General features: G+C 69.1%; 86 protein-coding genes, 1 tRNA gene and 6 pseudogenes. 46 read left to right on the top strand and 47 right to left on the bottom strand.

Annotated features, from left to right (window positions below):
• The first annotated feature begins 354 nt into the window (after positions 1 to 354).
• Positions 355 to 2913: a Helicase associated domain protein gene (locus tag ACFY1U_RS48940; RefSeq protein ID WP_390700579.1), complete on the top strand. Its 2559-nt coding sequence runs from the start codon at positions 355 to 357 to the stop codon at positions 2911 to 2913.
• A gap of 193 nt (positions 2914 to 3106) precedes the next feature.
• Here ACFY1U_RS48940 and ACFY1U_RS48935 read toward each other — a convergent pair whose 3' ends face one another.
• Both ACFY1U_RS48935 and ACFY1U_RS48930 read right to left on the bottom strand, forming a co-directional pair.
• The gene (locus ACFY1U_RS48935) at positions 3107 to 3292 is read right to left on the bottom strand and encodes a hypothetical protein (RefSeq protein WP_390700578.1); all 186 of its coding nucleotides are present in this window, start codon (positions 3290 to 3292) and stop codon (positions 3107 to 3109) included.
• 244 nt (positions 3293 to 3536) lie between these two features.
• Positions 3537 to 4346, bottom strand: a complete 810-nt coding sequence (locus ACFY1U_RS48930; RefSeq protein ID WP_390700577.1) for an SUKH-3 domain-containing protein — start codon at positions 4344 to 4346, stop codon at positions 3537 to 3539.
• A gap of 261 nt (positions 4347 to 4607) precedes the next feature.
• Between ACFY1U_RS48930 and ACFY1U_RS48925 the strand changes: the two genes are divergently transcribed.
• Positions 4608 to 4685 (top strand) — tRNA-Met (locus ACFY1U_RS48925).
• A gap of 158 nt (positions 4686 to 4843) precedes the next feature.
• Here the strand turns inward: ACFY1U_RS48925 and ACFY1U_RS48920 are convergent.
• The 15 genes from ACFY1U_RS48920 to ACFY1U_RS48850 all read right to left on the bottom strand — a co-directional run bounded on the left by ACFY1U_RS48920 (position 4844) and on the right by ACFY1U_RS48850 (position 21547).
• Positions 4844 to 5218, bottom strand: a complete 375-nt coding sequence (locus tag ACFY1U_RS48920) for a hypothetical protein (RefSeq protein WP_390700576.1) — start codon at positions 5216 to 5218, stop codon at positions 4844 to 4846.
• 173 nt (positions 5219 to 5391) lie between these two features.
• Complete coding sequence (locus ACFY1U_RS48915; protein WP_390700575.1) at positions 5392 to 5721, bottom strand: hypothetical protein; 330 nt, start codon at positions 5719 to 5721, stop codon at positions 5392 to 5394.
• A gap of 444 nt (positions 5722 to 6165) precedes the next feature.
• Positions 6166 to 6417: a hypothetical protein gene (locus ACFY1U_RS48910; RefSeq protein WP_390700574.1), complete on the bottom strand. Its 252-nt coding sequence runs from the start codon at positions 6415 to 6417 to the stop codon at positions 6166 to 6168.
• A 13-nt stretch (positions 6418 to 6430) separates the two neighbouring features.
• Positions 6431 to 7513: a branched-chain amino acid aminotransferase gene (locus tag ACFY1U_RS48905; RefSeq protein WP_390700573.1), complete on the bottom strand. Its 1083-nt coding sequence runs from the start codon at positions 7511 to 7513 to the stop codon at positions 6431 to 6433.
• A gap of 73 nt (positions 7514 to 7586) precedes the next feature.
• Entirely contained in the window at positions 7587 to 8888 is a 1302-nt protein-coding gene (locus tag ACFY1U_RS48900) for a dihydrolipoamide acetyltransferase family protein (protein WP_390700572.1), read from the bottom strand.
• Entirely contained in the window at positions 8885 to 9901 is a 1017-nt protein-coding gene (locus ACFY1U_RS48895) for an alpha-ketoacid dehydrogenase subunit beta (RefSeq protein WP_390700571.1), read from the bottom strand. Before ACFY1U_RS48895 ends, ACFY1U_RS48900 begins: the two co-directional genes overlap by 4 nt.
• 1 nt (position 9902) lies before the next feature.
• The gene (gene pdhA / locus ACFY1U_RS48890) at positions 9903 to 11027 is read right to left on the bottom strand and encodes a pyruvate dehydrogenase (acetyl-transferring) E1 component subunit alpha (RefSeq protein ID WP_390700570.1); all 1125 of its coding nucleotides are present in this window, start codon (positions 11025 to 11027) and stop codon (positions 9903 to 9905) included.
• A 45-nt stretch (positions 11028 to 11072) separates the two neighbouring features.
• On the bottom strand, positions 11073 to 12518 hold the full coding sequence (locus ACFY1U_RS48885; RefSeq protein WP_390700569.1) for an enoyl-CoA hydratase/isomerase family protein: 1446 nt from the start codon (positions 12516 to 12518) through the stop codon (positions 11073 to 11075).
• 62 nt (positions 12519 to 12580) lie between these two features.
• Positions 12581 to 13330 (bottom strand): thioesterase II family protein, encoded by a 750-nt coding sequence (locus ACFY1U_RS48880; protein ID WP_390700568.1) that lies wholly within the window; start codon positions 13328 to 13330, stop codon positions 12581 to 12583.
• Positions 13327 to 16398: an amino acid adenylation domain-containing protein gene (locus ACFY1U_RS48875; protein WP_390700567.1), complete on the bottom strand. Its 3072-nt coding sequence runs from the start codon at positions 16396 to 16398 to the stop codon at positions 13327 to 13329. Before ACFY1U_RS48875 ends, ACFY1U_RS48880 begins: the two co-directional genes overlap by 4 nt.
• On the bottom strand, positions 16395 to 17693 hold the full coding sequence (locus ACFY1U_RS48870; RefSeq protein WP_390700566.1) for a cytochrome P450: 1299 nt from the start codon (positions 17691 to 17693) through the stop codon (positions 16395 to 16397). Before ACFY1U_RS48870 ends, ACFY1U_RS48875 begins: the two co-directional genes overlap by 4 nt.
• Before the next feature lie 55 nt (positions 17694 to 17748).
• Complete coding sequence (locus ACFY1U_RS48865) at positions 17749 to 18891, bottom strand: glycine amidinotransferase (RefSeq protein WP_390700565.1); 1143 nt, start codon at positions 18889 to 18891, stop codon at positions 17749 to 17751.
• 30 nt (positions 18892 to 18921) lie between these two features.
• A complete protein-coding gene (locus tag ACFY1U_RS48860) occupies positions 18922 to 19113 on the bottom strand; it encodes a ferredoxin (RefSeq protein WP_390700564.1) in 192 nt (63 codons plus the stop codon).
• 32 nt (positions 19114 to 19145) lie between these two features.
• The gene (locus ACFY1U_RS48855; protein WP_390700584.1) at positions 19146 to 20279 is read right to left on the bottom strand and encodes a cytochrome P450; all 1134 of its coding nucleotides are present in this window, start codon (positions 20277 to 20279) and stop codon (positions 19146 to 19148) included.
• Between the two features lie 107 nt (positions 20280 to 20386).
• Entirely contained in the window at positions 20387 to 21547 is a 1161-nt protein-coding gene (locus ACFY1U_RS48850) for a glycine amidinotransferase (protein ID WP_390700563.1), read from the bottom strand.
• Between the two features lie 282 nt (positions 21548 to 21829).
• On the opposite strand from ACFY1U_RS48850, the gene ACFY1U_RS48845 reads away from it, so the two are divergent.
• The 5 genes from ACFY1U_RS48845 to ACFY1U_RS48825 all read left to right on the top strand — a co-directional run bounded on the left by ACFY1U_RS48845 (position 21830) and on the right by ACFY1U_RS48825 (position 29588).
• Positions 21830 to 22873, top strand: coding sequence for a methyltransferase (locus ACFY1U_RS48845; RefSeq protein WP_390700562.1), 1044 nt, complete (start codon positions 21830 to 21832; stop codon positions 22871 to 22873).
• 96 nt (positions 22874 to 22969) lie between these two features.
• Positions 22970 to 24328 carry a DUF6002 family protein gene (locus ACFY1U_RS48840; protein WP_390700561.1) on the top strand — a complete coding sequence of 453 codons (1359 nt, stop codon included), beginning with the start codon at positions 22970 to 22972 and terminating at the stop codon, positions 24326 to 24328.
• 63 nt (positions 24329 to 24391) lie between these two features.
• The gene (locus ACFY1U_RS48835; RefSeq protein ID WP_390700560.1) at positions 24392 to 25549 is read left to right on the top strand and encodes a hypothetical protein; all 1158 of its coding nucleotides are present in this window, start codon (positions 24392 to 24394) and stop codon (positions 25547 to 25549) included.
• 292 nt (positions 25550 to 25841) lie between these two features.
• A complete protein-coding gene (locus ACFY1U_RS48830; RefSeq protein WP_390700559.1) occupies positions 25842 to 28265 on the top strand; it encodes a HelD family protein in 2424 nt (807 codons plus the stop codon).
• A 78-nt stretch (positions 28266 to 28343) separates the two neighbouring features.
• Positions 28344 to 29588 carry an MFS transporter gene (locus ACFY1U_RS48825; protein ID WP_390700558.1) on the top strand — a complete coding sequence of 415 codons (1245 nt, stop codon included), beginning with the start codon at positions 28344 to 28346 and terminating at the stop codon, positions 29586 to 29588.
• A gap of 65 nt (positions 29589 to 29653) precedes the next feature.
• Here the strand turns inward: ACFY1U_RS48825 and ACFY1U_RS48820 are convergent, their stop codons facing one another.
• Positions 29654 to 30709 (bottom strand): TauD/TfdA family dioxygenase, encoded by a 1056-nt coding sequence (locus ACFY1U_RS48820; RefSeq protein WP_390700557.1) that lies wholly within the window; start codon positions 30707 to 30709, stop codon positions 29654 to 29656.
• Positions 30710 to 30739: 30 nt separating this feature from the next.
• Entirely contained in the window at positions 30740 to 32554 is a 1815-nt protein-coding gene (locus ACFY1U_RS48815) for a non-ribosomal peptide synthetase (RefSeq protein WP_390700556.1), read from the bottom strand.
• A gap of 523 nt (positions 32555 to 33077) precedes the next feature.
• On the opposite strand from ACFY1U_RS48815, the gene ACFY1U_RS48810 reads away from it, so the two are divergent.
• Genes ACFY1U_RS48810 through ACFY1U_RS48790 form a run of 5 tightly spaced genes read left to right on the top strand, consistent with a single transcriptional unit; the run spans position 33078 to position 37296 of the window.
• Positions 33078 to 34022 carry a RimK family alpha-L-glutamate ligase gene (locus ACFY1U_RS48810; protein ID WP_390700555.1) on the top strand — a complete coding sequence of 315 codons (945 nt, stop codon included), beginning with the start codon at positions 33078 to 33080 and terminating at the stop codon, positions 34020 to 34022.
• Positions 34023 to 34026: 4 nt separating this feature from the next.
• Positions 34027 to 35370 (top strand): hypothetical protein, encoded by a 1344-nt coding sequence (locus ACFY1U_RS48805; RefSeq protein WP_390700554.1) that lies wholly within the window; start codon positions 34027 to 34029, stop codon positions 35368 to 35370.
• A gap of 32 nt (positions 35371 to 35402) precedes the next feature.
• Positions 35403 to 36206 carry a thioesterase II family protein gene (locus ACFY1U_RS48800; protein WP_390700553.1) on the top strand — a complete coding sequence of 268 codons (804 nt, stop codon included), beginning with the start codon at positions 35403 to 35405 and terminating at the stop codon, positions 36204 to 36206.
• Positions 36203 to 36706, top strand: coding sequence for a thiamine pyrophosphate-binding protein (locus tag ACFY1U_RS48795; RefSeq protein WP_390700552.1), 504 nt, complete (start codon positions 36203 to 36205; stop codon positions 36704 to 36706). Before ACFY1U_RS48800 ends, ACFY1U_RS48795 begins: the two co-directional genes overlap by 4 nt.
• Positions 36703 to 37296, top strand: coding sequence for a thiamine pyrophosphate-dependent enzyme (locus ACFY1U_RS48790; protein ID WP_390700551.1), 594 nt, complete (start codon positions 36703 to 36705; stop codon positions 37294 to 37296). Before ACFY1U_RS48795 ends, ACFY1U_RS48790 begins: the two co-directional genes overlap by 4 nt.
• A gap of 103 nt (positions 37297 to 37399) precedes the next feature.
• Here ACFY1U_RS48790 and nrdR read toward each other — a convergent pair.
• Positions 37400 to 37835: pseudogene (gene nrdR, locus ACFY1U_RS48785) on the bottom strand (transcriptional regulator NrdR); the annotation flags it as partial.
• A 262-nt stretch (positions 37836 to 38097) separates the two neighbouring features.
• Between nrdR and ACFY1U_RS48780 the strand changes: the two are divergent.
• Positions 38098 to 38766, top strand: a complete 669-nt coding sequence (locus ACFY1U_RS48780) for a winged helix-turn-helix domain-containing protein (protein ID WP_390700550.1) — start codon at positions 38098 to 38100, stop codon at positions 38764 to 38766.
• A 429-nt stretch (positions 38767 to 39195) separates the two neighbouring features.
• Here the strand turns inward: ACFY1U_RS48780 and ACFY1U_RS48775 are convergent, their stop codons facing one another.
• Both ACFY1U_RS48775 and ACFY1U_RS48770 read right to left on the bottom strand, forming a co-directional pair.
• On the bottom strand, positions 39196 to 39348 hold the full coding sequence (locus tag ACFY1U_RS48775; RefSeq protein WP_390700549.1) for a hypothetical protein: 153 nt from the start codon (positions 39346 to 39348) through the stop codon (positions 39196 to 39198).
• Between the two features lie 451 nt (positions 39349 to 39799).
• Positions 39800 to 40456 carry a transposase gene (locus ACFY1U_RS48770; protein WP_390700548.1) on the bottom strand — a complete coding sequence of 219 codons (657 nt, stop codon included), beginning with the start codon at positions 40454 to 40456 and terminating at the stop codon, positions 39800 to 39802.
• Between the two features lie 317 nt (positions 40457 to 40773).
• On the opposite strand from ACFY1U_RS48770, the pseudogene ACFY1U_RS48765 reads away from it, so the two are divergent.
• Both ACFY1U_RS48765 and ACFY1U_RS48760 read left to right on the top strand, forming a co-directional pair.
• Positions 40774 to 41536 (top strand): annotated as a pseudogene (locus tag ACFY1U_RS48765) (transposase family protein).
• A 60-nt stretch (positions 41537 to 41596) separates the two neighbouring features.
• On the top strand, positions 41597 to 41842 hold the full coding sequence (locus ACFY1U_RS48760) for a DUF2283 domain-containing protein (RefSeq protein WP_390700547.1): 246 nt from the start codon (positions 41597 to 41599) through the stop codon (positions 41840 to 41842).
• A 146-nt stretch (positions 41843 to 41988) separates the two neighbouring features.
• Here the strand turns inward: ACFY1U_RS48760 and ACFY1U_RS48755 are convergent, their stop codons facing one another.
• From ACFY1U_RS48755 to ACFY1U_RS48745, 3 genes are read right to left on the bottom strand one after another with little or no spacing between them, the layout of a single operon-like run.
• Entirely contained in the window at positions 41989 to 42573 is a 585-nt protein-coding gene (locus ACFY1U_RS48755; RefSeq protein ID WP_390700546.1) for a DUF742 domain-containing protein, read from the bottom strand.
• Positions 42574 to 42589: 16 nt separating this feature from the next.
• Complete coding sequence (locus tag ACFY1U_RS48750) at positions 42590 to 43024, bottom strand: roadblock/LC7 domain-containing protein (protein ID WP_390700545.1); 435 nt, start codon at positions 43022 to 43024, stop codon at positions 42590 to 42592.
• Positions 43021 to 45543 carry a nitrate- and nitrite sensing domain-containing protein gene (locus tag ACFY1U_RS48745; RefSeq protein WP_390700544.1) on the bottom strand — a complete coding sequence of 841 codons (2523 nt, stop codon included), beginning with the start codon at positions 45541 to 45543 and terminating at the stop codon, positions 43021 to 43023. Before ACFY1U_RS48745 ends, ACFY1U_RS48750 begins: the two co-directional genes overlap by 4 nt.
• Positions 45544 to 46149: 606 nt before the next feature.
• On the opposite strand from ACFY1U_RS48745, the gene ACFY1U_RS48740 reads away from it, so the two are divergent.
• Positions 46150 to 46542 (top strand): DUF485 domain-containing protein, encoded by a 393-nt coding sequence (locus tag ACFY1U_RS48740; protein ID WP_390700543.1) that lies wholly within the window; start codon positions 46150 to 46152, stop codon positions 46540 to 46542.
• Entirely contained in the window at positions 46539 to 48140 is a 1602-nt protein-coding gene (locus ACFY1U_RS48735) for a cation acetate symporter (protein ID WP_390700542.1), read from the top strand. Before ACFY1U_RS48740 ends, ACFY1U_RS48735 begins: the two co-directional genes overlap by 4 nt.
• A gap of 194 nt (positions 48141 to 48334) precedes the next feature.
• Here the strand turns inward: ACFY1U_RS48735 and ACFY1U_RS48730 are convergent, their stop codons facing one another.
• The 4 genes and pseudogenes from ACFY1U_RS48730 to ACFY1U_RS48715 form a co-directional block, all read right to left on the bottom strand.
• Positions 48335 to 48820, bottom strand: coding sequence for a hypothetical protein (locus ACFY1U_RS48730; protein WP_390700541.1), 486 nt, complete (start codon positions 48818 to 48820; stop codon positions 48335 to 48337).
• A gap of 356 nt (positions 48821 to 49176) precedes the next feature.
• Positions 49177 to 51382 (bottom strand): annotated as a pseudogene (locus ACFY1U_RS48725) (xanthine dehydrogenase family protein molybdopterin-binding subunit).
• Between the two features lie 148 nt (positions 51383 to 51530).
• Positions 51531 to 52526 (bottom strand): FAD binding domain-containing protein, encoded by a 996-nt coding sequence (locus ACFY1U_RS48720; protein ID WP_390700540.1) that lies wholly within the window; start codon positions 52524 to 52526, stop codon positions 51531 to 51533.
• Positions 52523 to 53061: pseudogene (locus tag ACFY1U_RS48715) on the bottom strand ((2Fe-2S)-binding protein). The gene ACFY1U_RS48720 and the pseudogene ACFY1U_RS48715 overlap by 4 nt, the downstream one beginning before the upstream one ends.
• 364 nt (positions 53062 to 53425) lie before the next feature.
• Between ACFY1U_RS48715 and ACFY1U_RS48710 the strand changes: the two are divergent.
• Complete coding sequence (locus ACFY1U_RS48710; protein WP_390700583.1) at positions 53426 to 53872, top strand: HAD family hydrolase; 447 nt, start codon at positions 53426 to 53428, stop codon at positions 53870 to 53872.
• 24 nt (positions 53873 to 53896) lie between these two features.
• Positions 53897 to 55600 (top strand): APC family permease, encoded by a 1704-nt coding sequence (locus tag ACFY1U_RS48705; protein ID WP_390700539.1) that lies wholly within the window; start codon positions 53897 to 53899, stop codon positions 55598 to 55600.
• Here ACFY1U_RS48705 and ACFY1U_RS48700 read toward each other — a convergent pair.
• Genes ACFY1U_RS48700 through ACFY1U_RS48690 form a run of 3 tightly spaced genes read right to left on the bottom strand, consistent with a single transcriptional unit; the run spans position 55581 to position 58625 of the window.
• The gene (locus ACFY1U_RS48700; RefSeq protein WP_390700538.1) at positions 55581 to 57284 is read right to left on the bottom strand and encodes a hypothetical protein; all 1704 of its coding nucleotides are present in this window, start codon (positions 57282 to 57284) and stop codon (positions 55581 to 55583) included. The genes ACFY1U_RS48705 and ACFY1U_RS48700 overlap by 20 nt on opposite strands.
• Positions 57281 to 58306, bottom strand: coding sequence for a hypothetical protein (locus ACFY1U_RS48695; protein ID WP_390700537.1), 1026 nt, complete (start codon positions 58304 to 58306; stop codon positions 57281 to 57283). Before ACFY1U_RS48695 ends, ACFY1U_RS48700 begins: the two co-directional genes overlap by 4 nt.
• 1 nt (position 58307) lies before the next feature.
• On the bottom strand, positions 58308 to 58625 hold the full coding sequence (locus ACFY1U_RS48690) for a hypothetical protein (protein WP_390700536.1): 318 nt from the start codon (positions 58623 to 58625) through the stop codon (positions 58308 to 58310).
• Positions 58626 to 59777: 1152 nt separating this feature from the next.
• Here ACFY1U_RS48690 and ACFY1U_RS48685 point away from each other — a divergent pair.
• Positions 59778 to 60107 carry a hypothetical protein gene (locus ACFY1U_RS48685; protein WP_390700535.1) on the top strand — a complete coding sequence of 110 codons (330 nt, stop codon included), beginning with the start codon at positions 59778 to 59780 and terminating at the stop codon, positions 60105 to 60107.
• On the top strand, positions 60062 to 60592 hold the full coding sequence (locus ACFY1U_RS48680; RefSeq protein ID WP_390700534.1) for a hypothetical protein: 531 nt from the start codon (positions 60062 to 60064) through the stop codon (positions 60590 to 60592). Before ACFY1U_RS48685 ends, ACFY1U_RS48680 begins: the two co-directional genes overlap by 46 nt.
• A gap of 9 nt (positions 60593 to 60601) precedes the next feature.
• Here the strand turns inward: ACFY1U_RS48680 and ACFY1U_RS48675 are convergent, their stop codons facing one another.
• On the bottom strand, positions 60602 to 60745 hold the full coding sequence (locus tag ACFY1U_RS48675; protein WP_390700533.1) for a hypothetical protein: 144 nt from the start codon (positions 60743 to 60745) through the stop codon (positions 60602 to 60604).
• Between the two features lie 106 nt (positions 60746 to 60851).
• Here ACFY1U_RS48675 and ACFY1U_RS48670 point away from each other — a divergent pair.
• The 3 genes and pseudogenes from ACFY1U_RS48670 to ACFY1U_RS48660 all read left to right on the top strand — a co-directional run.
• Positions 60852 to 61037: pseudogene (locus ACFY1U_RS48670) on the top strand (helix-turn-helix transcriptional regulator); the annotation flags it as partial.
• A 74-nt stretch (positions 61038 to 61111) separates the two neighbouring features.
• Positions 61112 to 61585, top strand: coding sequence for a hypothetical protein (locus tag ACFY1U_RS48665; RefSeq protein ID WP_390700532.1), 474 nt, complete (start codon positions 61112 to 61114; stop codon positions 61583 to 61585).
• Positions 61582 to 61881 (top strand): transcriptional regulator, encoded by a 300-nt coding sequence (locus ACFY1U_RS48660; protein WP_390700531.1) that lies wholly within the window; start codon positions 61582 to 61584, stop codon positions 61879 to 61881. The genes ACFY1U_RS48665 and ACFY1U_RS48660 overlap by 4 nt, the downstream gene beginning before the upstream one ends.
• Before the next feature lie 136 nt (positions 61882 to 62017).
• Here the strand turns inward: ACFY1U_RS48660 and ACFY1U_RS48655 are convergent, their stop codons facing one another.
• On the bottom strand, positions 62018 to 62698 hold the full coding sequence (locus ACFY1U_RS48655; protein ID WP_390700530.1) for an insulinase family protein: 681 nt from the start codon (positions 62696 to 62698) through the stop codon (positions 62018 to 62020).
• Between the two features lie 517 nt (positions 62699 to 63215).
• Here ACFY1U_RS48655 and ACFY1U_RS48650 point away from each other — a divergent pair.
• From ACFY1U_RS48650 to ACFY1U_RS48640, 3 genes are read left to right on the top strand one after another with little or no spacing between them, the layout of a single operon-like run.
• The gene (locus ACFY1U_RS48650) at positions 63216 to 64133 is read left to right on the top strand and encodes an NADP-dependent oxidoreductase (protein ID WP_390700529.1); all 918 of its coding nucleotides are present in this window, start codon (positions 63216 to 63218) and stop codon (positions 64131 to 64133) included.
• A 24-nt stretch (positions 64134 to 64157) separates the two neighbouring features.
• Positions 64158 to 64646: a cation transporting ATPase C-terminal domain-containing protein gene (locus ACFY1U_RS48645; RefSeq protein ID WP_390700528.1), complete on the top strand. Its 489-nt coding sequence runs from the start codon at positions 64158 to 64160 to the stop codon at positions 64644 to 64646.
• Between the two features lie 14 nt (positions 64647 to 64660).
• The gene (locus ACFY1U_RS48640; RefSeq protein ID WP_390700527.1) at positions 64661 to 65683 is read left to right on the top strand and encodes an LLM class flavin-dependent oxidoreductase; all 1023 of its coding nucleotides are present in this window, start codon (positions 64661 to 64663) and stop codon (positions 65681 to 65683) included.
• Between the two features lie 653 nt (positions 65684 to 66336).
• Here ACFY1U_RS48640 and speB read toward each other — a convergent pair.
• Positions 66337 to 67278 carry an agmatinase gene (gene speB, locus ACFY1U_RS48635; protein ID WP_390700526.1) on the bottom strand — a complete coding sequence of 314 codons (942 nt, stop codon included), beginning with the start codon at positions 67276 to 67278 and terminating at the stop codon, positions 66337 to 66339.
• Between the two features lie 135 nt (positions 67279 to 67413).
• On the opposite strand from speB, the gene ACFY1U_RS48630 reads away from it, so the two are divergent.
• From ACFY1U_RS48630 to ACFY1U_RS48590, 9 genes are all read left to right on the top strand, one after another.
• Complete coding sequence (locus ACFY1U_RS48630) at positions 67414 to 68091, top strand: GntR family transcriptional regulator (RefSeq protein WP_390700525.1); 678 nt, start codon at positions 67414 to 67416, stop codon at positions 68089 to 68091.
• A complete protein-coding gene (locus ACFY1U_RS48625; RefSeq protein WP_390700524.1) occupies positions 68088 to 68951 on the top strand; it encodes a DUF1989 domain-containing protein in 864 nt (287 codons plus the stop codon). Before ACFY1U_RS48630 ends, ACFY1U_RS48625 begins: the two co-directional genes overlap by 4 nt.
• A gap of 468 nt (positions 68952 to 69419) precedes the next feature.
• Positions 69420 to 70691 (top strand): branched-chain amino acid ABC transporter substrate-binding protein, encoded by a 1272-nt coding sequence (locus ACFY1U_RS48620; RefSeq protein ID WP_390700523.1) that lies wholly within the window; start codon positions 69420 to 69422, stop codon positions 70689 to 70691.
• Positions 70692 to 70786: 95 nt separating this feature from the next.
• Positions 70787 to 71833, top strand: a complete 1047-nt coding sequence (locus ACFY1U_RS48615; RefSeq protein ID WP_390700522.1) for a branched-chain amino acid ABC transporter permease — start codon at positions 70787 to 70789, stop codon at positions 71831 to 71833.
• A gap of 2 nt (positions 71834 to 71835) precedes the next feature.
• Entirely contained in the window at positions 71836 to 73146 is a 1311-nt protein-coding gene (locus ACFY1U_RS48610; RefSeq protein ID WP_390700521.1) for a branched-chain amino acid ABC transporter permease, read from the top strand.
• Positions 73143 to 73964, top strand: coding sequence for an ABC transporter ATP-binding protein (locus ACFY1U_RS48605; RefSeq protein WP_351483015.1), 822 nt, complete (start codon positions 73143 to 73145; stop codon positions 73962 to 73964). Before ACFY1U_RS48610 ends, ACFY1U_RS48605 begins: the two co-directional genes overlap by 4 nt.
• A complete protein-coding gene (locus tag ACFY1U_RS48600) occupies positions 73961 to 74704 on the top strand; it encodes an ABC transporter ATP-binding protein (RefSeq protein ID WP_390700520.1) in 744 nt (247 codons plus the stop codon). The genes ACFY1U_RS48605 and ACFY1U_RS48600 overlap by 4 nt, the downstream gene beginning before the upstream one ends.
• Before the next feature lie 31 nt (positions 74705 to 74735).
• On the top strand, positions 74736 to 75695 hold the full coding sequence (locus ACFY1U_RS48595) for a DMT family transporter (RefSeq protein ID WP_390700519.1): 960 nt from the start codon (positions 74736 to 74738) through the stop codon (positions 75693 to 75695).
• A gap of 17 nt (positions 75696 to 75712) precedes the next feature.
• Complete coding sequence (locus ACFY1U_RS48590) at positions 75713 to 76042, top strand: hypothetical protein (protein WP_390700518.1); 330 nt, start codon at positions 75713 to 75715, stop codon at positions 76040 to 76042.
• On the opposite strand, the gene ACFY1U_RS48585 is transcribed toward ACFY1U_RS48590, so the two are convergent.
• Both ACFY1U_RS48585 and ACFY1U_RS48580 read right to left on the bottom strand, forming a co-directional pair.
• The gene (locus tag ACFY1U_RS48585; RefSeq protein WP_390700517.1) at positions 76002 to 76472 is read right to left on the bottom strand and encodes a hypothetical protein; all 471 of its coding nucleotides are present in this window, start codon (positions 76470 to 76472) and stop codon (positions 76002 to 76004) included. The two genes, ACFY1U_RS48590 and ACFY1U_RS48585, sit on opposite strands and share 41 nt — an antisense overlap.
• Before the next feature lie 217 nt (positions 76473 to 76689).
• Positions 76690 to 77610, bottom strand: coding sequence for a LysR family transcriptional regulator (locus ACFY1U_RS48580; protein ID WP_390700516.1), 921 nt, complete (start codon positions 77608 to 77610; stop codon positions 76690 to 76692).
• A gap of 141 nt (positions 77611 to 77751) precedes the next feature.
• Between ACFY1U_RS48580 and ACFY1U_RS48575 the strand changes: the two genes are divergently transcribed.
• Genes ACFY1U_RS48575 through ACFY1U_RS48565 form a run of 3 tightly spaced genes read left to right on the top strand, consistent with a single transcriptional unit; the run spans position 77752 to position 81328 of the window.
• Entirely contained in the window at positions 77752 to 79518 is a 1767-nt protein-coding gene (locus ACFY1U_RS48575; RefSeq protein WP_390700515.1) for an NAD(P)-binding domain-containing protein, read from the top strand.
• Positions 79515 to 80192 carry a DUF1028 domain-containing protein gene (locus ACFY1U_RS48570; RefSeq protein ID WP_390700514.1) on the top strand — a complete coding sequence of 226 codons (678 nt, stop codon included), beginning with the start codon at positions 79515 to 79517 and terminating at the stop codon, positions 80190 to 80192. The genes ACFY1U_RS48575 and ACFY1U_RS48570 overlap by 4 nt, the downstream gene beginning before the upstream one ends.
• Positions 80189 to 81328, top strand: a complete 1140-nt coding sequence (locus ACFY1U_RS48565; RefSeq protein ID WP_390700513.1) for a M20 family metallopeptidase — start codon at positions 80189 to 80191, stop codon at positions 81326 to 81328. The genes ACFY1U_RS48570 and ACFY1U_RS48565 overlap by 4 nt, the downstream gene beginning before the upstream one ends.
• 109 nt (positions 81329 to 81437) lie before the next feature.
• On the opposite strand, the gene ACFY1U_RS48560 is transcribed toward ACFY1U_RS48565, so the two are convergent.
• Entirely contained in the window at positions 81438 to 81617 is a 180-nt protein-coding gene (locus ACFY1U_RS48560; RefSeq protein ID WP_390700512.1) for a hypothetical protein, read from the bottom strand.
• Positions 81618 to 82116: 499 nt separating this feature from the next.
• Here ACFY1U_RS48560 and ACFY1U_RS48555 point away from each other — a divergent pair, with 499 nt between their 5' ends.
• On the top strand, positions 82117 to 83652 hold the full coding sequence (locus ACFY1U_RS48555) for an NCS1 family nucleobase:cation symporter-1 (protein WP_390700511.1): 1536 nt from the start codon (positions 82117 to 82119) through the stop codon (positions 83650 to 83652).
• Between the two features lie 331 nt (positions 83653 to 83983).
• Positions 83984 to 84910: a S41 family peptidase gene (locus ACFY1U_RS48550; protein WP_390700510.1), complete on the top strand. Its 927-nt coding sequence runs from the start codon at positions 83984 to 83986 to the stop codon at positions 84908 to 84910.
• Here ACFY1U_RS48550 and ACFY1U_RS48545 read toward each other — a convergent pair.
• The 4 genes from ACFY1U_RS48545 to ACFY1U_RS48530 all read right to left on the bottom strand — a co-directional run bounded on the left by ACFY1U_RS48545 (position 84855) and on the right by ACFY1U_RS48530 (position 88938).
• Positions 84855 to 85751 (bottom strand): IS5 family transposase, encoded by an 897-nt coding sequence (locus ACFY1U_RS48545; RefSeq protein WP_390700509.1) that lies wholly within the window; start codon positions 85749 to 85751, stop codon positions 84855 to 84857. The two genes, ACFY1U_RS48550 and ACFY1U_RS48545, sit on opposite strands and share 56 nt — an antisense overlap.
• Before the next feature lie 57 nt (positions 85752 to 85808).
• Complete coding sequence (locus tag ACFY1U_RS48540) at positions 85809 to 86228, bottom strand: RacP protein (RefSeq protein ID WP_390700508.1); 420 nt, start codon at positions 86226 to 86228, stop codon at positions 85809 to 85811.
• Between the two features lie 2 nt (positions 86229 to 86230).
• Positions 86231 to 87238: a DUF6192 family protein gene (locus tag ACFY1U_RS48535; protein ID WP_390700507.1), complete on the bottom strand. Its 1008-nt coding sequence runs from the start codon at positions 87236 to 87238 to the stop codon at positions 86231 to 86233.
• Between the two features lie 605 nt (positions 87239 to 87843).
• Positions 87844 to 88938: a PP2C family protein-serine/threonine phosphatase gene (locus ACFY1U_RS48530; RefSeq protein ID WP_390700582.1), complete on the bottom strand. Its 1095-nt coding sequence runs from the start codon at positions 88936 to 88938 to the stop codon at positions 87844 to 87846.
• 201 nt (positions 88939 to 89139) lie between these two features.
• Between ACFY1U_RS48530 and ACFY1U_RS48525 the strand changes: the two genes are divergently transcribed.
• Positions 89140 to 91893, top strand: coding sequence for a SpoIIE family protein phosphatase (locus ACFY1U_RS48525; RefSeq protein WP_390700506.1), 2754 nt, complete (start codon positions 89140 to 89142; stop codon positions 91891 to 91893).
• A 212-nt stretch (positions 91894 to 92105) separates the two neighbouring features.
• Positions 92106 to 94328, top strand: a complete 2223-nt coding sequence (gene katG / locus ACFY1U_RS48520) for a catalase/peroxidase HPI (RefSeq protein WP_390700505.1) — start codon at positions 92106 to 92108, stop codon at positions 94326 to 94328.
• Between the two features lie 656 nt (positions 94329 to 94984).
• On the opposite strand, the gene ACFY1U_RS48515 is transcribed toward katG, so the two are convergent.
• Positions 94985 to 96400, bottom strand: a complete 1416-nt coding sequence (locus ACFY1U_RS48515; RefSeq protein ID WP_390700504.1) for an amino acid permease — start codon at positions 96398 to 96400, stop codon at positions 94985 to 94987.
• Between the two features lie 154 nt (positions 96401 to 96554).
• Between ACFY1U_RS48515 and ACFY1U_RS48510 the strand changes: the two genes are divergently transcribed.
• Positions 96555 to 97694 (top strand): C45 family autoproteolytic acyltransferase/hydolase, encoded by a 1140-nt coding sequence (locus tag ACFY1U_RS48510; protein WP_390700503.1) that lies wholly within the window; start codon positions 96555 to 96557, stop codon positions 97692 to 97694.
• 42 nt (positions 97695 to 97736) lie between these two features.
• Positions 97737 to 98636 (top strand): MurR/RpiR family transcriptional regulator, encoded by a 900-nt coding sequence (locus tag ACFY1U_RS48505; protein ID WP_390700502.1) that lies wholly within the window; start codon positions 97737 to 97739, stop codon positions 98634 to 98636.
• A gap of 25 nt (positions 98637 to 98661) precedes the next feature.
• Here the strand turns inward: ACFY1U_RS48505 and ACFY1U_RS48500 are convergent, their stop codons facing one another.
• Complete coding sequence (locus ACFY1U_RS48500) at positions 98662 to 99906, bottom strand: pyridoxal phosphate-dependent aminotransferase (protein WP_390700581.1); 1245 nt, start codon at positions 99904 to 99906, stop codon at positions 98662 to 98664.
• A 964-nt stretch (positions 99907 to 100870) separates the two neighbouring features.
• Between ACFY1U_RS48500 and ACFY1U_RS48495 the strand changes: the two genes are divergently transcribed.
• Positions 100871 to 101206, top strand: a complete 336-nt coding sequence (locus ACFY1U_RS48495; RefSeq protein ID WP_390700501.1) for an ankyrin repeat domain-containing protein — start codon at positions 100871 to 100873, stop codon at positions 101204 to 101206.
• Here ACFY1U_RS48495 and ACFY1U_RS48490 read toward each other — a convergent pair.
• From ACFY1U_RS48490 to ACFY1U_RS48480, 3 genes and pseudogenes are all read right to left on the bottom strand, one after another.
• Positions 101178 to 101977, bottom strand: a protein-coding gene (locus tag ACFY1U_RS48490) for an IS5 family transposase (RefSeq protein ID WP_390700580.1) whose coding sequence is annotated in 2 segments (ribosomal slippage) — positions 101178 to 101638 and positions 101638 to 101977 — 801 coding nt in all. Because the reading frame shifts where the segments join, the coding sequence is not laid out codon by codon here. The genes ACFY1U_RS48495 and ACFY1U_RS48490 overlap by 29 nt on opposite strands.
• Positions 101978 to 102128: 151 nt before the next feature.
• Positions 102129 to 102319, bottom strand: a pseudogene (locus ACFY1U_RS48485) (hypothetical protein); the annotation flags it as partial.
• A 303-nt stretch (positions 102320 to 102622) separates the two neighbouring features.
• Entirely contained in the window at positions 102623 to 103126 is a 504-nt protein-coding gene (locus ACFY1U_RS48480; protein WP_390700500.1) for a nuclear transport factor 2 family protein, read from the bottom strand.
• Positions 103127 to 103396 lie beyond the last annotated feature (270 nt).

Below are 103396 nucleotides of genomic sequence, written 5' to 3'. Positions count from 1 at the left end.
CGCGATCCTCTGCGGGGATCCGGCTCCGCCGGTCCCCGGGCGGAACCGGTGCGCTCCGCGCCCCGGTTCCGCTAAAAGCGCCAGCTATAGGGGTAGTGGCGGGGCGTCAAGTAGTGCAGGGACCCTGGGAGCGGTCCTGGGAGCCCTGGTGTGCCTACCCGCTTGACGCTCCGTCAAATGTGACTACACGAACCTCAGGATCGAACACTTTCCACCATCTTGGCAGCTCGCGTGCGTCACTCTAGTTGGGCAGATAGATTCTGGGATAATTGCTGAGTGACTCCCCTGCTCGTGGCCGGGGACTGAATCGTCTCAAGGCGTGCCAGTGAATTGGTGCGGGAAATTTGGTGTGGAATGGCGCGTGTGAGTCTTCGTCCGCATCAGGTTGAGGCGGTGGATTCGGTGCTTCGGAGTCTTTCGGAGCAGTCGGGTAAGGGAGTTCCTCTTGAGGGGTTGAGGGCTCAGGTCATTGCCGCCACCGGGTCCGGGAAGACTCTGATTGGTGTGGAGGTGGCGAACCGTCTGTCGGCGCGCAGGGTGCTGGTGTTGGTGCCGACGTTGGATCTGCTGCTGCAGATGGCGGCCGCGTGGCGTCGGGGCGGCCGGCATGGGGCGATGGTCGGGGTGTGTTCGCTGCGGGGTGCGGACAGTCAGGGTGTGCCGTGTACGACGGATCCGGATGAGTTGGTGGCGTGGACGGCCGGGCCGGAGACGGTGACGGTGTTCGCGACGTACGCCTCGGTCGGTATGGGCACGGTGCAGCGGGCGCATGCGGCGGGGTTGCCGGTGTGGGACCTGATGGTGGTGGACGAGGCGCACCGCACCAGTGGGGATGCGGGCAGGCCGTGGGCGGCCGTGCACGACCAGGCGCAGGTGCCGGCGGTGCGGCGGTTGTATATGACGGCGACGGCGCGGGTGTGGGAGGCCGAGGGGGATCGTCCGCGGCTGGTGGCCTCGATGGATGAGGACTCCCCCGTGTTCGGGCCGGTGGCGTACAAGTTGAAGTTGTCGGAGGCGATCCGGTTGGGGTTGGTGGCGCCGTATCAGGTGCTGTGCCTCGACATCCGCGACCCTGAGCTCCACGCGGCGCTGGCCACCACGGAGACGATCGCGGCTGGCTCCGACGTGGTGCGGGGGGCCCGGTTGGTGGCGGTGCAGGCCGGGTTGATGCGTGCTGCGGTCGAGGAGCGGGTAGGGCGCGTGTTGTCCTTCCACAGTCGGGTCAGTGAGGCGGAGGCGATGGCCGCCGCCCTGCCGGCCGTCGCCGGCCGACTTGCCGCCGACGCTCCCGATACCTTCCCGCCGGCCGAGCAGGTGTGGGCGGGCTGGCTCTATGGCGAGCACCCGCCGGCCCGGCGGCGTCAGGTGTTGGAGGAGTTCGCTTCCGACTTCCTTGGCGGGAGGGAGTTCGCGGGGCGGGATGTGCCTGCGAAATTGCGGGTGTTGTCCTCCGTGCGGGTTTTGGGAGAAGGGGTGGATACGGCTGAGTGTGATGCGGTGCTTTTCGCGGACGCACGCGGGTCCATGGTCGATATCGTGCAAATGGTCGGGCGGGCGCTGCGTATGGAGCCGGGGGCGGGAAAAATCGCCACGCTGATCGTTCCCGTGTTCCTCGGGTCGGATGAGAGTCCGAACGAATTGCTGACCTCGGACGCCTACGGCACCCTCGCGAAGATCCTCGGAGCCCTGCGGGCGCACGACACCGAGACGATCGAGAGGCTCGCTGATCCCCGCGTGCGCAGCGGCCGGCCCGAGAGCGCCTGGGCGGGTGAACAGGCCGAGGTGTCTGGCGAGTTGGACGGCGGTGAGGAGGGTGTCGAGGACGACGGCCGTGGCTGGGACCTCGCGCGGGTGGGTGCGGCGGCGGCCGGTGTACTGCGGTTCAGCGAAGAGCGCGACGCGGCCGTGCTCGCCCAGTTCGTGCGGCTGCGGGTCATCGACCCCGAGGGCACCTACTGGCGGCGTGGCATTGAAGCCGCTTCGCGGTGGCTGCGCGAGACTGGCAACACCGAGCTGCGGGTGCCGTACGTGTACGTCACCCCGAAGGACTGGGGCGCGGTCGGCTCCCATCCGCTGGGGGTGTTCATCGCTGATCAGCGCCGCTACTACGCGGCCGGCACTCTCGAGGCCGGCCGGGTGGCCGAGCTGGAGGCGCTGGGCATGGTGTGGTCGGTGCAGGCTTCCGCGTGGGAGGCCGGGCTGGCCGTGGCACGGTCGTACGCGGACGCGCACGGGCACTTCCTGCCGCCGGCCACTGCCGTGTGGGGCGGGGACGGGTTCCCGATCGGGGTATGGGCCAAAAATCAGCGCGCAGCGGCCCGTAAGACCCGTGAGAACGCCGCACGACGCGAGGCCGGGGAAACGGGCCTCTCGTACGCCGGGGAGCTGTCGCAGGAGCGTATGGAAGCACTGGACGAGATTGATCCCGGGTGGGCCCCGCAAGGGTGGGACGTGGCCTGGCAACGCTGTTACCGGCTCGCTCTCGCCCACGTCCGCGCCGGCGGTACCCTGCCCGCGGCGGCAGGTGAGCTCATCGTCCAGGGCGAAGACCTCGGAGCCTGGATCAGCGCGCAGCGGGCCGGATGGGAGCAGCTGGTGCCGGCGCAGCGGTTCCTGCTGGAGAGCATCGGTGTCGCCCCCGCGGGTGGGGGTGAAGCGGCGGGGTCTGGTCGGCGTAGCCGGGACGAGCGGTGGGTCACTCACCTCACCGCGGCCCGAAAGTTCCATACGCGTGAAGGCCATCTTCGGGTGCCCCGCAAGCACGTCGAAACGATCCGGGTGGGCGGAGACGGCGAGGACGGCCAGGAGACGATCGTGAAGCTCGGAGCCTGGATCGACAACACCCGCAGGCGCGCCGCCAAGCTCAGCCCACAACGCCGCGCCGACCTGGACGCGTTGGGCATGCGCTGGTGAGCGTGACCTCGCAGAGCCTGCTGGCGTTGCACAGGAGGCGCAGTTGATGCCCGTCCCCCGCGCTCTTCTGCGACTTTCAGAGGGCCCGTTGCGCACCGACAGCGGGCCCTGTCTCGTGGGGGGCCCTGGGCCATTGCCTGGTGTGTTGCAGCGGGTCATGGTCATGCCGGACAGCTGTCAGCTGTGCGCGTGGTCAGAGGGCGGGTTGGGGAAGCTCCCCGACGTGTACCTTCACGACCTTTACGTGTGTGCATCCGGCGGCTTTGAGGGCGCGTTGGCGCCGGTTGGCGGCCTGCTTGTCGAAGACGCCGGCGGACGCCTGGACGGCGCCGTCGGGGTCGGTCCACGTCAAGCCGTAGCGTCGCACTGCTGTCGTCATGAACCCGATCCTCTCCACTCACAGCAGGTCTCGAACACCATACGGACGGGGCGCCGGTCCTTACGCGTCAGCGGCTTTCCATGCAACCGCGCCGAGTGTAGGTTCGGCCGCTTCGTTAGCAGGAGGTCCTGCTGAGACTGCGGATTCCGCGTCGCATGAGCAGTGTGTCGATCGGCTGATCTTTAGCAATTCGCCTGGCCCGCCGGGAGCATCGTGGAGTGGGGCCCGGTCCGACTGGCGCTGTTCAGTCGGCAGTCTCGATCCGCTCCGGGGCGATGCCCAGGATGAGCTTCTCCAGCGCCTCCTGGGCGCCGCCGAACGTAGCCAGCCAGGTCTCGACCAGGTAGATCTCGCTGTTCTCGTCGATGCCGAGGAAGAATCTGCCCTCATCAAGTTCGCCGAGGGGGAAGACGGCGCGCCCGATGGTGCGACTCCAGTCGGCGAAGCGGTCTTCCTCGCCGATCAGGTTGTCCGGGTCGAAGTTGAAAGGGGTCTTGGCGCAGGTGATCCCGGGGCCGCTGGCCTGGACGTCCAGGCCACCGAACTCCGCCAAGAAGGCTTCAGCGGCAACGTGCATGCGGACCAGGCCGGTCTTCTCGAGCGCCTTGCGCCAGTGGTCCGTCGAGACGTGCCGTCCCGGCCGCCAGCCTGCTGAGCACAGTGTCTCCTCGATCACGCCAGTTCCCCGTAGATACGTCGCCGCCGCATCGACCCATGCCTTGTCCACCGACACGTCTTCTGGCCAGCCAGGCCGCCAGCCCGCCTGCCAACGGGCGAAGTCGTCACGCAGGAACCGCGGGTCCACCGGCTTGAGTCGCACCTGCGGTCGCTCGTCGGCCCACCAGACCTCGAACTCGGCCTCTGTTCCCTGGCAGGGCCAGCGCTCAGCATCCGTCGGCAGAAGCAGGACGTCGACGAAGCCGCTGACAGGAAGACCGATGTCAACAAAGATCCCGATCGCACCCGGTCTCGGGACTGCCGTCACCGTCCCCCGGAACTTCTGCCCGAATCGCAGACTGGCACGGGCCCGAATCCACTCTTCAGCGCTGACCACCCGGACATCCTGGCATCCCGCTCTCCGAAGCAGGGCTCGTTGGGCAAGGAAATCGGTGGGTCAGGGTGCACTGGGGCGGCAGGGTGGGACGTTCCCAGGACTGACCACCACCGACCGCAGGTGCTGCTAACGCGATCCGGAAGATTGCTAGTCCACTGCTAGAGATCGACCGACACTGCTAACGCCGACCGGGGAACCTACACCGGGGTGCGGGTAAATCCCTGCAGCCGCTTCCCGGATGGCATACGGTGAATGCACCGACGCGGGGTGGAGCAGCTCGGTAGCTCGCTGGGCTCATAACCCAGAGGTCGCGTGGTTCAAATCCCGCCCCCGCTACCACATCCGGCCCCCTCCCCCGGCATTCCGCCGCCAGGGAGGGGGCCGGAGCCGTATCCGGTCCGGCGCACCCGCTGCCGGTGTGGCATGGCCGCGGATGCCTGACCGCCTCAACGGGCGGCCTCTCATCGAGGATGCGGCGTGCACAAGCCCGCTGGCGCCTAGCCGACCATGCGCAGTTGTCGCTGGCCGTGATGCAGCTGTCGCAGCAGGCCGGGCGCTCGGTGGTCCCTGGAGTCGGCCTGGGCAGCTCGCTGCGTGCCGGGCTCGGCCCCCGTCAGCGCGGCCAGGTGAGCCAGCACCTGTCGGCTCCCGCGCCCGGCCGTGGAACTGTCTGCGGCGTACTTGACCTGCATGTAAGTGTGCGGCGCCGTCTTGCGGTACAGGACGACGTCATCCACGTTTCCCACGCCGTCGACCTCGACCCCAACCGCCACCACCGCATTCGGCGCCCGCAACTCCGCATCCCGCACCGCCGTGACACACCTCTGCCACGCCACCAGCCGCTGATACCGGTCACCAGCGATAACGAACACCCGTCGAACTCGGGGCAGGCAGGTCAGGCACCGAACGCGCTCTCCCACTCAAACAGCCACATCAAGAGGGCCGCACCGGAGTCCATCGGGCCCCTGAAGTACATCCTGCGCCATCGCACAAGCACGGAGCGGCGTCGGTGCAGGACCATGTGGCCACTGCCCTGCCGGAACTGCTACCAGCGGCGCAGGTCCTTGATCAGCTGCTCGTACCATTGCCGATGGTGCCCGTCGGCGTCGGAGGGTTTGCTGCCGAGGGCGGCGACCTGGTCGGTGACGTCGTAGGTGAGGCGGTGCAGCAGAACCTGGGTGGCGGTATCGAGCCACTGCTCGGTGCCGCTCGCAGGCGGGGCTGATCCGAGCACGATGACGAACCAGGTGGGCAGCAGGGCGCGGCCGCGGACGGCGTCGGACAGCCGGCTGCGCAGGACTCCGGTGAGCTGTTTCTCGGGCCTTGTACCCGCCGTCATCACGGCCTGGTTGTCCGTGCGGGTACTTGTCGCCATGACCGGCCAGGGACTTGGGTCGGTTGGCAGTCACCTCAAGGTTCTCCATGACGCTTGTCTGGTCCAGCGCCGACGAGATGGGCGGAGAGTCCTATATCGCCGAACCCACGTAGGCGATGTGGTGGTCAAGGCTTCAGAACGGTGAGTTGTGGAACGGTGATCAACCATGCGGCGGTGAACCACTCCGGGCCTGCTGGAAGTTCTGAAGTGGCCTGGTCCTGGTGGAGCCATCTTGCTGGACAGATGATGTTTCAATTCCTCAAGGAGGCCTCTGTGTCTCGCAGTTGCCCGCGGATGATCTACGTCTGGCCCCGTCGGTATCTCATCGGCATTGGACGGTTGCCCGGACCAGCCAGCGAGGTCCAGCCGAACTCGTAGCCGCACGGCGACGGGCTCGCCGGACCGGAGGCAGAACTGAGCTGCCCCGGTCCGTGGAGTTGGAGGCTACGGCATGAGGGCCCGCACCCTGGTGACTGCGAAGACCAATCCGACGACGGTGAGCAGCGCTCCTGTGGCGCGTTGAGCGGCAGGCTGCGCCGGGGACGGTGTTATCCGGCGCAGCCGCTGCGGCAGCTGATCGCGCTCCGCCGACAGGAGGTGGTGAAGGCGGGTCGCCATCCCCCGGTAGTCCATGGCCCGCAAGACTCCGAAGTTCAGGGCAAGAAGCCCGAACGCGGTGAGCACCAACGCTGCCATCGGATCCCGACCGTCAGACGACATTTCGCAGCCAGCCGTGCGTGTCGGCGACCCGCCCGTACTGGATGTTCAGTATCAGCTCACGAAGCGCCGACGTCACCTTGCCGGGCTCCCCTCCGCCGATCGTGAATGCGTAGCCTTCGGCCTTGATGTCCGTGACTGGCGTGATGACCGCGGCGGTACCCGCCGCGAACACCTCCGTCACGGTCCCGTCGGCGAGCCCGGCGCGCAGTTCCGCGAGGGGAACGGCCCGCTCGACCGGCGTCAGGCCCAACTCGGGGGCCAGCGTCAGGACGGTGTCGCGGGTGACCCCTGCAAGGATGGTGCCGAGCGCCGGCGTCACCAGCTCGCCTCTGGCGGTGACGAGGAAGAGGTTCATGGCGCCGGACTCCTCGATACAGGCCTCCTCGCCCACGCCGTCCAGGTAGAGGACCTGATCGCAGCCGTGTCGCTCCGCCTCGGCCTGGGCCGCCAGGCTCGCGCCGTAGTTGCCCCCGCACTTTGCGGCGCCAGTGCCGCCGGCGGCCGCGCGGGTGTAGGAGGTGCTCACCCACAGGCTCACACCACCGGGGGCGAAGTACGGCTGCGAGGGACAGGCGATGACCGAGTACACGACCCGCCTGGACGGTCGCACGCCGAGGAATGCCTCTGCGGCGAACATGAACGGCCTGAGGTAAAGACTCTTCTCTCCCGTGGCCACCGGTACCCACGGCTCGTCGGCCCGGACAAGTGCTTCGATGCTCGCGAGGAAGTCCTGCTCCGGCAGCTGCGGCAGCCTCATCCGCTCTGCGGACCGCCTGAAGCGACGTGCGTTGCTTTCGGGCCGGAACAGCCAGACGCTTCCGTCAGCGTGCCGGTACGCCTTCAGCCCCTCGAAGATTTCCTGGGCATAGTGCAGCACCGCCGCGCTGGGGTGGACGGAGAACGGCTGGAGCGCCTGGACCCTGCGATCGTGCCAGCCGGCCTCCGCCGTCCAGCTGGCGAAGGCCATGTGATCGGTGAAGTGCAGGCCGAATCCGGGTGCGTCAAGGATGGCGGCACGCTGGTCATCGGGCAGCGGGCTGGCTGTGCGCATCAGTGGGAACGATGAAACCATGATCGAATCCTCTTGTCGGCAGGCTGCCGAGACCTGTCCCGGGGACGGTCGGAAGCGGCGGTGGTGGGGAGGGTCAGACGTCGGCCAAGAGCACCGCAGGATGTTCCACACAGTCCGCGACGTAGCGCAGGAAGCCGCCGGCGACGCCTCCGTCGCAGACCCGGTGATCGAAAGTGAGGGAGAGCTGGGCGACCTTGCGCACGGCGAGCGCGCCGTCGACCACCCAAGGCTTGTCGACGATGCGGCCGACGCCGAGGATCGCGGCCTCGGGGTGGTTGATGAGCGGCGTCGAGCCGTCGACGCCGAACACGCCGTAGTTGTTGAGCGTGAACGTGCTGCCGGTAAGGGCCTTCGGCGGCAGCCCGCCGGAGCGTGCGAGTCTGGTCAGCGTGGCGAGTTCGTCGGCCAGTTCGGCCGTCGTCTTCCGGTGGGCTTCACGCACGACGGGCACCATCAGGCCGCGTTCGGTCTGCGCGGCCAAGCCCAGGTGAATGTCGGAGAGGCGGACGATCTCGCCGCGTTCCACGTCCACCGTCGAGTTGAGCTCCGGGTATTTGCGGAGCCCCGCGATGCAGAAACGGGCCAGCAACGCCAGCAAGCCGATCTGCCGCGTCGGATCGGCGGCCCGAAGGACCTCTCTGGCCTCCACCAGAACGGTGGCGTCCACGTCGACCCAGGTGGTGGCGTGCGGGATCGCGCTGCTGCGGGCCAGCTTCTCCGCCACGGCCCTGCGCAGGCCCCGCAGCGGTACGCGCTCGTCGGCAGCGGCCCCTCCCGCCTCCGTCGCGCGCCGTTTGGCGGGCCGTGCGTTCGCCGCTATGGCCTGCTCGACGTCACAGCGCAGGATCACTCCGTGCACCCCGCTCGGTACGACCGTGCTCAGGTCCACGCCGTGTCGCCGTGCCAGTACACGGACCAGCGGGGAGATCACCAACGGCGCGGCCGCCGGGTCGGTGCCGCGGTCCTCGGCCCGGGAGGACGTTGTTACCGTCGGTGCGGCCGACACCCCGGCCCGACGGCCGCGCCGGGTACCAGCCGGACTCGTCCCGTAGCCGACAAGGACGTTGCCGCTCCCGGCCGGGGCGTCTTCGCCGTGCTGTTCCGCAGTCGGCGCGGTGGCCTCGGCGCCGCTCACGGAGATCAGCGGGGCTCCCACGGGGAGCACGGCACCGACGTCGGCGTGCAATTCCAGCACGGTTCCGGCGTACGGCACGGGCACCTCGACGACGGCCTTGGCCGTCTCGACCTCGATGACCACCTGGTCGACTCCGACGCGTTCGCCCGGAGCCACCCGCCAGGCGACGATCTCCGCCTCGGTCAACCCTTCACCGAGATCGGGCAGCCGGAACACCCTGGCCTCGCGCACGGCTGTCATGAGGCCTCCGGTGCGAGGTGCCGGGTGTCGGGCCGGTCGTCGAACTGCAGCCGGTGGATCGCGTCCAGCACCCGGTCCACTCCCGGCAGGTACGCGTGCTCCAGCTTCGGCGGCGGGTACGGGACGTCAAAGCCGGCGACCCGTACCACCGGGGCCGCCAGCGAGTGGAAGCAACGCTCCTGCACCCGCGCCACGATCTCGGCACCCACGCCCGCGAAGCCCGGCGCCTCCTGGACGACCACACAGCGCCCCGTTCGCCGCACCGACGCCGTCACCGTCTCGTCGTCGAAGGGAACCAGCGTGCGCAGGTCCAACACCTCGACGTCGATGCCGTCCCGTGCCGCCTCCGCCGCGGCGTCGAGCGCGACCGGAACGGAGGGGCCGTACGCGAGCAGGGTGGCGTTCCGGCCTGGGCGCCGGATCACCGCCCGCCCGGTCGGCGCAGCGCCCCGCCAAGCCAGGTCGGCGTCCCCCTTGGACCAGTACAACTTCTTCGGTTCCAGGAACACCACCGGGTCCGGGTCGCGCACCGCGTCCCGCAAGAGCCAGTAGGCATCCTCGACCGTGGCCGGCGTGACCACCTTCAGGCCGGGGGTGTGGACGTAGTACGCCTCGCTAGAGTCGCTGTGGTGCTCGACGCCGCCGATCCCTCCGCCGTAGGGAACGCGGATCACCATCGGCAGCGGCACACGCCCCCGGGTGCGGTTGCGCATCTTTGCCACATGCGAGGCGATCTGCTCGAACGCCGGATACGCGAAGGCGTCAAACTGGAGTTCTACGACCGGTCGGAACCCGCCCATGGCCAGGCCGACCGCGAATCCCACGAGCCCTGACTCGGCCAGCGGCGTGTCGAAGCAGCGCTGCTCACCGAATTCGTCCCGCAGTCCGTCGGTGATGCGGAAGACACCGCCGAGGCGGCCCACGTCTTCCCCGAAGGTCAGCACGCGGTCGTTTTCGCTCAGCGCGTCCCGCAGCGCCGCGTTGAGGGCCTGCGCCATCGTCACCGTACCCACGTCAGGCCTCCGTGCCCTTTGCTTCGGTCTCAAGCAAGCGCCGCTGCTCCTTCAGCTGGGGTGTCGGGTGGGCATAGACGTGGTCGAACATCTCAAGCACGTCCGACGGGCCGTCCAGCTCGATCCTGGCCCGCAGGTCCGCCGCCAGCGCCTCGGCTTCCGCCTGCGCTACGTCGATGTCCTGATCGGTCAGCGTCCCGCGCGCCCGCAGCCACGTCTGGAGCCGGGGCAGTGGGTCCGCGCCGGCCCACCGGCGTACCTCCTCCTCGTCCCGGTAGCGGCCCGGGTCGTCGGCGTTGGTGTGGCCGTCCAGACGATAGGTGTGGGCCTCGACGAGGAAGGGACCGTGCCCGGAGCGCGCATGTTCCACTGCCTCGTCCAGCACTGCCAGCACGGCCACCAGGTCGTTGCCGTCGACCTGCTCGGAGCGCACCCCGTATCCGACTCCCTTGTACGCGAGGGCCGGTGCCGCGGTCTGCTCCGTGAGCGGTACGGAGATCGCGTACTGGTTGTTCTGGATGAGGAAGACCACGGGGGCGCCGAAGACCGCGGCGAAGTTCAGCGCCTCGTGGAAGTCGCCCTCGCTCGTTCCCCCGTCCCCCACGAAGGCCATCACCACGCCGTCCTCGCCCTTGCGCCGCAGGGCGTCCGCCATCCCGACCGCGTGCAGCAACTGCGTGGCCAGCGGTGTGCACAGGGGCGCCACCCGGGTCGCCACGGGGTCGTATCCGCAGTGCCAGTCACCGCGCAGCAGGGTCAGGACGTCCACCGGGTCCACGCCGCGCGACACCACGGCCGCCGTGTCGCGGTAGGTGGGGAAGAGCCAGTCCTGCTGCCGCAGCGCCAGGACCCCGGCGACCTGACAGGCTTCCTGCCCCCGGCTCGACGGGTAGACGGCGAGCCGCCCCTGCCGGGTCAGAGCGCTCGCCTGCTGGTCGAACCGCCGTGCCACGACCATCCGGCGGTAGGCCTCGCCCAGCCTTTCGTCGGAGGGGGCGGCATACCCCGAGGGCGCGTCGGCCGCGGTTCCCGCCTCGGTGACGAACCGCACCGGCACGGCCGAGGGCAGCAGTTCGTCCGGCGCCGGTCGCGGACCGTTGAGGTACGCGTCGGCTGTGATCGACATGGGGATGCTCGCTTTCTCTACGGTTCAGGGGCGGCCGGGCATGTCCTACGGGCGGACCGCGCCGGGCTCAGGTGCTTCCCCGGCCCGTTCGGGCCGCGCGCTCTCCAACGCGCCGCCCGGCCTCCTGTTGATCCAGGTGCGCTCCAACTTGGCCACCACGTCGGGGCTGTGCATCCGGGCCGACTGCTCCAGGGCATACCGGCTCATGTACGTGCGGAAGAGGTCGTCGGACTCCTCGGCCAGGTGCAGCATGCGGCGGTTGGCGGGAACCGCGGGGTCGGCGAGGCGCTCGGTCGACGCTGCCACGGCCCCGTCGACCGCTTCCGGCGCGACGACCTCGTCGCACAGCTCCCGGGCCTCGGGGTTGGTGGCCGCGACCTTCTCACCGAAGAAGATCAGCCGCTCCGCCATGCGCCGCCCGACCACGCGTCCGAGGCGCAGGTTGGCCGCGCCGGGGATGATGCCCTCCGCGAGCGCGGGAAGCGAGAAGTAGGCGTCGGTCCCGGCGACCACCCGGTCGAGGACCAGTGCCACCTGGGTGGCGCCTCCGATGGCGAAGGTGTCGATGGCGCCCACCCACGGCTTGCCGCCCGGTAGGTGGAGCAGGTCGTCCGCCGGGCCGTGGTGCAGGCCGTGGATCAGCTTGCGGATGTACCCCAGCTCACGGCGGAGCATGAAGTCGATGAACGATATCTGCCCGGTGTAGAGGTGGGTGAGGTTGATGCCGGCGCCGAAGGCGCGTCGGCCGCTGTACCGGGGATGGGACAGGACGCTGCCGCGCAGCACGCCCACCGACACCGCGTCGTCGAGGAGGGCGAGGTCGACGGCCGTCTCCAGGGCCTCGACCACCGCGTCGTCCTCCGCGTTGAGGACGTCCTGATTGCAGATGGTCACCTCGGCCACGAAGCCGTCGCGGCGGATCACCGCCTGGCCAAGGTCCACATGGCCGGTCCTGTGGAACTCGGGGAGCAGGTCGAGCGCGCGCGGGGTCGGCGCCAGCATGGACCGCAGGAGGTGTTCGCCCGTCTCCCGTCGGTCGAGAAGGTGCGCAAAGAGGATTCCCTGGTCGACTTCCCCGCCCGACTTCTCGGCTTGCGGCAGTCGGCGGTCGGCGGACACCTGCGCGCGGGTGGGGACCAGGCCCGGGTAGTTCTCCGCCGCGGTGAACGCCAGTTCGGCCAGGCGGACCTGGCGGTTGCGGCCTTCGGTGAGCTCGTCGTAGAGGTGTCCGGTGTGCACCTTGAGGAAGGCGCGCCGGGCGCGCCGTGCGGCCTGCTCGACCCGGTCGACGTCGCCGCGTTCGGCGGGAGAGCGATCGGCCCGCGGCGGCATGGCCGCAATCAACTCGGCGCAGGCTTCGGTGTAGGTGCTCAGCAGGCGCGCGTCCGCTGCGGCGCCACCGCGGAACAGCGGGAACGCGGGCAGTCGGCTGTCCATCGCGCCGGACAGCTGCGGCGCCTCAGGTGATCGGGTTGACACGGCTGTGTCCATACCGGGTTTTCTCCTCATCGTTGTCGTCGCGGCGGAATGTTCCTCGCGCCCGTCACGCACGCTCAGCGGTCGGCCAGTCCGTGGCGGGCGATCTCGGCGAAAAGGCTGCCTGACACGTCGTAGACCGCGTAGTGGTCGCCAGGGCCCCGCCGGATGTCGAACTCCCCGCCCGCGTACGCGCGCCAGCCGTCCATGAGCGACGGCGCCACCACCGGGTCGTCGTCCGCCGCGAAGACCCGGATCGGGCAGCGCAGCGGCTCGCTGGCAGCGGGACGGTACTCGGCAGCGATGCGAAGGTCGTTGCGCAGCACGTCGAGGAGTCGGCGGACGAACTCCTCGTGCTTCAAAAGGGGTTCGGCGATGCCGTTGGTCGCGCGCACATGGCTGAGGAGTTCGTCGTGCGGAAGCGTGTGGTACGACTCCTCGGCCGCGACGTGCGGCGGGCGGGCGCCCGAGATCAGCAGCGCCCGCGGCAGCGGGTGTCCTCGCTCGTGCAGGTGCCGGGCCACCGCGTATGCCAGCAGACCGCCGAAGCTGTGCCCGAACAGGACGTACGGCGGGCGCAGCATCGGCAGCAACGCCTCGACCGTCCGCTCCGCCAGTTCGTCCATCGTGTCCGGCATGGGGTCCGTGACCCGGTTCTCCCGGCCCGGGAGCTGCACCGGGCAGCACCGGACCGAGGTGGGCAACCGCGACGGCCAGAAGCGGAAGGCGCTCGCGCCGCTTCCCGCGTGCGGGAAGCAGAACAGGCGCTCGCCTTCGGTGCCGGGCTGGACGCGCCCGAGGAGCCAGGGTGTCGTGCCGTGGGTCACGCGCGTTCTCGCGATCGCTCGATGAGTGCGGCGATCCCGGCACCCGTGCGGTTCTCCAGGAGGTCCAGCAGGCTCAGCCCGCTGTCCGGAACCAGCTTTTCCAGGTGGGTGAACAGGTCGACCAGCAGCAGAGAGTTGCCGCCCAGATCGAAGAAGTCCTCCTCGGCGCCCACGGTGCGCAGCCCGAGGGTCTCGGCGATCGTGCCGAGGATCTGCTTCTCCAACGAGGTGCGCGGTCCGTCCTCCGGGCCGCCTCCGCCGCCGAACTCCGGTGTGGGCAGGGCCTTGCGGTCCACCTTGCCGTTCGAGGTCAGGGGGATCGCGTCGAGCCAGACGAAGGCTGCCGGGACCATGAAGGCAGGGACGCGGGACCCGAGGTGTTCCCTCAGCTCGGCGTCGTCGGGGCGCCGGTCGCCCACCAGGTAGGCGGCCAGCGCCTGTCCGCCGGGGGCGTCGTCGCGGACGACGGTGGCCACGGACCGGATGTCCGGGTGCGCGGCGAGGGCGACGTCGATCTCGCCCAGTTCGATGCGGTAGCCGCGGATCTTGACCTGGTCGTCGCTGCGTCCGAGGAACTCCAGGTCGCCGTCCGGGAGCCAGCGCGCCAGGTCACCTGTGCGGTAGATACGGCTTCCCGGCGGGCCGAACGGGTCGGGCAGGAAGCGCTCCCGGGTCAGCTCGGGTCGGCCCAGGTACTCGCGGGCCAGGCCATCTCCGCTGAGCCACAGATGCCCGGGGACTCCGGCGGGCAGCGGGTTCAGGTCCTCGTCCAGGACATATGCCTGGGTGTTGGCGATCGGCCGGCCGATGGGAATGGTGGGACGGCTGGTGTCGACTGCCTCGATGGGCTTCCAGGTCGCGAAGAGCGTGCACTCCGTCGGCCCGTAGACATGGAGGAAGCGGGTGTCGTCCAGATAGGGCAGGAGGTGCGCCGCGCTGGCGGGCGAGAGCACGTCGCCGCCCACGAGCAGCTGCCGGACGCGCGCCAGCTCCTCGGGGAACTGTTCGGCCGCCACGTGCAGTTGGGGTGATACGAGGAGGAGGGTCGTGATGCGGTGGCGCTGCAGTGCGGCCTTGAGCTGGTCGGGAAACGGAAGCCCGGAGGGCGGCAGCACCAGCGTGCCACCGTTGAGCAGCGATCCCCACAGCTCGATCAGCGACGCGTCGAAGGAGAGTGGCGAGAACTGCAGATGGGCCTCTCCCGGGCCGAGCTCGACGTAGTCCGCGCCCTTGACGAGCCGGGCGAGAGCCCGGTGCGTGACGGCGACGCCCTTGGGGGCGCCCGTGGAGCCCGAGGTGTAGATGACGTAGGCGAGGTGTTCCGCCGTGGCCGGAACCTCCGGGTCGGTCCCGGGCGGTTCGATCGTCCTGCCCGTGGACTTCGGCTCGTTGCGGAGGAGCACCCGGGCTGCGGTCCCGGCGAACGCGGCTGCGTGCTCTTTGTCCGTGAGCACGACGCGGGCCCCGGCGTCATCGACCACGTAGGCGAGCCGCTCGGCAGGGTAGCTGGGATCGAGCGGGAGATAGGCGCCCCCTGCCTTGAGGATGCCGAGCAGGCAGACGATCATGTCGACCGACCGGGGCAGGCACAGGCCGACGGGCTGGTCGGGAATCACGCCCAGGCCGATCAGCTGATGGGCCAGACGGTTCGCCCGTGTGTTGAGCTCCCCGTAGGTGAGCGTCACGTCCTCGTGCTCGACGGCGATCGCCGAGGGGTCCCGTCGTACCTGCTCCTCGAAGAAGGAGGCGGTGGTGCGGTCGCGCGGGAAGTCGCGCGCGGTCCGGTTCCACACCGAGACCACCAGCTCGCGCTCCTCGGGCGGAAGCACGGGCAGGTCGGCGACGCGGGTGTCGGGCTGCCGGTCGGCCGCGGTGAGAAGGTGCTCCAAGCGGCGCACCAGCCGCTTTGCCGTGACCGGGGCGAACAGATCGGTGTCGTACTCCAGCGTCCCGTGGAGTTCGTCGTTGCGCAGGTCGAGGGCGAAGGACAGGTCGCGGGCGGCCGTGCCGAGGTGCAGGTCGACCGGGTTGCACGAGGCTTCCGCGTAGTCCGGCAGCCCGGCGGACCGTCTCCGGACGGCGAACTTGGCGGGCGCCGCTTGGCGGTCTGGGTCCCCGCACCCGCCAGCCAGCTCGGCGAGCGCGCCGGGCGGGAGGGCGGAGGAGTGGGCTCGTGCCCGGGCCAGCTCGGCACCGGTCTGAGCGACCAGCTCCCGGAACGTCGGGGCGCCGTCCAGCCGCAGGGTCAGCACGACATCGGTCTCGGGCCGGCCGACGCGCGTGTCCGGGCCGGCCGGGGACGGGCTCACGGGCACCAGGAGCGGGACCGCCAGCTGTGCGGTGTGGCGGGCGAGGAGCACAGCGGCGGCCGCGTATACGGCGGCGGCGGCGTCCGGGGTCCCGGACAGCTCGCTCAGGCTCCCCGTCAGGTTGGCCGGCAGGACGAAACGCTCCACCGCGCCGCCGCGGACGGACCGGACTTGGCGTGGCCGGTCTGTCGGCAGGTCCAGCACGGGGAGCGCCGGCTGCGCCTGCCAGTACGCGAGATCGGCGGCGACCTGCCCGGCGGAGGGCCGTGTCGGCTGCGGCGGCTCGGCGTGGGCGAGGGGCTCGCCCCGTCGGGCTGCGCTGTAGGCGTGCGCGTGCTCGACGAGGAAGGCGTCCAGCCCAACAGCGTCCAGCAGCGAGCGGTGGGCGACAGCGACCAGGAGGCACTCACGGTCGGCGACGCGCAGAACGCGGATCCTCAGGAGGGGGCCGTGCGGGAGCGCGAACGGCGCGCCGGCTTCCCTTACGGCCACTTCGATTGCCTCGTCGGCCGACACCCGCAACTCGGCGAAGTCGACGGGCGCCGCGTCCGGCGGCGACGCGGGACTGTCGTCCGCCGTGACGTGGGCGTGGTGTGATGCCGCAGGACGGACTGTGACCGGGCGAAGGGCGTCGCGTGCGGCTTCGCCGTCGAACTGACCCTCGATGCGCAGGCACCGGATCACGTGGTGGGTCGGGTGCGAACCGAGGTCGGGATCGGGCGCGTTCGGCGCGGTCATCGGGTGTGCCGGGGTTGTCACAGTGCTTCCTCAGTGGTCTTGCCGAGCGGTTGTAGGTCTCGCAGGCCGACCCCGTCGGGCCCCAGGACGGTGCGAACGGGCAGGCTCTTGATGCCCGCGATGAACGTGGAGTGGAGGTGGCGGGGCTCGTCGGCGAGCTCGATCAGCTCGAAGTTCGCGGCGATCTCCTCGAAGAGCACGGTCAGGGCGAGCCTCGCCACGTGCGCGCCGATGCAGCGGTGCGCCCCGACACCGAACGCGATGTGCCGGTTCGGCTTGCGGTCCACCGCGAAGCGGAACGGCTCGGGGAACACGCTCTCGTCACGGTTGGCCGAGCCCAGCCACGCGGTGACGGGCTGTCCGGCACCGATGCATGCGTCGCCCAGACGCACCTCGTCGGTGGTGTGGCGCAGCGCGTGGTTGGCGGGCGAGGTCCAGCGCAGGATCTCCTCGACCAGGGAAACCGTGTCCCCGGAGGCCCGCCACCTGGCGTATTCGCCGGGGTTCTCCAGCAGCGCCAGGAGGCCGCCGCTGGCCGCGTGCGACGTGGTGACGGTCGCACCGATCAGGAGGCTGTAGGCGTTGAGGATGACCTCCTCGCGGCTCAGCGGCTCACCGTCCGGCGCGGCTCGCAGGAGCGCCCCGATCAGGTCGTCCGCCTCGGCCCGCCCCGGTCGGGACACCTCCGTGGCGAAGTAGAGGAAGATCTCGGAGTGCGCCCGGCTCAGCACCTGGGAACGCGAGGAACCCTCTGGGGCGTAATCCGGGTCGGACTCCGCCACCGCCGCGTACGTGAAGTGCTTCAGCCGGTCCCAGGAGGACTCCGGGATCCCGAGCAGCAGACCCGCGATGGCGATCGGATAGTACGCGGCCTGGGCCGCGAAGTCCCAGGTCTCCTCGCGGGCACCGACGGAGAGCAGCCGCCGGGAGAACTGCCGCAGCGCGGGCTCGTGGTCGCGGACCGCCTGCCGGGACATGTGCGGGGCCACCGGGTCTTTGAGCCGTTTGTGCCTCGGCGGGTCGGTGACCGCGAGCATCTTCCCGCTGGCGATGTCGGTCTGCCCGAGCGTCGTCAGGATGTTGCCCCGCGACGTCGTGAACTCGGTGTGCCTGGCCAGCACCCGTGACACGTCCGCGTGTCGCGTGACGGCCCAGAACGCCGGCTTCGCGCCGACGGGGCACTGCCGGTGTACGGGATCCTCGGCACGCAGCCACGTCCATACCGGGTGCGGGTCACCGGTGCCGTAGAACTGCGGGTCGGACAGATCCGGTTCGGGACCGTTCTCCTCGGTCGGACCGCCAGAGGTTATGCGCATGCGTCAGCCTCCCTTTGCCACGAGTGGTCGCACCTTGACGATGGGCTGGAGCGGCTCAGATGTAGTCTTCGGCGCCGCCGGTGCGGACCGTGTCGAGCGTGAAGCAGTGGAAGCCGCCGCCGAAGAGCCGACGGTGGCGGTGCTGCACCGGGACCACCGTGAAGCGATGCTCCTCGAGCGTGCGGATGAGGGTCTTGCAGGCGTCATTGACCATGACGGTGTTCTCGTCGACGGAGAGGACGTTGAGGTCGATGTACGGGCTCGGCGGGATGGGGTCGCCGTTCGGGTACTGCGGGTAGTCGCTGATCTGCGGGGCCGGCGGCACGATCAGATCCCACTTGCGCAGCGGCTCGGGCAGGAAGTCCGCCACGTCCGCCGAGCGCACCAGCAGGGTGCCTGGCCGCAGGGGGACCACGACGCTGTCGATGTGGCTCTGGGTCAGCTTGTGCATCCGGTGTACCCGGAAGCGGCCCTGGAGGTGACGCTCCAGCCAGTCGCAGGCCAGGGCGTGGTTGGCGTTGGAGATGTTGACGATCAGATCCCGGCCGAGCCGCAGGCAGTTCGCGGCGTCGATCATCAGCTCCACGCCCGCGTCGTACGGAGACGGCTGCGGGTTCTCCGGCACCTCGATGTTGGGCGCGGCGTTCTCGTTGTTCGGGTCGAACGAGGCGTCCGTCATCACCGGCCGGGGCATGGACGTCCAGCGCGCGCCCTGGTTGAAATACTCCATGAACACCGGCTTCAGGAACTGGTTCTCGAAGTACCGGTCGCGCAGCGTGGGCGGCGTCTCGATGATCTCGTCGCCCATGATGAGTGTGTTGTCGCGGACGTTGAGCGGCGGAACCACGGTGGCGTCCCAGGCCGGCGTGGTGACCTTGGTGAGGTCGGGGGCCGGCTCGACCGGGCGGTGGACCTTCACCGAGAGGGCCTCCAGCTGCTGGGCCACCCCCTCCACGTCCTCGACGAGTTCGTCGAGGAGGCGCTTCTTGAGGGCCAGGCGGTCGGGGTCGTTGCGCCGGGACCGGGCCTCGCTCTCGCGCCACGTCGACAGGCTCGGGAAGTACCCACGGGTGCCCGAGAGGTTGTCGCTGATGAACATGTCGAACGAGAGGTCCAGGATCCGGTCGACGTATCCGTCTGCGGATCCGACGATGATCTCCTTGAGCGGAGTGAAGTCGTCAAAGCTGTTCAGTCGCATGTCAGAAGGCTTCTTTCTGGACGGTGGACGTCAGGGGGCGGTTGTCGAGATCGCCTGCACCGGGCAGCGGTTGACAGCTTCGTCCACGTCGTCGTGCAACTCGCGGGGCGGTTTCGCGTCGAGTAGGACGACCAGGCCGTCGATCTCGTCCTGGTCGAAGACTTCGGGCAGGGTCATGGCGCACTGGCCCGACCCGATACAGAGGGTCGTGTCCACGGACACATGCACTTCGGTCCTCCGTTGTGGGTAATGGGTCACCAGACGACGGGCAGGCGGTGCACCCCGTACACACTCATGTCGGTGGAGAGCGGGACGTCCGCGGCCGGGACGGCCAGGGCGAGCGTGGGGAACCGCTGGAAGAGCGCGGGCAGGGCTGTACGCATCTCCATCCGGACCAGGTTCTGGCCGAGACACTGGTGGATGCCGTAGCCGAAGGCCACGTGTCCGGTGGTGCGCCGCGTGAGGTCCAGCCGGTCCGCCTCGTCCTGGAACCAGTGCGGGTCCCGGTTGGCCGCGGACAGTGAGACGGTGATCGAGTCACCGGCCTTGAGCTGCCGGCCCGCGAACTCGAGGTCTTCCAACGGGGTGCGCGGGACCCCGAAGTGAAAGACTGTCAGATATCGGAGCAGCTCCTCCACGGCGTTGTCGACGATGGACGGATCGGCTGTCAGCCGGGCGAGCTCGTCGGGGTGGGACAGCAGCGCGAACACGCTCAGCGCCAGCGATCCCGTGGTCGAGTCATGTCCCGCGGTCAGCAGCAGGACGCCGACCCCGGCGATCTCCTCCGTGTCCAAGGTCCCGTCCTTGGCCAGTGCCTGGAGGAGCCCGGGCGTCTCGCCGGGTTCCTCGCCGCCCGCGGCGATGTCGCGAATGGTGGCGTACAGCCGGTCCAGGGCCGCGGAGGTGTCCGCCGCGGTCGAGCCGAGGTTGAACAGGGTCCGGCTGTTGCGCTGGAACTCCGCGCGGTCACCGGACGGGACGCCGAGCAGCTCGCAGATCACCTGGGAGGCGAGGGGCAGCGCGAAGGCCTCCACGAGGTCGGCGCCCGGCCCGCCGCGCTCCATGGCGGACAGCAACTCGTCCACGATCCCCGCCAGTCGCGGCCGCAGCTCGCGCATCCGGCGCGCGGTGAACTGGCCCGCCAGCTGCTGCCGCAGCCGGGTGTGCTCCGGGGGGTCCATGTCGACGAGCCATCCGGGGGCGGCCGGGACGCCGAAGAACGGCTCGGTGCCCGGTCGGTGCACGGGCGCCCGCTTGAACTCGGAACGCGCGCTGAACCGGGGGTCGGTGAGCATCGTGCGGGCCAGCTCGTGGCTGGTGACCACCCAGCCGACATGTCCGTCGGGGTAGCGCATGCTCCGCAACGGCTCGCCGGCCTGCCACTCCATCAGCTCCTGGGGCGGATCGAACGGTCGGCCACGCTCGGTGGGGTGCGCGGGCACCAGTTCCGCGGACAAGGGAGACCTCCTTCAGTGGGAAGCGGGCTGCGGAAGGGTCAGACGAGGTAGTCCTCGATCCCGCCGTCGCGCACGGTGTCCAGGGTGAAGCAGTGGAAGCCGCCGCCGAACAGCCGGCGGTGACGGTGGCGGACCGGGACGACGGTGAAGCCGTGCCGCTCCAGCTCGCGCATCAGCTCGGGACAGGCCTCGTTGACCAGTACGGTGTCCGGGCCCACCGAGAGCACGTTGAGGTCGATGTACCGGCTGGTGAGGATCAGGTCGTCGTCCTCGTACTGCGGAAAGTTGTAGCCCTCCGGCGCCGGCGGGACGATGACGTCCCACTTCCGCAGCGGCTCCGGCAGGTAGTCCAGCACCGCCTCGGAGCGGCACAGCAGCGTTCCGGGGCGCAGCGCCAGCACCATGCTGTCGATGTGGCTGTCGCTGAGCTTGTGGACGCGGTGGATGCGGAAGCGGCCCTCCAGGTGCCGCTCCAGCCAGTCGGCGCCCAACTCGTGGTTGCGCGTAGAGACGTTGGCCACGATGTCACGGCCGAGGCGCAGGCACTGCGCGGCGTCGAAGAGCATTTCGTGGCCGACGTCGTAGCGTGACGGGTGCGGGTCCTCGATCGGCTCCATCGGACCGCCGGCCGTGCTGGAGCGCGCGTACGACAGATCGAAGGAGGCGTCGGTCATCAGCGGCCTGGGCATGACGGACCAGCGGGCGCCGCGCCTGAAGTACTCCTGGAACACCGGCTTGAGCAACTGGGTCTCGAAGTACCGGGACCGGATCATCGGCGACGTCTCGATGATCTCGTCACCGACGATCAGGGTGTTGTCGCGGATGTTGAGCGGCGGCACGACCGAGGCGGACCAGGCCGGAGTGCGCACCGAGCCTGTCTCCGGGGCGACGTCCGTGGGGCGGTGCACCGTCACCCCGAGCGAGGAGAGGGTGTCGGCCAATCCCTGCAGGTCCTCGTTCAGCTCGTCGACGTAACGCCTCTTGACCGGGACCCGGGTACCGCTGGCGGCCTCGCCCTCGCCACGCGAGCGGAGCCGCGGGTAATACCACTCCAGCCGGGCAGCGTCGTTGTCCCCGGCGATGTTGTCGTGGAAAAAAAGCTCGAAAGAGAGTTCACGCTCATGCGAAACATAGTTTTTCGCCGAGCCGACAATTACTTCCCTGAGGGGCGACCATTCATCAAAGCTATTCAGCGACATCGCCGATCCCCGTACATATATCTCGACATGAATGGGTAAACTGGACAAACTGGTTGCAGTCGGCATTCGGTTGCCATGCTTACACGGCCCTCCGAACTGGCGCAATCGAATTTTTTAGTTACCCAAATGTTACCTGCGTCACATCGTGATCTTGTTGACTGGCTCCTCAGGGGCTGGCGATACTTTCGTGGCGCACCAACTGCTTTCCTGCACGAGACAGCCCGATACGTACCGAATCGACCGGAACCCACAGGTTTCAGGGACGCGGAGGCTCAGGAAGTAATGCCAAGTCAGCAGAAGAATAGCCCGGAGTACCAGCAGTTCGACTTCCTCATGAATGCGCCGGCTCTGTTCAATGCCGCCGCAACCGCAGCGGAACTGCGCATTTTCATTTTCCTTTCGGAAAACCCGGGCTCTGATTTCGAAGCCATACGCGAGTTCACGGGCGTACCGTCGCACCAGCTCCGGGTCCTGCTCCAGGGCGTCTGCGCGGCCGGTCTGATGGAGCGGTCCGAGGGCAAGTACCGCAACTCCGCGGTGGCCCAGGACCTGCTGGCTTCCGACGAGCCCGACAGTTGGGCGCACACCCTCATCGGGTGGAAGGAGATCTACTACCCCGCTTTCGGCCAGATGACCAAGGCCCTGAAGGCGGGCACGAACACCGCGCTCGAGAGCTACCCGGGCGACGAGCCCACGCTGTACAAGCGGCTCACCCGGAACCCCGAGCTCGAGGGCGTGTTCCACAAGGCCATGGCCGCCTTCACGCTGGCCTCGATCAACGACCTGGTGGAGCGCGAGGAGTTCGGCACGGTCAAGCACCTGCTGGACATCGGCGGCGGCGACAGCACCACCACCGCGCGGCTGCTCGACCGATACCCCCAGATGCGATCGACCGTCTTCGACCAGCCGAGCGTGTCCGGGCTCGCCCACGGCAAGGAGGCGCAGAAGTTCCTCGACCGGATCGATCTCGTCACCGGTGACTTCTTCGACACCCCCTTCCCCAAGGGCGCCGACGCGGTGCTTTTCAGCCACGTCCTCGGCATCTTCTCCGCCGAGCAGATCGGCACCCTGCTGACGAAGGCGTACGACGTGCTGCCCTCCGGCGGGCGCATCTTCATCTACGACTACAACGTCACGGAAGACGAGACCAAGGGCATTTACGGCGCCCGCCTCGGCCTCTACTTCAACATTCTTGCCAGCGGTACCGGTATGGCGTACCCGGCCGAGGACTTCGAAGGCTGGCTCGCCGAGGCCGGTTTCGAGAACATCAGCACCGTTGCGGAACTCGACTACGAGCACGGGTTCCATATCGGCGTCAAGCCCTGACGGATAAGAATTACGTGTGCGGTGCGGCTCCCGTGAATCAATCCCCCGGCGAGCCGTGCCGCCGCTTGGCTAATGAGGCATTCGAGGGGGCTAAGCATGTTGGTAAGCAATAGTCTGTCCCGGTACTACGAGCAGGTCCAGGCGGCGCTCCGCGACCTGCTCGGCGGGAGACAGAGCAGTAATCCCACCGAATTCACACCCGGCGTCGAGCTGCCTCGCCTCACGCCGGCCGTCCAGGAATTTCTGTCGGTCTCCGATGTGTCCGTTGCGTCACTGCCCTCCTATGACGGCCGGAGCATTACGCTGCTCGACCTGATGAGCAACCCGGCCACCATGACGACGAAGACCTTCGCCTCGCTGGTCATTGTCGCCCGGGCCGTGCGCTTCATCCAGGACACCGGTGAGCGAATCACCATAGTCACGCCCTCGTCGGCGAACAAGGCCATCGCGCTGCGGGACGCGGTGCTGCGGGCCGTCAACTGCGGCCTGGTGGGCGCCGACCAGCTCAACATCGTGGTCCTCGTCCCGGAAGGCTCCGTCGCCAAGCTGCGCCGCACCGGGCTGTACAGCGATCCGTACCTGCGCACGCGCAACCCCATCGCGGTGCTGGGCCGCGACCGCACCCCCGGCGCCGTGAAGGACATCACCCGGGGTTTCGTCGACGCCCACAGCGAAGAGCTGGCCAGGGACCACAAGACCCACCTGTGGTACACCCTCCAGCTGGAGAACTACCTCGCCGCCGACATCGTACGAGCCCTGTCGGAAGCCGAGTTCTTCCCGGCAGCGGCCGACCGACCGCGACTGCACGCGCATGCCGTCTCCAGCGCCTACGGCCTTCTCGGACACGCCTACGGCCGCACCCGGCTGCCCGAGGCCGACCGCGTCGGCACGCCCGACCCCCGCTACTTCCTCGTCCAGCACCTCGGCGCACCGGACATGGTGTTGAGCCTGTACAACGACGGCTCGACCGACCCGGGGAACATGCCCGCGTACTCCCTCCAGCCCGAGACCGGGCTCTACACCCAGGAGCGGGACCCGCACTTCCCGGCCTTCACGTACGACCCGCACGAAGCGCTCGACTCCACCTTCTACACCCGCAACCCCCCGACCTCGCCCCGCATGAACGAGCTGATCCAGGGACAGGGCGGGGGCGGGCTCGTGGTCTCGCTCGCCGAGTGCCTCCAGCGCTATGCCCAGGTCCGGAACATCCTGAGCGAGGCGAAGGTGCACCTGCCCGCCGACCCGCGGGCGCTGCGCGAATGGTCGCTGGTGATGGCTGTGACGGGTGTCCTCAACGGCATCGACCGAGGCCTGATCGGCGAACAGGACATCCTGGTGCACGGTTCGGGCAGCTACTCGGCCGCCGACTTCGACAGCGTGGGCATCCACGACACGCACCGCGTCGAGGACGTCCCGGCACTGCACCAGCTGGCCCTCACCGCCGTCAAGCAGTGACCGAGACCGGCCTTCTCCGCAGGTTCCCAGTCCACCCACCGTCAGCGCCGAGGTGACCTCTCCTTGTCCGCAGTGAAACCCGCTTCGCGTGACCCGTTCCCGCAACGGGCGCGCATGCACGCCGGCTACCACTGGCGCAACAGCGGCAGTCCGTTCGTCACCCGCCTCCGGGACCACTGGGACACCCGCAGGACCGCGGTCTTCCCGTCCGTCCGCTCGGACCTCGCGGGCCTGTCGGTGGGCTACTCCGGCCTGCGGGAAGGTCTCGCCTACACCCTGGAGTTCACCGAGCTGCGCCGGGAAGAGGGCGCGGAATCGCCCGCTGTGCGGGCCTCGAGCCTGGTGTCAGGGGCGCGGCTGCGCGATCCCGCGGCGCTGCCGGAGGCGGACATCCGCATCGTCGGCACCAGTGCCTCACTGGCCCGCCGCATGCCGAAGGAGGCGTCGTTGGTCATTCCCATGCGCGTGCACTTCGTCATCGACTTCGACGGCGACCCGGCATCGGCGCGGCGGGCCATCTCCAAGCGCGAGCGTTCACAGTTCAACAGCGACATGCGCCGACATCAGTGGGGCTGGGAGGTGACCAGCGAGCCCGAGTGGTTCAACGCCTTCTACGACGACCACTACCGCCCCACCATGTTCCGGCGGCACGGCGCACGCGAGCGGACCGAGGGCAGGAACGCCGCCTACGAGTGCCTCTTCCGCACCGGCAGGCTGTTCCGGCTGACGCAGGACGGCAAGCCGATCGGCGGGGCCCTGTGCCACTGGGACCCCCGCCAGAAGGTGCTCACGCTGCGCCTGCTGGGCGTGGAGGACGGGGCCGAACGGCATTACGAGAGCGGCGCGTTCAAGGCGATCTACCACCTGCTCATCGGCTGGGCCGCTGAGAACGGCGTGGAGCGTCTCGACTTCCAGGGCACCGAACCCTTTCTGAGCAAGGGGACGTTCCAGTGGAAGCGCCGGTTCGGCACCCGGGTGATCATGCCACCGAACCACTTCGGCGACAAGCGCCTCTGGCTCCAGGTCCGCCAGGACACCCCAGCCGTACGGGACTACCTCGTCGCAAACCCGACCCTCGCCGAGACCGCGGACGGCCTGCTCGAGGCGGTCTACTTCCACGACGAACAGCGGCCGCCGCGGCTCGACTTCTCGGCGAAAGCCCCCGGAGTGGACAGGGCCCGCAACGTCGACCTCGACGAGTTCCTCGCACCCCTGCTATGATCACTCCGATCCTGCTCTTCAGGATCTTCTTCTCCGGAGTGACTCACACAGCGGACGTCATCGTCCGACACTCTCGGATCCGAGCATCACCCGCCATCTCCCGCACGGGAGCGCGGTCTTTTCCGGTCGACACCCCCGGCCACCGGCCGGGCGGGTGTCGACCGTTTTCTTGTTCCACGCCCGGCACCCGGCCCATCCGGGGGCCGTCCTGCCCAGCACCCGCCGCGGGTCCGCCGCGGCATGCCCCCGACGGGCCAACGCCACCCGCCGGCCCTTCGCCATGGAGTCTGCTATGACCTCTTCCTCGCCGGAAAAACCGCTCCGGCCGACTGAACTCGCCCGCGAACAGGCCTACTTGGACCTGCTCCACGACCGATTGGGCGTCCTGCGCGAGGAGATCAGCAGTGAACTGCGCACCGTCCTGAGCGAGTCCTCCGGGACCGCGCAGGGGCAGGTGGAGCGCGGAGCCGCGGCCGAGCGGCTCGCCCGCAAACTCCTCACACTGGAGACCGCCGAGAGCAGACTGTGCTTCGGCCGACTGGACCGGACCGACGACGACCGGTTCTACATCGGTCGTATCGGCGTGCCGGGCGCCGGTCCCGACGACGACCCCCTGCTCATCGACTGGCGCGCCCCCGCCGCCCGCCCCTTCTACACCGCCACGGCCGCGGCCCCGCAAGGCGTGCGCCTGCGCCGGCACCTGCATACGCGGGACCGTCGCGTGCTGCGGGTGGACGACGAACTGTTCGACGACACTTCGGGCGTGCCCGATGACGTCCAGCTCTCCGGCGAAGCCGCCCTGCTGGCCGCCCTCCAGCACGGCAAGACCGGCCGGATGCACGACGCGGTCGCCACCCTCCAGGCCGAGCAGGACAAGATCATCCGCTCGCCGCACGCGGGCGTCATGGTGGTCCAGGGCAGCCCCGGCACCGGCAAGACGGTCGTCGCCCTGCACCGCGCCGCCTACCTGCTCTACAGCCACGAGCGGCTGCAGCGCAGCGGCGTCCTGGTGGTGGGCCCGAACTCGGTCTTCCTGGAGTACATCAGCCAAGTGCTGCCCGGTCTCGGCGAGACCAGTGTGCTGCTGTCCTCCGTCGGAGGGCTGTATCCGGGTCTTTCGGCGTCGGCCGAGGAGCCGACGGCCTCCGCCGAGATCAAGGGGCGTCTGGTCATGGCGGACGTCCTCGACCGTGCCGTACGGGCGCGGCAGGCCGCCGTCACCGCGCCGGTCGACGCGCTGATCGGCGGCGAGCACATCCGGCTGTCACAGGACTTCCTGGCCGCAGCGGCTGCCCGTGCCACCGAGGACGGCCGGCAGCACAACCTGGCCCGGCCGGAGTTCCGCGACATCCTCTTCGAGGAGCTGGCCGACCGGCTGGCTCGCGTCATCGGCGACATCGAGGTCAGCTTCGAGGAGATCCTGGCCGGCGAGCTGGACGTCCAGGCCCTCGACCGCGCCGTGCAGGAAGACCTGGCCAGCGTATTCGGACAGGACGCCAAGGCCTACGACTTCAGGGCGCGGCTGCCCGCCGAGTTCGCCGAACGCAAGGCCAACTGGCTGCACGCGTTGCCCCGGGACCCGGACGCCCGCCGACTGCTGGACTCCCTGTGGCCGCTCCTCTCCCCGGAGCAACTGCTGGACGACCTGTACGCCGACCCCGCCCGCCTCGCCGAGGCCGCGCCCCAGCTCGAGGAGGAGGACCGGACCCTGCTGGTGCGCGAACGGGGCGCACCCTGGACCCCGTCCGACGTACCCCTCCTCGACGAAGCCGCCGAACTGCTGGGGTACGACGACCGTGCCGAGACCGAGCGGCAGGCGGCCCGCCGAGCCGCCCAACGGGAATACGCCCAAGGCGTCCTGGACATCGCGCGCGGTTCCCGGGGCGCGGACGGCACCGCGGACGAGCAGCTGCACGCCGCCGATCTGGTGACCGCCGAACAGCTCGCCGGGTGGCACACGCAGACGGACCTGCGCACCGTCGCGGAGCGCGCGGCGGCCGACCGGACCTGGGTTTTCGGCCATGTCATCGTCGACGAGGCGCAGGACCTCTCCCCGATGACCTGGCGTCTTCTGGTGCGCCGCTGCCCCACCCGCTCCTTCACCGTCGTCGGTGACGCGGCGCAGTCGAGTGACGCGGCCGGCGCGACGTCCTGGCGAGAGGCGCTGGAACCGTTCTTCGGCACGCGCTGGCGACTGTCGCAGCTCACCGTCAACTACCGCACCCCCGGCGAGATCATGGACGCGTCCCGCCAGGTGCTGAAGGCCATCTCGCCCGAACTGATGCCGGCGCGGGCGGTACGCCACGGCGCCGAACCGCCGCACTGCGCAGGCACCACGCCGGAGGAGTTCCCCGCCGGGCTGGCCGAGGCCGCGGCCGCTGCGGCCCGCCGCGCGGCGGGGGGCCGCACCGCGGTCGTCGTCCCCAGTGCCGACCTGGAACGGCTCGCCTCCGCCGTCGCCGCGCGGCTTCCCGACGTCTCCTGGGGCGCGGACGTCGACCTGGAGAGGGACGTCGTCGTGCTCAGCGTCCGCCAGGCCAAGGGGCTGGAGTTCGACTCGGTGATCGTGGCCGACCCCCAGGGGATACTGGACGGCTCCGCCCGGGGCCTCAGCGACCTCTACGTGGCGCTCACCAGGGCAAGTCGGTCCCTCCACGTGTTCCATCCCGGCCCGCTGCCGGAGGTCCTGTCCCACCTGGCACAGAACTCCTCCTGACCCACGTCCCGTTTCCAGGGCGGCTGTTCCGGCACGCTCTCCCATTTGTCCCGAGCAGAAAGACCAACAGACAACGCCATGTCGACCACTCAAGCTCCGCCGCTCCGGCAGATCATCGGATTCCGGAACTTCTGGCTCTCCCGTGCCGTGTCCGGCCTCGGATCCGCCATCACCACCGTCGCGCTGCCCGTCCTGGTCTTCCAGGAGAGTCGCTCCCCCTTCCTGGTCTCTCTGGTCGCGGCTGCCGGAACCCTGCCCTACCTCGCCTTCGGCCTGATCGCCGGTGCGGTCGCGGACCGCATGGACCGGCGCACCTTGATGATCGTGACCGACTGCCTGAGCGCCTTGAGCCTCGCCTCCATTCCGGCCGCCTGGGCCCTGGACGTCCTGACGGTCACCCACGTCGTCGTGGTCGCGTTCCTCTCCTCCAGCCTCTCGCTCTTCTTCGACGCAGGCGTGTACGGATTCGTCCCCGACATCGTCGGCAAGGACAAACTCACCCAGGCCAACAGCGCGATCTACGGCGCCGAGACCGTCGTCCGCATCGCCGGCAACGCCGTCGCGGGTGCCCTCATCGCGCTGATGAACCCCGTGGGCACGCTCGCCCTCGATGCCCTGAGCTTCGCCTGCTCCGCCCTGTTCATCAGGGCGGTCACCAACGTCGCCTCCCGCCCGGCCAGTTCGGGCGACAAGCGACCGGGTTTCCGGGAATCGGTGACCGAGGGCCTGCGTTTCCTGGCCGGTCACCGCACGCTGCGGACCATGACGGTGGTCGGCACGCTCCAGTCGTTCTCCGGCGGAGCCATCGTCGGTCAGCTCGTCGTCTTCGCGGACCGTGTCCTCGGCATCCACGGCTCCGACGGGCGCATCGGCCTGCTCTACATGGCGTGGAGTGCCGGCGGCATCGGCGGCTCCCTGCTGCTTCCCCGGCTGCGCAAGCGCTTCGACGCCTTTCCGCTGCTCCTCGGGGTGCTGCCGATCGGCGCGCTCCTCGGACTCGTCGTCGTGTTCACCACCGACTGGCGGATCTCGCTGGTGGCGCTGGCGGCATGGGGAACGGCCTACCTGGTCGTACTGGTGAACACGATGACCTACTCCCAGGAGGTCACGCCCTCCGAGCTGCAGGGCAGGGTCAACACCACCCGCCGCATGCTCTCCTCCGGGCTGGGAGTCCCGCTCGGCGCCCTGGTCGCCAGCAGCATCACCGTGTCGGTCGGCATCCGGGCCGGCATGGCCACGGCGGTGATCTCCATCGCCCTGGCCGCGGTCGTCGTCTGGGCGGTACAGCTGCGCCGCCTCCTGAGCCCCGTGGCGGAGGCATAAACGGCCCAACGGCTCCGCGCCGCCCCGTCGGCCGGGCGCAACGGCGCGGAGCCCTCACTCGCGGATCAGGCGCGGTCGGCCAGCACCGGCCCGTCGAAGACCGCCGCACCGTCGGCGCGCCGCGCCACGGTGACCTGGCCGGTCATGGCGACGAGGGTCCGCCGCTCCCCGGTGTAGGGGCGTCGGCCGTGGGACTGCAGCAGGTTGTTGACAACCATGAGATCGCCGCGCTGCCACGGGAAGGCGTATGTGCAGGCGCCGAAGGCTTCGCGGACCCGGTCCATCTCCTCGTCGGAGATCGGCGAACCGTCGCCGTACGTGGCGTTGCGGGGCATCTCCTCCTCGGGGAACAGCTCGCCGAGCGCCTCCCGGGTGGCGGCGGGCAGGTTCGAGACGTGGAAGAGGTGCGCCTGGTTGAACCAGCACTCCTCTCCGGTGCCCGGGTCCGTCACCAGGGCCGGGCCGCACTGCAAGGTGCGCAGTCCGTAGTCGGTCCAGGTAAGGTCGATACCGCGCTCCGCGCAGTACCGCTCGACCTCCGCGCGGTCCTCGGTCTGGAAGGTCTCCTGCCAGGTCAGGCCCATCCCCTCGCGATAGGACCGGTGGTAGGCGATACCGAGCTTCCGGAAGCGGTCCAGCAGGTCGGACGGCAGGCGCCGGGTCACCTCGCGCACGTCGGCGAGCGGGGTCTCGCCCCCCGTCTCCGCGGAGCGGAAGCAGGCGAAGAACAACCGGTGCGGGAAGACGCTGGCGTAGGCGCTCTCGTTGTGCTGGGTGATCGTCTCGGACGCCGGGTACTCCGTGGAGGTGTAGACGCCTCCGCTGACGGCGCTGCGGGGTGTGGAGCGCTCCGTGTAACTGAGCAGCTCGCCGCCGACGTGCCGTGCCACCTCGGACAGTTGCTCGGGGCTGTGCACGCAGTCCCGCACCAGCACCGCGCCGACGGTGTCGAGCAGGCCTGTCAGCGCGGCGCCGTGCTCGACCACCCAGTCCTCAATGCGTCCGCACTCGGTCCCCGGCTGCATGCCGGAGGCCTCGTAGACGACGAGCCTGGTACCGCCGGATCCCTCGATCCGTCCCGTGTACGACCCGAGCACCGGCGGCGACGTGTCCTGTGGCACGGTGGTTCTCCTTTTCCTCGTGAGTGGTGGTCAGCTCCGGTCGAACGGCGCGGTCGTGGTGGCGCCCTCCGCACGGGAGGCCATCACCCTGACGCTTCCGGACCGGAATACGTCCGTGGGCGTCAGCGTGAGGCCCTTGCGGCGGGCCTGCGCCGACAGCTGGATGCCGAGCAGCGAATTGCCGCCGAGCGAGAAGAAGTTGTCGTCCAGGCCCACCCGCTCGACGCCGAGCAGCTCCGCGCACAGATCAGCGAGCAGCTTCTCGGCCGCGGTCATCGCGGTGTCCGCCTCATCGGCCGCCTCGGCCGGCCCGGGCTCCAGCGGCAGAGCGGCGACCAGAGCCGCGCGGTCGACCTTGCCCTGCGGGGTCAGCGGCATCCGGTCGACGAGTGCCACGGCGGACGGCACCAGGTAGGACGGGAGACGGCTCGCGGCGTACGCGCGCAGCCCTTCGGCCAGGTCCGTCCTCTCCCCGGTGGCATGGGCCTCCGGTACGACGTGCGCCACCAGGCGCAGCCCGCCGGGGCCGGACACCGGGGTGACGCAGACCTGCGCGACGCGGCGGTCCGTCAGCAGCGCCGTCTCCACCTCGCCGGGCTCGACGCGGTGCGAACGGATCTTCACCTGCTGATCCCTGCGCCCGATGAACACCAGGGTGCCGTCGGGGCGCATCCGGACCAGATCGCCCGTCCGGTACATCCGCGCACCCCGCGCGTCGAACGGATCGCTGACGAAGCGCGCCTCGGTCAGGTCCGGCCGGTTCAGGTAGCCGAGGGCCAACTGGTCTCCTGCGACGAAGAGTTCACCGGTCGCGCCCTCCGCCACCGGCCGCAGCTGTTCGTCCAGCACATGGACGCGCACTCCGGGCGCGGGCCTGCCGATCGGGACGGGCCCACCGGGCAGTTCGTCCTTCGGGTCGACGCGGTAGGTGACACAGCCCACGGTTGCCTCGGTGGGACCGTACTCGTTGGTCACCGCCGCACCCGGCGCCCGGCGGCGCCACGCGTCGAGTTGCTCACCGAGCAGCTGCTCGCCACCGACGACCAGGTCGACGGCGGCGAGGGCGGACGGCGGCAGAGCGTCCAGGACGGCCAGGTGACTGGGCGTCACCTTGAGGAAGGTGACCGGGCCGTCGGTCCCCGCGCCGTCGGCGGTGCCGTCCGGGTCGAGCAACTGGGCGACCCGGACGGAGCCACCCGCCGACAGCGGTCCGAAGAGCGTGGTGACGGTGAGGTCGAAGGAGACCGCCGAGTGCAGCAGGGCAGTGCCGGCAAGGCCGGGGTAGGCCTCGAGGGCCCATCCCAGATAGGCCGCCAGGCCGCGATGGGGCACGACGACACCCTTGGGCGTGCCGGTGGACCCGGAGGTGTGGATCACGTACGCCGGGTCCTCCGCCCGTACTGCGCGCCCGCGTTCGTCGTCCGTCACCGCGTCGCCGGGAAGGGCTTCCAAGGCGCGCAGCGTCTCCGGGTCGTCCAGGTCCAGCCGGGCGACCGTTGCCGCCGGGGTGTAGGAGCCGGTGGTGAGCAGTACGGCGGGCCGGGCGTCGTCCAGGACGGCGGCGACGCGCGCCGTCGGATGGTCCACGTCCAAAGGAACGTAGGCGGCACCCGTCTTGAGCGCCGCGTAGAGCGCGACGATCAGCTCGACGGAGCGCGGGAGCGCGACGGCCACGATGCCGCCGGGGCCGACGCCCCGGGCCAGCAGGTGGCGCGCGAGCCGATTGGCCCCGGCGTCCAATTCGGCGTAGCTGACGGTTCGTTCGCCCTCCCGCACCGCGAGCGCCGAGGGGTTTCGGGCCACCTGCGACTCCAGCAGTTCGTGGGCGAAGACGACATGGTTCATGGGCTTGCCTCTCGACTCGGGCCTGTCGCCCAGGGAAGCGGCCGTCCGGCACGCGCGGTATGTGTCGGGAGTGCGCGGTAGCCTCCGGCACGCGTCATCCGTCAGGGATGGCGCCCCGCCGAACGCCCGGGCGCCGACGATGCCGTGCGAGCAGGCACGCGGCGACGATGACGGACAACCCTCTCGGGCATTGGCGAGTACCGCCGCGGGCCGAATCGGTAGCTGCGGCCCCATCTCCACGGCGGCTCGGCGAACGCCTCGACACATGGGTCTTTGCTATTAATGGCAGACGCAAGCATAGTTGGCAAGGGGTTATTTTCTGTGGACCTCGCGGCCCCACGGTAAGAGGTCGTACAGAACGCCTCGGACCCGGGCGGCACGAATGACATCAGCCGGTCAAAAGGGAAATTTTCCGACGGTGAGAGGCATGGAACACACAAGTATGACCTTGCCTCCAGTGGATCTATGGTGTTCCATGGCAGGCGAAGGTCGTAGGCGCAGGTTCACCCGGGGGAGGGAACTTTTGGCTGGCATCATCAATTGGATATACCAAGAGGACGATCTGGAATTCGATGAAGTTCTCAGATTCGAAGAAAGCCTCTCGAAGAGATACCTTCCCCTGGCTCAGAAGATAGGCTTCGATTTCCGTCTGATCAGGGCCGGCGAGATCATGCTCTCCTGCGTCGGCAAGCCCGTGATGCGTTATGGCGGCGAGGATCTGCTGGAGACTCGGCAGTGCTACATCGCCGAGGACATCAGCATGGAGCCGCAGGGCCTCCAGCACATGCGCGCGATCTACCGGACGATCCACGCCAGTGACTCGGTCCTGCTCAACAGGTCGATCAGCGGCCCGGATTACCTGGAACGGGACAAGCTGGCGCTCCTCCAGCACGCCGCCAACCTGGGCGTGCCGGGCCTGAAGACCATTGCGGTGCCCCCCAAGAAGTACGCCCGCAAGGTCGTTCCCGAGGTGGAGCGGGAGCTCGGCCCCGGCCCCTATATCGTCAAACCGCGCGAACTCGGCATGGGTGTGGGTGTCCTCAAGGTCGAGACGGATCAGCAGCTCGCGTCGACGATCGATATCGTCTCGACGACCGGAACGGGCTACATCGTCCAGAAATTCCTTCCTCATCACGCGGACATGCGTGTGTTCGTTGTCGATGGCAAGGTGGTTACTTCACTCAGCCGAAAACCTCGGCCCGGCGGATATCTCGCCAGTATCAGCCAAGGCGGCTCGCTGGAAGTGAACGACGATCACCTCCAGGTCGAGGAATGGTGTAACAGGATAGCCGAGAGCCTGAATGCCGAATTCCTTTGCATCGATTGGCTGATGACGGATTCCGGGCCGATCCTGAACGAGTGGAGTACGGCCAGCGCCGGCTTCACGCTCCTGCCGGAGCCGCAACTCACTCTGCTCGCCGATGCCTTTTTCGGCTGGATCAAGCGAAAATTCGAAGAAGGGAACTGACGGCGTGGCCGAGGAGACCTGGTTCGGCACCACGGAGCTGCCGGAGAAGTCGCGACTGGCGGTTCCCGAACTCACCGAGCACCTGGATCGTACGCTGGACGACCTGGACTACCCGGTCAACAGCACCTCCATGAACCCGGTGGTTCTGCCGCAGGAGCGCTACACGGAACTCTTCGACGCCACCCGGCAGTTGCTCCGGCTGCTTCGTCGCGCGCTCTTTGGAATCGCCCCGGACTTCCACGGAAGGCTTCGCGCGCTCGGTGCGGTGGAGGAGAACTACCCGCTGTGGGTTCACGGACCTCTCGAAGAGGCGTACGCGACGTGCATGACGCGGCCGGACATCGCCGTCGGCCCGGCTGGTCCCAAATTCCTCGAGTTCAACATCGGTTCCGGTATCGGCGGTGTCGTCGAGACCTCCGTGCAGTCCGCGGTCTGGAAGGCCGCATACGGTGGCGCCGACGCGGCACCCTTCCGGGCCACGCCGGACCCGCTCTCCGTACGGGACCAGATCTTCGTGCGCGCTGTGCGTGATCTGGGCACCCCTCCCGCCGTGGCCATCGTCGGGGCACTGCGGGAGTTCAACGCCGTACGCACCACGCGGTACTTCGACATCCAGGTCCAGTCGCTGCGCAACCAGGGCCTGCAGGCGGAGTACTTCGAGCCCGAACAACTGCTCCAGGGGCTCGGCCTGGGCGGAGGCAACTCGACGCCCCGCTACCGGCTCGGCCTGCGGCACTTCACCATCTTCGACTGGACGCGGCTCGGGATCGATCTCGCACCGATGCGTTCCGCCCTTGACGCGGAGTGCTTTCTGATCGCCTCTCAGAGCGCCTACCTCGTTGCCAACAAGAAGGTGCTCGGCTGGGTCTCCGAAGGACTGCCGTGGATGACCTCCGAGGACCACGCACTGGTCGAACGGTATCTGCCCTGGACCAGGACCGTCTTTGACCGGCCGGTGCGCTGGCGCGGTACCACCCGGCCGCTGCCCGAACTACTGCTGTCGGAGCGGGAGAACTTCGTCCTCAAGCCGGCCATCGGACTGGGCAGCCACGGTGTCGTCCTCGGCCGCCACGCCGACGACGCCGCCTGGCGCGCGACCCTGGACACCGCGCTGAGCACCGGCCAGTACATCGCGCAGGAATACGTCGAGCCCGTGCCGTACCGCGTGGAACTGCGCGAGGAGGGCAGCCAGGACACCTACGAGACGGATGTCCACCCGGTGCTGAGCCCGTTCCTCTTCGACGGACAGCCCGGCGGCTGCCTGGTGCGCTACCTGCCGCCCGGCCGTGCGGGTGTCACCACCATCCAGGGCAACGGCGCATTGCCGTCGGTCGCCCTGCCCGTCTGATGTGCCAGGTCGCTCCCCGACAGGAACGCGATATGACCACGCCCTTGTCCGACCGTGCTGCCCGGTGGCTGCGCACACCCCGGCTGAAGCCGTCGGCGTCCGTCCGCCTGATATGCCTGGCGCATGCTGGAGGAGCGGCCAGTTCCTACCAGGACTGGTCGCCCTACCTCCCCGACGACATCGAGCTGTCCGTCGTCCAGTACCCGGGCCGCCACGACCGCATCGCGGAGCCCTGCGTGGACTCGATGGACGAGATGGCCGACGAAATCGCGGCCGCCGTACGGCCCCGGGGCTGGCAGGACATCGTGCTGTTCGGCCACAGCATGGGTGCCGCCGTCGCCTACGAGGTGGCCCTGCGCCACGCGGAGCACGGACACCCTCCGCGGCAGCTGATCGTCTCCGGACGCCCGGCTCCGCACCGTCATCCGGGCGGCGACCTGCACACCCAGGACGACGACGCGCTCGTGGCCGAACTGCGCAGCATGTCCGCCACCGACCAGGCCGTGTTCGACGACCCCGAACTCCTGGCCCTACTCGTCCCGATGATCCGGGCCGACTACCGGCTCATCGAGCGCTACCGGCGCGAGGCACCGCCCCAGATCGACACCCCGATCACGGTCTTCCGCGGTCGTACCGACGATCGGCTTCCGCCTCAAGACGCCGATGCCTGGCGGGAACTGACGAGCCGTCGCTTTGACCACCAGGTGTTCGAAGGCGGCCACTTCTACCTCCGCGACCGTGCCCATCAGGTGGTGCCTGCGGTCGTTCAGGCCATCGGCACGACCACGACAGCGCTCCGGACGACGGACGGCGGCGCCCGAGGAGCCGACACATGAGCGATACCATCGCAGCCACTGCCGTCTTCGACGCTCTCGTCGGCCACGACATGGGTCCCTACTTCGCCACTCCGTGCGGCGTGCTGGCACCACTGCTGGCCCAGTTGCAGGAGCGCGCCGACTACCACGTGGTGGCGCGCGAGGACAACGCCGTCGCAATGGCAGCCGGCGTGGCCCTCACCGGAGGCACCGCCACCGTGCTGATGCAGAACTCCGGGTTCGGGCAGTCCGTCAACGCCCTCGCCTCCCTGGTGGTCCCCTACCGCATCCCCATGCTTCTGATCATCAGCATGCGCGGAACCCCGCCGGACCCGACGCCCGAGAACCTCGCGATGGGGCGGCTGACCGAGCCGATCCTGGACGGCCTGGGCATCGAGCACCACTACCTCTCCGCCGGGAGGGCCGACGATCAGATCCGGGACGCCCGGCGCACGGTCGTGGAGAAGCGGCACAGCCATGCCTTGCTGGTGCGACCCGACGAATTCGACTGGGAGGCGTGAGCGTCGTGCCGTTCGACAAGTCCACGGCGATCGCCGATATCCTGGCCACCGCGCCCGGGATCCCCACTGTGTTCACCACCGGCTTCGCCTCCCGGGTGGCCGCGTCCTTGGACGACCGGCCGAATCACTTCTACATGACCGGCTCCATGGGTCTGGCCCTGGCACTGGGGACCGGTGTCGCCATGGCCTCGCAGCAGCCGACGATCGTCGTCGACGGGGACGGCAGCCTGCTGATGAACCCGGCCACGCTGCTCGCCGTGGGAACGGCACCAGACCTGCCCCTGGTGCACATCGTTCTGGACGACGGCCTGTACGCCTCGACCGGTGGCCAGCCCACCCCGGGAAGGCACGCCCATCTGGCTGGGTTGGCCACGGCGAGCGGTTACCAATCCGTATGCGAGGCGCATAACCCGTCCGCTCTGCGGGCTCGGCTCACGACCGCGCTGGACGTTTCCTCGGCCGTCTTCATTCACTGCCCCGTCCAGCCGGACGCCACCCCACCCCGCAGGCGTGTCACGCCAGATCTCCCGGGCGTCGCCACGCGCTTCTCGCAGTACGTCAGGGAGCGCCGCAGCGTGGCCGGCTTGTAGGCCACCCTGGCAGTGCACTGTAAGTGCCAGCGGTGCGAGCAAGGGCTTACCCCCGCGGGCCCCAGCTCGACTTCATGGGAGCCACGCTCCAACACCACGCCCCACGCAGCTCCGCGATGGCCGTCTCGAAGTCCTCGAGCGAGTCGAATGCCCGGCAGACGGAGGCGAACCGCAGATACGCGACGAGGTCGAGCTCCTGCAACGGGCCGAGTACGGACAGCCCCACGTCATGGGTGGTCAGTTCGGCGCTACCGGTGACCCGCACCGCCTCCTCGACCCGCCGGCCGAGCAGGGCGAGCACGTCCCTCGGTGACAGGCCGCCCCTGGCATGCCTTGCGCACACCATTGATGACCTTGGTACGACTGAAAGGCTCGGTGACTCCGAACCGCTTGACCACCATGAGCGAACACGTCACCACGGCCGTGAAACGACGGGAGCAGTCCGGACACTGGCGGCGCCTGCGGATCGACCTGCCGTCGCCGGTCGTACGACCATCGACGACACGGCTGTCGGGGTGCCCGCAGAAGGGGCAGTGCATAAACCTCAAGACGTGCGCCGCACACCCCTGATCACACTCGAGCGCATGGACTTCCTGAAACTGCCCCTCCTCTCACGCGGACAGGGCATCAGCCCACCCCGCTACAAGCAGCTGATCGCAACTGCCCTGGCTACACCACGTGGACGAACCGAGCGAATGATCACCTACGCCACCTCCCCCGTCATGGCACTGACCGCAACAGCCCGCCTACTGATCTCCTCGGGTGGTTGCCGGGGGCCGATCCCCGCGGCAGGCCGGCTGTATGCGGCACGCGCAGGACGGTGGGCTGACCGCCGAGCGGCGAGAGCTTCACCGGCACATCCGCTACGAGCCCGGTGAGCGGTTCACACGCGGCGAGAAGACCGCGGTGACCGCAAGGGATCTGCGGGTGAGCGAGCGGCCGGTGCAACGCTGCCGGCGTGCCTGGCGGGAAAGCGGCACGGACGCCCCGGCCTCCGCCGGGCCGTCGAAACTGCCCAAGCCCTGTGATGGCCAGTTCGCCGAGCTGGAAAAGGAATTGACCCTGGCACCCGCCGAGCACGGCCGGGAGGACCAGCGGTGGACCGCGGCACGGACCAGAGCAGTGACCGCCGTCCGGTTCAAGACCCACTGCTCGATGGCAGCGGTCTGGCAGCTGCCGCACCGGCACGGCTGGTCATGGCAGAGTCCCGCCCGCCGTGCGCTGCAGCACGATGAGCACGCGGACGGGCCGCGGAAGAACAACGTGGGGCCACAGGTCGAACGACTGCCGCGGCACCCGGAGCCTTCGCCGTCTTCAACGACCACACCGGGTTCTCGAAGACACCCCCGACCGCCCGCACCCGGGGCCGGCGCGGACACACGCCCGTCCTGCGGCTTCGAGACCGCTCCTGACGCCACTGGCCGATCGCGGCGATGTGCTGCTACCCGCCGGGCGAGTCCTCCCGGCTGATCCACCGGCCGCGCCGCCACCGCAAATACCGGGGCAAAGGACGCGACACCTTCACCTACCGCGACAACCGCGACCTCGTCATCCACGCTCACACCCAACCCGGCGCCCCGATCGTTCCACCATGCGACAACCCCAGCACCCACCGCACCCCCGGGACACACGAGCACGCCACCACACACGACACGCCCACCACCGCGCAACTACCCCCCCACACCACACACACCCGACTCGAAACCGGTCAAAGACATCCGGCCACTGTCACAGCACACCCCGATAGCCAACACCCCCTCCACCCACGACGAACACCTCAAGCACACCCCCCCGGGGCTTACCTCACATCCAACTCCGACCCGACCCGATCGACACCCGCCCGACCGCCACCAGACCCCCACCCAACACCCGACAACAACCCAAGGAAGTCAGTAATCCTCAGGATTTCTGGCGCAGCACTCTAGCAGGGGTGACCACCACCCCGAGGAACACGATGGCTCCAACTGCAACAGCAACGGCGCGACGCATAAACTCCCCTTCATTTGAGGGACTTTGGCTGAGCCATGCCTTTCCACGGGTGACGATCTGCACGCTCCATCTCCCCCATGTGGGTTTGCTGCATCGATCCACCATCCTTCTGTTCGAAGGCACCTCGCGCCCACAGAGACCCGCTCCTTACACCTGGCTGGCGTCTTTGCCACCTGACCCGTCGGACACGCCCTAGGAAACCTGAAGGTCCGAGTGTTCGTCCTCGACTGCACCATCCACAGCTCCACACAACGGAATACCTGACGAAACCCGACTTTTTAGATGCGTCGGCGAGTGCAATCGCAAAGTAGGCGCACCCCAAAAAGCGTCACAGGGACAGGCCGCATGAGGCGCCGACCGCATCGCGTCCGACAGCGCAGCCGATCTCACGACGAAGCTGCACCGGAGCTCTCCGGTGCAGCTTCGTCGTCTCACGGCGCCGCGCACAGGCTCCACCAGGATGGTCCTCGGCAGGGCCTCGCCGTGTCACAAGCCCCTATGAGCGGGGTGCCAACTATAGCTGTTTGACCAGGTGGAAGACCTCGCCTGCCGCGTAGCGTTTGAGGTAGCGGACGATTTCACGCCGGGTCTTTCTCTCCTTGATGCGGCGCTCGTAGTAGTCCTGGGTACGCGAGTCGACCCGCAGGCGAGTGAACACGATGCGGTGGAGTGCGGCGTTGGCCTGCCGGTCGCCGCCGCGGTTGAGGCGACGGTACTGCCGGCGTCCCGAGGAACGCTCGACGGGACTGACACCGCACAGCGCGGCGAACGATGCCTCGCTGTCGAGCCGTTCCGGGTTGTCCCCCGCCGTGATCAGCAGAACGACCGCCGTGTCCGGACCGATCCCGACCACGTCGAGCAGCTGTGGGACATGCCGTTCCACGAGCCGGGCCAGACGAGCCTCTACATCCCGGATCTCCTCGCAGAGCTGGCCGATCCGGTGAGCCAGCAGGCTCAGCGTGATCCGGGCGGCTTGCACCACCGACTCCTCGCCTGCATCCTCGCGACTGCTCACACCGGTGAACTGCGCACAGGTACGGAAGAGTTCAGCATTGCCCAGACCGGCCAGTTCCTCCCGCAAGACGGGATCGGCAGTGACGAGGACGGCTTTGAGCTGGTTGATGGCCTGCGTGCGGGCTTTGACGGCCGACACTTTCGTGAGTTTGTACATTCTCGAACTCGGCCGGGTGACCGCGTGACAAGTAGCCTCCCTGGCTGCCTGAAGCAACATCAGTCCAGCAAGGTGACTCCACTCGACCCAGAGCACACCACTACGGCATCGCACTTACCTGGATCCGAAGAAGGGGACAACAGCATGTCAGAAAACACGTGGATGATGACTACGAGACCGTGGCCGGGGTCCTCAAGGAAGTTCAGCAGCGAAAGGCACGAGTCTGATCACACTGAGGCTTTTCCAACCTGCCTGCGGTGCAAGCAGCTTGGGGTGACAGAGCGACGAAGCTCCTGGTAGATGGCTTGTCAACCAAGATCAACCTACTCCGCCGGGAGCTTCACGTCCTTGTGTACCCGTCCGGGTTGGACCTGTCCACTTCCATCCTGCGTCTGGTGCGGAGGGAACTGGCTGCTCACCGCCGCCGGATCGGAACGCGCTGGAGGCGGTTGACCTGCGCCCGCCAGGCGCTGCTTGCCCTGGCTCATCTGCGATGCGGTCACACCTTCACGCAGCTCGCGGCAGGGTTCGACGTTGGCCTGGCAACAGCCCACCGCTATGTCAGCGAGGTCGTCGAGGTCCTGGCCGTGCTCGCGCCGAGCCTCCATGAAGCGATGACCGTCGCGGCTACCAAGGCGTTCGTGATCCTGGACGGCACACTGCTACCGATCGACAGGATCGCCGCAGAAACACGGCATGAACGTGCAGGCCATCACCGATCCGTTCGGCAAGGTGATCTGGGCGTCGCCGGCACTACCCGGGGCGGTGCACGACATCAAGGCCGCCCGCGCCCACGGCGTCATCGATGTCCTGACCGCCGCCAGCATTCCGTGCTGGGCGGACAAGGCCTACCAAGCAGCCGGCGGCACCGTGCGGGTGCCCTACCGCGGACGCTGGGACAAACTGTCCGTCGGGCAGCAGGCGGTCAACCGCTCCCACGCCAAGATCCGAGCCCTCGGCGAACAAGCCATGGCCACCCTGAAGTCCTGGCGCCTCCTGCGCAAACTCCGTTGCAGCACCAACCGCATCACCGACATTGTCAGGGCCGTCCTGGCCTTGCAACTCGCCACCGCAGCATGAGGCTGAGGCGACACAACACGGGCAAGACCGACCTCAACCCCTCAAGGGAGCGCGCTGACCATGGCGGACGTCACCGTTACCTACGACAAGACGGCGGATGCTGCGTACGTGTATTTCGCACGTCCACAAGCCCGTGCACAGTCGACTCGCATGTATCCCTGTGACCCGGTGGAGGTCGGCGGCGTGATCAACCTCGACTTCGACGAGCAGGGGCGCCTCATCGGTATCGAGGTGTTGGCGGCCAGTTCGAAGCTGCCAAAGTACCTGCTTGAGTCAGCGGAACGTCTGGATACCGAAGGCGCATGACGAGGTTCGACGAGGCAAGTTGCCGCAGCCGACTACTGGCCGCCGCAGGATGGTTGGAAAGGCCTCACTGTGTGCCCGGGGCCGACCAACAGGTGCCGCCACCCGGTACAAGCCCGCTGTCGCGACGCGTCTTGAGGACCGGACCGTCAGAGCCGGTGCAGTCCGATCAGCACCCTCTCCAGCAGTGCCTGGGCCGGGGCCTCGCCGGCGCCGGTCGCCGGTTCGTGGACGACGATCAGCCCGCGATCCGCCAGATCGCCGAGGAGGACCTTGGCCACGCCCAGCGGCACCGCGACGAGCGCCGCCACCTCGGCCACCGACCTCGGTTCCCGGCACAGGTCGAGCACCGCGCGGTCCCACTGCGAGTCGGCGCCCATGACGGCTCCCGGGGCGGCGGCAGTGACCACGGTCTCGACCTCGAAGTGGTGATCTGACCTGGTCCGGCCGCCCGTCCACACATAGGCGCGGACGAACGCCGCCGGTGCTCCCGGCTCCACGGTCATGGGATCCACCGGGGAAGCGGGTGTGTACGACCCGGCGGCAGCCTGCGGTGGTGGGGCCTCGCCGCTCTCGTCGTACGCCGGCTCCTGCGGCGTGTCACGCGTGCCGGAGGTCTTCCGCCTGCGTCGTCCGGTGCCGAAACTGAACGCGTTGAGCACGTCGGCGAAGGTCTGTTCGTCCTCCGCTTCCTCGTCTCTTCGAGGGCCGGACGGGTCTTGCCCGGTGCTCATGTTCTCCCCGTCCCGGCTATCGGACCGCAGCCTGCTGGACTTGCTGCAACTCAGTACGGAGTTCCGGAGTCAGCATCTCGCCGACCTGGTCGACGAGCACGGTCATCTCATAGGCGATCTGGCCGACTTCGCAGTCCGGAGCCGCCAGGACGACCAGACACGACCCGTCCCTGATCGACATCATCAGCATGATGCCGTGCTCCATCTGGATCACCGTGCGCAGCGCGTTCCCGGCGTCCACACACCGGGCGGCACCCTGGATCAGGCTGATGGCACCCGCCGCGATGGTGGAGAGCTGCTCGGCATGACGGTCCGCCAGCTGATCCGACACGGTGAGCAGCAGTCCGTCGGCCGAGATCACCACCGCGTGCGCCACGTGGGGAACTCGTTCCGTGAAGTTGGTGACCAGCCATCCGAACTGGCTCACCTCCGGGGAGTGGGATGAGGTCATGGGTTCTTCCTGCCCGTCGCCGATGGATTGGGCGTCTGATCGGGCTGCGCCCGGCGGATGCCCGACTGGTAGCTGCTGAGGAAGCTGTGGGCGCGGCGGGCGCTCGCAGCTGCTGCGTCCTCGGAGGCGGGCCGCTCGGTCCGGGCCGGGACGGACCGCGTACGCGGAACCCTTCTGGGCAGCCCGGCCCGGGTGAGGTCGGCCGACGGGTCGGGCTCCCGCGCATCGCGCCCGGCCGGGCGTCGGACAGCCGACGCGGGTCCCGGGCGATCCGACGGCTCTGGGGCGCCTGGTGCCTCGGGCAGGGACGGCGGGGCGGGCGCGGGCTCCTCCGCGGTGGCGTGCGGCACCGGTGTGTCCACACCGTTCCCGGCGCCGGGGGCTGCCGATGCCGATGCGACAAAGCCGGACCACGGCGGGGCGGTGGGCTTTTGCGAGGTGTCCTCGTCGGCCGGGGGGGGCCCTGTCGCCGCGGCGGCGGTGGCGAACGGCTGTCGCGGCGGGCGCGATGCCGCCGCACCGGTGTCCGTCCGGCCGCCGCGCGTCCGTACCGGAAGCGTGGGGACGGGGCGTTCGGCCATGATGCCCGGCCTGTCCTCCGCACGGGCCGGCGCCTGCGCCGTGACCAGCCTGGCCGGTACCAGAACACGGGCCCGCAGCCCCCTGACGCCCGGCCGCGAGCTCAGCTCGACGGCGATGTCGTGCCGACCGGCCAGGCGACCGACCACGAGCAGACCCAGCTGCCGGGACGCGGGCGCATCCACGGATGCACCCGCCGTCACCCGCTGGTTGGACCTGGCGAGGTCGCTCTCGCTCATCCCGATTCCCTCGTCCAGGATCTCGATCAGCAGCGAGCCGTCAGGCTCCCGGGTACTGCCGATGATCACCTGGGTGTGCGGCGGGGAGAACGAGGTGGCGTTGTCGAGCAGTTCGGCGACAAGCCGCCCCAGGTCACCGGCCGCGTACCCGATCACGTCGACGGGAGGGCCGGGCTGGACGAGCACGCGCCGGTAGTGCTCAATCTCGGAGACGGCGCCCCTCAGCACGGTCTCCAGCGCCGCACTGTGGGACGAGCGCACCAGAGTGCTGCCGCACAGGATCATCATGTTCTCGTTGTTGCGCCGCATCCGCGTCGCCAGGTGGTCGAGCGTGAAGAGGCTGGCCAGTTGCTCCGGGTCCTCCTCGTGCTGTTCGAGCTGTTCCATCAACCGCAGTTGACGGTCCACCAGGCCCTGGCTGCGCCGGGAGAGGTTGACCAGGGAGTTCCTGAGGTCACCGCGCAGCGCGGCCTGCTCCGCCGCCAGGCGCACGGCCTGCGAGTGCACCATGTCGAACGCCCTGGCGAGCTGGCCGAACTCCTCCGTGGTGTGCACCGGCACCACATCGATCACGGCGTCCGCCGTCCGCCCCTCGCGCATGCTCTCGACCGCGGCGGGCAGCTGGTGCTCCGCCACATCGAGTGCCGTCGAGCGCAGGACGGCCAGCGACCGCAGCAGATGCCGGCCGATCCCGAGCCCGACGGCAAGGGCGAGCAGCAGTACCGCGAAGAGGATGACGGATGCCGTGCCCGCCTGGCTGCTCGTCCGGTCCTGCAGCTCGGCCGACGTGTTGCGCAAGGTGTGGAAGAAGCCGTCCCCGACCTTGTCGACGAGATCGGCGGTGGCCTCTGAATCCCGGGTCCAGGTGCCGACCGGGACTTTCAGTGATGCCGTGGCGTTCTGCTTCGCCTGGGATGTCTGGGACGCGGCCAGCACGGTGCTGACCTCGTGGGCACGCCGGCTGACGGAGGTGCCGGTGACGGTTCGCTGATAGGCGCGCCACTCCGCAGGGGTGGCCATGGTCCGGAAGTCGTCGAGTCGGTCCTGGAGGCGGGCGTCGGCCCTCTGGAGCGCCTTGACGAGCGTCGGGGTCATCGGATGGCCGCGGTCGGGCGCCTGGAGCAGGATCGCGTGTTCGAGGTGGATCTGCTCCTCGGCCGCCTCCAGGTCGTACAACGCGGTGGCCGCCCTGGTGAGTCCGGGGGTGGAGAGCCCGCTGTCGAGTGCCTGGTCCAGATGGAGCAGCCCGGTGATGATCGTGCCGTAGTCGTTGAGCGCGGTCCAGGAGTCGATGTCGGCCGAGGCCACCTGTGCGCGCAGGCCCGGGAGACGGGCCAGCAGGCCGACGGCGTTGCGGTAACGATTCGCCGTGACGCCTTTGAGGGAGACGTCCTGCTTCCTGGTGCCGGTGACGGCGGTACGGGCGCTGTCGACGCTCCGCTCCTGCCGGCGCATACCGGCGGTGTCGTCGGCAGTGCCGGCACTCAGTCGTTCGACGGACATCGCGCGTTCCCGCTGCAGGGCCGCGAGCAGAGTCCGCAGCTCACCACGCATCCTGACCAGGCGTTGCGTGTCCGCGTAGGAGTTGGCGAGGGTGACGTCGTCATGGATCTGCACGATACCCAGGCCGCCGGCGAGCAGGGCGGGTACGACCAGTACCGCCGCGAGTTTCACCAGCAGCCGCCAGTTGCGCCACTCCACGAGTGAAGCCCACCGCGATGGCCGTGCCGGGCGAACGGCCGCATGCCTGGCCGCGGTCACGATATGAGCTCCGTACTCGGAACAGCTTGCTCGCAGGGATCTGACACGACGCTGTTTTCTCCCGGGGTTCTCGCCTGAGCCGGACGGGCACGCCCGGCAGTACAGGGTGGTGCCGGGCTGATGGCCCGACCGCCTGCGGTCATGGCATGGTGTGCGAACCCAGGAGTGGGCCTGTGTCGCGGGCGCGCCCAAGGAAGTCCATTGTTCCGTCTCCCCGTTCTCCGGCGCGGACTGATCCCCGCACGCCGACCGCCGATCTGTCAAGCGCCGTGGAACCGAGGCGAGTTTAGGACAGCCGGGCGAACGGCAACAATGCCGCTTTGCTCCCCTGGGCACGGACGCACCAAACCGTTACACAACCTGCTCCGCCCGCACGTAAGTTCGGTAAATGATGAGAAAAGAGGGGTTCAAGTCACCTTCAGTTCACGACCGTTCAAGGCATTGAATGGTCGGGCGGTTCTCAGGAGCGGAAGCTGCTCCTTCCCGTCGCTCGCCGCAGGGGGCATTTGTAGTGTCCTCCTGCCCGGATCCCCCAGGAAGAGGAACGTGACCAGACCGGCAGGGCCGCCCATCGCCGCCGTGTCCGAGCGGCCCGCCGGACGGGAGTTCACCAGCCACCGTCATGACGGCGAACCCGACTACCGCGCGATTCAGCAGAGCGAGGAATTCTCCGGGCTTCGCAGACGGCTCCGCCTGTTCGTCTTCCCGATGAGCGCGCTCTTCTTCTGCTGGTACATGACGTTCGTGCTGCTCTCCGCCTACGCCCACGGGTTCATGAGCCACAAGCTGGCGGGCGAGATCAACACGGGCACCGTCCTCGGCCTGATGCAGTTCGCGTCCACGATCGCGATCGTCCTGGCGTACCGTCGTTTCGCCCGGAAGGAACTTGATCCGGAAGTGGACAGGATCCATGAACTGGCGGGAGTCGACAAGCGATGACACAGCAGATCGCCGCCGACGTGACCGCGACCGGCAACCCCACGCTCAATCTGGGCGTGTTCCTGACATTCGTCATCATCACCCTGTTCATCGTCTACAAGGTCACCAACAGAAACCAGACGGCATCCGACTACTACGCCGCGGGCAGCGCCTTCACCGGTGTCCAGAACGGCATCGCGCTGTCCGGCGACTTCCTCTCCGCGGCCTCCTTCCTGGGAATCTCCGGGGCGATCGCCGTCCATGGTTACGACGGATTCCTTTACTCCGTCGGATGGCTGGTCGCCTGGCTGGTCGCCCTCCTGCTCATCGGCGAGAGACTGCGCAACACGGGGCGGTTCACCGTGGGTGACGTGATGGCCTTCCGTATGAAGCAGCGCCCGGTGCGGGCAGCGGCGGCCAACGCCACGCTGGTGATCACGTTCTTCTACATGCTCGCCCAGATGGCCGGCGCCGGCGGGCTCATCGCCCTGCTGCTGGACGTGCACACCAGGGGCGGGCAGGCGCTCCTCATCACCGGCGTGGGCGTCGTCATGCTCGTCTATGTGCTGGTGGGCGGGATGAAGGGCACGACGTGGGTGCAGATCATCAAAGCCGGCCTGCTGCTGGTCTGCGTGAGCTTCATCAGCGTGTTCATCATCGGCAAGTTCGGATTCAGTTTCTCTGCGCTCCTTCAACAGGCCACCCAACACAGCCCGTTGGGCGAGCGACTACTCGAACCGGGCAGCCTGTACGGCCGGAACGCGATCAGCCAGATCGAGTTCGTCTCGCTGGCCCTGTCGTTGGTCCTCGGCATCTCCAGCCTGCCGCACGTGCTGATGCGCTTCTACACGGTGCCCGACGCCAAGGAGGCGCGCAGGTCGGTGGTGTGGTGCTCCTGGTCGATGTTCACGTTCTACCTGGGAATCCTGATCGTCGGTTACGGCGCCACCGCCCTGGTCGGCTCCGACACGATCGTCAACGCCCCGGGCGGGGAGAACTCCGCAGCGCCTCTGCTCGCCTTCCGAGTCGGTGGCGTCGTGCTCCTTGGAGTCGTCTCCGCGGTGGCCTTCGCGACGATCCTGGCGGTCGTGGCCGGTCTGACCCTGGCCGCCTCGGCCTCGTTCGCCCATGACGTCTACGCCAACGTGATACGGCGCGGGAATGCCGATCCCCGGGCCGAGATCCGGGTCGCCCGCCTGACCGCGGTCGTGGTCGGTGTCCTTGCCATCGTCGGCGGCATCGTGGCCGACGGGCAGAACGTGGCCTTCCTCGTGTCGCTGGCCCTGGCGCTCGCCGCGTCCGCCAACCTGCCGACGATGCTCTACACGCTGTACTGGAAACGCTTCAACACCTCGGGGACGCTGTGGAGCATGTACGGCGGCCTGGTGTCCTGCCTCGTGCTCATCATCTTCTCACCGGCGGTCTCGGGTACCCCTACGTCGATCATCAAGAGCGTCGACTTCCATTTCTTCCCGCTCATGAATCCGGGCATCGTGTCGATTCCGCTCTCGTTCGTCTGCGGATACCTCGGCACCGTGTTCAGCAAGCACCCCGCGGATCCGGACAAGCAGGCGGAGATGGAAGTACGGGCGCTGACCGGAATCGGTGCCCGGTTGTAGCCGATTCCGACAGGGCCGGCAGGGGGTGCCCCAGCCGCTTGGCGGTCGCGCCCGGAAGGCGCCCATGCCGAAGGGCGGGTCGGCCTTCCCCACCACACCCAGGCCCTGCTCTGCCTGGCCAGACGCCGGGCCGACGTGTTGTTCGCGATGCTCCGCGACGGAACCTTCTACGAACCGCAGCCGTCGGCCACCAGTCACCTGACCTGCGGGTCTGCAAGGAGAACGACTCGATCGGCCTCGACGTCGAAGCCAAGAACCGGATGGCCGGAGTCGCCTTCCGGGTCCATCAGCACCGGCTTGCCAAGCCGCCGCCCGATCTCCCGAAGCAAGCCACAGAACACATCAAGTCGCTCCTGGCCCTGCAACTCCCGCAGGTCGACGTCAAAGTCGACTTCATCGTCGGCATGGAAACGGAAGATCGCCAACACATCGGCAGCCGGCCAGACCCGCAGCTCCGGACACTCGGCATCCGCCGCACGGGACAGCACAGCCTCCGCCCAAGGCACCGGAAGCACCCTCTCTCCCTCGGAGTACTGGCACTTCCAGCCCTTCTCCACGACAAGATCGAGGACCGCCTGCCAGGCCTCCACCGAGGCATCCGGGACACGCACGTCCGGCAACGACCCCATCAAGTCCGGGTCGAGGAAGCACTTCACGTCATCCCACAGCAGATCAGCCACCCCGCCATGCTGCCCCGGCTCACCAACCCACCGCACCCCCGTTTCCCTTGACCAAGGACATAGGGGCACCCCCCGTGGTCCGGCTGGTGGGCCGCTCGTGCCGCATCTGGTACATGCGCTCACCGTGCCGGAGGAACTCCCGCATCACGTCGCGCCGGTGCTCGGACTTCTGGGGCAGCATGGCCGGAACGCCGGCAATGGCTGTGCCCAGCACGGAGCACAGGAACATCCATCAGGGGGCGCCGAGGTACACCGCACCGCCGACGGCAGCCCGGCCGCCGAGCATCCCGATCGCCCGGACGGGGAAAGTCCCGGCACCCGGGCGGTTCCCCCTCCGGTGTCCCTCGTCACGGTCGTCACCGTTCGGCCAGCAGACCGGTGAGGACGCGGTCCGGGGTGAGGGGGAGTTCGCGGAACCGGATGCCGGCGGCGTGGTGGACGGCGTTGCCGAGGGCGGCGGCGGTCCCGACGATGCCGATCTCGCCGATGCCCTTGCTGCCCATGGGGTTGAGGTGCGGGTCGTCCTCCTCGATCCAGTCGGCCTCGATGCCGAGGACGTCGGCGTGGGCGGGCACGTGGTAGGAAGGCGAGGTCGGCCTCGGTGAAGTCGCCGAACGGAGCGTCCATGGTGCTGCCCTCGGTCAGGGCCATGCCCAGGCCCATGATCATGCCGCCGACGAACTGGGAGCGGGCGGTGCGGGCGTTGAGGATCCGCCCGGCGGCGAAGACGCCGAGCAGCCTGCGGGCCCGGACCTCGCCGGTGACGGTGTCGACGGCGACCTCGGCGAAGTGGGCGCCGAAGGCGTGCCGGGCGTACGGGGACTCGGCGTCCGCCCGGCCCGCGGTGTCGGAACGGACCAGGAGGCCCTCGGCGGGCAGCGGGCCCGGGTGCTCGGCTAGCCGGGTCGCCAGACCGGCGCACGCCTCGTGCACGGCCCAGCCCCAGGAGGCGGTGCCGGAGGAGTCGCCGGCCAGCGACGCCTGGGGCAGGTCGCTGCGGCCCACCTCGGTGCGCACCCGGTCCAGGGGCGCGCCGAGGGCGTCGGCGGCGATCTGGCCGAGGACGGTGCGGGCGCCGGTGCCGACGTCGGCCGCGTTCACCCTGATGACGAAGGTGCCGTCGGGCAGGGCCTGGGCGGTGGCGTTCGACGGCCGGACCATGACCGGGTAGGTCGCCGCGGCCACTCCGGTGCCGATGAGGAGTGGGCCCTCGGGCCGGGAGCGTGGGCGCGGGTCGCGCCGGTCCCAGCCGAAGCGGCGGGCGCCCTCGCGCAGGCACTCGGCGAGGTGCCGGCTGCTGAACGGCTTGCCGCTGCCGGGTTCCCTCTCCGGCTCGTTGCGGATCCGCAGCCCGACGGGGTCCACGCCGAGGGCCCCGGCGAGTTCGTCGACCGCCGACTCCAGGGCGTACATGCCGGGGGCCTCGCCGGGGGCGCGCATCCAGGACGGGCTGGCGACGTCCAGCGGCACCACCCGGTGGGAGCTGAGCAGGTGCTGGGCGGTGTACATGACGCGGGACGGCACCGCGGCCTGCTCCACGTACTCCCTGACGTGCGAGGTGTGCGTGGTGACCTCGAGCAGCACCGCGGTGAGGTGTCCGTCGGCGGTGGCGCCGAGGCGCAGCCGGTGCAGGGTGGGGGCGCGGTGGCCGACGACGGTGGGCATGTACCGGCGGGGGTAGGCCACCGTGACCGGCCGGCCGGTGTGCCGTGCGGCCATGGCGGCGAGGACGACGTCGGGGCGTGGGGTGCCCTTGGAGCCGAAGCCGCCGCCGACGTGCTCGGCCACCACGGTGACGTGCTCCTCGGGCAGGTCGAAGAGACCGGCGAGCACGGACTGGACGGTCGTGCTGCCCTGGCTGGAGGTGTACACGGTCAGCCGGTCGCCGTCCCAGTGCGCGGTGCTCGCGTGCGGTTCCATGGGGTGGTTGTGCAGGGGCGGCACCCGGTACTCGGTGTCCAGGCGGACGTCGGCGGCGGCGAAGGCGCCGTACGGGTCGCCGTGTTCGAGGCGGCCCGGCTGAGCGCCCCCTTCGGGCTCGTAGGCGTCCGGGTGGTCGGGGCGGAGTACGACGTCGTGGTGCTCGGTGGCGTAGCCGACGCGGACGGCCCGGGCGGCGGCGCGGGCCGCCTCCAGGGTCTCGGCGACAGCCAGAGCGACGCACCAGCCCCGGTGCGGCACGTGGCTGTTCTGCAGGACGGCGAGGGTGGCGTCGTCCGTCTCGCCGAGGCGCGGGGCGTCGCCGGGGGTCAGCACGGCGAGGACGCCGGGCAGCGCGAGCGCGGCCGAGGTGTCCACGCCGGTGACCCGGCCCCGGGCCACGGCCGCTGGCACGGGCCAGGCGTGGACGCGGCCGGGCACCGGGTACTCGGCGGCGTAACGGGCGTTACCGGTGACCTTCTCCCGCCCTTCCCGCCGCCCGGCGGGCGCCCCGAGGGCGGTGCCGGTGCGCGGGGTGGGGTGGGGGTCCTGTTCCAGGGCGCCGGTACGGGGCTGCCGGCCCTCGCCGGACTCACCCGAGGCGGCGGAGGCGGCGCGGGTGACAAGGTCGTCGTGCGGCATACCGGTCCCGGCCCGCGGATCGTCCCGGGGCAGCCCGGTGGCGGCCATCGGATCGGCGTGCGGCAGATCGGTCCCGGGCAGCGGGCCGCCAGGCTCCAGTGGGTCGTTCGCCATCGGTTCTCCTGGGGTCGGCCGGGTCCGGAAGAGGTCAGGCCGTCGCGGGTGCGGGGGCGAGGCGGTTCAGGACGTCCAGGGCGAGGTTGCGGGCGAGGGGCACCTTGTAGGCGTTGTCGCGCAACGGCTCGGCGCGGTCCAGTTCCAGGGCCACGGCGCCCTCGAAGGCCTCGGGGGTCGCCGCCGCGCCCAGCAGCGCCGTCTCCGCGTGGTGGGCTCGCCAGGGCCGGTGGGCGAGGCCGCCGAAGGCGAGCCCCACCTGGTCCACGACGCCGTCCGCGACCCGCAGGACGACGGCCACGGAGGCCAGCGCGAAGGCGTACGAGGCACGGTCGCGGGCCTTGCGGTAGGCGGAGGGCACACCGGCCCGGGCGGCCGGCAGCAGGACGCCGGTGATCAGCTCACCGGGACGGATCTCGGTGTCCCGCTCCGGACGGACCCCGGGCAGCCGGTGGAAGTCGGCCGCCGGGATGCTGCGCCCGCCCTCGGCGCCGTACAGCTCGACCCGGGCGTCGAGGGCCGCCAGGGCGACGGCCATGTCGGAGGGGTGGGTGGCGATGCAGTGCGGGGAGTGGCCCAGTACGGCGTGGTCGCGGTGCACGCCGTCGCGGGCACCACAGCCGCTGCCCGGCTGCCGCTTGTTGCAGGGCTTGTCGAGGTCCTGGAAGTACGGGCAGCGGGTGCGCTGGAGCAGGTTGCCGCCGGTCGTGGCGGCGTTGCGGAGCTGTCCGGAGGCGCCCGCGAGGAGCGCCCGGGACAGCACCGGGTAGCGGTCGCGGACCAGCGGGTGGGCTGCGAGATCGCTGTTGCGGACGGTGGCGCCTACGCGCAGCGAGCCGTCCGGCAGTTCCTCGACCGAGTCCAGCGGCAGCCGGCCGACGTCGATGAGGACGCCAGGGGTCTCCACGCCGAGTTTCATGAGGTCGACGAAGTTGGTGCCGCCGGCGAGGTAGTGGGCGCCAGGGTGGGCCGCGTAGGCCTCGACGGCCTCCTCGACGCCGGTGGGCCTGAGGTATTCGAAGCCTTTCACCCGATCACGTCCTCCACCGCCTCGACGATGCGCGGATAGGCGCCGCACCGGCACAGGTTGCCGCTGAGCCGCTCGCGGATCTCGGTCCCGTCCAGCGGTACGGGCCGGCCGGAGGGCTCCGCCGGGTCGGTGACGTGGGACGGGTGACCGGCAGCGGCCTCGGCGATCATGCCCACGGCGGAGCAGATCTGCCCGGGTGTGCAGTAGCCACACTGGAAGGCGTCGCGTTCCAGGAAGGCCCTCTGGAGGGGGGCGGATCCTCGCCGTCGCCGCCGAGGCCCTCGATGGTGGTGACCTCGCTGCCGTCGAGGGTGACGGCGAGCAGCAGACAGCCGTTGACGCGGCGCCCGTCCACCAGGACGGTGCAGGCGCCGCACTGGCCGTGGTCGCAGCCCTTCTTGGACCCGGTGAGGCCCAGGTCCTCGCGGAGCAGGTCCAGCAGGACCCGCCGGTGGTCGACGAGCAGGGTATGAGGTTTGCCGTTGACCCGGAGGGTGATCTCCGAGTGCGGGTCGAGCGCTTTTTCGCTGGTCATGGCAGGGAGGGTCTTCCGGACGGGTCGTGGTGTCCGTGCACACCGCGTATCCAGGCTGCGACGCCTCACACGTCCCGGCCACTCCAGGGCACCCCGCGGCCCCCGTCGCCGGGCCGGTCTCGCCGCCGCGTCCAGGTCGGCGCCGTGCTCGGTGACGAGGTTCAGCTGCTCGCTCCACAGCCGGTAGACCGCCGTGACCGTACGGGACGCCTTCCCCAGCCGTGGCTTCGCCGCCAGCCAGTCCTTGTCTGTGGCCCGCTTCGCCACGCTGATCAGCTTCACCTGCATCAGCAGCGCGAACAGGTCCAGCGCGTCATCGATCGCGGACGCCTCCAGATGCCGGACCACCGATGCCAGCAGCACGGTGCGCTACGAGGCCCACCGCAACGCCGCCTGGGCGGCATTTCCCGATGCCGAGCCTGTCTTCAGGAAACTCGCGCCCGACTACCGCCTCGGGATCGTCTCCAAATCATCCGCCGAGCACCAGCACGACAAGCTCCACACCATCGGCCTGCTGCCCTACCTCGACAACGCGCTCATCTGCTCCGACCAGCACGGCGCCGCCAAGCCCGCACCGAGCATCTTCCTCGCGGGCTGCACCTCCCTCGGCCTCCCACCACACGAACGCCGAGGCCTGCCGCCAGGCCACACGGCGCACGTGAGACGGCAGATCGACCGGTCGGTTGTCCCGGTGTCCGCCGCGAGCCGGAAAGCCTTGCTGAGGCCCGGCAGTTCACTGACAATCCGGTCGACCCAGGCGCAACAGAAAGCCCTGGCTGTACCCTGTCGCCCACTGTGCGTGAGGAGTTGACGACGCAACACGGGGGATACGCGCATGAGTCTGCGGGCAATGCCGTTCGAGGACGAGGACGAGCAGCGACGGCTGTCGGTGTTCCACCTGGTGGGCCTGGCGGCCGGCGGGGTGATCGGGTCGGGCTGGATGCTGGGCGCCAACGAGGCGTTCTCCAAGGCCGGTTCGGACGCCTGGCTCGCCTGGCTGTTCGGCGGTCTGCTGATGCTGCTGATCGCCGGGGTGATGGTGGAGCTGGGCACCGCCGCGCCCAAGACCGGCGGGCTGATCTTCCTGCCGCTGCAGAGCAGCGGCGCGCTGGTGGCGACGGTGGCCGCGGCCGGGCTGTGGCTCGTGTACGCAATCAACCTGGCCAGTGAGGCCGTCGCGATGACGAAGGGCCTGTCCGCCTGGAAGGTGCACGGCCTGCTGGACACCTCCGACACGCTGACCGCCCAAGGGTGGTGCTACGCGCTGGTGTTCATGGCGGCGATCTCGGCGGTGAACCTGGTCGCCCCGCGGATCTTCTTCCGGATCAACTCCTGGCTGACGGTGCTGAAGGTGGTCGTCCCCGTCCTGACCGTCGTGCTGCTCATCGCGGCCGGCTTCGACCACCAAAGCGGCCTCGCGGCGAGCGAGCACAGCACCGGAAAAGGCGCCGCAGCAGCGCTGACCGCGGTGGTGGGCAGCGGTGTCATCTACGCCTACGTGGGATTCCAGGGGCCGTTGGACTTCGCCGGGAACGTCAAGCGACGGGGCATAGGCGAGGCGGCCCGGCTGCGGTGGGCGGTCTTCGGCACGATCATCGGTTCGATGGTGCTGTACATAGCGCTGCAGATCGTCTTCACCCGGTACCACGACGCCGAGTGGTCCACGGCCAACATGGGGTCGTCGCCGTACGCCCATTTCGCCTCCGCTGCCGGGCTGTTCTGGCTCGGGGTGCTGCTCCGGGTCAACGGCGTGGTCTCGCCCATGGGCGCTGGGCTCGTCTTCGCGCACGCCCTCACGCGCGAGGTCGCCGCGCTCAGCCGCGCCCATCTCACGCACCGGGGGCTGCAGACCGCCCGTAAGGCGTCGCTGAAACGGCGTTACGACGTCTACTGGCTGGTCCTGGTGGTCGACTTCTTCGTCGCCGGGATCGCGCTGTGGGCGGTCGGCGGCAGCTGGTCCACGCTAGTCGCCGTCACGGGCGTGCTGACCCTGGTCGTCTACGCCGTCCCGGCCGTGGCCCTCGTCTCCCTGCGCGCCCATCTGCCCGGCCACTCCCCCAGACGCCGCGACACCCCCGAGATCCTTGCGCGGGCGAGCTTCGCCCTGATAGCGCTGATCCTCTACGGGGCAGGCTGGAGCCCCCTGTGGCGGGGCATGGTGGCTCTCGCGGTGGGCTGCGCGCTGCTGCTGTGCCTGCCGAGCGTGGCCCGCCTGCTGCCCGCCTTCGGGCGGATATACGACGCCAAGGTGCATGTGACGCTGTTCCGTGACTGGCGCACCAGTCCCGCCGCTCAGGCGGCCCTCTGGCTGATCGGCCAGCTGACAGTGCTGGTGCTGCTGACCCTGCTGCTCGGCGACTCCCCGCTCCGCTTCCACCACCGGGTCCTGGGCGGCTTCCTGGCCGTCGCCTCGGCGCTCGTCTGCTTCGAGGGGCTGGTACGGGCGTCCAGGCGGCACATGGTCGACATCCCGCCGATGCTGCCCGCCCCGGGCCCGGTCGCCGTCGTCGCGCCGCCCGTCAGCGCAGTGACCGAATGACCTCCCTGGCCTCCGCCTCGAAGCCCCGCCTGGTCAGCTGCTCGACCGCCTGCTCCCGGCGGTGGGCGTCGGACCAGCGGCCCACGGTGGCCCGCAGCAGGAAGTGCCGGTCCTCCTGAGGCATGTTCGCGGTCCCGAGGCGGTCGACGATCACCGCGACCTCCTGCGGTGTGACCCGCTGTTCGTTCTCCAGGCAGCGCTCCAGCAGGTCCCAGCCGTCCCGGTCGAGGCCCGTGTCGTACAGCCGGGCCGCGATCTCGGCGATCATCTCGCCCGAACCGGCGGGCGCCCGCACGGGGTCGGCCGGGTCCGCCAGCTCCTTGCAGGCCAGGTAGACGGCCTCCGTCCGGCCGGCCGCCCGCAGCCCCGTCACGTACTCGACGAACAGGTCGGGCTCGGCGCCCTGGCCGAGCACCTGGGCCGCCAGGCGCTGGGCGATCGTCTGGGCCGCGCGGTTGCGGTCCCGGGGCCGTTCGATCTTCTCCAGCAGGGCGACCAGGTCGGCACCGGAGCGGCCGTCGGTGTGCACGGCGGCGGCGACGCGCAGCAGGCGCCGGCACTCGGGCGGGGCGTTGACCTTGCTCAACGCCCTGTCGAGACGGTCGAGTTCGCCGGGCGTGCGCGGCCCCTCGTACCAGTCCGCTCCCCTGGACACGATGTCGGCGAGCAGTTCCTTCGTGGTCCGGGTGAGGGCGTCGGACTCGTACCAGATCCTGACGATCTCGGCGAGGTCCTCCATCCGTTCGCGCGCGGCGACGTGCCGGCGGATGTCCGCGCACTTCTCGGTGTGCGGGGGCCTGGCCAACTGGCCGCAGATCTCGGCGATGTCGTGCCGGGTCCGGCGCCGGCCGACGTGTTCCACGAGGGTGTCGGGGGTGTCTGTGCGGGTGGCGATCAGCCGGGCGATGATCCGCCGGGTGTCGTGCACGTCGTCCTCGAGGTCGAGCTGTTCGTCGAACCACCTCTCCAGGATCGGCTCGGAGGGGCTGAGGTGGTGCAGCGCCCCGGCGAGGTCCTGGAACTCCCTGGGCACGATCTCCGACGCCGGCAGCGCGTCGTTGTCGATGATCGCGACCAGCGTTCGGCGTAGGAACTCCGTCGCCTCCTCGTCGCACTTCTCGTCGCGCAGGGCGATGTAGAGCAGCGCCTTGTCGAGGTTGGTGCGGCCCGAACCCGGTTCGGTGAACGCGCTGATCGTGCGGTCCACCAGCTCGGGCGCCGCGGCCCGGCGGCACTCCCGGACGAACACGGCGACGTCCAGGACGGTCCGCTGGCAGGCGATGTCGTGGATGACGCCGTGCGTCAGCCGGCGGCCGTCGCCGCCGCTGCCCCGCTCGGCCTCCCACTGTCTGATCGCGAGCTCCGCGGCCTGCTTGATGTGCCGGCCCAGCGCCGCCGTGGCCAGCACGCTGACGGCGTCCCGGTAATCGAAGTGCCGTGCGGAGGCGATGAGTTCGTCGACGGGACGCAGTACGGCGAAGGCGTACAGGGAGCGCACCGCGGTGGCCGGACGCGGCTGCTCGCCGCCCTCGTCCGCGGGCCCCTCGCCCTCGCGCATGGCCCGCATGCGCTCCACGAAGACGTCGACCGGGCAGGTGGCCACCCACTCGTAGCCGCGCCACGCCTCCCTGTCCCCGCTCTCCTCGGGGGTCTCGGAGCCCCGGGCCCACAGGCCGTCGTTCATACGCGCAGTGCCTTCTCCACCTTGCTCCAGTAGCGGGCGAACGCGTGCGGCCGGAACATCTCGTTCGCCTTGACGTCTATGTGCCGGGCAAGGTGCTGGCTGGCGTCGTCCGGGCGGGAGCTGAGGAGGGCCACGACATCGCCGGTCTTGCGCTCGTCGCGCAACAGCTCGGCGAGGTGGGCGTCCCGGTCCAGCATCAGTGTCCTGACCCAGTCCTCGGGGTCGACCGGGAGGCGCGGGGGCAGGTCGCGCCGCATGGGCTCCATCCGGTTGGTGAACAGCGGCGCGCCGTCCCGGGCGTCGTTCAGCGACATCCGCGGCACCTGGTGCCGGGCGGAGGGGCAGCTCGCCATCTCCCTGCGGACGGCCTCCCGCAGCAGGCCGATGGTGAGCCGGGGGTTGTGGTCCTTCGTGCCGCCCTGCAGTATCCGCAGCAGATGCCCGCTGAACGGCGTGCAGTTCGCCAGGTCCCCGGGAAGCGCCGAACAGCCCTCGGCGGGCGCGAAGTTGGCGTTCTTCACGGCGGTGAAGACGCAGGTCCCCTCGTCCCACGCACCCAGCACGCCCGGGAGTTCCGGCTCGTTGCCCAGCTGGGGCAGCAGGTTGGAGTAGCAGCAGTCGGCGATCAGGACCTTGAGCCTTGCCCTGGCCTTGCGCATCACCCGGTAGACGTACCAACTGGACAGCCACGTCCAGGGTTCGTCGCGGTGGGATGAGCCCACGGAGAAGTGGACCTGGGCGCCGGGCAGGTCGCTCCAGTACTGGCCGTGGCCGACGTACACGACCAGCAGGATGTCCTCGGGCCCCGTCGCGTCGGCGGCTTCCTGCAGCGCCCGCATGACGCCGTCCGCCGACTGGACCTCGTCCGTCCCCAGGACCCGGCAGCTGTCCGCGCCCCACATCGCGTCGTCGGCCAGCACCTCGCCGTACATGCGCGCGCTCTCGCCGATCGACGGATGGCTGTCGATGCCCGAGTCCGGGGCGTACGCCGCCGGTCCGATGACCACCGCCCTGGATGCCATGTCACCCGTCCCCGTCTTCCGAACCGGTCAGGGGGGCTACGTCCACCGAGGCCTCCGGCGGCGGGTCCAGCCGCTCGCTCCGCCAGCGCTCGACGACCTTCTTGGCGGAGTCCACCGCGGCGGACACGGCCAGCTCGGTGGCCTTCCCGACCACGGCGACGAGGACGATCTCCACGATGCCACCGGTGAGGACACCGTCCTGCTCGACCTCCCGCGCCCGCCACTCAAGACCGGTCTCCGCCTCCAGTTCCGCGAGCAGCCGCTCCCGGTCGTCCAGCCCGGTCAGCCCGCCGACCGACACCGAGATCCTCGTACCCATACCGCCTCCCCCGCGCCAACGCCCGTACCAGCCTACCCACTTGAGCAAGCCCCACCACGACCTGCACCGGAGGTGCGGGGAGCGGGCAGGGGGCGCGGAGGGTGCGCGGAGGGTGCGCGGCCGAAGTCACTGTGCGGCAAGGCCACCAGGAGCCCGGCCGGGGACCACTACCTCAGAAACACTCGGGTCACCGACTGCGTCGACGTCCGATGAGCAACGCTCGCGTCGTGGCCCCCGCCGCCACGGACTTACCTGTGGCCAGCTCGAATGTGGCGCGGACGACCTTGAGTTCCGCGCCCCTGTCCTGCTGCTCGCGGGCGAGGCGGATGGCCGCGCCTGCGCGGACGGGGAGGAGCCAGCCGAGGAACTCTGCGTACCGAAGTGGACGGCGGCCGTCGCGGCCACTGACCCGTCTCACTGAAGGTGAACCACGTCGGGGCTGTGACCAGCGGTGGTTCAGATTGTGCGAGACGGAGGCGCGGTCGGCGTCTCGCTCAATCTGAGTTTTGAGGGCCAGGACTTGTCTCGCGTTTGGTGACGAACTCGTCGAGGAGCTGGAACAGGACCTTGATCGCGTGCTTCTCGTCCTTGGGGGGCAGGTCGGCGATGTTGTTCCAGCCCTCTGGGAGCGCGATATGCAGGACGTGTCCGGGCCAGGCGTGGTTGCAGCTGCGGCCGCGGCGGGCGACGAGCCAGTCGTGCCAGCCTGTGGCCCCTGTCCGCCGTGGCGTATCGCGTGCTGGTCGTAGCCGGTGAGGAAGGCGGTCAGCTGGTGGAACGATGAGGCTGTGCCGACGAACATGCCGGGACGCCGGCCGACGCAGGAGAAGTACTCGCGCTCGCTCATTTCCCTGATGTGTCTCATCGGTCTACTTCGCAGGTCTGGCGTGGATCCGGCTGTGCACCGTGCGGATGCCGATGGTCGTTCCAGAGTCGAGGGCTTCGAGTTCGGGGGAAGTGCTCGCCCCACTTCCCTCGGGAGCCCCGGAACTTCGGCGCTGGCGGTCTGGTCGCTGATTCGGGTGGATCACGGCGGATCCCAGATTGGGAGTCGACGCGGAGCGCAGTCTTCTGGGGTGGTGGCACAGTCGAAGAAGCCGCGTCCGAAGCGGGCCCGCGATCCGTCTCGGAGAAATCAACACGGTGGCACTCGTGGATCGGCTCCGGGAGTTGTACCAGGTCGGGGGCGATCCCGAGTTCGAGCGATTCCCGGCGTTCGACGAGCTGCTGCTGGTGCTGCGGCACACGGAGCGGACGGCCAGCAAGCTGAAGGTCGACACCGCCAAGGTCGACCCGAAAGACGTGATGGGCGAGGCCGCGGTCATCCGGGCGAAGCTGTGGCAGTACCTGCGGGAACAGGCGGATGCTGGGCAGCTGAAGGCCATCGAGTCGGGGCGAGCGGTCGGCATGCCGTGGTGCAGCTTCAATGAGGCACTGTGCGTGAGCACCAACACGGCGCTCAGCAGAAGGCCCAGAGGCTGAAGGCCGAGCAGGTACGGCGTCCTGATGAGCGACGGGCTCCCGAGACCGCACGCGCTTATGAACCGATGGATGCCGCTGATGAGGTGGAGCGGTCGGGCCGACTGGCAGGGAATCTGCCTCGCTTCCCGATCGCGCAGCGCCTGTGTCACCAGCTCTTGCAGCAGAGAGGCGGTCTCGTGGTCGACGGCATGTCGCTGTGGTGGCTCGATGACATCGCCGCAGTCGTCGACGACCGCACAACCGACCTGGAGAAGGCCAACTTGACGGATCTGCTGGAGAGCTTCGTACGAGAGATCGACAAGCTCGCCCGGGAACGGAACCAGCCTGCAACGACGACGGTCGAGGCCCGCCAAGCCCTTACCGCGGCCGCCGATTTCGTCCACCGCCCAGTGCCGGCGATCCCACGGCAGCAAGCGCGCTCCCAAACTGGGATCCCCGTACGGCGCCCACGCCGCCGTACCCGAGGCGGACGCTCCACCAACTGAAGCCTCGCCTCATTCCGTCACCCCGCGAACCGCATTTCGTCGGTAGCTCAGGTAGGTCAGGGTGATGTCGCCGTAGTGGACGACCGTTTTCTCCATCGTGCGGACCTTCTGCGCCATCGAGGCCGCAATCGGACTGACAGGGATCGTGCTCATCAATGGCCTGCTGCACGCCCCCCAGGCGACTGGGCCCTGGATCGCGCTTGTGGTCGGGCTGCACTTCTTCGGGCTCGCAGACGTTTGGCGGATGGCGGACCCGGGCCTCGGGGACACCGAGCAGCGCGTCCTGGAGGCGATGTGTCGCGGCGTCAAGGACGAGATCGGCGCGCGCGATCTGGGCATGTCGGTGCGGACGTACCGCCGCTACGTGGCCGAGCTGCTGCAGACGCTCGACGCGGCCAGCAGGCCGCAGGCGGCGCTGCTGGCCCGCGAGCGCGGCTGGGTCTGACGGAACGTCAAGCACCGTCGTGGCCACGGACATCCGACTTTCCATTGCGGAAAGTCGGTGCTATGTTTTCCATCATGGAAAGCGACAAGAGCACGCCTGAGAACATCGCCGCCGCCCGCGCCGCACTCGACGGTGTCAGCGAGGTCCGCAGCCGGATCGCCGACCGGGTGGCCAGCCCGTGGTGGTACCACGCGGGGCTCGGTCTGTCGGTGGCCACCGTGTTTGCCTCGATCGACGTCGGCGGGTCGTTGGTGCCCTCCGGCGTCGTCGCCGGCGGCGTCCTGATGCCGCTCGCACTGAGCTGGACGGTGGCCAGGTCCACGGGCATCTCGGTGTCCCAGGCGGTCTCGACGCCGAGCGCGCGGGGGCTGAACGGCGCCTTCCTGGTGCTGCTGATCCTGCTCGGCGGCCTCGGGCTGACCCTCAAGATGGCCGCCGGGCTGCCCGGCGCGATGACGGCGGCCGGGCTCGCGGCGGCCGCGCTGACCATCTGGACGACCGTCCGCAACGACGTCGCGCTCCGCCGGGACCTGCGAAGCGGCGCATGAGCGGCCCGAGGTTCGACGAGGTCATCCACCCGGCGCACCGGCTGCAGATCTGCGCGCTGCTCGCCGGAGTGGAGGCCTTGGAGTTCGCGGTCGTCCGCGACACCCTCGGGGTGAGCGACTCCGTGCTGAGCAAGCAGGTGAAGGTCCTGCAGGCGGCGCAGTACGTGGAGATTCGGAAGGTACCGCTGAACGCCCGTACCCACACCTGGCTGGCGCTCACCCCGTCGGGCCGCACGGCACTGAAGGGGCACCTGGCCGAACTGCGGCGGATGGCGGCGCTGGCCGGGCCCGTTTAGGGCGTACAGGCCAACGCATCAGCCACAACAGGGGCGCGGGAAACCGCGCGAAGCGGAAGGCACAGGCCCGCAGCCTTCCGATTCGCGCAGTTCCTCGCGCCCCTTGGGGATGCCCCTCACTGGCGGAGACTTGGTGTCAGGGCGCTGCCAGGGCGTCGGCGTCCAGGTCCCCCAGGGCGACCGTGGTCATCGCCCGCTCGTCGAACAGCTGCGCGCCTGCCGATGACACCTCGTCGGCGGACACCGCCCGCAGCCGCGCGGGCAACCGGTCCAGCTCGACGACCTGGTGGCCGGCGGCCGCCAACTGCCGCAGCAGATCGGCCAGCAGCGCCGGGGAGTCGAACGCGGCGAGTAGCTGGGCGGCGCAGAACCCGCTGGCCCGGGCGACCTCCGCCGAGCTGAACGGCTCCCGCGCGATGCGCCGGAACTCCTCCCGCAGCGCAGTCAGCACCTGCCTGGCCTGCGAACGGGGCATCCGGGCACGTACCAGCGACCGGGGGATGTCGAGCAGCACATCCCGACCCGAGTAGATCTCGAAGCCCTGGGCCGACAGTTCGGCGTGACGGGCCGCCAGGCGAGAGCCGTAGAAGCCACCGAACGCGGCCGTGGCGACGTACCGGGCGGCCTCCGCCGCGCCCTCGGCGGGCTCCGGCGCCGCGCAGAGCAACTGGACGTCCCCTGCCGTGCGGTCCTGGAGGATCAGCAGTCGGTCGGGCTCCGGGAACGGTCCAGGCGTGGGCGCCGGTTCACCGTCCCAGCCGCCGAGCGCGTGGTGGGCAGCAGCCGTGACCGCTGCGGCGTCGAGCGGGCCGACCACGACCTATGGGCGGTCTCGACCAACCTGCTCCGCACCTGGCCTCCCGGCGCCACGACACCCCACGCCCGACTTCCGAGGCAGCGACGGGCCGACCGCCCCGGATTCCGCGGAATCCAGGCGCACCGAGAATCCCGCGTCGAGCTTTCTCACTCCACCTGGCACCCCGCAGCTCACCACAAGATCCACGGACAGACTCAACGCGTCGGGACACTACGAGCCCCACCGCCGCCCCGCATACGGGCATACGCATGTGCTGGGTCTTACGGCTGATGTCGTAATCGCACGAGCCGTGTCGTACCAATGTCGTATCCGACATCGCCATGAGACTGGCGCGTGGGTGGGTGCTGCTGCCCTGGGTGTGTGGCACTCGTCGAACTCCCGTTGGACTCCACGCGTTGCAGTGGTCCATCCGTCTGTGATGACGGGTCTGGTTGCCGTTCCTCTGTGGGCTAGTCAGCCCACTCCATGGGTTGGGCGGCGCACAGAGCCAGCGAGCACGAGATATAGGGAGGTACCAGTGAAGGCAATCGTCGCGACGGATCCGGCCGCGGAAGCAGCCGGGATCACACTCGCGGAGCGGCCTGAGCCGACGCCGGCGATCAACGACGTCGTCGTTGAAGTCCATGCGTCGGGCTTCGTCCCCGCGGAGTGGGAGTGGCCCTCGACGTGGGTCGATCGCGCCGGTCGCGATCGAGCCCAGGCGATCATCGGCCACGAGTTCGCCGGAGTGGTCACCTCCCTCGGCTACGGCACGACGGGGCTCTCGCTGGGACAGCGGGTGTTCGGGATCACGGACTGGCACCGCGATGGAACCCTGGCCGAGTACGCGGCCGTGGAGGCACGCAACCTGGCGCCGCTGCCGGGGAACGTCGACTTCACGGTGGGTGCGAGCCTGCCGATCTCCGGCCTGACCGCGTGGCAAGGTCTGTTCCAGCACGGTCGTCTTCGGGCGGGTCAGAGCGTCCTCGCGCACGGCGCCGCCGGCGCAGTCGGGTCTGTGGTTACGCAGCTCGCCCGGGAGTTCGGCGCCTACGTCATCGGTACCGGGCGGGCAGCGGACCGCCAGGCGGCGCTCGACTTCGGCGCGAACGAGTTCCTCGACCCCGCCACCGAGGATCTCGACGACATCGGCGGGGTCGACGTGGTCTTCGATGTCATCGGCGCTGACATCCAAAGGCGCTCGGCGAGAATCATCCGGCCTGGCGGAACGCTGGTGTCGGTGGTCGGGCCTGTTGAGGCTCGCCCTGTCGACGGCTTGGCGGTCGACTTCGTCGTCGAGTCCGTTCCGAGTCAGCTGGTGGAGATCGTCGACCGGGTGCGGGACGGGCGCCTTCGCACGCACATCGGAACCGTCGCAACCCTCGACGACGCCGTCCCCGCGCTCAACTCGACCGAACGGCGCAAGGGCAAGACCGTCATTCGCGTGCGCCCTTGATCGCCCTGGAATGGGCCAACAACGGTGGTGGGCTGGACGACCGCTGAACCTGCCCGGTGTCGGGAGCCGGTGCTCACGCGACCCGTCCTGGTCACGGCGGGGCTCGCCGGGCTGGCGATCACCCTCGCCCTGCTGGGGCTGATCAAGCTCGGCCAGGCACACTACGACAGCGTCGCGACCGGCCAGTCGATCGCCTTCACCACTTTCTCCCTCTGTCTGATCGTGGCGGCCTTCGAGTGCCGCAGCGAGAGGGAGTCCGTGCTGCATGCCTCCACCTTCGACAGCAAGCAGATGAACTGGGTGGCCCTGACCCAGCTGGTGCTGTCTGTGCCGGTCACGCAGATGGACGGCTTCCGGCGCCTGCCGGGAACGACCGAGATCGACGCACGGCAGTTCGACTGGGCCCTCCTTGCGGCCCTCGCCCTGCTCATCGCATGGGAACTCGGCAAACTACTGGCCCGCCGCTCACGACTCCGCTCCCCCGCATCGGCGGGGAATGAACGCCGACCTTGATTGTTGAAAGCGATATGAAGAAGATCGGGTTCCTGTCTTTCGGACACTGGACGCCGTCGCCGCACTCGCAGACGCGCTCGGCAGCGGATTCCCTTCTCCAGGCGATCGACCTCGCGGTCGCCGCAGAGGAGCTGGGCGCCGACGGCGCGTACTTCCGCGTCCATCACTTCGCGCGGCAGCACGCCTCGCCGTTCCCGCTGCTCGCCGCCATCGGTGCACGGACCAGCCGGATCGAGATCGGCACCGGCGTGATCGACATGCGCTACGAGAACCCGCTGTACATGGCCGAGGACGCCGGAGCGGCGGACCTGATCTCCGGTGGCCGACTGCAGCTCGGCATCAGCAGGGGATCCCCGGAGCAGGTCATCGACGGCTGGCGCCACTTCGGGCACCTGCCGGCCGAAGGTGCCACCGACGCCGACATGGCACGCGCCCACACCGAGCGGCTCCTCGACGTGCTGACGGGTGAGGGATTTGCGGAGCCCAACCCCAATCCGATGTTCTCCAACCCGCCCGGGCTACTGCGCGTCGAACCGCACTCCGAAGGCCTCAGGGACCGTATCTGGTGGGGATCCAGCTCGAACGCCACCGCCACATGGGCAGCCACCCTCGGGATGAACCTGCAGAGCTCGACCCTCAAGGACGACGAGAGCGGCGAACCGCTGCACGTCCAGCAGCGCAAGCAGATCGAGGCCTACCGTGAGGCCTGGCGGAAGGCGGGGCACACCCGCGAACCTCGGGTGTCGGTCAGCCGCAGCATCTTCGCACTGGTCGACGACCGTGACCGCGCCTACTTCGGCCGCGAGGCCAACTCCAAGGACCAGATAGGCTATATCGACGCCAACACCCGTGCGATCTTCGGCCGTTCCTACGCCGCCGAGCCCGACGTCCTGGTCAAGCAGCTCGCCGAGGACGAAGCGGTCGCCGCCGCCGACACGCTCCTGCTGACCGTGCCGAACCAGCTCGGAGTCGCCTACAACGCCCACGTCATCGAGAGCATCCTGACCCACGTCGCTCCGGCCCTGGGGTGGCGGTGAGCACGGCGGGGGGTTGTGCGCAGGATGAGGTGAGCCAGGCGCGGCCAGACGCCTGATCCGTCGACACGGTCGGCCCGTGTCACGGGGACTGTGGTGGCGTACGCCATCGGCATCGGCCTGTACGACATCGAGGGAGCCGTCGCCGCCGCCGAGCGCGCGTGGTGATCTTCCGCTTCCTGAACACCGCCGCGATCTGCCGGACGACACGGGGGTCCTTGGCGTTGAGCTCGGAGGCGGTGATCGGCGTGGGGAGCTCGGAGACGTAGGCGCGATTTACGAGTTCGAGGTAGAAGTCCCGGTCGAAGAGGTCCTCGACGTCCGCGTCGCCTGTGCTGGTGAACTCGCTACGGCTTGGACCGCGTGCACGCGGCCAAAGAACTGGGTGGCGTGGACGGGTACCAAAATGCGGGCACCGACCGGCTGACCGCCTTCGCCAAAGGCCTCGACTACTACGACCGTTGCAATCGGCCGAATACCTGGCTGCCCTCCGCAGAGGCAACGCGGAAGCTGACGAAGGACACGTTCATCGGGAATCCCCCAAAAACACACACAATCTTGCCGATTGACGAGACCAACCTGCCCCGATGCCGTCGAGCGCGAGTGCGGGACGAACCGGGCACCCCTCGCCATGCAGGAGCGCGGGTTCGCGCCTTCTACCTGCGGGACATGAGGCAGATGATGTCGAACAGGACCGTTGCCGCGGCGATCGACGTGATCTCGGCGTGGTCGTACGCCGGGGCCACCTCCACCACGTCCGCGCCGACCAGGTGCACGTCCGTGAGTCCGCGTAGCACACGCAGCAGTTCGCGGCTGGTCAGGCCGCCCGACTCCGGGGTGCCCGTGCCGGGGGCGAAGGCCGGGTCCAGTACGTCGATGTCGATGGACAGATACACCGGCAGGTCGTCGACCCGTTCCGTGACGGCCTGGATCGTACCGGCGGCGCCGAGGTCGTCGAGGTCGCTCGCCCGGATGGTGCGAAAGCCGAGACGCTTGTCCTCGTCCATGTCCGCCCGCTCGTACAGCGGGCCTCGAATCCCCACATGGATGGAGTGGTCCTCGACCAGCAGCCCCTCCTCGAAGGCGCGGCGGAGGACGGTCCCGTGCGTCGTCGGGGCGTCGAAGTACGTGTCCCACGTGTCCAGGTGCGCGTCGAAGTGGACCAGCGCGACCGGTCCGTGCTCGCGTACCACCGAGCGCAGCATCGGCAGCGCGACGGTGTGATCGCCGCCGATCGCCAGCACCCTGCGCCCGCTGTGCCCGACCTCCCGGGTGTGCTGTTCGATCCGGCCGAGGGCCGTGTCGATGGAGAAGGGTGTGACCGGGACGTCGCCCGCGTCGACGACCTGGATCCGGTCGAAGGGCGTGGTGTCCAACTCGACGTGGTGTCCGGGGCGGAGATGGCGGGACGCCTGGCGCACGGCCATGGGGCCGAACCGGGCACCGGGGCGATACGAGGTGCCGGCATCGAAGGGGACTCCGAGCACGGCCACGTCGTAGTCGCCGACCCGGTCGATCTCGGGCAGCCGGGCGAAGGATCCGGATCCGGCGAAGCGGGGGACGTCGGTGCCGGACACCGGGCGGATCGGGTCGGGCATGCGGCACTCCTGTCCAGCGGCGCGGTCTCGTCCCGGAACTGTTCAACAATCGGGTGATGTACAGGGTGCCCTGGGGTGGTTTCCGCCGTGTAACGGCATAGTTGTTGTTCAACATCCCTGCGCTATCCTGCCGCCATGTCGCAGACCATCACGGGTCTCGGCCGCTTCGCCGGGGTGGCCGACGCCTTGCGCGAGCGGATCGTCGCGGGGCGGCTGCCGCCTGGCACGCCCCTGCGGGACGTGGCGCTGGCAGCCGAGTTCGGGGTGTCGCGGAACACGCTGCGGGAAGCGCTCCGCACCCTGCACGACGAGGGCCTGGTGGTGCAGCGGCTGCACAAGGGCACGGCGGTGACGACGCTCTCGGCCACGGACGTGCGGGACATCTTCATCGCCCGCCGGGCCATCGAGCTCGCCGCCGTCGATGAAAGCCCGTTCGCAGCCGAGCCGTTGCTCGACGCGCTGGAGGCGAGGGTCGCGGCGGCGGAGGCCGCGGTCACCGCCGAGGCGTGGAACGAAGTCGGCACGTCCTCCCTGCGCTTCCATCAGGCCCTGGTTGCCCTGCTGGGCAGCCACCGCACGGACGCGTTCTTCCGCGTCATCGCCGCCCAACTCAGGCTGGCCTTCGCCGTCATGGCCGACGAGGCGGGATTCCAGACGCCATGGGTGGCCCGTGATCGCGAAATCTGCAATCTCGTACGTGGCGGTCGCCGCCAGGACGCGAAGGATGCCCTGAGGCTCTACCTCGACGACTCCGAACGCCAGGTGCTGGACGCCGTACGCGCGGACTCCCGGACGAAAGGCACGCCCCCATGACCTCGCAGCCGTCCAAGGCCGCAGCCGCCTACCGGGCGACCGAGGGCGGCGCCCTCGACGTCGACCGGGACTTCTACGACCGCTTCGCGGGCGTACGCCACGAACCGGTGGAGGCCTTCGAGATACCGATCCGCTCCGGCCGCGCCTGGACCGTTCCGCAGGGTCACCTTTGTCGCATCGTCACCATCGAGGGACCGCAGGTCGGTGACCTCAACGTGTGGAACCTCCACGATCCGCGCGAACGCATGTGGGCCGCCCGGACCCGCCAGCTGCAGCGGGCGCACATCTCCACGTACGACCGGGTGTGGTCCAACCTGCCTTTCCTGCGGCCCCTGTTCACGGTCACCGCCGACAGTCTCGCCGACTACGGCGTGGACGCCGACGGCGGCCGCGTGCACGACCTGCTGGGCACTCGCTGCGACCCGTACGTCAACCGGATGCTCACCGGCGAGGACTTCGACTTCCACTGCCACTCGAACCTGGTCCGGGCCGTCCTGCCGTACGGCCTCACCGAGTTCGACGTGCACGACGTGCTGAACGTCTTCCAGTGCACCGGGCTCAACGCCGACGACCAGTACTTCATGAAGGACTGCCCCGCGCGCGAGGGTGACTACTTCGAGTTCTTCGCCGAGACCGACCTGCTGTGCGCCCTGTCCACGTGCCCCGGCGGTGACCTGTCCGTGCCGCTGTGGGGTCCGGACGCCCGCGACCCCCTGGAGGTCTGCCGCCCCCTCGGCGTCGAGGTCTACCGCCCTGACCCCGCCCTGCTGGACGGCTGGACCCCACCCGCCAGGGCCGCCTACCGCAACCTCCACGGCATCCGGCGGCCGGAATGGAGCGATACCAGGGCGCCGTCCTGACCATCCGGCACCCCTCCTTCTCGCGCTGTGCCACGGCAACCGAGACGGGTGGGAAGTGGGATATCAAGGATTGACAGCTTTAGGCCGATTCCCTACTGTCCACTGCCATACAAGCTGTGGCAGACCGCGCATGGGACCACAGGCGGGTCGAGGCACTCGACGAACTGCTCAGCTCCTCCCCTCATGTGAGGCGCCGCGGAGTCGCCGCCGCGAATCAACTCGTTATCCGGGTCGCGCACAGTATTTCGGCAGCATTGACAGCTGCGTAGCGCGAATTCACTACTGCCAGGTGGATGGTGGGACCAAAGCGACCCAATCCGCCTGCTGGGCCGCTTCCTTGGCGTGTCCTCTGCTTACTTCGCAGTACGGTCACAGTTCAATTCCGAAACACAATGAGAACAATGGAAGGCGTTCTCCCGTAACACTGGCACTCCAAATTCCACCCTACCTGCGGTGATGAGGAGTGGGATGTCCAGATCAGCCAAGATTTTCGCCATGGTCGCGGTGACCGGGCTCGCAGTGAGCGCCTGCGGGGGCAATGCCTCGGGCGGCTCGGACGACAGCTCGTCGAGCGGAGGCGCGCTCGTCATCGGTGTGGACCTGCCGCTCCAAGGAGCGTCGAAGGACGCGTCCGAGTCGACGGTCAACGCGATGCAGCTCTACCTGAACCAGATAGGCGGCAAAGCCGGAAAGTTCAAGGTGAAGCTGAAGGTCTACGACGACTCGACGGCCGCCAAGGGCGCCTGGGACGACGCGACTTGCGCCAAGAACGCGCAGGACCACGTGGCCAACACCGAAGAGGTCGCGGTCATGGGCACCTACAACTCCGGCTGCGCGAAGATCGAGGTACCGGTTCTGAACCAGGACCCGAAGGGCCCCATGCTGATGGTGTCCCACGCGAACACCAACCCCGGTCTGACAAAGGCTTGGGACCCGGGCGAGCCGGAGAAGTATTACCCGTCCGGAAAGCGCAATTACGCCCGTGTCATTGCGACCGACGACTACCAGGGCGCAGCGGGAGCCCAGTTCGCCGCCAAGGACCTCGGCGTCAAGAAGTGCTACGTCCTCAATGACAACCAGACCTACGGTCAGGGAGTTTCCAAGGCGTTCGCGGACGAGGCGAAGAAGCAGGGCATCAAGGTGCTCGGCAACCAGGCCTGGGACCTCAAGCAACCCAACTACACCGCGCTGTTCACCAGCATCAAGGCGACGAACCCGGACTGCGTCTACCTCGGCGGCATCTTCGACAACAACGGCGGCCAGCTGGTCAAGGACAAGGTCAAGGTCCTCGGTGACAACTCCAAGGTGAAACTCATCGCCCCCGACGGCTTCAGCGGTTACCCGGACTTCGACAAGCTGGCGCAGGCCCAGGGCTCGTACCTCACCTTCGCGGGCCTGACCACCACGACCCTGCGCGAGCAGGGCGGCGTCGGCGCGAAGCTGCTCGACGCCTACAAGAAGAAGTACGGCTCCGATCCGGCCACCAACTACGCGCTCTACGCGGTGGAGGCCCTGCAGGTGATGCTGAAGGCCATCGAGGGATCCGACGGGACCCGCAAGAGCATCCGGGACCAGGTGTTCTCGGGCAGCGGGATCAGCATCCCGGCCGACGTGTCGGCTGTGGGCAAGAAGCTCACCATCTCCCCGAAGACCGGTGACGTCGACGTCCTGGACATCTCGGTGATCAACGTCAAGAACAACACCGAGAACTTCCTGAAGCCGTGGCCCGTCACCAGCTGACCTGAGGCCCGCCGGGCGGGCGGCATCCGACCGGGTGCCGCCCGCCCCGCGGCCGGCCCTCCACATCGTCAGCCCAACCCCTCGCGAGGACCTCCATGGCAGCAACTGCCACCAGCGTCGTGGCGCCCTCCACGATCGACCGCAAGGCGGTCTTCCAACGCTATGCCACGTACGCCATCCTGCTCGGCGTCGTCGTCTGGCTGGCCGTCAACCTGATCCACTCACCATCCCAGTTCTTCTCGGCGGGCGCCGAGGGATTCAGCAACGGGATGCTCTACGCGCTCATAGCCCTCGGGTACACCCTCGTCTACGGCATCATCGAGCTGATCAACTTCGCTCACGGCGACCTGTTCATGCTCGGAGCCCTCTTCAGCGGGTTTCTGCTGACCACGGTCATGGGCGCGGACCATTCGAACCTCCTCGGCTGGGTGCTCTTCCTCGTCACGCTGGTCGCCACCATGGCCTTCTGCGGCGGCATCAACGTGACCCTGGAGTTCGTGGCCTACCGCCGCCTGCGGCGGGCTCCCAAGCTCGCCCCGCTGATCACCGCAGTCGGCATGAGCTTCATCCTTCAGTTCGTCGGCCTGAAGTGGAACGGCTCGACGCCCAAGCAATGGCCTTCCGTTCTCCCCGAAGGGGACTTCGGGATCGGCGGCTTCAGGGTCGACTACAGCCTGCTGGCCGTCGTCGTGGTGACCGTGCCGGTCCTGCTGCTGCTGAGGTGGGTGGTCACCAGCACCAGGCAGGGCAAGGCGATGCGAGCCGTGGCCCAGGACCAGGACGCCGCACGGCTGATGGGCGTCAACGTGAACCGGACCATCTCCTTCACGTTCCTGCTCGGCGGGGCGCTGGCCGGTACCGCGGGCGTCATGTACCAGCAGGTCGTGGGCACCACGGCGTACAACCTGGGGTACCAGATGGGACTCATCGCCTTCACCTCCGCGGTCCTCGGCGGCATCGGCAACATCACCGGCGCCGTGCTGGGCGGGCTGCTCATCGGCGTCATCCAGGGTTTCAACGACGGTCTGCCCTACGGGTTCGGACAGCGGTGGTCCCAGAGCGTCGTCTTCACCATCCTCATCCTGCTGATGGTCTTCAAACCCGAAGGCCTGCTGGGCCGACCGACCACGGAGAAGGTGTAGCCATGGCTTCCGAGGCTCCGAGCCGGGCACGGCGGAAGCCGGGCCTGGCCGTACCGCACCGTATGCGCTGGCCACTCGGGTACACCACGGCTGCGCTCCTGGTGTTCCTGGCGTACTACTACGTGATCCCGAACCTGGGTCCCGACGGCCAGACGTTCTTCCGCAACTGGCTGCCGCTCACCTCGGTCAACGAGGCGCTGGTCTGGGTGATCTGCGCGCTCGGCCTGAACATCGTGGTCGGTTACGCCGGTCTGCTGGACCTGGGCTTCGTCGCCTTCTGGGCGCTGGGCGGCTACACCGCCGGCTGGCTGATGTCCAGCTTCTTCTACCAGGTCAACGTCCATGTCTTCGGCGGATCTCTGGGCACCCTTCCGGGTATCCACGTCAGTTTCTGGCTGGTGCTCCTCGTCGCCGGTGCGTTCTGTGCGCTGTGGGGCGTGATCATCGGCGCGCCCACCCTTCGACTGAAGAGCGACTACCTCGCCCTGGTGACGCTCGGTTTCGGCGAGATCATCCCGCAGGTCTTCACCAACGGCGACGACATCGGCGGCTTCAACCTGACGAACGGCACCAAGGGCATCACCCCGGTCGACCCCATCGGCATCGGCTCCACCAAACTCGGGCCGTTCGACCTGGTGTGGAAGTACCTGATCTTCGTGGGGATCGCCGCCCTCGTCGTCTTCATCTCACTGCGACTGCGCGAGGGCCGGCTCGGCCGCGCCTGGCTGGCCATCCGTGAGGACGAGCTCGCCGCGAGCATGATGGGCGTACCACTCATGCGCACCAAGCTCTCGGCCTATGCCGTCGGCGCGGTGGCGGGAGGCTTGGCGGGCGTCGCCTTCGCCACGCATGTCGGAGGCGTCCTGCCCGACCGGTTCAACTTCTCGATCTCCATCACCCTGCTGGCGATGGTCGTGCTCGGCGGCATGGGCAACGTCTGGGGGGTCATGCTCGGCGCCCTCGTCCTCGCCTGGGTCAACTCCACGGGCCTGCCCCAGTTCGGGACGTCCTTCAACGAGCAGTTCGGGACGAACATCAACTTCCCGTCGTACAACTACCTGCTGTTCGGCGGCATCCTCGTGCTGATGATGCTGTTCCGCCGCGAGGGCATCCTGCCCGAGTCGCGGACCAGGCTGGTGCTGCACGAACCCAGCCGCACCGACATGGAGTCGCTGCACGCCGACATGGAAGCACCCGCCCCCGAGTTGGACGAGCCACTGCAGACCGTCGTGTCCGACGCATCACAGGAGACCGCCGTGGCCGACGGGCCGGAGAAGACCGTTGTGGCCGACGGACTGGGGGAGAAAGCATGACGACGACCTCACCGACGGCACCGCAGGACGCCGTCACCGGCGTGAAACTGCACGCCGACCGCATCACCGTGAAGTTCGGCGGCCTGGTCGCCGTCAACGACGTCAGCTTCACCATCCCGGAGCAGTCCGTGGTGAGCCTGATCGGGCCCAACGGCGCGGGCAAGACGACGTTCTTCAACGTACTGACGGGCCTGTACCGGGCGACCAGCGGACGGGTGGTCCTGGGCGACAAGGACATCACCAATCTCGTACCGCACCGGATCGCCGCCCTCGGCATGGCCCGTACCTTCCAGAACATCCGGCTCTTCGGACTGATGACGGCCGAGGAGAACATCAAGGTCGCCATGCACTCCAAGCTGAAGTCGGGCCCCTTCCACACGATCGTGCGCACCCGACGGCAGCGCCGCGAGGAGAAGCAAGCCCAGGACACCGCCCGGGAGTTGCTGGACTTCGTCGGCATCGGCAAAGTCGCGGGCGAGTACGCACGCAATCTGTCCTACGGCGACCAGCGGCGGCTGGAGGTCGCACGGGCGCTCGCGCTCGACCCGACGGTCCTGCTCCTGGACGAGCCGAGCGCCGGCATGAACCCCCAGGAGTCGGGCCGGTTCGCCGAGTTCGTCCAGCGCGTGCGGGCCGAGAAGGACCTCTCGGTCCTGCTCATCGAGCACGACATGAGCGTCGTCATGCAGGTCTCCGACCGGATCACCGTGCTCGACAGAGGAGAGAAGATCGCCGAGGGCGGCCCGGACGACATCAGGTCCGACACCCGGGTCATCGAGGCGTACCTCGGCAAGTCCGGAAGGGGCAAGACCACATGAGCGGCGCAGGCGGCGTGATCGACACGCGCGAACCGATGCTCGAACTCGACGAGATCCACGTCTACTACGGCAACATCGCCGCGGTGAAGGGCCTCTCGCTCACCGTCTACCCGGGCGAGATCGTCACCCTGATCGGTTCGAACGGCGCGGGCAAGTCCACCACCCTGCGGGCTATCTCGGGCCTGTTGCCCGTCCGGGGCGGCACGATGACCTTCCAGGGCCGCAAGCTCGACGGCGTGCCCGATCACGAAGTCGTCCGACGTGGCATCGCCCACTCCCCGGAGGGCCGGCGCATCTTCCCCCGGATGACCGTCGACGAGAATCTCGACATGGGCGCGTTCCTGCGCAAGGACAAAGAAGGGATCGCCGAGGACCGGGAGAGGATCCTGGAACTCTTCCCCCGGCTCCGGGAACGGCTCCACCAGCAGGCCGGCACCATGTCCGGCGGTGAGCAGCAGATGCTCGCCGTCGGACGGGCGATGATGGCGAAGCCGCGACTGCTCCTGCTCGACGAGCCTTCCATGGGCCTCGCTCCGGTGCTCGTCGATGTCATCTTCGAAACCATCGTCCGGATCCGCGAGCAGGGCACCACGGTCCTGCTGGTGGAACAGAACGCGCTGGCGGCACTCGAAGTCGCGGACCGCGCCTACGTCCTGGAGTCCGGTGCGCTGAAACTTCACGGGCCCGCAGACGAGTTGGCCGAGGACGAGGAGATCGTCAAGGCGTATCTCGGCGGCTGAGGGAGGCGTTCGCGTGAAGGCGATGCCGTCCATGACGCGAGCGCACCGACTCGGCGTGCTGATGGGCGCCGTCTCCGCCGTCCTGGTCGGCGTCTCCTTCGTGGCGAGCAGCAAGATGGCGCACTATCCGTTCCTGGGCGGGCAGGCGGTCCGCTACGCCCTGGGGTTCCTGTTGCTGGCCGTTTTCTGTGTGCGGCGAAACTGGGCACCGGTCCGGCGGCTGACCCCACGGCTGTGGGTGCGGCTCACTGGGGTGACGGCGGCGGGCCTGGTCGGCTTCAACGTGGCGGTGCTCTCCGCCGAGCGCACGGCGGAGCCGGCCGTTCCGGGCGTCGTCGTGGGGTGTACGCCGGTCGTGGTGGCGATCCTGGCGCCGCTGATGGAGTCCCGGCGCCCCTCCGGCCGCGTGGTCGGCGGAGCGCTGGTGGTGGCGGCCGGGGCGGCGGTGGTCCAGGGGTTGGGGCGGACGGACGCAGCCGGCCTGGTCTGGTCCCTGGTGGCGATGGCCGGGGAAGTGGTCATGGCCCTGTTCGTGGTACCGGTGCTCAGGGTGCTGGGACCGTTGCTCCTCACCACCTGCGCCTGCGCGATCGCCTCGGTGGAGGCGGCGGTGCTGGGGTCGGCCGTGGACGGCCGGGCCTGGGTGAGAATGCCCGACGGAGTGGAGGCGGCGGCACTGGCGTGGCAGATCGTCGCCGTGACGGTCGTCGGAATCGTGCTGTGGTTCGGGGCCATCCACCGGATCGGAGCGGTGGGAATGGCCTTGCTGTCCGGGCTGATCCCGGTCTCGGCCGCGCTGACGGCCCCCCTGGTGGGTACGGGAACGTTCGGTGTCGGACAGCTGTCGGGAAGCCTGCTGGTCGCGGGCGGCGTGGCACTCGGCGCCACAGTCTCGCCCGACGCGTCGGACACGGACGCGGACCCCAGCCCGGTCGCCGCGCCGTCCGTGCGCCGCAGGTACGCCGCGGGGCGCCGACGCGGCGCACCCTGACGAGGCAGCGAGAGCAGATGGGAGGACACCCTCTTCTTGTCCCGCGTCCAGATGGAGGCCCTCTTCGGGGGAGCACCGAACTGCCGGACAAGTTCCTCTACTCCAGCCGCTTCGACGACTCGATCGTCTTCTGCTACGCCTCGCGGCTGTCGGCGGACACCGGTGCGGTCAGTAAGTTCGGCAGCGTCAATCCGTGCAACGCCGCGCGGTGCCTGCCGAATGTGCACGCCCTGATCACCGCGCTCGCCCCGGAGACCGGCCGTCCCGTCGCGGTGCTGGACAAACTCAACTGCCGTCGGAGGCCCGTCAGTTACGGAGCGACCCACGCGGCCACGGGCGTGCGGTGAACCGCCCGTCGCCCCGCTTGTGCAGCCAGCCGCGATCGGCGAGCTTGGTCATCTTCGCCCGCAGCGGCTCCAGCTTGCCGCGCACCGAGGCGTCCAGGCCCAGCCGCTCGCCGACCGCCCTGACCTGCACCGGGCCGTCGGCCTCCCGCACGATCGCCAGGATCCTGCGGTAGTCGCAGGGCAGCGCACTCTCATCGGCCGCGTCCCTGCGGTGCGGGATGAGCAGGACTGCCCGCCCGGCCACCTTCGCCGATACCGGAGCGGCAGCCTCGGCGTCAGCCTGGGCCTGCTCGGCCAGGCGGTTCAACACCCGTTCCGCGATCGCCAGTTCGTCCCGCTCGACCTGGACCTCCTGAACCTGCTTGGTCAACTCCTCGGCGAGGGCGTCCAGTTCGCTCCGGCGAGCGGTGATCCACTGCCGCTCCTGCATCCCGGGCCCTCCCGCGGTCTCGTGGTGTTCCGACCTGCCGGCGGATCGTAGGCGGGGGGCAAGCCGCGGGCGCAGCCGAACCAGGCATCCCACCGGAACCGGACCCGCCCCATGATCTACACCAAGAGGTCATCGGCTGCCGACCAGCGCGAGTACCCCTCTCGTCTCTCGTCCTTCACACCAGACCCGCGACCTGCGACTTGACGAGGCACAGCGCTCAATGGCGACCCGCGCCCGCCACGACATCGCGCACCACGTCCATCAGCGCTCGCGCCCGCGCGGACTGCCGAACCCCGTCGAGACGGGCGAGCACCACCTCCAGGGGTGGGTAGTCGTTGGTCAAGTCCAGACAGACCACGGCGCCGCCCACATAGGTCTGATCGGTGGCGGGGCGCTGATTGAGCACCGAGTAGCCGTGGCCCTGAGCGACCAGGGAGCGCACGGTCTCGTAACTGCGCGTGCGGTAGCGCACGTCCGGGCTGGTTCCGGTCGCGCCGACGAGGGACCTGAAGTAGTCGCGGCTGTGCGGCAGGTCGAGGAGAACCAGGGGGTCGTCCGCCAGCTCCGCGAGGTCGACAGCACCACGATCGGCCAGCCGGTGCTCCGGCGCGACGATCGCGTAGGCCGGGGCTGCGGCGAGGGGCTCACGGACGAACTCGCCGTCGAGTCCGAGGTCGTAGGTGAGGGCGAAGTCGATCCGCCCGCCCTGCAGTGCCGACGCGAGTTCCTCGGCCTCGTCCTCCAGCACGGAGACCTCGAGGTCCGGGTGACGTTCGGCGCACACGGTGAACAGCCGGGGCAGCAGGGTCGGGGCCAGTGTCAGGAAACAGCCCAGGCTCACCGTGCCGGTCAGCGAGGCTCCCGTACCGCGCGCCTCCTCCGCCACTTCACGGGCGTGGCCGAGCAGTTCCCGCGCCTGATGGAGCATCCGCTCCCCGGCCGACGTGAGGGTCAGCCCTTTGGCCCGCCGACGGATGAACAACTGCACCCGCAGGTCGCGCTCCAGGTTGGAGACGGCCGTGGAGACCGCGGACTGGGCGATGTGCAACTGCTCCGCGGCGGCGGTCATGGAGCCCGCCTCCGCCACGACGACGAAGTAGCGCAGCTGGACAAGCGTGAAACCGACCGGTGCCGTCATGCCGCGGCCACCCCTCGCATCTATGAATCAGATCCCCCATACCGAAAACATCTGTTCGACAGAAACCTACCCGCAACCGAGGATGTTTCGTGCGGCCGCACCGCGACACCGAGACGGGCTGCCGCCCGAGGGGAGGCTGACTTGCCGAGTGAAGAGACCGAAGTAGTCGTCGTCGGAGCCGGCCAGGCAGGCGTCGCGATGAGTGAGCACCTGGGAGCCCTCGGCATACCGCACCTCGTCCTGGAGCGGCACGGGATAGCCGAGCGATGGCGCTCGCAGCGGTGGGACTCGCTGGTCGCGAACGGACCCGCCTGGCACGACCGGTTCCCGGGGATGGAGTTCCCCCACATCGCCCCCGACGCCTTCCCTTCGAAGGAACAGGTTGCCGACTACTTCGTCGCGTACGCCGAGAACATCGGCGCTCCGATCAGGTGCGGTGTCGAGGTGACCTCGGTGCACAAGCACACCGGTCGACCCGGCTTCCGGGTCGAGACGTCGGAGGGCTCCATCGACGCACGCTTCGTCGTGGCCGCGACCGGCCCCTTCCAGCGGCCCGTGATTCCGCCCATCGTCCCCGACGGTGCGGTACCCGTGCAGATCCACTCCAGCGGATACCGCAACCCGGGCCAACTCCCCGCGGGCGCGGTCCTCGTGGTCGGCGCGGGTTCTTCCGGTGTCCAGATCGCCGACGAACTGCGCCGGACCGGTCGCCGGGTCTTCCTCTCCGTCGGCCCGCACGACCGTCCTCCCCGCGAATACCGCGGACGTGACTTCTGCTGGTGGCTCGGCGTGCTCGGGCTCTGGGACGCGCAGACGCCCGCCCAGGGAGCCGAGCACGTCACCATCGCGGTCAGCGGCGCCCGCGGCGGCCACACCGTGGACTTCCGCGCTCTGGCCGACACGGGGATCGAACTCGTCGGCCTGACCGCCTCCTACGGTGACGGCATACTGCGCTTCGCGCCGGACCTCGCCACGAACATCGCGCTCGGCGACGCCAAGTACCTCGGACTTCTCCGGGCCGCCGACGCGTACATCGACCGCAACGGGCTCGACCTCCCCGAGGAGCCGGAGGCGCACCTCCTCGGGCCGGACCCGCAATGCGTGACCGTCCCCCGCCTGGAGCTCGACCTGGCCGAGGCCGGCGTCACCTCGATCGTCTGGGCCACGGGCTTCGCCACCGACTACAGCTGGCTGGACGTCGACGCGTTCGACGAGAAGGGCAGGCCGAACCAGCGCCGCGGGGTGTCCTGCGAGCCCGGCGTCTACTTCCTGGGCCTGCCCTGGCTGTCCCGTCGCGGTTCGAGCTTCATCTGGGGCGTCTGGCACGACGCCCGGTACGTCGCCGACCACATCGCGACCCGGCGCGGATACCTCGCATACGGCACCACCGACCAGCCCGTCGCCGCACAGGCGACCCGGAAGAACCGAGAAGGCGCAATGACCTCCACGAACGAGGACCGCGAGCTGAAAGCCCCGATCGTCACCGGCGGGCACACCCGGATCCGGCCGTTCAACACGCGTGACACCTATCCCGAGCAGAGCCTCGACAACGATCTCTGCCAGGCCGTCGTGGCCGGCAACACGGTGTACGTCCGCGGGCAGATCGGCCAGGACCTCGCCACCAGCGAATCCGTGGGCATCGGCAACGCCGAGGCCCAGGCCGAGCAGGCCATGTCGAACATCAAGATGTTGCTCGAAGAGGCGGGCAGCCGGATGGAGCACCTGGTCAAGCTGACCATCTATCTGATCGACCCGCGTTATCGCGAGGCGGTGTACCGCGCCGTGGGCCGCTGGACCAAGGGCGTCCACCCGATCTCCACCGGCCTGGTGGTGTCGGCCTTGGCCCGCCCGGAGTGGCTGTGCGAGATCGACGCCATCGCCGTGATCCCCGAGGAGGACCGGGCATGACGTTCTCCCTGGTGGTCCGGGACGGAGAGCGGTTCGGCATCGCGGCCAGCTCCTCGAGTCCGGCGGTCGCCGCGCGGGTCGCCCATCTCCGGCCCGGCATCGGCGCGGCGACCTCGCAGAACATCACCGACCCCACGCTGGGCACCAGCCTCCTGGAGCGGCTTTCGGACCACGGCGACCCGGAACGCGCCCTGGCCGACGTCATGGGTGCGGCGCGGAACGCGAACACCATCGCCTACCGCCAGCTGACCGTGCTGGGCCGCTCCGGGCCCGGGTTCGCCTACAGCGGTGCGCACACCTTGGGCAAGCACGCCTGGGCCACTGCGGACGGTGCGGTGGCGGTCGGCAACATGCTGTCCGGCGAGCACATCCCCGGCGTCCTCCTCGACACGTACGCCGCTGCCACGGGCGAGTTGGAGGAGCGGCTGCTCACCGCGATGAAGGCCGCCGTCGCGGCCGGTGGTGAAGAGGGACCGGTGTACTCCGCGGGCATGGCGGTCGTCGCGGAGGTGGGCTGGCGGGTGACCGACCTGCGGGTGGACTGGGCCGAGGACCCCGTCGACAGGCTCGGCGATCTCCTCGACGTCTGGCTGCCCCAGCGGGACGACTACGTGCGGCGCGGTCTCGATCCCGCCGCCTCCCCGTCGTACGGCGTCCCGGGAGACCTGCGATGAGCGCGGTGAAAGAGGCCGCCCGGAAAACGGTCGACCGTCATGCCGAGCAACTCATCGGACTCTCCGAGCGGCTGCACGCCGACCCGGAGACCGCCTGGGAGGAACACCGGGCTGCCGCCGCCGTACCGGAGCTGCTGGACCGCGCCGGATTCGACGTCACCTCGTCCTACCTGGGCCTGGACACGGCCTTCCGCGCCCGGTTCGGCAGCGGGCCCGTCCGGATCGCGTTGTGCGCCGAGTACGACGCGCTGCCCGGCCTCGGTCACGCGTGCGGGCACAACCTCATCGCGGCGATCTCCGTCGGAGCCGCGCTGGGTCTGGCCGCCGTCGCCGACGACGCCGGCCTCACCGTGGAGGTCTACGGCACCCCGGCCGAGGAGGGCGGCGGTGGCAAGATCGAGATGCTGGACCGAGGTGCCTTCGCCGGGGTCGACCTCGCGATGATGGTGCACCCGGCGCCGGTCGACGTCGCCGAAGCCCGCCCGTTCGCGGTCAGCCACTCGAAGATCTCCTACACCGGGAAGTCCGCGCACGCGGCCGCCTATCCGGAGGCAGGGATCAACGCGGCCGACGCCTTCACCGTGGCCCAGGTCGCCATCGGACTGCTGCGGCAGCAGTTGCCCGCCTCGGCGCGCGTGCACGGCGTGGTGACGCACGCCGGTGACGCCCCGAACGCCATCCCGGAACGGTCGACCGGACGCTGGTACGTCAGGGCCGAGACGCTCGCCGAACTGGCCGAGCTGGAGCCGCGCGTCATGCGGGCTTTCGAGGCGGGGGCCCTCGCCACCGGCTGCGACCTGGAGATCGAGCCGGAGAGCAAGCCGTACGCGGAGTTCCGCACGGACGAGAGCGCCCTCGGCAGCTACCGTCTCAACGCCCTCGCCCTGGGGCGGGAGTTCGCGCCCCCCGGCCAGGCCGCACGGATGAACCGTGCCTCCACCGACATGGGCAACATCTCGCAGATGGTGCCCGCCATCCACCCCTACATCGGCATCGACTCCCTGTCCGCCACCAACCACCAGCACGAGTTCGCCGCATACTGCGTGGGCGGGACGGCACAGCGGGCCCTGCTCGACGGAGCGCTCGCGCTGGCCTGGACCGGCGTGGACCGCAGCACTCCGGCCCTCCCGCGATGACGGCCAGCGCCAGATGGTCGCCTCCCTGTCCAGCGAGGGGACCACCGGTTGCGCGCTGCCGCCCCGAAGACGTACCTCTCGCGGGTACCGCACACCTTCCACCCCTGCATCAGATCCTGTCGCTGCCGGCCGCCGCGTCGGCAGCGTCCACGGCCCGGGTCACGTCCTCCGGGCCAGCCGCGGCGATGGTCACGTAGACCTCGCCGGTGGAGTTGATGTCCTCGGCGGTGCGGCCGGATGGGGCGGGCATGTCCTTGCCGCCGATGCGGAGTTCACGGGTGAGAGACATGAAGGGCTTCTTTGGTACCGGGCAGTCGTGACAGGGTTGCAGGGCGTGGGCGGCTCAGGCGGGCCTGCGGACGATCGGGCGGCGTGCCGGTCGACTGCGCGCCCCGGCGGGTATCACCGTGGCGTGCGAGGGCAGCGTGTAGGTGAAGGAACCGCAGTTTCGCCATCTGCGGCCGCGTCCTCCGCGGTTTCGCTGATGTCCCGGGTCTCCTCGTCATAGTCGTCCTCAGCCAGCTGAGGAATCGTTGGGTACGTCCTCCTTGCGCCCGCACCGAGCCGAGTGACTGTCGTCATCGCCGCCCGCGAGGGTGAGGAGGGTGCGGTCGGCGACCAAGCCCTGCGTGGTGGGTCGGGCAAGGCCAGAACTGGAAAGTATTTTCCGTTGACGAGTCCGTTACGTGCCAGGCATCCGGGTGCAATACACAGGCCGTTGTCTGACGCCTCAACCATCCGGTGCGATGCCGGAGGCAGATGTCACAGCCAGCACCAAGGAGCACCACATGACGGCGACGGACAGCGCGGACGCGGACAGAACTGTCACACCGCCGGGGTACTCCCCCCGTCTCTACAACGAGGATCTCGCCCCGGCCACCGAGCGCAAGTGGGGCGCCTTCAGCATCTTCAACGTCTGGACCTCGGACGTGCACAGTCTGTACGGCTACTTCCTGGCCGCCAGTCTCTTCCTCGTCGCGGGCAACACCCTCAAGTTCCTCATCGGTATCGCCGCGGGCTCGCTGGTCATCTACTGGCTGATGACCCTCATGGGCAGGGCGGGCGTCAAGACAGGCGTCCCCTATCCCGTCCTCGCCCGCGCCTCGTTCGGCACCTTCGGCGCCAACGTCCCGGCGCTCGCCCGGGCCGTGGTAGCCACCTTCTGGTACGGGGCCCAGACCAGCGCGGCGGCCGGCGCCATCGTGGCCTTCCTCGTCCGCTACGACGGCCCCAGGCACCTGCACGAGACCACTCATCTCTTCGACCACAGCGGCCTCGAAGTGCTGTGCTACCTCGGCGTCTGGGCCGCCCAGCTGCTCATCATCAGCAAGGGCATGGAGACGGTGCGCCGCTTCCAGGACTTCGCCGGACCCGCGGTCTGGCTGATGATGCTGGTGCTGGCGATCGCGCTGTCCGTGAAGGCCGGCGCGATGTCCTTCTCGGTCGATATGCCGGCCAAGGACCTGGGCGCGCTCGCCAAGAACGCCACCGGACTCGACGTCAGCCCCGGCTCGTTCGCCGCGATCGCCGCGATCGCCGCCACCTGGGTCACCTACTTCGCGGCCCTGTTCCTCAACTTCGGTGACTTCGCCCGCTTCACCCCCGACGTGAAGACCCTGAAGAAGGGCAACGTCTGGGGCCTGCCCGTCAACCTGATCCTCTTCTCCCTCGTCGCGGCGATCACCACGGCCGCCGCCAGCAAGGTGTACGGGGAGGTCATCCTGGAACCGGCCAAGATATCCGCCAAGTTCGACAGCACGGCCCTCGTCCTGCTCGCCGCCCTGACCTTCGCCGTCGCCACGCTCGGCATCAATGTCGTCGCCAACTTCGTCAGCCCCGCCTTCGACTTCGCCAACGTGGCACCGAAGTACGTGACCTTCCGACGCGGCGGCCTCATCGCCGCCGTCATCGCGCTGCTGCTCTACCCGCTGCACCCCTGGGACAACGCCCCCAGCTTCGTCAACGCCATCGGCTCGACGATGGGACCGCTCTTCGGCGTGCTCGTCGTCGACTACTACCTCATCAGGAAGACCCAGCTGAACGTGCCCGCGCTCTACCAGGAAGACGGGGAGTTCCGCTTCCAGGGCGGCTGGAACGTCCGGGCGCTCGTGGCCGCCGCGGTGGGCTCGGTCTTCTCCAGCATCCTGCCCGTCTACGGGCCGTCCGGATACGGGGACAACCTGGGCCCGTACTCCTGGTTCATCGGCGTCGCCGTCGCCGGGGTGGTCTACCTCGCCCTCAGCCGGGGCAAGAGCCCACTCACCGCCCGAACCGCCGACGCTCCGGCCGAGCACGGGCAGACGGACGCCGTGACCGGATCGTAGACAACGCACGCAGAACACATCATGCGGCGAGGAGCGACCGGTGCGGCACACCGGTCGCTCCCTGCCGCCTTCCTCGTCCGTCAGCCGCCGACCCTGCCGTGGTAGCGGTGGCGCCGTACACGCCTGGACGCTCAGTGCGTGTTTCTGATCTGGGGTGCTCCGTCAGTAGGTGAGCGTCAAGGTTAGGGTTGCTCGTGAGTCGAGAGCCTGTTCGGGGGGATGGATGGGGCGGGAACGTTCACTGCGCATGGCGGCCTGTGCTGGCCTGGTTGGCGTAGTGGTCGCCGCGACGGGGTGCACGAGCCGTTCGCACGATCCAGCGGCTACCGACATGTCACCCAGCGCGCGCTCCTACCTGTCGCAGGCGCTGAACATCATGGAGAAACACTCTCTTCTTCGTCACAAGATTGCCTGGGCGGACTTGCGGAGCAGGGCGTTCTCGCAGGCGCGCGGCGCGCAGAAGACGGCGGACACGTACGGGGCGATCGACTCGACTCTGTATGCGTTGGGCGACGGGCACAGTGTGTTCTGGGAGCCGGAGCAGGCGAAGGAGCGTCTTGGAGCCTCCGCGGTCAACTTCGATGGCCTGGAAGGCCGTTCCCTGAAGAGCGGTGTCGGCTACATTTCCCTGCCTGGTGTGCAGGGGTCTCAAGAGGCGTACGACCAGTACGTGCGGCAGGGCCGCAGTGCCGTGGCGAAGGCCGGCGCGGGCGAAGCTTGTGGCTGGGTGGTGGATCTGCGTTCGGACACGGGGGGCAACATGTGGCCGATGCTCGCGGTCGTAGGTCCCATCCTGGGTGACGGCAAGGTCGGCGAATTCGTGGATGCCGACGGCAGCAAGTCCGTTTGGTCGATCAAGCACGGCAGTCCATACGAAGACGGCAAGTCGGCCGGGTGGGGCGATGGCCGACCGCTCGCCAATGGCGCCCCGCCGGTTGCGGTCCTGACCGGCAAGCGAACAGCCAGTGCGGGTGAAGCGGTCGTGGTGGCCTTCCGGGGACGTCCTGACACCCGGTTCTTCGGCGAGCAGACCGACGGCGTCCCCACGGGAAATGAGCCGCACCGCCTGTCCGACGGAGCCGTGCTGATCCTCACGGAAGTCAAGGACGCGGACCGAACGGGCCGTGCCTATGACGCGCCGATTCCTCCGGACGTGGAGATCGTCAAAGACCCACGCCCGGTGGCACGTCACCGGGACGAGGTCATGCAGGCAGCACAGAGCTGGCTTCTGAAGCAGGCCGCCTGTCGGCGTCCGTGAAATGCTCCGCAGGTTTCCTCGGCCAGCTGGGGGTAGCCCCCTTGCGTGCGAGACGCCTGGTCATGAGGGTGATGGCAGCCCAGGTGATCAAGGTTTCGGAGTGCTGGATGAGCCGTTCGTAGTCCCTTGCGTGGCGGCGGGCGTGCATCATCCACGCAAGACTGCGCTCGACAACCCAGCGGCGGGGCAGCACGACGAAGCCGGAGGCGTCCTTGGGACGGCTGACCGGCTTGATGGTGAGGTTGAGGTGGTGTTTCGCCCAGTCGACGAGTTTGCCGGCGTAGGCGGAGTCGGCCCACACGATCGTGATCTCGGGGTGCATCAGACGCAGACGGAAGAGGACTTCCTTGGCCGCGGCGGCGTCGTGCAGGTCCGCGGGGGTGACCATGACCATGAGGGGAAGTCCGCGGGTGTCGACGACCAGGTGGCGCTTGCGGCCGTTGATTTTCTTGCCGGCGTCGTAACCGCGGGTGGCTTTGGAGACGGTCTCTGCGGCCTTCACGCTCTGGGAGTCGATCACGGTGGCCACCGCCCGGGGTCCTTTGCCCATGTCACGACGGATCCGCCCCGCCAGATGGTCCCGGATCTGGCCGATGATCCCGGCCGCGGCCCAGCGGGCCATGAACCCCCACACCGTGCGCCAGGGCGGGAAATCCGCAGGCAGGGCCCGCCACTTGCAGCCGGTGTCCACGACATAGCGGATCGCGTCGACGATCTCGCGGCGGGGATGCTTCTCCGGCCGGCCGCCCTTGCTCGTCTCACAGGCTGGGGTGGGCAGGAGTCCTTCGAGTAGTGCCCATTCCGCGTTCGTGGTGTCCGAGGGATAGTGGCGTCGGCGCATGACGGGTGCCTTCGAACGAGCGCGGCTGGGCCGCTCGCAGGGCGGTCCAGCCGCAGGTCAGGAGCTGGCGATGAGGTCGAGGGTGGACTCGATCGAGTTGAGTTGGGCGACGATGTGCTTGACCCACTTGTCGCCCGGGTGGGCGGCGGCGTGTGGGGCGACGGTGCCGGTGATGAACCGGCGGAACTCGGTCAGGTTCTCCCTGACGACGGCCCGTTCGTATGCCTCCAGCACGTCTCGCTCGGCTCCGAGCTGGTAGCCCGTGGCCCTGTTCCAGGTCAGCGGGGGCCAGGCCTTCTCCGCGGCCTGGTCCTTCAGTGCGGCGAGGCCGGAACGAACCTGGCTGGGGCTCAGGTCGCTGGCACGTACCAGCTGCGGGAATTCCAGGCCGGCGGGTCTGGCCTCGAACAGTACGAACCGCAGGGTGTCCGCGTGGCGTCTGGCCGCGTCGCCCCGTCGCCGTGAGGCGCGGGGCATGTCTACTCGCCCCTCAGCAGACGGGCCAGTTCGTCGTCCATGTCGACCTTGCCGGTGTCCACGGCGGTCTCGATCCAGTCCAGCGTCGCCCGCACCTTCGCGACGTTCTGGTGCACGATCGTGCGTTCGTCGTCGTTCAGGGTGCGGTCTCGCAGGCCGGGAACAGTGCGGCCGGCTGCGGCGACGAAGGAGTGGCATGCGGTGACCAGGTCCAGGAACTCCACCGTGCGGTCGATGTGCCGGATGGCCGGGACGACCGGGCTGGTGTCCTCAAAGTGCTCACGGGCCTGCCGGCTGCGTTCGTTCTGGGCCTGGTTGACGTGGAAGCGGGCGGTGTCGTCGCTCATTGCCCTGAACGCGACGTCCGGCCTGCGCAGCAGGTTCGTCGCGGCAGTTGTCGCGGCCACTTCGTCCCGGGTGAACTCCTCCACTACCCGGGCCTTCTCAGCCGCCGACACCTTCGCGGCGACCATGGGCCGCTTGAGGAAGTCGGTGGTGACCGTCGCCGCGACCTCTTCGTCCCGGGCCAGCGAGTGGATTGCAGTGATCTTCTCCTGCGGAGACGTCGGTCGTTCGACCTGGCGGCCCACCCTGCGGTTGGCCTCATCCACCGTCCAGCGCGTCCCGCCCGCGGGAGGTTTGGCGATGGTCGCGAACCGCTCGGCCTCGTTCTCGATCTGCCCCAGGATCCTGTGGACGCGGAACGACACCCCCGCCTGGCGATGTTCCTTCGGCCAACGGGACGCCGTCCACCTGGCACTTTCCACGGACTTGTAGGCCAGCCCGATGTCCTCGGCCAGGCGGAACAGCGTCTCGCGGACCGTGAACAGCTCCTGACCCGGCGCGGCATGCTGGCCGCCCCGCTCGCGCATGGGCTCGATCTCCAGGGCGCGGTCACCGATCGTGAACGACCCCCGCGTCTGCTGTTCGACGACCTGCCGCAGCTCGGCCACGATCTCGTCATAGCGGGACTGACTAACGGCACCGACCTTTTCGTTCTCCTCGGACATGGCTCTCACCACCCAAGTACGGGCCATGGCACGGCACTTCCGGCCGCGATGGGACAGGGCCCGCATCCATTGCCGAGAGTCAGACCGAACATCCTAAGACCACAACAAACGACTGCAAATGGCGGTTTGGTGAACGGAGTTGGAGTCAGGATGCGTTCGGCCAGCGGTCACTGTGACCGTTCGTCGAACGGTTCCGCCCGGCGCCTCCATGCCTTGACCTTGCACCGCGGCGAGCAGAACACCGCGTCCGAGCGGCGGTCGATGCCAGCCACCCACCGGGCTCCACACTCTGGGCACTCCACCTCGCCCCTGCCGTCCTGAACGGCCGCCAGGCGCTGGCGCAACCGCCGTTCCCGACGCCACTGCCTGGACCGACACATCGACGAACAGAACTCCGCCCCGGGCCGGACTCCCGGCCTCAGCCGTTCCCCGCAGCCCCGGCAGATCCTTTCCCCGGCCCGACCAGCGTCCTCGGACACCAGGCCAGCGTAGGACTCAAGGCTACTCAGGACCGGGGATCAGAAACACGCACTCAGGGGTGCCCGCCGGAAGTCGGTGCAGCCGAAGACGGCGTCCCGTGGGACGACGCCCCGCAGCTCCTCCCGTCATGGCCCCCGAGAGCACTTCAGCGCGAGGGCGGCGATGTCGTCGTCGAGCCTTCCGCCGCTGTGCTGCAGCAGATCTCTGTGCAGCCGGTCGAGCAGCTCGCGGGGCTGCTCCAGGCCCTGCCGCCGCATCCAGTCGGACAGCGGGAAGAACTGGCCCGTGTGGTCCCGGGTCTCCGATACGCCGTCCGTGTACAGCAGCAACTGGTCGCCCGGGGCAATGGCGACGATGTCGACCCAGTAGCGGTCACCGATGAGCTCCGCGAGGTTGAGGGGCGGCGAGGGGATGGCGGGCTCGAGGACCCGGACCTGCCCACGGTGCGCGAGCAGCGGTGGGGGATGCCCGCAGTTGAGCAGTCGCATGTGGCCGCCGCCGTGCGGGATCTCGGCGAGGAGAGCGGTGGCGAAGTGCTCCGACTGGTCCTGGACGGGAAACGCAGCGCTGTGGCGCGTGATGGTGGTCTCCAGCCGGTGGATGATGCCCTGCAGGTCGGGCTCGTCGTACGCGGCCTCCCTGAAGCAGCTGATCACCGCAGAGGCCGCCCCCACCGCGGACATGCCCTTGCCGCGTACGTCGCCTATGAGCAGCCGGACCCCGTGCGGTGTACCGATCGCCTCATAGAAGTCGCCGCCGACCCGGGCCTGCTCCTGGGCCGCCAGATACAGCGACTCGATCTCGATGTCCTCGATGCGGCGCGGCAGCGGGCGCAGCAGCACCTTCTGGACCGCGTCGGCGACGAGCCGGACCTGGAAGAGTATTTCCTCTCGCTGAAGCCGGACATGGCTCGCGTATGCGGCCGCCAAAGTGACCGCGATGATCGCGGCCGACGTGTACTGGGTCCCCAGATCGGTGTAGAAGAAGCTGAGAACGATCATGGTCAGCAGGCAGAACGCCCCCAACAGGATCGTGGGGAGCACGGGCCACATCGCGGCGGCAAGGGCGGGTGCGGCGGGCAGGAGGCGGCTGACGGCGATTTCCCTGGGTGTGGAGAACGCCAGGCCGGCGATGAGGGCGGTCAGGATCACGGGTGACAGCCCGGCAGCTTCCCATCCGCCGCCGTAGGCAGGACGACGGCGCCACAGCCGCCCAAGCATGATCACAAAATGCATCATATCGACCTGAGCGGACATCGGGCGCGGGGACGTCACGCACCGCACGCGAGCGATCGGGGCGGCCTGCCCCGCCCGGAGGGCAGGCCCATACCGCGCATGACCACACAGACACCCGAACTCAGCCGAGCAAGGGCAGGACGGACAGGCCTGGCCACATGGGATCACCGGTGTTAGAAAGGTCGCATGGCGAGTCGTTTCGCCCGTTTTCAGCGCCCCTCAGCAAAGCGGCTGATCAGCAAGGGCACGCGAAGCGTGGCCGGGCAGGTGCTGGTTTTCCAGGTGGCCCTGGTGGTTCTGGTCGTAACCGCCGGCGTCTTTGCCCTTGTCCTGCAGTCGGAGCGGGACACCAGCGCCGAGGCCAAGCGCCGCTCCATCGCCGTCGCGCAGACGTTCGCGCACTCACCAGGCATCCATGCGGCACTGCGGGCCCCGGAGCCGAGCAAAATTCTCCAACCGCTCACCGAGGCGGCGCGCCGGGCCGCCGGCGTCGACTTCATCGTGGTCATGGACACCAAGGGCATCCGGTACACGCACCCCTTGCCGAACCGCATCGGAAAGCGGTTCGTCGGCAAGATCGGGCCGTCGCTGGCGGGGAAGGTCTACGTGGAGAGCGTCAACGGCCCGCTGGGTCGCGAGGTGCAGGCCACGGTCCCGATCAAGAACGCTGCCGGCAACGTGGTGGCCCTCGTCTCGGCCGGGATGAAGGTCAAGAACGTCGAAAGTCAGGTGAACCGCCAACTACCGATCATCCTGGGGGCAGGGGCCGGGGCGCTCGCGTTGTCCATCGGTGTGACGGTCCTGGTGGGCCGACGGCTGCGGCGGCAGACACACAGCCTGGCCCCGGCCGAGATGACCTTGATGTACGAGCACCACGACACGGTGCTCCACTCCGTCAAGGAAGGGGTGCTGATCGTGGCTGCCGACGGGCGGCTGATGCTGGCGAACGACGAAGCCAGACGACTGCTGGAGCTGCCCCCGGACGTCGAGGGACGGCTTGTCCCGGATCTGCCGGGCCTCGATCCCGAGACGAAGGCGCTTCTCGCCTCCGGACACGAGGCCACTGACGAGGTGCACCTCGCCGGAGATCGGCTGCTCGCGGTCAACCAGCGGCCCACGGATCGCGAGGGCGGCCCCAAAGGGACGGTGGTGACGCTGCGCGACACCACCGAACTGCAGGCGGTGACCGGCAGGGCGGATGTGGCGCGGGAACGGCTCAGGCTGCTGTACGACGCCGGACTCCACATCGGTACCACGCTGGACGTGCTGCGCACCGCCGACGAGTTGGCGCGCGTCCCCATTCCCCGCTTCGCTGACTTCGTCACCGTGGACCTGGCCGACGCCGTCCTGCACGGCGAGGAGCCGGCCCCCACGGCGAAGGACATGCGACGCGCTGCCGTGCGCGGCGTCCGGGACGACCATCCGCTCTCCGAACAGGGGCGGCTTTTCGACTACCTTCCCTCCACGCCCCAGGCGCGCGGTTACGGCAGCGGCCGCTCCCAGCTGGTGAGCGATCTGCCGACGGCCACGAACTGGCGCGTGCAGGACCCGGGGCGCGCCAAGGCGATCATCGACTACGGCATCCATTCCCTCATCAGCGCCCCCATCCAGGCCAGCGGCGTCGTGCTGGGCATGGCCAACTTCTGGCGCGCGCGACCACGTCAGCCCTTCGACGAGGAGGACCTGTCGCTGGCGGAGGAACTGGTGGCCCGTGCCGCGATAAGCATCGACAACGCCCGCCGCTACACCCGTGAGCACGCCCTGGCAGTCACCCTCCAGCGCAGCCTGCTGCCCCAGGCCGTGCCCGAGCAGAACGCCCTCGACATCGCCTACCGCTACCTCCCCGCCCAGTCGGGCGTGGGCGGGGACTGGTTCGACGTCATTCCCCTGCCGGGGAGCCGGGTGGCACTGGCCGTGGGCGATGTGGTCGGCCACGGCCTCCACGCCGCCGCCACGATGGGTCGACTGCGGACCGCGGTGCACAACTTCTCCGCCCTCGATCTGCCGCCCGACGAGCTGCTGAGCCATCTGGACGACCTGGTCGGCCGCATCGACCAGAACGAGGCGGCCGAGAGTGCCGCAGGCCTCGTCGGCGCCACCTGCCTGTACGGGATCTACGACCCCGTGACGCGCAGCTACGTCACGGCGCGTGCGGGGCATCTGGCGCCCGCACTGGTCCAGCCCGACGGAACCGTCACCTTCCCGGACGTGCCGGCCGGCCCGCCCCTCGGCCTCGGCGGCATGCCGTTCCAGACCGCGGAGCTGTGCCTCGCGGAGGGAACCCAGCTCGTCCTGTACACCGACGGCCTCATCGAGGACCGCAGGCGCGACCTGGATCTGGGAATGGAACTGCTGCGCGATGCGCTGACGGGCCACCCCGGACGGCCGCCCGAGCAGACCTGCCAGCACGTGCTGGACAGCTTGCTCCCCGAGCGCCCCAAGGACGACGTCGCCCTGCTCGTCGCCCGCACGCGGGGACTGCCGCCCGACCGGATCGCCGACTGGGATGTACCGCCGGACCCGGCCGCGGTCGCGGGGATGCGCGACGCCGTGTCCGAGAAGCTCGAAGCCTGGGGCCTGTCAGAACTCGGCTTCACCACGGAGCTCGTCCTGAGTGAGCTCATCACCAACGCCATCCGCTATGGCGCCGAGCCGTTTCACGTACGGCTGATCCGCGACCGTACGCTGATCTGCGAGGTGTCCGACGGCAGCAGCACCTCACCGCATCTGCGGTACGCCGCGACCATGGACGAGGGCGGCCGGGGCCTGTTCCTGGTGTCGCAGATGGCTGAGCGCTGGGGCACCCGGTACACCCCGCAGGGCAAGGTGATCTGGGCCGAACAGGCCCTGCCCAAGGCCGACCAGCAGCCCGTCCCGGCCCCGTCCGATGTGGCGACGCCCCCTGACGAGGAGGCGACCGGCCCGGGAGCCCCGACGTGAGGGCGCCGGCGTGAGTTCCCGGCCACTTCTCCGACGGTTTGCGGTCGGAATATCCGGGAACCCGGATTCGGTTTGGGCCAGAAGTCCGGGGAGCAGAAAGCAGCCGCTGGTCGCACGTCTGTCATGCGGGGTGCTCTGCGTGTTCCGTGGCGGTGCGCTGTGCGGTGCGCGACCATACGGACGCCGACACATCACCATCATCGGCATTGTGCATGGAAACCACGGAGACAGAAAGAAGGACGGACGTGTCCGGCAGCGAAAGCGAAAACCCAGCAATCCCCTCACCGACCCCCACGCCGACTCGGCCCAGGACAAACCGGGACTGGTGGCCGAATCAGCTGGACCTTCAGATTCTCCACCAGCACTCGTCCCGCTCCAATCCGATGGACGAGGACTTCGACTACGCGAAAGAGTTCGCGACCCTCGACCTGCACGCGCTGAAGCGGGACGTCTTCGAGGTGATGACGACGTCGCAGGACTGGTGGCCTGCCGACTACGGCCACTACGGGCCGCTCTTCATCCGGATGAGCTGGCACGCGGCGGGCACGTACCGGATCGCCGACGGCCGGGGCGGTGGCGGCAGCGGCGCTCAGCGCTTTGCCCCCCTCAACAGCTGGCCGGACAACGCGAGTCTCGACAAGGCGCGCCGTTTGCTCTGGCCGGTCAAGCAGAAGTACGGCCGGAAAATCTCCTGGGCCGACCTCCTGGTTTTCGCCGGCAACTGCGCGATGGAATCAATGGGGTTCAAGACGTTCGGGTTCGGCTTCGGGCGAGAGGATATCTGGGAACCCGAGGAAATCTTCTGGGGGCCTGAGGACACCTGGCTCGGAGATGAGCGCTACAGCGGCGACCGGGAACTCGCCACGCCTTTCGGTGCGGTGCAGATGGGACTGATCTACGTCCATCCGGAGGGGCCCAACGGCAACCCGGATCCGATCGCCGCCGCCCGGGACGTTCGCGAGACATTCGGGCGCATGGCGATGAACGACGAGGAGACGGTCGCACTCATCGTCGGCGGTCACACCTTCGGCAAGTGCCATGGTGCCGTCGATCCCGCGTACATCGGTCCGGAACCCGAGGCCTGCCCTGTCGAGCAGCAAGGCCTCGGCTGGCGGAACATGTACGGCAGCGGCAAGGGCGCCGACGCGCTCACCAGTGGGCTCGAGGGCGCATGGACCACCGAGCCGACGAGGTGGGACAACGGGTACCTGGACAACCTGTTCCGGTACGACTGGGAGCTGACGACGAGCCCCGCCGGTGCCAAACAGTGGACTCCCACGGACCCTTCGGCCAAGGACACGGTGCCCGACGCTCATGATCCGTCGAAGAGGCACGCGCCCATGATGCTGACGACGGACCTCGCGCTGAAGCTGGATCCGGTCTACGGCCCGATCGCGAAGAGCTTCCACGAGAACCCGGACAAGCTCGCGGAGGCGTTCGCCAAAGCGTGGTACAAGCTGCTGCACCGCGACATGGGACCCCTCGCACGCTACCTCGGCCCGTGGGTTCCCGAGCCGCAACTGTGGCAGGATCCCGTCCCCGAGGTCGACCACGAACTCGTCACGGACGAGGACATCGCCGCCCTCAAGAGCAGGATCGTCGCTTCGGGACTGTCCATCTCCCAGCTGGTCACCACCGCCTGGGCGGCGGCGGCGAGCTTCCGCGGCACCGACAAGCGTGGCGGGGCCAACGGGGCACGGCTTCGGCTCGCACCGCAGCGGGACTGGGAGGTCAACCACCTGCCCGAGGTGGCCCAGGCGTTGCAGAAGCTGGAGCAGATTCAGCAGGACTTCAACCTCGCGCATGCCGGCGGAACGAAGGTCTCGCTCGCCGACCTGATCGTCCTGGGCGGCTGCGCGGCCGTCGAGCAGGCCGCGAAGAACGCCGGGTACGACATCACGGTCCCGTTCGCACCGGGGCGCACGGACGCCTCGCAGGAACAGACCGACGTGGAGTCGTTCGCCGTGCTTGAACCCAGGGCCGACGGATTCCGCAACTACCTCCGGACGGGAGAGAAGTTGTCGCCGGAGACCCTCCTGCTGGACCGCGCCAACCTGCTGACGCTCACCGCTCCCGAGATGACGGTGCTGATCGGCGGCATGCGGGTGCTCAACACCGGCTTCAAGCGATCCCCGCACGGCGTCTTCACGCACCGGCCGGAGACACTGACCAACGACTTCTTCGTCAACCTGCTCGACATGGGCACTCAGTGGCAGACATCGACTTCGGACGAGAACGTGTTCGAAGGCCGGGACCGCGCCACGGGCGAGCTCAAGTGGACCGCCACCGCGGTCGACCTCATCCTCGGTTCGAACTCCCAGCTTCGGGCCGTCTCGGAGGTCTACGCGTGCCAGGACGCGGGAGAGAAGTTCGTGCGTGACTTCGTGGCCGCGTGGGACAAGGTGATGAACCTCGATCGGTTCGACCTCTCCTGACCCGATGTCCCGGTCGGGGCGATGACGCGGAGAGCACACAGCCCCCGCGACGCTCCCATGGCGGGCACGCGCGCTCCAGCGACAGAACGCGTGCCCGCCGCCCGGGACGTCACTCGGCACGCGGTATCAGGACTCTTCCCGGCGGGGTCGGGGGGGCTGGTGCCGCGGGCCACCATTCGCCGTCCGCGGCGTCGTGGAGGAACGGGTGCTCGCGGGCATCGGCGGCAGGCGAGTACGCGGGGATCCTCCGGACCGCGCTCAACGGAGAACTGCACAAGGTCGTGACGGTAGTCGGCTTCCATCTTCTGCTTCTCCGGCGAAGGCCGCTGAGAACCACGCCCCTCGGGCAGGAGTTGGTCGGCTGCTCCGGCTACTCGACCTCCAGCAGGGGCACTGAGCGGGGTCGGGTGCTGACGCGGTGGCCGGCCCGCTGTTGTCGGACACGGCGGGCGGGCCGGTGGCGCCCGGAGTATGCAGGGCTTCGCTGCGGGCGGCGCGGATGCCGCGTGGGCCGAGCCCGCCTGCCGGACGGTGAGCCTCCGTCGGGGATGCCGTGACGGCCTGCGCGGCTGCTTGCAGCACCTTGTCCGCTGTGGCGCGGTCCTTTCGTCGGCGGGCCGTGCGGCGGCAGGTCGTGGCCGTGGTCGTGGTGGTGGTCAGACGAGGGTGCGTGAGTGCACCGGTTCGGTTGCGCTCTTCGAGTGCCGGGCCCGCTGGTTGATCAGTCCGGCCACAGCGGCGACGGCGGTGACCAGGAGGGTCAGCAGGAGCGATCGCCGGCTTCCGGAGTCGGCCGCCATACCGGCGATGATCGCCACGAGTGCCGCCAGGACCAGGAGGCTCAGCCAGGGGTAGGCCCACATGCGGACGGTGAGGGCTTCGGGCCGTTCCCGCATCAGCCGGGCACGACCGCGCAGGTGAGTGACCGTGATGCACAGGTAGACGACGACGGCGACGGCGCCGGAGGAGTCGAGCAGGAACTGGTAGACGGCCGTGGTGGGCAGGAAGTAGTTGGCCACGACGGTGAGCAGTCCGATGCTGGAGGCGGCGAGCACGGCCGGTGCGGGCACGCCGAGCCGGGTGGTGCGGGCGAACAGCGCCGGCGCTTCGCCCCGCTCGGCCAGGGAGTGGAGCATCCGGGAGGAGGAGTAGATCCCGGAGTTCAGGCAGGACAGGACGGCGGTGAGCACGATGAAGTTCATCGCTGTGCCGGCGAAGGGCACCCCGAGGTGGCCCAGGACGGCGACGTAGGGGCTGTCGGTGACGGCGGTGGAGTTCCAGGGCAGCAGCATCACCACGACGGTGATCGAGCCGATGTAGAAGAGCAGGATGCGCCAGACGACGCTGTTGATGCCGCGCCGCACGGCCTGGGCGGGATCCTTGGCCTCACCGGCGGCGATGGTGACGACCTCGGTGCCGAAGTAGGAGAAGAAGACGACCAGCGATGCCTGGAGAACGGCCAGCCAGCCGTTGGGGGCGAAGCCGCCGTGGCCGAGGAGGTTGGTGGTCCCGGGGGCGCCGGTGCCCGGGAGCGCGCCGAGCACGGCGGCGAGTCCGATGAGCAGGAAGGCGATGATCGCCACCACCTTGATCATGGCGAACCAGAATTCGAAAGTGCCGAAGGACTCGACGCGGGCGAAGTTGACCGCGATCAACGCGATCATCAGGACCAGCGCGGCCAGCCAGGTAGGTATGGCGGGCAGCATGTGGTGGGCGACGGCCGCACCGGCGATGGCTTCGAAGCCGACGGTGATGCACCACTGGTAGGCGTAGAGCCATCCCACCGACAGCCCGGCCCAGGGGCCCAGCTCGCGGCCGGCGTAGCTGGAGAAGGAGCCGGTCTCCGGCTGGGCGACCGCCATCTCGGCCAGCATGCGCATCACCAGGACAGCCAGGGCGCCAACGGCGGCGTAGGCCACCAGTACGGCGGGCCCGGCCTGGCGGATGGCGCTGCCGCTGCCGACGAAGAGCCCGGCGCCGATGACACCGCCGATCGCAATCATGGACATCTGCCGGTTGCCCAGCGCACCGCGCAGCGGGGCGGAGCCGCTGGTGTGAGCGGAAGGTTTCACAGGGTTCCTGACCTTGGGGAGAGGGACGGGGACCACACGATATGCAAGCAGAATTGCAAGATGTAGTATCGCTGCAATTAAATTTACGTCACGGGTTGCGGCAAGCGGGTCCGCGGCAGCGGTCGGCGGAGCTCAACCGGCAGGAGGTCGGAAGATGGCGGCAGGCATCCGTGAGCAGGAACTCGCCGGGCTGCGGTGGCTGGTCGTCTCCGGGGAGCGGACGGAGGTGTTCCGTGCCCTCGGCCGGGCCGCCCGCGCCGAGGTCCACGCGGTCCAGGACGCCCTGCCCGAACGCTCCGCACTGCACCGTTGGGCGGCGACCGAACGAGGACGGATCCGGGTCGGCCGACTGCTCGACGCCACGGGCGCCGCGTGCGGCCGGGAGCTGGCCGAGCTGCGGGCCCTCGCCGCCGGCGCCGGCGCGGACTTCCACGACCTGTTGCTGGCCAACCTCCGCGGCGACCTCGGAGTCGAGGACGGCACCGGCTGCACCGACCTCGGCTGGCGCCGGACGCGTTCCTGCGTCGCGCACAACGAGGACGGGGCGCCGGCACTCGACGGCCGGCTGATGCTGCTCACCCTGCTCGTCGACGGGGATGTGCCGGTGACGGTCCAGTGGTATCCGGGCTTCCTGCCCGCCAATACCTTCACGGCGACCGGCAACGGCCTGGTCTGGGGCATCAACCATGTCCAGGCCGCACGGCCGGCCGACGCCCCGGGACGGCATTTCGTCGCCCGCGCCCTGCAGCAGGCTCCGACCCTGGATGCCGCCGTCGACCACCTGCGCACCCGTCCCAGCGCCGGAGGCTTCGCCTACACCCTGGGCGACCGCGCCGAGGGCCGGGTCGTCGTCGTGGAGAGCGTCGCCGGACGGACCGCCGTGGTGGAGGCCGACCCGGTCCACCACCCCCTGTACTGGCACACCAACCACCTGCGCCACCTGCCCGAACCGGCGGACGCGCCCATCACCGCCGCGGCCGTGAACGACGGCGCGCGGGCGGCCCGCAGCCTGGGCCAGTTCGAGGAGAGCGTCGCCCGCGGCAAGGTTCTGAGCGCGCTGCCGGTCCCGGCCCACGACCCCGGCGCGCAGTGGTTCCTGGACATCCTCACCTCGGCGCCGCTGCCTCGCGGCGTGCACCGCACGGCCGCGGGCACCGACCCGCTGATGACCCTGTGCTCAGTGGTCGCCGACCTGACCGCCGACCGCATCACGGTGCGCGGACCGGCCGGGAAGACCGCCGAGATGGCACTGTCGGACTTCGCACAGGGGCGTGCCTACGCCGCTACCGGGTGACCCGCAACCGCAGCACGGCCGATCCGGGAGAGAATTCCTCGCATGGCCACAGCATCGCGGCGACCTCCGCAGACCTACGACGAACTCGTCGCCACACTCCGCAACCCGGCGACGCCGCTGACCCGTTCCCAGCGGCTCCTGGCCGACCGCGTCATGGCCGACCCGGAAGGCGTGGCGTTCATGACCATCTCGGAGCTGGCGTCCGCCGTCGGAGTCAACGAGGCCACTGTGGTGCGCTTCGCCACGGGCATCGGCCTCGAAGGCTACCCAGGGCTGACCAGACTGTGCCGGGAGTACCTGCGTGAACAGGTGCACCTGCTGCGGCGCTACGACAACCTGGAGCAGCTGGGTGCCGACGGCGGAAACCTGCTTCAGCAGGCGGCCGCGCAGGAAGGGGCCAACATCGCCCGCACCTTCGCCCGGATCGACCCCGAAACCTGGGAGGCCGCCGTCACGGCGCTGGCCGAGGCCCCCCGCGTCCACGTCATGGGCCTGCGCAAGTGCCATGCTCCGGCCTATCTGCTCGGCTACCTGCTGCGGATGCTGCGCGAGGACGTCGAAACCGTCACGCTGGGCACGGGAACACTCACCGACGACCTGCGCCGGGTCCGTGAGGGCGACTGCTTCGTGACCATCGCGATCCGCCGCTACAGCACGGAGACGGTGCGGGCCGCGGCCTGGGCCCGAGCGCGCGGCGCCCGCTGCGTGGCACTCACCGACAACCCCTCCTCACCCCTGGCCGCATCCGCCGAGCAGGTCTTCTTCGTGGACGCCTCCAGCCCGTCGGTGCTGCGGTCGCTGACCGCGTTCACCGCGCTGGTCCAGGCGCTCGCCACCGGGGTCGCCCAACGGCGCGGGCACCAGGTGCGGTCGACGTTGCTGCAGGAAGAAGAGCTGCTGGAGGAGTTCGGCGCCTACGTCCCGGACACGCCCCTGGCATGAGCCGCCGGGCCGGTGGCCGCACGCTTCAGCCCTGGGACGTCAACGCGGCGAGCGCACCGCGCAGGTGCTCCATGGAGGCCGCGATCCACGGCAGCCGCAGCGGGTCGTCGCTGCGCAACGCCGCCCAGCGCTCCGCCTCGGACTCCCCGTACAGCAGGCTTGTCGCCACCCGGGCGCGCAGTCCGCCGACCGAGTCCCCGAACGCCTCACCGGCGAGCACGCCGACCCCGCTGTCCTCCAGCAGGGTTGCGGCCAGCTCCGCGCCGGTGTCGATGCCCCGGGCGGCGAGGACCGGCCGCACCGGTTCGAAGTCCGGGTAGAGGTAGAAGCCCGCCTCGGGACGGCGGCAGACCGCACCGGCCGCCGTGAACTGCTCGTACACCGCTGCCGCGACCTTCGCATGCAGCCGGCGAGCGGCGTCGATGTGGTTCAGCACCTCGGGCGGCTCCTGCAGGATGTACGTGGCGGCGGCCTGCATCGGTGCCGCCAGGCTGGACCACACCTCACTGGCCACCCCGACCAGCTCGCGCATCAGCCGCTCGCCCCAGGGGCCCGACGGCACCCGGGCGAACCCGATGCGCCAACCGCCCAGAGCCATCGACTTGCTGAGCCCACTGGTGACAACGGTGCGTTCGGGCAGGTAGCCGAGCGCGCTGGGAGCCTTCCCGAAGTGGCAGAGCTCGGCGTAGATCTCGTCGCAGACAACGGCCAGACCGTGCCGCTCGGCGATCTCGCACACGGCACGCAGGTGCTCCTCACGGGCGATCGTCCCCGTGGGATTGTCCGGCACCGTCACCACCAGGACACCAGGGTTCGCCCCGGCCGCGCGCGCGTCGGCCAGCGCCTGTTCCAGCAGCTCCGGGTCCGGAACGCCGCCCGCCGCAGCCGGAACCGGCACGCTGATGGTCTTCTTGCCCACCAGCGCCGTCTGCGCCGCGTAACTGACCCACGCAGGGCACGGCAGCACCACATCTCCCGGCAGCGCGGCGAGCAGCGCGAACAGCAACGCCTTGCTGCCGGGGGCGAACAGCACCTGCTCGGCTTCTGCCCCCACGCCACGCCTGCCGAACCACCCAGCTGCAGCCTCGCGGGCCTCCCGCGACCCGACGACCGCCCCGTATCCGTTGCGCTTGGCCGCCGCCGACAACACCTGGGCGACCGACTCCGGCACCGGCAGTCCCGCCTCGCCGAACCCCAGGTTCAACACCTTCTCTCCTGCCTCCCGGCGGGCCCGCAGTGTCTCGTTGATGGCCAAGGTCGCCGAATGCATGGTCACGGCGCCCCACTCTCCTCACAGGGATCGGCACGGCAGCGCAAGCGCGGCTGCACAGAAAAGAGTATATGCAAATTAGTTTGCATCGACGGAGGCGGAAGCCAGATCCGGGTTGGCGAAGGTCCGGCAGATGGCGCCGGGCGCAGTGCGGGACCCATGCAGTGGCCCATGCCGCGTTCGGATCCCGGTTCACCAGCGAGCAGAACTCCTCGGCCGTCCGCCGGGAGCGGATCGCAAGATCCTTGCGATGATCCAGGCGCTGCATGGCGTGGGTGCCGATTTCGTCATCGAAGCCAACACCCTCGCGTGACAGCGGCCAAGATCTTTCCCCACGTACGGCCAGCACCTCCCCCACTGGCGGTCCCCACCGGCAGCCACACGGAGATGGTGCGGGCCGCGGCCTGGGCCCGAGCGCGCGGCGCCCGCTGCGTGGCACTGACCGACAACCCCTCCTCCCCCCCTTCCGGGACGGCATTTCGTCGCCCGCGCCCTGCAACTCCTCAGCCCCCACCGTTCGAGCCGTGGCGCCTTCCACCCTGTTCAGCATCCCGCCGCACCGCGTGTGCGCAACGCAGGAACGCGTCCGGCGCCAGCCGAGGTCGGTGCAGCCGGTGCCGCCTCAGCAGATCCTCACTGCCCTGGCAGACGAGGGCCGACCGATGCGCGCCCGCGATCTGTGCCAGCCCTCGACCTGCCGATCCTCCCGAAGAACACCGAAGGCATACGCTCCAAACTGAAACGCCTGGTCAGCCGAGGCATCCTCGTCGAGCCCGAACCCGGCCTGTTCGTCCACCCCGGCGCTTGAGGCCCACCCCGCCCGCGCGACCAGCAGTCCTTGTCCAACCTCAACTACGAAACAGACAAGAACTCACGTTTCACACTCTAAGACGTCATCTCAATTGGTGGCTGACGGCGTAGATAGTCGCTGGCAGGCGTGTTGTGGGGACGGTTGAATGTCGGGGTGAGCGACTACTGGACACCCGCGCATCAAGCTGTCGAGCAGGAGGATGCTGAGGCCCTGGCCCGGTTGCTGGCCGCCGGCTCCGATCCCGACGAGGTCTTCAGCAACATGACACTGCTGACGCACGCAATCGACGCCGAGGGTGATGGCTCCCTGCAGAGCGGGCAGCCGTTGACCGTGCACACCACGGCCGTACTGCTGGCCTTCGGGGCTGATCCTGAGCTCGCAGACCCAGACGGCCGCACCCCCATGGACATGGCCAATCACTACGGCCACGACCTGGCGATGAGTCTGCTGCAGGCCCACATCAGCAGACGAGCCGCCGGTAACAGATAAGGGTGCAGGCGATGCTTGTGAAGGCGAGGAAGTGCTCGGCCTTGCGCTCATAGCGGCGGTGTAGGCGGCGGCAGCCGGCGAGCCAGGACATGGTGCGCTCAATGGTCCAGCGGTGGCGGCCGAGCCGCTGCGAGGTCTCGATGCCCTTGCGGGCGATGCGGTGCTTGATGCCACGCCCTCGTAACCATCGCCGCAGGTGAGAGTAGTCGTAACCCTTGTCAGCGTGGAGCTTGTCCGGCCTGCGTCGCCGCCGCCCGCGGCGGGAACGGACCGGTGGTATGCCCTTCACCAAGGGGATCAGTGCCTGGCTGTCGTGCAGGTTCGCCCCTGAGATTCCGACGGACAGGGGCAGACCCGTCCGCTCGGTGATCAAATGGATCTTCGATCCGTACTTGCCCCGGCCAACAGGATTCGGGCCTGTCAGGTCCCCCTTTTCAGGGCCCGCATGTTCACCGAGTCGATCGCGCAGCGGGACCAGTCCAACTCGCCCCGGGAGCCGAGCTCGTCGAGGACCAGACGGTGGAGCTTGGCCCATACCCTGGCCTTCGTCCACTCGGCAAAACGGCGGTGAGCCGTCGCCCCCGACGGGCCGAACGACGCGGCTGGCAACTGCTGCCACGTGCAGCCCGAGGTGGCCACGAACACGATCGCGGCCAGTACCTCACGGTCGCCATGCCGGCGGCGGCCACCGCCCTGAGGCCGCGAAGGCGCCTCCGGCACCACCCGCTGAAACAACTCCCACAATTCGTCCGGCACCAGCCGCTCAACGATCCCCACCACAACTCACAGCCTACCGAGCCAACCAAATGAGATGACGACTAAGAATCTGACTCGCGTGCTCAGAGGCAACAGTCCAGGGCGCCCGCCCCGGCCCTCGCGTCAAGCTTCCACACGGACTCCACCGCACCAAGATCCTTCGACGTCACCCAAGCCGGGGCCGCCGTCGGAATTTTCCCCAGTCAAGGACGCCGCAAAGCGACCTGGACAGCTTCCAGTTCTTCATGCGGGACAAGGCGTGTTCGACCGGGCCCGAGCCCGGCGGTGGACGGCGTTCTCCGCTTCCTGCCGTGGGCTGAGGTGGACCTGACCTCGTCGTTTGCGGTGCGGGATGAGTCGCTCCCGCCGAGCTTCACCGTTGCTGGCTCCATGACCACAACCCGGAGTTGCCGCGGCTGCGCTCCTAGGCTAGGCGCTGGCGGACCAATCTTGATCGCGGCCGTCTACACCGCCCCGAGGTAACGCCCCGGTGCCACGGCCAGGGCCAATCGATGGCCGGACCGAACGGTCGGCCCGGGTCACAGCCCAGCACGTTGGAGGTTGACAGTCCAGCGGGAACGGTGGCGGAACGCGCCTTGCGGCGGTTGGGGGGGCGCGTTCCGGTGGTGTGCTGCTGTCAGTTGTGGGTCGTTTGGTGGGTCAGGGGGTGGGCGGGGTCCAGTCGGCGGGGAGGCCGGACTGGGTAAGGACGGCGCTGAGGCTGTAGAAGTCCTGGTCGGAGGTGATCTGGCGGCCGTCCAGGGTGAGGAGGGCGGCCAGTGGGACGGCGAAGGGCTTGGGTGCGCCCTTGAGATGGCCGGAGTAGACGGCCTCGATGGTGATGTGGTCGCCGTCGCGGTGGGTGGCGTGCACGGTGACGTGGACGTTGTCGATGAGGCTGTCGGTGCGGGCCTTCCATCCGGCGATCTCCTGGCGGCCGTGGAAGGTGATGCCTATGGCCTGGTCGGTGTAGGTGCCGTCGGGGGTGAACAAGGTGCCGAGCGCGTTGGGGTCGGTGCCGTTCCAGGCAGTGGACCAGTCGGCGGCGACCTTTGGCAGGTGCCGGTCGGTGGGCGGTGCGGCGAAGGCGGTCGTGCCGAGTGCGGTGATGGCGGCCGCCACGCAGATCAGGGTGGTCGTGGCGCGGGTCGGGCGGAGCTTCATGGCGTCGGTCCTCCGGGATGTATGGGGGGTGACGGATGCGGGTGTTGGGGTGCCTTGAGCGTGCTTCGAGGTTCGGCGGCGGTGGAGCGTCACGGGGCGCGGCCCAGGGGTGGTGCCCCGGGACCGTGCGGGTCAGGGAGTCAGGACGACCTTGCCGGTGACGGTGCCGGACTCCGTGTCGGCGTACACCTGAACGTCCCCACCCGCGTACGGATGAACGCGGCCAGTTCCTGATGCGGTGAGGCGGGCTGATCGGCACGCTGCTGCGTA

It is taken from the genome of Streptomyces sp. NPDC001351 (genome assembly GCF_042896045.1).
In the GTDB taxonomy this organism is placed as follows: Bacteria; Actinomycetota; Actinomycetes; order Streptomycetales; family Streptomycetaceae; genus Streptomyces.
The sequence above is the reverse complement of the archived record's forward strand: the minus strand, read 5'-3'. Positions and strand labels throughout refer to the sequence as shown.

What these genes read in the sequence shown, in the direction of transcription:
- ACFY1U_RS48510 (WP_390700503.1), top strand. Translation starts at nt 96,555, where the DNA reads ATGGCGGCAGGCATCCGTGAGCAGGAACTCGCCGGGCTGCGGTGGCTG.
- ACFY1U_RS48590 (WP_390700518.1), top strand. Translation starts at nt 75,713, where the DNA reads ATGGGAGGACACCCTCTTCTTGTCCCGCGTCCAGATGGAGGCCCTCTT.
- katG (WP_390700505.1), top strand. Translation starts at nt 92,106, where the DNA reads ATGGAAACCACGGAGACAGAAAGAAGGACGGACGTGTCCGGCAGCGAA.
- ACFY1U_RS48660 (WP_390700531.1), top strand. Translation starts at nt 61,582, where the DNA reads ATGAGCGGCCCGAGGTTCGACGAGGTCATCCACCCGGCGCACCGGCTG.
- ACFY1U_RS48630 (WP_390700525.1), top strand. Translation starts at nt 67,414, where the DNA reads ATGTCGCAGACCATCACGGGTCTCGGCCGCTTCGCCGGGGTGGCCGAC.
- ACFY1U_RS48855 (WP_390700584.1), bottom strand. Translation starts at nt 20,279, where the DNA reads ATGGAGTGGCAGGCCGGCGAGCCGTTGCGGAGCATGCGCTACCCCGAC.
- ACFY1U_RS48885 (WP_390700569.1), bottom strand. Translation starts at nt 12,518, where the DNA reads ATGGACACAGCCGTGTCAACCCGATCACCTGAGGCGCCGCAGCTGTCC.
- ACFY1U_RS48625 (WP_390700524.1), top strand. Translation starts at nt 68,088, where the DNA reads ATGACCTCGCAGCCGTCCAAGGCCGCAGCCGCCTACCGGGCGACCGAG.
- ACFY1U_RS48530 (WP_390700582.1), bottom strand. Translation starts at nt 88,938, where the DNA reads ATGCTTGGGCGGCTGTGGCGCCGTCGTCCTGCCTACGGCGGCGGATGG.
- ACFY1U_RS48815 (WP_390700556.1), bottom strand. Translation starts at nt 32,554, where the DNA reads ATGAACCATGTCGTCTTCGCCCACGAACTGCTGGAGTCGCAGGTGGCC.
- ACFY1U_RS48795 (WP_390700552.1), top strand. Translation starts at nt 36,203, where the DNA reads ATGAGCGATACCATCGCAGCCACTGCCGTCTTCGACGCTCTCGTCGGC.
- ACFY1U_RS48550 (WP_390700510.1), top strand. Translation starts at nt 83,984, where the DNA reads ATGTCACCCAGCGCGCGCTCCTACCTGTCGCAGGCGCTGAACATCATG.
- ACFY1U_RS48760 (WP_390700547.1), top strand. Translation starts at nt 41,597, where the DNA reads ATGGCGGACGTCACCGTTACCTACGACAAGACGGCGGATGCTGCGTAC.
- ACFY1U_RS48870 (WP_390700566.1), bottom strand. Translation starts at nt 17,693, where the DNA reads ATGCGCATAACCTCTGGCGGTCCGACCGAGGAGAACGGTCCCGAACCG.
- ACFY1U_RS48705 (WP_390700539.1), top strand. Translation starts at nt 53,897, where the DNA reads ATGAGTCTGCGGGCAATGCCGTTCGAGGACGAGGACGAGCAGCGACGG.
- ACFY1U_RS48500 (WP_390700581.1), bottom strand. Translation starts at nt 99,906, where the DNA reads ATGCATTCGGCGACCTTGGCCATCAACGAGACACTGCGGGCCCGCCGG.
- ACFY1U_RS48565 (WP_390700513.1), top strand. Translation starts at nt 80,189, where the DNA reads ATGAGCGCGGTGAAAGAGGCCGCCCGGAAAACGGTCGACCGTCATGCC.
- ACFY1U_RS48905 (WP_390700573.1), bottom strand. Translation starts at nt 7,513, where the DNA reads ATGGTTTCATCGTTCCCACTGATGCGCACAGCCAGCCCGCTGCCCGAT.
- ACFY1U_RS48780 (WP_390700550.1), top strand. Translation starts at nt 38,098, where the DNA reads ATGCGGCACGCGCAGGACGGTGGGCTGACCGCCGAGCGGCGAGAGCTT.
- ACFY1U_RS48735 (WP_390700542.1), top strand. Translation starts at nt 46,539, where the DNA reads ATGACACAGCAGATCGCCGCCGACGTGACCGCGACCGGCAACCCCACG.
- pdhA (WP_390700570.1), bottom strand. Translation starts at nt 11,027, where the DNA reads ATGTCGATCACAGCCGACGCGTACCTCAACGGTCCGCGACCGGCGCCG.
- ACFY1U_RS48610 (WP_390700521.1), top strand. Translation starts at nt 71,836, where the DNA reads ATGGCTTCCGAGGCTCCGAGCCGGGCACGGCGGAAGCCGGGCCTGGCC.
- ACFY1U_RS48865 (WP_390700565.1), bottom strand. Translation starts at nt 18,891, where the DNA reads ATGCGACTGAACAGCTTTGACGACTTCACTCCGCTCAAGGAGATCATC.
- ACFY1U_RS48845 (WP_390700562.1), top strand. Translation starts at nt 21,830, where the DNA reads ATGCCAAGTCAGCAGAAGAATAGCCCGGAGTACCAGCAGTTCGACTTC.
- ACFY1U_RS48695 (WP_390700537.1), bottom strand. Translation starts at nt 58,306, where the DNA reads ATGGCATCCAGGGCGGTGGTCATCGGACCGGCGGCGTACGCCCCGGAC.
- ACFY1U_RS48770 (WP_390700548.1), bottom strand. Translation starts at nt 40,456, where the DNA reads ATGTACAAACTCACGAAAGTGTCGGCCGTCAAAGCCCGCACGCAGGCC.
- ACFY1U_RS48900 (WP_390700572.1), bottom strand. Translation starts at nt 8,888, where the DNA reads ATGACAGCCGTGCGCGAGGCCAGGGTGTTCCGGCTGCCCGATCTCGGT.
- ACFY1U_RS48640 (WP_390700527.1), top strand. Translation starts at nt 64,661, where the DNA reads ATGAAGAAGATCGGGTTCCTGTCTTTCGGACACTGGACGCCGTCGCCG.
- ACFY1U_RS48615 (WP_390700522.1), top strand. Translation starts at nt 70,787, where the DNA reads ATGGCAGCAACTGCCACCAGCGTCGTGGCGCCCTCCACGATCGACCGC.
- ACFY1U_RS48830 (WP_390700559.1), top strand. Translation starts at nt 25,842, where the DNA reads ATGACCTCTTCCTCGCCGGAAAAACCGCTCCGGCCGACTGAACTCGCC.
- ACFY1U_RS48540 (WP_390700508.1), bottom strand. Translation starts at nt 86,228, where the DNA reads ATGCCCCGCGCCTCACGGCGACGGGGCGACGCGGCCAGACGCCACGCG.
- speB (WP_390700526.1), bottom strand. Translation starts at nt 67,278, where the DNA reads ATGCCCGACCCGATCCGCCCGGTGTCCGGCACCGACGTCCCCCGCTTC.
- ACFY1U_RS48700 (WP_390700538.1), bottom strand. Translation starts at nt 57,284, where the DNA reads ATGAACGACGGCCTGTGGGCCCGGGGCTCCGAGACCCCCGAGGAGAGC.
- ACFY1U_RS48755 (WP_390700546.1), bottom strand. Translation starts at nt 42,573, where the DNA reads ATGAGCACCGGGCAAGACCCGTCCGGCCCTCGAAGAGACGAGGAAGCG.
- ACFY1U_RS48480 (WP_390700500.1), bottom strand. Translation starts at nt 103,126, where the DNA reads ATGAAGCTCCGCCCGACCCGCGCCACGACCACCCTGATCTGCGTGGCG.
- ACFY1U_RS48555 (WP_390700511.1), top strand. Translation starts at nt 82,117, where the DNA reads ATGACGGCGACGGACAGCGCGGACGCGGACAGAACTGTCACACCGCCG.
- ACFY1U_RS48535 (WP_390700507.1), bottom strand. Translation starts at nt 87,238, where the DNA reads ATGTCCGAGGAGAACGAAAAGGTCGGTGCCGTTAGTCAGTCCCGCTAT.
- ACFY1U_RS48570 (WP_390700514.1), top strand. Translation starts at nt 79,515, where the DNA reads ATGACGTTCTCCCTGGTGGTCCGGGACGGAGAGCGGTTCGGCATCGCG.
- ACFY1U_RS48800 (WP_390700553.1), top strand. Translation starts at nt 35,403, where the DNA reads ATGACCACGCCCTTGTCCGACCGTGCTGCCCGGTGGCTGCGCACACCC.
- ACFY1U_RS48560 (WP_390700512.1), bottom strand. Translation starts at nt 81,617, where the DNA reads ATGTCTCTCACCCGTGAACTCCGCATCGGCGGCAAGGACATGCCCGCC.
- ACFY1U_RS48545 (WP_390700509.1), bottom strand. Translation starts at nt 85,751, where the DNA reads ATGCGCCGACGCCACTATCCCTCGGACACCACGAACGCGGAATGGGCA.
- ACFY1U_RS48690 (WP_390700536.1), bottom strand. Translation starts at nt 58,625, where the DNA reads ATGGGTACGAGGATCTCGGTGTCGGTCGGCGGGCTGACCGGGCTGGAC.
- ACFY1U_RS48940 (WP_390700579.1), top strand. Translation starts at nt 355, where the DNA reads ATGGCGCGTGTGAGTCTTCGTCCGCATCAGGTTGAGGCGGTGGATTCG.
- ACFY1U_RS48600 (WP_390700520.1), top strand. Translation starts at nt 73,961, where the DNA reads ATGAGCGGCGCAGGCGGCGTGATCGACACGCGCGAACCGATGCTCGAA.
- ACFY1U_RS48910 (WP_390700574.1), bottom strand. Translation starts at nt 6,417, where the DNA reads ATGGCAGCGTTGGTGCTCACCGCGTTCGGGCTTCTTGCCCTGAACTTC.
- ACFY1U_RS48825 (WP_390700558.1), top strand. Translation starts at nt 28,344, where the DNA reads ATGTCGACCACTCAAGCTCCGCCGCTCCGGCAGATCATCGGATTCCGG.
- ACFY1U_RS48915 (WP_390700575.1), bottom strand. Translation starts at nt 5,721, where the DNA reads ATGGCGACAAGTACCCGCACGGACAACCAGGCCGTGATGACGGCGGGT.
- ACFY1U_RS48840 (WP_390700561.1), top strand. Translation starts at nt 22,970, where the DNA reads ATGTTGGTAAGCAATAGTCTGTCCCGGTACTACGAGCAGGTCCAGGCG.
- ACFY1U_RS48620 (WP_390700523.1), top strand. Translation starts at nt 69,420, where the DNA reads ATGTCCAGATCAGCCAAGATTTTCGCCATGGTCGCGGTGACCGGGCTC.
- ACFY1U_RS48595 (WP_390700519.1), top strand. Translation starts at nt 74,736, where the DNA reads ATGACGCGAGCGCACCGACTCGGCGTGCTGATGGGCGCCGTCTCCGCC.
- ACFY1U_RS48525 (WP_390700506.1), top strand. Translation starts at nt 89,140, where the DNA reads ATGGCGAGTCGTTTCGCCCGTTTTCAGCGCCCCTCAGCAAAGCGGCTG.
- ACFY1U_RS48505 (WP_390700502.1), top strand. Translation starts at nt 97,737, where the DNA reads ATGGCCACAGCATCGCGGCGACCTCCGCAGACCTACGACGAACTCGTC.
- ACFY1U_RS48850 (WP_390700563.1), bottom strand. Translation starts at nt 21,547, where the DNA reads ATGTCGCTGAATAGCTTTGATGAATGGTCGCCCCTCAGGGAAGTAATT.
- ACFY1U_RS48750 (WP_390700545.1), bottom strand. Translation starts at nt 43,024, where the DNA reads ATGACCTCATCCCACTCCCCGGAGGTGAGCCAGTTCGGATGGCTGGTC.
- ACFY1U_RS48605 (WP_351483015.1), top strand. Translation starts at nt 73,143, where the DNA reads ATGACGACGACCTCACCGACGGCACCGCAGGACGCCGTCACCGGCGTG.
- ACFY1U_RS48585 (WP_390700517.1), bottom strand. Translation starts at nt 76,472, where the DNA reads ATGCAGGAGCGGCAGTGGATCACCGCTCGCCGGAGCGAACTGGACGCC.
- ACFY1U_RS48580 (WP_390700516.1), bottom strand. Translation starts at nt 77,610, where the DNA reads ATGACGGCACCGGTCGGTTTCACGCTTGTCCAGCTGCGCTACTTCGTC.
- ACFY1U_RS48935 (WP_390700578.1), bottom strand. Translation starts at nt 3,292, where the DNA reads ATGACGACAGCAGTGCGACGCTACGGCTTGACGTGGACCGACCCCGAC.
- ACFY1U_RS48675 (WP_390700533.1), bottom strand. Translation starts at nt 60,745, where the DNA reads ATGAGCACGATCCCTGTCAGTCCGATTGCGGCCTCGATGGCGCAGAAG.
- ACFY1U_RS48665 (WP_390700532.1), top strand. Translation starts at nt 61,112, where the DNA reads ATGGAAAGCGACAAGAGCACGCCTGAGAACATCGCCGCCGCCCGCGCC.